General features: G+C 44.4%; 123 protein-coding genes and 5 tRNA genes (2 of these 128 only partly in view). 38 read left to right on the forward strand and 90 right to left on the reverse strand.

Annotation, left to right across the window (positions count from 1 at the left end; translation table 11 throughout):
- The 14 genes from L7H18_03085 to L7H18_03150 all read left to right on the forward strand — a co-directional run.
- Window positions 1-584: the 3' portion of an isopentenyl phosphate kinase gene (locus tag L7H18_03085; GenBank protein ID UMX47410.1), read on the forward strand. It extends 199 nt beyond the left edge of the window; the window shows 584 of its 783 coding nt (coding positions 200-783); the start codon falls outside the window, past its left edge; its stop codon occupies window positions 582-584.
- Window position 585: 1 nt separating this feature from the next.
- Window positions 586-927 (forward strand): cupin domain-containing protein, encoded by a 342-nt coding sequence (locus L7H18_03090; GenBank protein UMX47411.1) that lies wholly within the window; start codon window positions 586-588, stop codon window positions 925-927.
- Window positions 928-1,109: 182 nt separating this feature from the next.
- The gene (gene radC, locus L7H18_03095) at window positions 1,110-1,769 is read left to right on the forward strand and encodes a DNA repair protein RadC (GenBank protein ID UMX47412.1); all 660 of its coding nucleotides are present in this window, start codon (window positions 1,110-1,112) and stop codon (window positions 1,767-1,769) included.
- A gap of 45 nt (window positions 1,770-1,814) precedes the next feature.
- Entirely contained in the window at window positions 1,815-2,150 is a 336-nt protein-coding gene (locus L7H18_03100; protein UMX47413.1) for a type II toxin-antitoxin system Phd/YefM family antitoxin, read from the forward strand.
- A complete protein-coding gene (locus tag L7H18_03105) occupies window positions 2,140-2,397 on the forward strand; it encodes a type II toxin-antitoxin system RelE/ParE family toxin (protein ID UMX47414.1) in 258 nt (85 codons plus the stop codon). The genes L7H18_03100 and L7H18_03105 overlap by 11 nt, the downstream gene beginning before the upstream one ends.
- 11 nt (window positions 2,398-2,408) lie before the next feature.
- Complete coding sequence (locus tag L7H18_03110; protein ID UMX47415.1) at window positions 2,409-2,678, forward strand: hypothetical protein; 270 nt, start codon at window positions 2,409-2,411, stop codon at window positions 2,676-2,678.
- 78 nt (window positions 2,679-2,756) lie between these two features.
- On the forward strand, window positions 2,757-3,089 hold the full coding sequence (locus tag L7H18_03115) for a phage holin family protein (protein ID UMX47416.1): 333 nt from the start codon (window positions 2,757-2,759) through the stop codon (window positions 3,087-3,089).
- Window positions 3,090-3,296: 207 nt separating this feature from the next.
- Window positions 3,297-4,142, forward strand: coding sequence for a serine hydrolase (locus L7H18_03120; protein UMX47417.1), 846 nt, complete (start codon window positions 3,297-3,299; stop codon window positions 4,140-4,142).
- Between the two features lie 180 nt (window positions 4,143-4,322).
- Entirely contained in the window at window positions 4,323-4,841 is a 519-nt protein-coding gene (locus tag L7H18_03125) for a hypothetical protein (protein UMX47418.1), read from the forward strand.
- 70 nt (window positions 4,842-4,911) lie between these two features.
- The gene (locus tag L7H18_03130; protein ID UMX47419.1) at window positions 4,912-6,489 is read left to right on the forward strand and encodes a type I restriction-modification system subunit M; all 1,578 of its coding nucleotides are present in this window, start codon (window positions 4,912-4,914) and stop codon (window positions 6,487-6,489) included.
- A gap of 1 nt (window position 6,490) precedes the next feature.
- A complete protein-coding gene (locus tag L7H18_03135; GenBank protein UMX47420.1) occupies window positions 6,491-7,120 on the forward strand; it encodes a DUF3800 domain-containing protein in 630 nt (209 codons plus the stop codon).
- Window positions 7,108-7,257 (forward strand): hypothetical protein, encoded by a 150-nt coding sequence (locus L7H18_03140; GenBank protein UMX47421.1) that lies wholly within the window; start codon window positions 7,108-7,110, stop codon window positions 7,255-7,257. The genes L7H18_03135 and L7H18_03140 overlap by 13 nt, the downstream gene beginning before the upstream one ends.
- Window positions 7,258-7,264: 7 nt before the next feature.
- Window positions 7,265-8,431: a restriction endonuclease subunit S gene (locus L7H18_03145; protein UMX47422.1), complete on the forward strand. Its 1,167-nt coding sequence runs from the start codon at window positions 7,265-7,267 to the stop codon at window positions 8,429-8,431.
- 4 nt (window positions 8,432-8,435) lie between these two features.
- Window positions 8,436-9,431: a DUF2806 domain-containing protein gene (locus L7H18_03150; protein ID UMX47423.1), complete on the forward strand. Its 996-nt coding sequence runs from the start codon at window positions 8,436-8,438 to the stop codon at window positions 9,429-9,431.
- Here the strand turns inward: L7H18_03150 and L7H18_03155 are convergent.
- The gene (locus tag L7H18_03155; GenBank protein UMX47424.1) at window positions 9,372-10,181 is read right to left on the reverse strand and encodes a transposase; all 810 of its coding nucleotides are present in this window, start codon (window positions 10,179-10,181) and stop codon (window positions 9,372-9,374) included. The two genes, L7H18_03150 and L7H18_03155, sit on opposite strands and share 60 nt — an antisense overlap.
- Window positions 10,182-10,303: 122 nt before the next feature.
- On the opposite strand from L7H18_03155, the gene L7H18_03160 reads away from it, so the two are divergent.
- The 5 genes from L7H18_03160 to L7H18_03180 all read left to right on the forward strand — a co-directional run bounded on the left by L7H18_03160 (window position 10,304) and on the right by L7H18_03180 (window position 16,481).
- On the forward strand, window positions 10,304-13,246 hold the full coding sequence (locus L7H18_03160; GenBank protein UMX47425.1) for an HsdR family type I site-specific deoxyribonuclease: 2,943 nt from the start codon (window positions 10,304-10,306) through the stop codon (window positions 13,244-13,246).
- A complete protein-coding gene (locus L7H18_03165; protein UMX47426.1) occupies window positions 13,243-13,566 on the forward strand; it encodes a M48 family metallopeptidase in 324 nt (107 codons plus the stop codon). Before L7H18_03160 ends, L7H18_03165 begins: the two co-directional genes overlap by 4 nt.
- 341 nt (window positions 13,567-13,907) lie before the next feature.
- The gene (ychF, locus tag L7H18_03170) at window positions 13,908-14,975 is read left to right on the forward strand and encodes a redox-regulated ATPase YchF (protein ID UMX47427.1); all 1,068 of its coding nucleotides are present in this window, start codon (window positions 13,908-13,910) and stop codon (window positions 14,973-14,975) included.
- A gap of 100 nt (window positions 14,976-15,075) precedes the next feature.
- Window positions 15,076-15,621 carry a Gmad2 immunoglobulin-like domain-containing protein gene (locus L7H18_03175; GenBank protein UMX47428.1) on the forward strand — a complete coding sequence of 182 codons (546 nt, stop codon included), beginning with the start codon at window positions 15,076-15,078 and terminating at the stop codon, window positions 15,619-15,621.
- An 8-nt stretch (window positions 15,622-15,629) separates the two neighbouring features.
- A complete protein-coding gene (locus tag L7H18_03180; protein UMX47429.1) occupies window positions 15,630-16,481 on the forward strand; it encodes a histone deacetylase in 852 nt (283 codons plus the stop codon).
- A gap of 72 nt (window positions 16,482-16,553) precedes the next feature.
- Here the strand turns inward: L7H18_03180 and L7H18_03185 are convergent, their stop codons facing one another.
- From L7H18_03185 to thpR, 17 genes are all read right to left on the reverse strand, one after another.
- On the reverse strand, window positions 16,554-17,525 hold the full coding sequence (locus tag L7H18_03185; protein ID UMX47430.1) for a tyrosine-type recombinase/integrase: 972 nt from the start codon (window positions 17,523-17,525) through the stop codon (window positions 16,554-16,556).
- Between the two features lie 298 nt (window positions 17,526-17,823).
- Window positions 17,824-18,135, reverse strand: coding sequence for a hypothetical protein (locus L7H18_03190; GenBank protein UMX47431.1), 312 nt, complete (start codon window positions 18,133-18,135; stop codon window positions 17,824-17,826).
- Window positions 18,108-19,667, reverse strand: a complete 1,560-nt coding sequence (gltX, locus tag L7H18_03195; protein UMX47432.1) for a glutamate--tRNA ligase — start codon at window positions 19,665-19,667, stop codon at window positions 18,108-18,110. Before gltX ends, L7H18_03190 begins: the two co-directional genes overlap by 28 nt.
- A gap of 33 nt (window positions 19,668-19,700) precedes the next feature.
- Window positions 19,701-20,822, reverse strand: coding sequence for an undecaprenyldiphospho-muramoylpentapeptide beta-N-acetylglucosaminyltransferase (murG, locus tag L7H18_03200; GenBank protein ID UMX47433.1), 1,122 nt, complete (start codon window positions 20,820-20,822; stop codon window positions 19,701-19,703).
- Between the two features lie 78 nt (window positions 20,823-20,900).
- Entirely contained in the window at window positions 20,901-22,022 is a 1,122-nt protein-coding gene (gene ftsW / locus L7H18_03205) for a putative lipid II flippase FtsW (protein ID UMX47434.1), read from the reverse strand.
- Window positions 22,019-23,365 (reverse strand): UDP-N-acetylmuramoyl-L-alanine--D-glutamate ligase, encoded by a 1,347-nt coding sequence (gene murD, locus L7H18_03210; protein ID UMX47435.1) that lies wholly within the window; start codon window positions 23,363-23,365, stop codon window positions 22,019-22,021. Before murD ends, ftsW begins: the two co-directional genes overlap by 4 nt.
- Before the next feature lie 419 nt (window positions 23,366-23,784).
- A complete protein-coding gene (locus L7H18_03215; protein UMX47436.1) occupies window positions 23,785-25,155 on the reverse strand; it encodes a hypothetical protein in 1,371 nt (456 codons plus the stop codon).
- Between the two features lie 10 nt (window positions 25,156-25,165).
- On the reverse strand, window positions 25,166-26,275 hold the full coding sequence (locus tag L7H18_03220) for a hypothetical protein (GenBank protein ID UMX47437.1): 1,110 nt from the start codon (window positions 26,273-26,275) through the stop codon (window positions 25,166-25,168).
- Window positions 26,276-26,285: 10 nt separating this feature from the next.
- The gene (locus L7H18_03225; protein ID UMX47438.1) at window positions 26,286-27,290 is read right to left on the reverse strand and encodes a serine hydrolase; all 1,005 of its coding nucleotides are present in this window, start codon (window positions 27,288-27,290) and stop codon (window positions 26,286-26,288) included.
- A gap of 14 nt (window positions 27,291-27,304) precedes the next feature.
- Window positions 27,305-28,717, reverse strand: a complete 1,413-nt coding sequence (gene aspS / locus L7H18_03230) for an aspartate--tRNA ligase (GenBank protein ID UMX47439.1) — start codon at window positions 28,715-28,717, stop codon at window positions 27,305-27,307.
- An 11-nt stretch (window positions 28,718-28,728) separates the two neighbouring features.
- The gene (locus L7H18_03235) at window positions 28,729-30,900 is read right to left on the reverse strand and encodes a valine--tRNA ligase (GenBank protein ID UMX47440.1); all 2,172 of its coding nucleotides are present in this window, start codon (window positions 30,898-30,900) and stop codon (window positions 28,729-28,731) included.
- A 241-nt stretch (window positions 30,901-31,141) separates the two neighbouring features.
- Window positions 31,142-32,926 carry an ATP-binding protein gene (locus L7H18_03240; GenBank protein ID UMX47441.1) on the reverse strand — a complete coding sequence of 595 codons (1,785 nt, stop codon included), beginning with the start codon at window positions 32,924-32,926 and terminating at the stop codon, window positions 31,142-31,144.
- A complete protein-coding gene (locus tag L7H18_03245) occupies window positions 32,853-33,914 on the reverse strand; it encodes a hypothetical protein (GenBank protein UMX47442.1) in 1,062 nt (353 codons plus the stop codon). Before L7H18_03245 ends, L7H18_03240 begins: the two co-directional genes overlap by 74 nt.
- Before the next feature lie 281 nt (window positions 33,915-34,195).
- On the reverse strand, window positions 34,196-36,991 hold the full coding sequence (locus L7H18_03250; GenBank protein ID UMX47443.1) for a hypothetical protein: 2,796 nt from the start codon (window positions 36,989-36,991) through the stop codon (window positions 34,196-34,198).
- A gap of 18 nt (window positions 36,992-37,009) precedes the next feature.
- Window positions 37,010-37,354, reverse strand: a complete 345-nt coding sequence (locus tag L7H18_03255; protein UMX47444.1) for a hypothetical protein — start codon at window positions 37,352-37,354, stop codon at window positions 37,010-37,012.
- A gap of 34 nt (window positions 37,355-37,388) precedes the next feature.
- Window positions 37,389-38,705, reverse strand: coding sequence for a UDP-N-acetylmuramate--L-alanine ligase (murC, locus tag L7H18_03260; protein UMX47445.1), 1,317 nt, complete (start codon window positions 38,703-38,705; stop codon window positions 37,389-37,391).
- Between the two features lie 228 nt (window positions 38,706-38,933).
- Window positions 38,934-39,521, reverse strand: a complete 588-nt coding sequence (gene thpR, locus L7H18_03265) for an RNA 2',3'-cyclic phosphodiesterase (GenBank protein ID UMX47446.1) — start codon at window positions 39,519-39,521, stop codon at window positions 38,934-38,936.
- Between the two features lie 700 nt (window positions 39,522-40,221).
- Here thpR and L7H18_03270 point away from each other — a divergent pair.
- From L7H18_03270 to L7H18_03280, 3 genes are read left to right on the forward strand one after another with little or no spacing between them, the layout of a single operon-like run.
- A complete protein-coding gene (locus L7H18_03270; GenBank protein UMX47447.1) occupies window positions 40,222-40,527 on the forward strand; it encodes a hypothetical protein in 306 nt (101 codons plus the stop codon).
- 10 nt (window positions 40,528-40,537) lie between these two features.
- Complete coding sequence (locus L7H18_03275; protein UMX47448.1) at window positions 40,538-41,128, forward strand: threonylcarbamoyl-AMP synthase; 591 nt, start codon at window positions 40,538-40,540, stop codon at window positions 41,126-41,128.
- Window positions 41,129-41,133: 5 nt separating this feature from the next.
- Window positions 41,134-41,838: an ANTAR domain-containing protein gene (locus L7H18_03280; GenBank protein UMX47449.1), complete on the forward strand. Its 705-nt coding sequence runs from the start codon at window positions 41,134-41,136 to the stop codon at window positions 41,836-41,838.
- A 50-nt stretch (window positions 41,839-41,888) separates the two neighbouring features.
- Here L7H18_03280 and L7H18_03285 read toward each other — a convergent pair whose 3' ends face one another.
- A complete protein-coding gene (locus L7H18_03285) occupies window positions 41,889-44,081 on the reverse strand; it encodes a beta-propeller domain-containing protein (protein ID UMX47450.1) in 2,193 nt (730 codons plus the stop codon).
- Between the two features lie 323 nt (window positions 44,082-44,404).
- On the opposite strand from L7H18_03285, the gene glnA reads away from it, so the two are divergent.
- A complete protein-coding gene (glnA, locus tag L7H18_03290; protein UMX47451.1) occupies window positions 44,405-45,838 on the forward strand; it encodes a type I glutamate--ammonia ligase in 1,434 nt (477 codons plus the stop codon).
- Window positions 45,839-45,900: 62 nt separating this feature from the next.
- Here glnA and L7H18_03295 read toward each other — a convergent pair whose 3' ends face one another.
- Together L7H18_03295 and L7H18_03300 are read right to left on the reverse strand one after the other, a co-directional pair.
- On the reverse strand, window positions 45,901-46,461 hold the full coding sequence (locus L7H18_03295) for a CDP-alcohol phosphatidyltransferase family protein (protein UMX47452.1): 561 nt from the start codon (window positions 46,459-46,461) through the stop codon (window positions 45,901-45,903).
- Window positions 46,462-46,580: 119 nt separating this feature from the next.
- Window positions 46,581-47,699 (reverse strand): inositol-3-phosphate synthase, encoded by a 1,119-nt coding sequence (locus tag L7H18_03300; GenBank protein UMX47453.1) that lies wholly within the window; start codon window positions 47,697-47,699, stop codon window positions 46,581-46,583.
- Between the two features lie 102 nt (window positions 47,700-47,801).
- Here L7H18_03300 and L7H18_03305 point away from each other — a divergent pair, with 102 nt between their 5' ends.
- From L7H18_03305 to L7H18_03315, 3 genes are all read left to right on the forward strand, one after another.
- On the forward strand, window positions 47,802-48,110 hold the full coding sequence (locus L7H18_03305; GenBank protein ID UMX47454.1) for a PadR family transcriptional regulator: 309 nt from the start codon (window positions 47,802-47,804) through the stop codon (window positions 48,108-48,110).
- Complete coding sequence (locus L7H18_03310) at window positions 48,100-48,765, forward strand: hypothetical protein (GenBank protein UMX47455.1); 666 nt, start codon at window positions 48,100-48,102, stop codon at window positions 48,763-48,765. The genes L7H18_03305 and L7H18_03310 overlap by 11 nt, the downstream gene beginning before the upstream one ends.
- 215 nt (window positions 48,766-48,980) lie before the next feature.
- Complete coding sequence (locus L7H18_03315) at window positions 48,981-49,541, forward strand: elongation factor P (GenBank protein UMX47456.1); 561 nt, start codon at window positions 48,981-48,983, stop codon at window positions 49,539-49,541.
- Between the two features lie 138 nt (window positions 49,542-49,679).
- On the opposite strand, the gene L7H18_03320 is transcribed toward L7H18_03315, so the two are convergent.
- From L7H18_03320 to L7H18_03335, 4 genes are all read right to left on the reverse strand, one after another.
- Window positions 49,680-50,015 carry a hypothetical protein gene (locus tag L7H18_03320; GenBank protein ID UMX47457.1) on the reverse strand — a complete coding sequence of 112 codons (336 nt, stop codon included), beginning with the start codon at window positions 50,013-50,015 and terminating at the stop codon, window positions 49,680-49,682.
- A 235-nt stretch (window positions 50,016-50,250) separates the two neighbouring features.
- Entirely contained in the window at window positions 50,251-50,778 is a 528-nt protein-coding gene (locus L7H18_03325) for a hypothetical protein (GenBank protein UMX47458.1), read from the reverse strand.
- Between the two features lie 100 nt (window positions 50,779-50,878).
- On the reverse strand, window positions 50,879-51,940 hold the full coding sequence (locus tag L7H18_03330) for a hypothetical protein (protein UMX47459.1): 1,062 nt from the start codon (window positions 51,938-51,940) through the stop codon (window positions 50,879-50,881).
- A gap of 131 nt (window positions 51,941-52,071) precedes the next feature.
- Window positions 52,072-52,254 carry a hypothetical protein gene (locus L7H18_03335; GenBank protein ID UMX47460.1) on the reverse strand — a complete coding sequence of 61 codons (183 nt, stop codon included), beginning with the start codon at window positions 52,252-52,254 and terminating at the stop codon, window positions 52,072-52,074.
- 135 nt (window positions 52,255-52,389) lie between these two features.
- Here L7H18_03335 and L7H18_03340 point away from each other — a divergent pair.
- From L7H18_03340 to L7H18_03355, 4 genes are all read left to right on the forward strand, one after another.
- Window positions 52,390-52,464 (forward strand) — tRNA-Glu (locus L7H18_03340).
- A gap of 281 nt (window positions 52,465-52,745) precedes the next feature.
- Window positions 52,746-52,943 carry a helix-turn-helix transcriptional regulator gene (locus L7H18_03345; protein ID UMX47461.1) on the forward strand — a complete coding sequence of 66 codons (198 nt, stop codon included), beginning with the start codon at window positions 52,746-52,748 and terminating at the stop codon, window positions 52,941-52,943.
- Window positions 52,944-52,948: 5 nt separating this feature from the next.
- Window positions 52,949-53,593, forward strand: coding sequence for an NYN domain-containing protein (locus L7H18_03350; GenBank protein ID UMX47462.1), 645 nt, complete (start codon window positions 52,949-52,951; stop codon window positions 53,591-53,593).
- Window positions 53,594-53,923: 330 nt separating this feature from the next.
- On the forward strand, window positions 53,924-54,646 hold the full coding sequence (locus L7H18_03355; GenBank protein UMX47463.1) for a hypothetical protein: 723 nt from the start codon (window positions 53,924-53,926) through the stop codon (window positions 54,644-54,646).
- A gap of 86 nt (window positions 54,647-54,732) precedes the next feature.
- On the opposite strand, the gene L7H18_03360 is transcribed toward L7H18_03355, so the two are convergent.
- The 7 genes from L7H18_03360 to L7H18_03390 all read right to left on the reverse strand — a co-directional run bounded on the left by L7H18_03360 (window position 54,733) and on the right by L7H18_03390 (window position 60,366).
- A complete protein-coding gene (locus L7H18_03360; GenBank protein ID UMX47464.1) occupies window positions 54,733-56,451 on the reverse strand; it encodes a penicillin-binding protein 2 in 1,719 nt (572 codons plus the stop codon).
- Between the two features lie 79 nt (window positions 56,452-56,530).
- Complete coding sequence (locus L7H18_03365; GenBank protein ID UMX47465.1) at window positions 56,531-56,854, reverse strand: hypothetical protein; 324 nt, start codon at window positions 56,852-56,854, stop codon at window positions 56,531-56,533.
- A gap of 22 nt (window positions 56,855-56,876) precedes the next feature.
- A complete protein-coding gene (rsmH, locus tag L7H18_03370) occupies window positions 56,877-57,776 on the reverse strand; it encodes a 16S rRNA (cytosine(1402)-N(4))-methyltransferase RsmH (GenBank protein ID UMX47466.1) in 900 nt (299 codons plus the stop codon).
- 94 nt (window positions 57,777-57,870) lie between these two features.
- Complete coding sequence (gene mraZ / locus L7H18_03375) at window positions 57,871-58,302, reverse strand: division/cell wall cluster transcriptional repressor MraZ (GenBank protein ID UMX47467.1); 432 nt, start codon at window positions 58,300-58,302, stop codon at window positions 57,871-57,873.
- Window positions 58,303-58,519: 217 nt separating this feature from the next.
- Window positions 58,520-58,939 carry a response regulator gene (locus L7H18_03380; protein UMX47468.1) on the reverse strand — a complete coding sequence of 140 codons (420 nt, stop codon included), beginning with the start codon at window positions 58,937-58,939 and terminating at the stop codon, window positions 58,520-58,522.
- On the reverse strand, window positions 58,936-59,610 hold the full coding sequence (locus L7H18_03385) for a HemK family protein methyltransferase (GenBank protein ID UMX47469.1): 675 nt from the start codon (window positions 59,608-59,610) through the stop codon (window positions 58,936-58,938). Before L7H18_03385 ends, L7H18_03380 begins: the two co-directional genes overlap by 4 nt.
- 9 nt (window positions 59,611-59,619) lie before the next feature.
- On the reverse strand, window positions 59,620-60,366 hold the full coding sequence (locus tag L7H18_03390) for a hypothetical protein (protein UMX47470.1): 747 nt from the start codon (window positions 60,364-60,366) through the stop codon (window positions 59,620-59,622).
- 136 nt (window positions 60,367-60,502) lie between these two features.
- Between L7H18_03390 and L7H18_03395 the strand changes: the two genes are divergently transcribed.
- Window positions 60,503-60,997: an adenylyltransferase/cytidyltransferase family protein gene (locus L7H18_03395; GenBank protein ID UMX47471.1), complete on the forward strand. Its 495-nt coding sequence runs from the start codon at window positions 60,503-60,505 to the stop codon at window positions 60,995-60,997.
- A 214-nt stretch (window positions 60,998-61,211) separates the two neighbouring features.
- Here the strand turns inward: L7H18_03395 and L7H18_03400 are convergent.
- From L7H18_03400 to L7H18_03430, 7 genes are all read right to left on the reverse strand, one after another.
- Window positions 61,212-61,283, reverse strand: a tRNA-Lys gene (locus L7H18_03400).
- 60 nt (window positions 61,284-61,343) lie between these two features.
- Entirely contained in the window at window positions 61,344-62,450 is a 1,107-nt protein-coding gene (gene dnaJ / locus L7H18_03405) for a molecular chaperone DnaJ (protein ID UMX47472.1), read from the reverse strand.
- Window positions 62,451-62,510: 60 nt separating this feature from the next.
- Window positions 62,511-64,427: a molecular chaperone DnaK gene (gene dnaK, locus L7H18_03410; GenBank protein ID UMX47473.1), complete on the reverse strand. Its 1,917-nt coding sequence runs from the start codon at window positions 64,425-64,427 to the stop codon at window positions 62,511-62,513.
- A gap of 127 nt (window positions 64,428-64,554) precedes the next feature.
- Window positions 64,555-65,031 carry a nucleotide exchange factor GrpE gene (locus tag L7H18_03415; protein UMX47474.1) on the reverse strand — a complete coding sequence of 159 codons (477 nt, stop codon included), beginning with the start codon at window positions 65,029-65,031 and terminating at the stop codon, window positions 64,555-64,557.
- A 109-nt stretch (window positions 65,032-65,140) separates the two neighbouring features.
- On the reverse strand, window positions 65,141-65,857 hold the full coding sequence (locus tag L7H18_03420) for a hypothetical protein (protein ID UMX47475.1): 717 nt from the start codon (window positions 65,855-65,857) through the stop codon (window positions 65,141-65,143).
- Between the two features lie 220 nt (window positions 65,858-66,077).
- On the reverse strand, window positions 66,078-66,497 hold the full coding sequence (locus L7H18_03425; GenBank protein ID UMX47476.1) for a hypothetical protein: 420 nt from the start codon (window positions 66,495-66,497) through the stop codon (window positions 66,078-66,080).
- A 5-nt stretch (window positions 66,498-66,502) separates the two neighbouring features.
- Window positions 66,503-66,844, reverse strand: coding sequence for a hypothetical protein (locus L7H18_03430; GenBank protein UMX47477.1), 342 nt, complete (start codon window positions 66,842-66,844; stop codon window positions 66,503-66,505).
- A gap of 765 nt (window positions 66,845-67,609) precedes the next feature.
- Between L7H18_03430 and L7H18_03435 the strand changes: the two genes are divergently transcribed.
- Window positions 67,610-68,518, forward strand: coding sequence for a magnesium transporter CorA family protein (locus L7H18_03435; GenBank protein ID UMX47478.1), 909 nt, complete (start codon window positions 67,610-67,612; stop codon window positions 68,516-68,518).
- A gap of 164 nt (window positions 68,519-68,682) precedes the next feature.
- On the opposite strand, the gene L7H18_03440 is transcribed toward L7H18_03435, so the two are convergent.
- The 25 genes from L7H18_03440 to L7H18_03560 form a co-directional block, all read right to left on the reverse strand.
- A complete protein-coding gene (locus L7H18_03440; GenBank protein UMX47479.1) occupies window positions 68,683-69,192 on the reverse strand; it encodes a type II secretion system GspH family protein in 510 nt (169 codons plus the stop codon).
- A gap of 74 nt (window positions 69,193-69,266) precedes the next feature.
- Window positions 69,267-69,641, reverse strand: a complete 375-nt coding sequence (locus L7H18_03445) for a hypothetical protein (GenBank protein ID UMX47480.1) — start codon at window positions 69,639-69,641, stop codon at window positions 69,267-69,269.
- Window positions 69,638-70,033 (reverse strand): prepilin-type N-terminal cleavage/methylation domain-containing protein, encoded by a 396-nt coding sequence (locus tag L7H18_03450; protein ID UMX47481.1) that lies wholly within the window; start codon window positions 70,031-70,033, stop codon window positions 69,638-69,640. The genes L7H18_03445 and L7H18_03450 overlap by 4 nt, the downstream gene beginning before the upstream one ends.
- Complete coding sequence (locus L7H18_03455) at window positions 70,030-71,538, reverse strand: hypothetical protein (protein UMX47482.1); 1,509 nt, start codon at window positions 71,536-71,538, stop codon at window positions 70,030-70,032. Before L7H18_03455 ends, L7H18_03450 begins: the two co-directional genes overlap by 4 nt.
- 6 nt (window positions 71,539-71,544) lie before the next feature.
- Window positions 71,545-72,039, reverse strand: coding sequence for a hypothetical protein (locus L7H18_03460; GenBank protein ID UMX47483.1), 495 nt, complete (start codon window positions 72,037-72,039; stop codon window positions 71,545-71,547).
- Window positions 72,014-73,342 (reverse strand): type II secretion system F family protein, encoded by a 1,329-nt coding sequence (locus L7H18_03465; GenBank protein UMX47484.1) that lies wholly within the window; start codon window positions 73,340-73,342, stop codon window positions 72,014-72,016. Before L7H18_03465 ends, L7H18_03460 begins: the two co-directional genes overlap by 26 nt.
- Complete coding sequence (locus L7H18_03470) at window positions 73,335-74,546, reverse strand: GspE/PulE family protein (protein ID UMX47485.1); 1,212 nt, start codon at window positions 74,544-74,546, stop codon at window positions 73,335-73,337. The genes L7H18_03465 and L7H18_03470 overlap by 8 nt, the downstream gene beginning before the upstream one ends.
- Window positions 74,547-74,871: 325 nt before the next feature.
- Window positions 74,872-74,946 (reverse strand) — tRNA-Asp (locus L7H18_03475).
- A gap of 98 nt (window positions 74,947-75,044) precedes the next feature.
- A tRNA-Met gene (locus L7H18_03480) sits at window positions 75,045-75,116 on the reverse strand.
- Window positions 75,117-75,138: 22 nt separating this feature from the next.
- Window positions 75,139-75,209: transfer RNA gene (locus tag L7H18_03485), tRNA-Met, on the reverse strand.
- A 293-nt stretch (window positions 75,210-75,502) separates the two neighbouring features.
- Window positions 75,503-76,024, reverse strand: a complete 522-nt coding sequence (locus tag L7H18_03490) for a hypothetical protein (GenBank protein ID UMX47486.1) — start codon at window positions 76,022-76,024, stop codon at window positions 75,503-75,505.
- Window positions 76,025-76,160: 136 nt separating this feature from the next.
- Window positions 76,161-77,585, reverse strand: coding sequence for an Asp-tRNA(Asn)/Glu-tRNA(Gln) amidotransferase subunit GatA (gatA, locus tag L7H18_03495; protein ID UMX47487.1), 1,425 nt, complete (start codon window positions 77,583-77,585; stop codon window positions 76,161-76,163).
- A gap of 19 nt (window positions 77,586-77,604) precedes the next feature.
- Window positions 77,605-77,907: an Asp-tRNA(Asn)/Glu-tRNA(Gln) amidotransferase subunit GatC gene (gene gatC / locus L7H18_03500; GenBank protein ID UMX47488.1), complete on the reverse strand. Its 303-nt coding sequence runs from the start codon at window positions 77,905-77,907 to the stop codon at window positions 77,605-77,607.
- A 141-nt stretch (window positions 77,908-78,048) separates the two neighbouring features.
- Entirely contained in the window at window positions 78,049-78,207 is a 159-nt protein-coding gene (locus tag L7H18_03505; GenBank protein UMX47489.1) for a hypothetical protein, read from the reverse strand.
- A gap of 228 nt (window positions 78,208-78,435) precedes the next feature.
- Complete coding sequence (locus L7H18_03510) at window positions 78,436-78,687, reverse strand: type II toxin-antitoxin system HicB family antitoxin (protein ID UMX47490.1); 252 nt, start codon at window positions 78,685-78,687, stop codon at window positions 78,436-78,438.
- Window positions 78,688-79,057: 370 nt separating this feature from the next.
- Window positions 79,058-80,164 carry a rod shape-determining protein gene (locus L7H18_03515; GenBank protein UMX48448.1) on the reverse strand — a complete coding sequence of 369 codons (1,107 nt, stop codon included), beginning with the start codon at window positions 80,162-80,164 and terminating at the stop codon, window positions 79,058-79,060.
- A 10-nt stretch (window positions 80,165-80,174) separates the two neighbouring features.
- Complete coding sequence (locus L7H18_03520) at window positions 80,175-81,425, reverse strand: His/Gly/Thr/Pro-type tRNA ligase C-terminal domain-containing protein (GenBank protein ID UMX47491.1); 1,251 nt, start codon at window positions 81,423-81,425, stop codon at window positions 80,175-80,177.
- An 18-nt stretch (window positions 81,426-81,443) separates the two neighbouring features.
- Window positions 81,444-82,535 carry a site-2 protease family protein gene (locus L7H18_03525; protein UMX47492.1) on the reverse strand — a complete coding sequence of 364 codons (1,092 nt, stop codon included), beginning with the start codon at window positions 82,533-82,535 and terminating at the stop codon, window positions 81,444-81,446.
- A gap of 138 nt (window positions 82,536-82,673) precedes the next feature.
- Window positions 82,674-83,231 carry a ribosome recycling factor gene (frr, locus tag L7H18_03530; protein UMX47493.1) on the reverse strand — a complete coding sequence of 186 codons (558 nt, stop codon included), beginning with the start codon at window positions 83,229-83,231 and terminating at the stop codon, window positions 82,674-82,676.
- 175 nt (window positions 83,232-83,406) lie between these two features.
- A complete protein-coding gene (locus L7H18_03535; protein ID UMX47494.1) occupies window positions 83,407-84,498 on the reverse strand; it encodes a hypothetical protein in 1,092 nt (363 codons plus the stop codon).
- Window positions 84,499-84,675: 177 nt separating this feature from the next.
- Window positions 84,676-85,674, reverse strand: coding sequence for a rod shape-determining protein (locus tag L7H18_03540; protein ID UMX47495.1), 999 nt, complete (start codon window positions 85,672-85,674; stop codon window positions 84,676-84,678).
- 40 nt (window positions 85,675-85,714) lie between these two features.
- On the reverse strand, window positions 85,715-86,899 hold the full coding sequence (locus L7H18_03545; protein UMX47496.1) for an MFS transporter: 1,185 nt from the start codon (window positions 86,897-86,899) through the stop codon (window positions 85,715-85,717).
- Window positions 86,896-87,330 carry a DUF86 domain-containing protein gene (locus L7H18_03550; protein UMX47497.1) on the reverse strand — a complete coding sequence of 145 codons (435 nt, stop codon included), beginning with the start codon at window positions 87,328-87,330 and terminating at the stop codon, window positions 86,896-86,898. Before L7H18_03550 ends, L7H18_03545 begins: the two co-directional genes overlap by 4 nt.
- Complete coding sequence (locus L7H18_03555) at window positions 87,327-87,719, reverse strand: nucleotidyltransferase domain-containing protein (GenBank protein UMX47498.1); 393 nt, start codon at window positions 87,717-87,719, stop codon at window positions 87,327-87,329. The genes L7H18_03550 and L7H18_03555 overlap by 4 nt, the downstream gene beginning before the upstream one ends.
- A gap of 104 nt (window positions 87,720-87,823) precedes the next feature.
- Window positions 87,824-88,420 carry a hypothetical protein gene (locus L7H18_03560; GenBank protein UMX47499.1) on the reverse strand — a complete coding sequence of 199 codons (597 nt, stop codon included), beginning with the start codon at window positions 88,418-88,420 and terminating at the stop codon, window positions 87,824-87,826.
- 99 nt (window positions 88,421-88,519) lie between these two features.
- Between L7H18_03560 and L7H18_03565 the strand changes: the two genes are divergently transcribed.
- Complete coding sequence (locus L7H18_03565; GenBank protein UMX47500.1) at window positions 88,520-89,851, forward strand: hypothetical protein; 1,332 nt, start codon at window positions 88,520-88,522, stop codon at window positions 89,849-89,851.
- Between the two features lie 512 nt (window positions 89,852-90,363).
- Here the strand turns inward: L7H18_03565 and L7H18_03570 are convergent.
- From L7H18_03570 to L7H18_03640, 15 genes are all read right to left on the reverse strand, one after another.
- Window positions 90,364-91,563, reverse strand: a complete 1,200-nt coding sequence (locus tag L7H18_03570) for an ATP-binding protein (GenBank protein UMX47501.1) — start codon at window positions 91,561-91,563, stop codon at window positions 90,364-90,366.
- A gap of 165 nt (window positions 91,564-91,728) precedes the next feature.
- Window positions 91,729-92,145 carry a 30S ribosomal protein S9 gene (rpsI, locus tag L7H18_03575; GenBank protein UMX48449.1) on the reverse strand — a complete coding sequence of 139 codons (417 nt, stop codon included), beginning with the start codon at window positions 92,143-92,145 and terminating at the stop codon, window positions 91,729-91,731.
- A gap of 185 nt (window positions 92,146-92,330) precedes the next feature.
- A complete protein-coding gene (rplM, locus tag L7H18_03580; protein ID UMX47502.1) occupies window positions 92,331-92,696 on the reverse strand; it encodes a 50S ribosomal protein L13 in 366 nt (121 codons plus the stop codon).
- A gap of 2 nt (window positions 92,697-92,698) precedes the next feature.
- Complete coding sequence (rplQ, locus tag L7H18_03585; protein UMX47503.1) at window positions 92,699-93,151, reverse strand: 50S ribosomal protein L17; 453 nt, start codon at window positions 93,149-93,151, stop codon at window positions 92,699-92,701.
- A gap of 50 nt (window positions 93,152-93,201) precedes the next feature.
- On the reverse strand, window positions 93,202-93,891 hold the full coding sequence (gene rpoA, locus L7H18_03590) for a DNA-directed RNA polymerase subunit alpha (GenBank protein ID UMX47504.1): 690 nt from the start codon (window positions 93,889-93,891) through the stop codon (window positions 93,202-93,204).
- A 122-nt stretch (window positions 93,892-94,013) separates the two neighbouring features.
- Complete coding sequence (gene rpsD, locus L7H18_03595) at window positions 94,014-94,646, reverse strand: 30S ribosomal protein S4 (GenBank protein UMX47505.1); 633 nt, start codon at window positions 94,644-94,646, stop codon at window positions 94,014-94,016.
- Between the two features lie 92 nt (window positions 94,647-94,738).
- Window positions 94,739-95,191 (reverse strand): 30S ribosomal protein S11, encoded by a 453-nt coding sequence (gene rpsK, locus L7H18_03600; GenBank protein UMX47506.1) that lies wholly within the window; start codon window positions 95,189-95,191, stop codon window positions 94,739-94,741.
- Between the two features lie 119 nt (window positions 95,192-95,310).
- Window positions 95,311-95,700, reverse strand: a complete 390-nt coding sequence (gene rpsM, locus L7H18_03605; GenBank protein UMX47507.1) for a 30S ribosomal protein S13 — start codon at window positions 95,698-95,700, stop codon at window positions 95,311-95,313.
- Window positions 95,701-95,795: 95 nt separating this feature from the next.
- Complete coding sequence (gene rpmJ / locus L7H18_03610) at window positions 95,796-95,912, reverse strand: 50S ribosomal protein L36 (protein ID UMX47508.1); 117 nt, start codon at window positions 95,910-95,912, stop codon at window positions 95,796-95,798.
- A 128-nt stretch (window positions 95,913-96,040) separates the two neighbouring features.
- The gene (gene infA, locus L7H18_03615) at window positions 96,041-96,259 is read right to left on the reverse strand and encodes a translation initiation factor IF-1 (protein UMX47509.1); all 219 of its coding nucleotides are present in this window, start codon (window positions 96,257-96,259) and stop codon (window positions 96,041-96,043) included.
- 260 nt (window positions 96,260-96,519) lie between these two features.
- Complete coding sequence (locus tag L7H18_03620; GenBank protein UMX47510.1) at window positions 96,520-97,890, reverse strand: hypothetical protein; 1,371 nt, start codon at window positions 97,888-97,890, stop codon at window positions 96,520-96,522.
- Between the two features lie 213 nt (window positions 97,891-98,103).
- Complete coding sequence (locus L7H18_03625; GenBank protein UMX47511.1) at window positions 98,104-98,613, reverse strand: ribonuclease H-like YkuK family protein; 510 nt, start codon at window positions 98,611-98,613, stop codon at window positions 98,104-98,106.
- A 178-nt stretch (window positions 98,614-98,791) separates the two neighbouring features.
- Window positions 98,792-99,517 carry a triose-phosphate isomerase gene (gene tpiA, locus L7H18_03630; GenBank protein UMX47512.1) on the reverse strand — a complete coding sequence of 242 codons (726 nt, stop codon included), beginning with the start codon at window positions 99,515-99,517 and terminating at the stop codon, window positions 98,792-98,794.
- A 421-nt stretch (window positions 99,518-99,938) separates the two neighbouring features.
- Window positions 99,939-100,415 (reverse strand): hypothetical protein, encoded by a 477-nt coding sequence (locus L7H18_03635; protein UMX47513.1) that lies wholly within the window; start codon window positions 100,413-100,415, stop codon window positions 99,939-99,941.
- 173 nt (window positions 100,416-100,588) lie between these two features.
- Window positions 100,589-101,161: a hypothetical protein gene (locus tag L7H18_03640; protein ID UMX47514.1), complete on the reverse strand. Its 573-nt coding sequence runs from the start codon at window positions 101,159-101,161 to the stop codon at window positions 100,589-100,591.
- 551 nt (window positions 101,162-101,712) lie between these two features.
- Between L7H18_03640 and L7H18_03645 the strand changes: the two genes are divergently transcribed.
- Window positions 101,713-102,699: an IS30 family transposase gene (locus L7H18_03645; GenBank protein UMX47515.1), complete on the forward strand. Its 987-nt coding sequence runs from the start codon at window positions 101,713-101,715 to the stop codon at window positions 102,697-102,699.
- A 127-nt stretch (window positions 102,700-102,826) separates the two neighbouring features.
- Here L7H18_03645 and L7H18_03650 read toward each other — a convergent pair whose 3' ends face one another.
- From L7H18_03650 to L7H18_03695, 10 genes are all read right to left on the reverse strand, one after another.
- Window positions 102,827-103,381: a haloacid dehalogenase-like hydrolase gene (locus L7H18_03650; protein ID UMX47516.1), complete on the reverse strand. Its 555-nt coding sequence runs from the start codon at window positions 103,379-103,381 to the stop codon at window positions 102,827-102,829.
- A gap of 9 nt (window positions 103,382-103,390) precedes the next feature.
- Window positions 103,391-103,675 carry a hypothetical protein gene (locus tag L7H18_03655; protein ID UMX47517.1) on the reverse strand — a complete coding sequence of 95 codons (285 nt, stop codon included), beginning with the start codon at window positions 103,673-103,675 and terminating at the stop codon, window positions 103,391-103,393.
- Between the two features lie 248 nt (window positions 103,676-103,923).
- On the reverse strand, window positions 103,924-104,373 hold the full coding sequence (tnpA, locus tag L7H18_03660) for an IS200/IS605 family transposase (protein UMX47518.1): 450 nt from the start codon (window positions 104,371-104,373) through the stop codon (window positions 103,924-103,926).
- Between the two features lie 72 nt (window positions 104,374-104,445).
- Window positions 104,446-106,041: an alpha/beta fold hydrolase gene (locus L7H18_03665; GenBank protein ID UMX47519.1), complete on the reverse strand. Its 1,596-nt coding sequence runs from the start codon at window positions 106,039-106,041 to the stop codon at window positions 104,446-104,448.
- A gap of 10 nt (window positions 106,042-106,051) precedes the next feature.
- A complete protein-coding gene (locus tag L7H18_03670; protein UMX47520.1) occupies window positions 106,052-106,399 on the reverse strand; it encodes a hypothetical protein in 348 nt (115 codons plus the stop codon).
- Window positions 106,400-106,445: 46 nt separating this feature from the next.
- Window positions 106,446-106,823: a hypothetical protein gene (locus L7H18_03675; GenBank protein ID UMX47521.1), complete on the reverse strand. Its 378-nt coding sequence runs from the start codon at window positions 106,821-106,823 to the stop codon at window positions 106,446-106,448.
- A gap of 45 nt (window positions 106,824-106,868) precedes the next feature.
- The gene (locus L7H18_03680) at window positions 106,869-107,231 is read right to left on the reverse strand and encodes a hypothetical protein (protein UMX47522.1); all 363 of its coding nucleotides are present in this window, start codon (window positions 107,229-107,231) and stop codon (window positions 106,869-106,871) included.
- 5 nt (window positions 107,232-107,236) lie between these two features.
- On the reverse strand, window positions 107,237-107,587 hold the full coding sequence (locus L7H18_03685) for a hypothetical protein (protein UMX47523.1): 351 nt from the start codon (window positions 107,585-107,587) through the stop codon (window positions 107,237-107,239).
- A gap of 74 nt (window positions 107,588-107,661) precedes the next feature.
- A complete protein-coding gene (locus L7H18_03690) occupies window positions 107,662-107,883 on the reverse strand; it encodes a GIY-YIG nuclease family protein (protein UMX47524.1) in 222 nt (73 codons plus the stop codon).
- Window positions 107,884-108,186: 303 nt separating this feature from the next.
- Entirely contained in the window at window positions 108,187-109,314 is a 1,128-nt protein-coding gene (locus L7H18_03695) for a hypothetical protein (GenBank protein UMX47525.1), read from the reverse strand.
- Window positions 109,315-109,484: 170 nt separating this feature from the next.
- Here L7H18_03695 and L7H18_03700 point away from each other — a divergent pair, with 170 nt between their 5' ends.
- A complete protein-coding gene (locus L7H18_03700) occupies window positions 109,485-111,662 on the forward strand; it encodes a DEAD/DEAH box helicase (protein ID UMX47526.1) in 2,178 nt (725 codons plus the stop codon).
- Between the two features lie 66 nt (window positions 111,663-111,728).
- Here L7H18_03700 and L7H18_03705 read toward each other — a convergent pair whose 3' ends face one another.
- Window positions 111,729-112,655 (reverse strand): succinylglutamate desuccinylase/aspartoacylase family protein, encoded by a 927-nt coding sequence (locus L7H18_03705; GenBank protein ID UMX47527.1) that lies wholly within the window; start codon window positions 112,653-112,655, stop codon window positions 111,729-111,731.
- 421 nt (window positions 112,656-113,076) lie between these two features.
- Between L7H18_03705 and L7H18_03710 the strand changes: the two genes are divergently transcribed.
- The 3 genes in view from L7H18_03710 to terL are tightly spaced (at most 31 nt apart) and all read left to right on the forward strand, a layout consistent with a single transcriptional unit that may run on beyond the window.
- Window positions 113,077-114,435, forward strand: coding sequence for a ParB N-terminal domain-containing protein (locus L7H18_03710; GenBank protein UMX47528.1), 1,359 nt, complete (start codon window positions 113,077-113,079; stop codon window positions 114,433-114,435).
- Window positions 114,422-114,826, forward strand: coding sequence for a hypothetical protein (locus tag L7H18_03715; GenBank protein ID UMX47529.1), 405 nt, complete (start codon window positions 114,422-114,424; stop codon window positions 114,824-114,826). Before L7H18_03710 ends, L7H18_03715 begins: the two co-directional genes overlap by 14 nt.
- A 31-nt stretch (window positions 114,827-114,857) precedes the next feature.
- A protein-coding gene (gene terL / locus L7H18_03720) for a phage terminase large subunit (protein UMX47530.1) crosses the window boundary here: on the forward strand, window positions 114,858-115,343 show its 5' end (the start). 1,086 nt of this gene lie beyond the right edge of the window; 486 of the gene's 1,572 nt are visible here — the first part of the coding sequence; it begins with the start codon at window positions 114,858-114,860; the stop codon falls past the right edge of the window.

Consider the following 115,343-nt stretch of genomic DNA (forward strand, 5'->3'; position numbering starts at 1 on the left):
GCGAAACGCAATTGCTGGCCTTTGCCAACACCCAAAAACTGCAAAACCAGCTCAACTGCCTATTCTGCGATGCGCTTATCAAAAAAAATATTCCGGCGTTTCCCGCGCAAGCATCGAGCCACGCGGTTTTGGAACGCGGGCGACTGGTTAAAATGGAAACTGAAGCTATCGCCGGACTGCTTCGATTGAAAATGGTACCTGTTTGCTATGGCGTGCCCGCGCACGACAAATTATGGGGTTCGACGATTCTTTCCGGTGACCAAATCGCGCCTTATCTGGCCAAAAGACTTGGCGCGCATAAAATTATCGAAGTCAGCGATGTGGATGGCATCTTCACCGCCAATCCCAAAACTGACAAAAACGCAAAACTGATCCGTGAAATAAATCTAAGCAATTACAAAGACATCGAAAGATTCCTCTCGGGAAGTTTGGCGGCCGATGTTACCGGCGGCATGAAACAAAAATATCTCGAGCTGGTCGATGCGGCCAAAGTCGGCATTATCTGCCAAATCACTCACTTCAAACATTTAAATGACGCCCTCGCAAACAGGCCCGTGGGTACTATCATCAATCTCAAAAATTAATATGAAAATCGTCAAAAGAAATGAGGCTGTCAAATTCAATCACGGCAAAACCTGCACCGCCAATGAATATCCGGTCGACGATAAAGATATAAATATTGCCATCATCGAACTGAACGGAAGATACCCGGAAAAAGGGTTCGCGATAAACGAAGTGTCGAAAGAATTGGCATACATTATAAAAGGTTCGGGGAAAGTTGTTATCAGCAGCAAAGAAATCGAAGTCGGTGAAGGCGATCTTGTTTTCGTTGAGCCGCAAGAAAAATTCTATTGGGAAGGGAAAATGACGCTTATTATGCCTTGTACCCCAGCTTGGAACCCAGAACAGTATAAAGTCATCGAATAATCCGCAAAAATCAAAAATATATTTTCCAAATGTATTTCGTCGAGCGGGGTATGAACCCCGCACGACGACCAAAGGGGGCACCCCTTTGGAATCCTCTTGGTGCACCCCGGGGCAAAGCCCCGAGGTATTGCACTCAATAAAAAAATGGCGCGCCAAACGCTGTTTTTTGTTATAATAAAATCATGAAAATCAAGGATTTGACAAAAGTTGACCGGCCGCGGGAAAAACTGGAAAAATACGGAACCGCAAAATTGGCGGATTATGAACTGCTGGCGATTTTGCTCGGGTCGGGGATCAAGGGATTGAATGTGATCGCGCTTTCGAAAAGGATATTGAAACTTATTGACAAGGTTGGCATCGATAAAATCACCCTTGAAAACTTGCTTAAAGAACGCGGCCTTGGCAAGGCCAAGGCAATGCAAGTGATCTCGGCCTTGGAATTCGGCAAACGGATCAATTCAGGAGAAAAACCGGAAATTTTGACCGCCGAAGATGTTTGGAAATTGTGCGGTGATTTTCGCGGCTCCAAAAAAGAACATTTTGCGGCGTTTTATCTGGACACGCAAAGCAAACTGATTGAACGCCAGATAATCTCCATCGGCACTTTAAACGCCAGCCTGGTCCACCCCCGCGAAGTCTTTGAACCCGCGGTTGGGTTGCATGCCGCCAACATAATCGTGGCGCACAACCACCCCAGCGGCGTTTTGGAACCCTCCGGCGACGACCTTGCCATCACCAAGCGCCTGTCGGAATCCGGAAAAATCATGGGCATTGCGCTGATTGACCATATCATCATCGCCAACGCCAAATTTTCAAGCTTCAAAAACAAAAATCTGATTTGACAGCGTTTGGGATGTACATTATTATGTACATATAATACAAAATGCATGAATGCCAAAAATACAATATCAATCTCCGAAGCAAGAAAAAGAATCTTTGAAATCGCCAAAGAAGTCCAAAAGCCGGACAAATATTACACCTTGACCGAAAAAGGCAAACCCAAGGCGGTTTTGATGTCGGCCGATGAATTTGACTCGATTATGGAAACAATTGACATATTAAGCGATCCCGATATTCTGGACAGTATAAAGAAAGCGGAGGAAGAATATCGGAAAGGCGAATATAAAACATGGGATGAGTTGAAAATAGATATCGGGGCGAGCAAAGAAATGGAGCCGGCAGCGGTTTGCGAAAATCCGAAAAGAAAATACCATGCGAAATAACTATCGGATTATCGTCCCGAAATCAGTGATTAAAGATATAAATTCAATTCCGCTTCCATGGAAGGAACGCGTAATCAAAGCGATCGATTTGCTGCCGCAAAACCCATTTATGGGTGAAAAATTATGGGGAAAGCTGAAAGGCAAGCGCAAAATCAGGATATATCCTTACCGGATAATTTATGAAATTATCAATAAAAACCGCATAATCTTGATCCTTGAAGCCGGCCACCGCCAAGGCATATATTAATTTTTAAAAATATGTACTCATCTCAAACTGATTGCGGTTCGACAGTAAGTTGCGGAACCGACCTTGATACCGGTTGGTTCGTGAAAGACCTCAACGACCGCGCCGACCGGATCAAACATCTTGAATTTCACATTGAGCACGGCGATTATTTCGCGGTTCTGGCAACCATCATCAATATCGCCCTGAAAGAAAAAGATTTCGACCGCGAGAAAATCTTCAAAAATCTCTTCGACGATCTGGAATATCTGCAAGAAAATTACGACATCGTGAAAAGATTATAAAACGGTCTGGCGCGGTTGCGAGCCAAACGGATTGTTTTTTGCTATAATAAATCCAGAGAATAATAAACATAAAAAAATATGAATATCTTAATCAATTGGCTGGTGATGACGGTCGCGGTTATCGTTTCGGCTTATATTCTGCCCGGGGTTACGCTGTCGGGATTTTGGGCCGCGCTTTTAGTGGCGCTCGTTCTTGGATTGCTGAATGTTTCCATAAAACCTCTGCTTCTAATCCTCACCCTGCCGATCAATATCTTAACTTTGGGATTGTTCACGCTGGTCATCAACGCGCTGATCATTATGATGGCTTCGGCCATTGTCCCGGGTTTCAAGGTTAATGGTTTCTGGTATTCCATGCTTTTCAGCGTCGTGCTTTCGATTGTCTTGTACTTGATAAACAAAGCAAAATAAGGGCGTTGCCGAAGCGACAATGGCAAAATTGTCCGGAATGTCTTTGACCAAAGTTTTTGAAGGTCCGTATCGGGCCGCAGCCCGAAATGCGCCAAAACCTACGGCAAAAATTATGCGGCGCTTTTCGTGTTCGTGTAAATCCGCCGGCTCCCGGCGAACAAATCAATGATTTTAAAAAAGCCCCACATTCCAATTTTTTTGGCAATAATGGCTTTTTTCGGGTATTGCCCGGGAACAATCCAGGCTTTTGATTGGCCGGCCGGCGCGGCGCTGATTCAAAGAATCCAAGTCCTTAAACAAGAAATCTACAACGCAAAAATGCTGATCGTGAGCGCGAAATCAAAGAAACCCAACACCGCCCAAGCCTATCTGGCGATGGATTTAACGAACGGCGCGGCGCTTATGGTAAAAAATCCCGACAAAGCCTATCCGATCGCTTCCACCGCCAAATTGATGACCGCCGTTATCGCCTCGGAAAATATCGATTCCGAAAAAACGATAGCTCTGACCAAGGATATGCTTTCTCCCGAAGGAAGCAGCCCGGCCATTTTTGCCGGCTTAAACATCAGCGCGAAAAATCTTTTGCAAGCCAGCCTGATCCAATCGACCAACGATGCCGCCGAGTCGCTGTCTTATTTCATCGGCCGGGAAAAATTCCTGGCGCTAATGAACCAAAAAGCCAAAGAGATTGGAATGGCGCGCACCTTTTTCGCCGATGTTCACGGATTGGACAAGCAAAATCTCTCCACCGCTCGCGATATGGCCAAGCTTTTAACTTATATCCGCAAAAACAATCCTAAAATTCTGGAAGCCACGAAGAACAATAATTTTTGGCTGCCGGACGCGCAAGGCAAACTGCTCCGGTTTATGAATCTGAATAATTTTTACGGCTTGCCCGAATTTGCGGGCGGGAAAAGCGGCTATTCTCCCGAAGCCCGGCAAACCTTCGCCGGAATTTTCAACATCAACAATAAACCGATCGCCATTGTTTTGCTCCGCTCAACCGATTTTCAATCCGATACATTCAAAATCATCGAACGGCTAAAAAATTGAATATAAAAACAAAAAAATACATTGATGTCGGGGTATTAACCCCGCCATCAACCAAAGGATGTTTCCCTTGACATCCTCATTCTTTTTGTTCCCCGCGGCGAGCTGACGGGGTATAAAAAGAATCAATCGCCGAAAAGGTGATTTTTTGATATAATGCAATTATTATTGATCCAAAAAAACATGAACAAAAAAATAATTTTGCTGACCGCCGCCGCGGTTATTCTCGCCGGAATGCTTTACCTGATACTGAAACCGGACAAAGAAACGCCCGCGAACACTGTTCCGACGCCAAACGAATCGAACGCCAATGGGAAAAACGCGCCGGATTCCAACGCGGCGACCAATTCCGATGCCGCGCAAATCCCGCAAACGCAATCGCCCGGCCAAAACGATCCGACAACAACCACGGTTTGCACTATGGAAGCGAAAATCTGCCCCGACGGTTCCGCGGTCGGCCGCACCGGCCTGAATTGCGAGTTCGCGCCCTGCCCCGAAACAAATTCGCGACAAACTGCTTGCACGGAAGAATCCCGCGAAGGCGATGTATGCAATGAAATTTACTCTCCGGTCTGCGCCACCGTGCGGATCCAATGCGTCAAAGCGCCCTGCAATCCGATTCAACAAACATTCTCCAACGCTTGCATTGCCTGCCACAACCCGCTGGTCTCGGACTATGCAATGGGCGAATGTCCGAAATAGAACCGCCAGCTTGATTATAGTTTGATTTAGTCTTAAAGAATAGGTAAATTAAATTGAATAGCGATAAATAATGAAAACTAAAAAATTACCGCCTAAAACTGAAAATAAGCCGCTAGAAAGCTGGATTTGGGACGCGGCTTGCGCTATTCGCGGGGCTAAAGATGCCGGAAAGTTCAAGGATTACATTTTACCGCTTATTTTTGTTAAGCGGCTTTGCGATGTATTTGACGATGAGGTAAATAAAATCGCCAAAGCCACCGGGTCGCGCAAGGAGGCGCTCAAACGCATTGATGCCGATCATTCGCGGGTGCGTTTCTATTTACCGATTCGCGCCAAAGACCCAAAAACCCAGGATACTTGGAGTGTAATCCGTTCGCTTTCAAATAATATCGGAGAAGAACTAACACGGATCATTCGGGAAATCGCGAGCAATAATTCGGCCCTTGATGGCGTGATTGATTCAGTTGACTACAACGCCACCACTCGAGGCCAGCGGGAGATTGACGACGACCGGCTTTCCAACCTGATTGAAGCAATCAGCCAAAAACGGCTTGGATTGGCGGATGTGGAACCGGATATCATTGGCCGGAGTTATGAATATCTGATTCGCAAATTTGCCGAAGGTTCCGGGCAGTCGGCGGGCGAATTTTACACCCCGCGGGAAGTGGGAATGGTGATGGCAAACATTATGGACCCGGAACCGGGAATGGAAATTTATGATTGCGCCTGCGGATCGGCCGGACTGCTCATCAAATGCGAATTGGCGCTCAAGGAGAAAATGGATAAACTCGGAAAAAAGATATTCGCGCCCCTGCGTTTATATGGCCAAGAGAATATCAGCTCCACTTGGGCAATGGCCAAGATGAACATGGTGATCCACGATATGGAAGGTGAAATAGAACTGGGTGATACTTTTAATAATCCAAAATTCAAAGATGCGAGCGGAAAAGGCATAAAAAAATTTAATCGCTGCGTGGCAAACCCGATGTGGAACCAGCCGGGATTTAACGAAGAAATCTATACCAATGACATTTATGGCCGGTTTCCGGCGGGCAATCCGGGCGGGAAAGGCGACTGGGGCTGGGTTCAACATATTTATTCAAGCTTAAACGATAACGGTCGGGCCGCAATCGTGCTTGATACCGGCGGGGCATCACGTGGCAGCGGCAACGCCAACACCAATAAAGAAAAGGATGTGCGCAAGTGGTTCATTGACCACGATATTATTGAAGGAGTTTTGTATTTGCCCGAAAACCTGTTTTATAACACCACCGCCCCGGGAATTATTATTTTCCTGAATAAAAGCAAACCGGCCAATCTCAAGGATAAAGTATTTTTGATCAATGCCAGCAAAGAATTCAAAAAAGGCGATCCCAAAAATTATCTTGGCGACGATCAAATCAAAAAAATTTCCCAAACATTTAATTCAAAAAAGGAAACTGAAAATTTCAGCAAATTTATCGGCAGAGATGAAATTGCCAAAAACGACTACAATATTTCACCCTCGCGCTACATCAACCTCGGCGGAACAGAGGAATATAAGCCGGTAGAAGAAATTTTAAGCGAACTGGCGATAGTTGAAGCCAAAGCAAAGGAAGCGGATAAAAACTTGAAGAAAGTTTTAAAAGACTTTGGATTTAATAAATAAAATGCTGGTATTTATTGATGAATCAGGAGATCCGGGTTTAAAAATTGACAAGGGATCAAGCAGATTTTTTGTTATCGGCCTTGTAATTTTTGAAGATAACGATGAGGCGGCGGCGTGCGACCAAAGAATTGAATTATTGAAACGCGAACTTGGAAAGCAACCATCAGATGAGTTTCATTTTAAAACCAACCTAAACAGGGTTAAAGAAACTTTCTTGAAAGCAGTTTCACCATATAATTTTTTTTATTATGGGATTGTTATCAATAAAGATCCGAAAAAGTTATATGGGGAGGGATTTAAAAATAAAGAATCGTTTTATAAATATGCCTGCGGATTGGTTTTTGAAAACGCCAAAGAAAAACTGCGCAATTCCATTATAATAATCGATAAAAGCGGTAATCTTGATTTTAGAAACCAACTCGGAAAATATCTGCGAAGAAAAATGAACGGCAAGGATCGAATCATTAAAAAGATAAAAATGCAGCGATCAGAAAGCAACAATTTGCTTCAACTTGCCGATTATATTGCTGGAGTCATTTACCGTTCGGTGAGGAATGAAAGAAAAAAGGCGGATGATTATCGCAAGATAATTGCACACCGCGAGATATATGTTCAAATATGGCCGAAATAATGTCTATAAACGAAAAAACTCCCAAGCCTATTCCTTTCGGAAACGCGGCGATAAACGCCACAATTTGGCCTGGAAGCGATTCCAATTTCAGCATAACCGCTATGCTGGTAATGTCAAGTATAATCATCCACAGTTAAATTCCCTATGAAAACCAAAAATCAAACAAAAAAAGAATGGGAAATAATTTCTTTTCAAAATTGTTTAGAGAGGGTGATAATCGGCAGAGATAGGCAAATTAAGGAAAGGGATTATTTGAAATCGGGAAGTTATCCTATTGTTGATCAAGGCAAGTCAAAAATTGCTGGATTTACAAATGACAAAAATAAAGTAATTTCCGAAATTCAGCCTTTCGTTATTTTTGGCGATCATACGCGAATTATAAAATATATAGACTTTTTAATTGCTTTAGGGGCAGACGGAACGAAAATTATAAAACCAAATAGTCAATTTGATCCTAAATTTTTTTACTACCAACTTCTAAATATCAATATCCCAAGTAAAGGCTACAATCGCCATTATTCAATTTTGAAAGAAAAGAGATTGTCTGTACCAAGTATTTTCGAACAGAAAGTTGTTGCTAATATACTGACAACGGTGCAGGAGGCGATTGCAGGGCAAGAGAAGTTGATTGCCAAGCTCAAAGAATTGAAACAGAGCATGATGCAATTCCTTTTTACGCACGGCACGAAAGGCGAAAAAACCAAAATGACCGAAATTGGCGAGATTCCTGATAGTTGGGCAACAAATAAGATAAGAAAATTTGGTAAAATTGTTACTGGAAATACACCGTCGACAAAAAAATTTGAATATTATGGCGAGCCCTATAAATTAGTATCGCCGGCGGATTTAACAGATGCTTTATTTATCGACACCGCGCATCGTAAAATTACAAAAGAGGGTCTAATGGTTGCGCGATCGGTACCTAAAAATTCGTTATTGGTTGGTTGCATTGGCAATGTAGGAAAAATTGGAATAACCCAGGATGAAATAACGGCATTTAATCAGCAAATAAATGCAATTGCAGTTAACGATGATTTTAATTATTTATTCGTTTACTATCTTTTGATTTTTTATCGTGAAATTCTTGAAAGTAAATCAGCAAAGGTTACACTTCCAATTTTGAATAAATCCAATTTTGAAGAAATAGAATTTTATACGCCCGATATCGTAGAACAAGAAAAAATCGCTGATATTTTATATTCAATTGATAAAAAAATTGAAACTATTCAAAATAGATTATCCGCTTATCAGAATCTTTTTAAAACCCTTCTCCACGAACTAATGAGCGGCGACCGGAAGGTAAATTTTTAAATTTATGGCAAATATAATCCCGAAATCAATCGATAATTTAATTGATCAATCAATAAATCCTTTAGCAAGGGGGTTTGTTCAGTTTGTATTGCTAAAGCTCGGCTTAAGCGAGGAAATAATGAAAGTAAAAAATGTTGTTGCGGCTGAAAAAGTAAGCCGAAGGTGGCAGATAGAAGCCCCGAAATGGATTTTAATGGAAGCAAAAAAATTAGAGCGTCAATATGATAATCTCGGTAAGGTTATGATTAAAAGCGCAGGGATGATCACTGCAACGGAAAGCAAAATAACTGAAGATAATGATGTATTTTGGGGCCTACTCGAACATTCCAAAGAAGTATCTAATGAACAAATGCAGGATTTGATATCAAGAATTATTGCTGGAGAGTACAATAATCCAGGTACTTATTCAATGAGTACATTGCAAGTTTTAAGAAGCTTAGGTAAAAATGAACTTGCATTATTTGAAAGAATCGGAAGCCTGTTAATTGGGAAAAGGCATTTACCGATGATTCTTTTTACGGGAAATCAACCAGCCAGTAAAATAGTTGATCTTATAAAAATTGATTTTGAAGACTTGCAAAAACTACAAGGTCTAAATATTTTTTTGCCAAACAGTATGACTCAAACACTACAAAATCCTGAAAAAAAGAAGATATTGATACAATATTTTGATAAAAATTTTTTTTACGAGTTGGTAAACGGGAACATTGATGCTTCCGCTCTATTCCCTAGTTTTTATGGACTAACGATTGCCGGAAAACAAATACTCAATCATCTTTCTCCAAAATATATTGACGATTATTATGTATGGATTAAAGAAAATTACTTTGAATTACGAAACCCGCTTTTAAAGAAAAACGATTGCGAAACAAAAACCTGCCCGCGTCGCGGGGTTTGGCGGAAAACATTCGATTGCGGTAAGTTTTTTCACGGTTCACAACTAAATAATTTGATAAGCCAGCAGACTGTAGATATAATTGGACAAATATCCGTCCACTGATTTGGGGAGGCTGGTAATCAGCCCGTAGAACATTTTCAAATTGCGAAAATTCAATTCAATGATCATTCTGGTATCATATAATTTTTTCTGGAATTGAGTGATGATTTTTTTCATGTTGTTTCTGGCTTTCACCAGCAAAATTCTTTTGCGGGCGCGGTGGAATTTTCTTTGCAATTTCTCGGAAACATATCCGGCGTCGGCAATGAACACGCCGTTCAATTTCTTGGATAATTTGATAACGACATCGCGGTCGTCAACATTCGCGGAAGTGAATTTGATGGCCAGTATTTGCCTTTTGAAATCCGCGATCAGGTGCATTTTTAAGCCGAAATAGGTACCTTTTGCGCTTCTGCCGAAACTGGCGAACATTTTCATCACTTTGTGTTTGTTGGCATTTTTGAACAAACAAACGGGGATATCGGTGGAATCAATGTGTTTGATAATGTGTTGGTTTTTCCTGCTCATCCTCATGATAATAAACATTAATCGCAATGCCAGAATTGCCCAACGATTGATGCTCATGACCAATGTTTTGTAGGAGCAGATTTTGTGAAGATTGAAAATGGTGAATAATGATTTTTTGGTAGCGATACCGCCGGCTTGTTTGAATATCGCCAGCGATAAGACTGTGATTATCGGCAACGCCAATTTTCGACCGGTTTTGTTTGTGAGCTTGTCAATTTTTAATTGTTGTGAAAAAATACTTACCACCTTCCTGATTTCGTTGTAAAATGGAATTACAACTTTCATGTTGGTGTTGAGTCGGCGGTTTACCAGTCGCCGGCTCTGGTGTCATTTTAGCATTTTTTAGGAGTTTCGTAATTCAAAGAAAATTATAAAATTACGAATTACAAACTAGCCGAAATTAATATATGAAACCTACGGAGTCAAAATCAGTGCAGGAACGGATAATTAAATACGCCACGGAAATTGGATGGAAATATGTTGGTCGCGATGAAAGCGATACTCGACGATCCGCCGTCGATGATACTATTTCAAACAAAGGCGATGATGCATATAAAAAACAACCATATTATTTGGAAGTTTTGATGCCGAAGTTGCGGGAGTTTAATCCTTGGTTGGCGGAAAATTTTAGTTTGCCGGTGATATTGCCCAGAATTGAAGGTAATCGGCAGATGCTTTTGGCATTGCGGGGGCAAAGCACGGCTTATGATGAAAATGAAAAGCGGGAACGGAATGTGACGGTGATTGATTTTGAAAATTGGGAACGGAATGTGTTTGAGGTGACAGATGAATTTTCATTTTCCAATGGCCGTTATGGAAACCGGCAGGATATTGTGTTTTTGATCAATGGGATCCCAGTGATTGTTTTGGAATGCAAGAATCTGACCACGACCGAGGGGATTGATAAAGCGCTGGACCAGATCCGGCGCTACCATCACGAAACGCCCGAACTATTGGCTCTGGAGCAAGGTTTTGTTGCCAGCGAAGGAATGCGACTTGAATATGGCGTAACTTGGGATACGGAACGGCGCAATATCTTTGTTTGGAAGGGCCAGCCTTCGCCAAAGGCTACGGCCTGGCACAGCAACAAGGGCGGCGCGGATAATTTGGAATATAAAATCAAAACATTTTTCAACATAGAGCATATTTTAAACATTATCGAGAAATACATAATGTTTATTGAGAAGGATGAAACACTCTCCAAAATCATTTTGCGGGAGCATCAGGCGAATGCCGTGGAGGCAGTGTTAAAACGAGCATTAGGCGAGGAAAAAGCGCACGGGTTGATCTGGCACACCCAGGGATCAGGCAAGACATTTACAATGATCAAAACTGCCGAGCTTTTATTTAAATCAAGCGCCGCGGATAAGCCAACGGTAATAATGATGCTGGATCGAAACGAGTTGGAGGGGCAAATGGAGGGTAATTTAACTGCCGCGGGGATTAAAAATGTTCGCAAAGCGGGGAGCATCAGCGATTTGGTTGATATTTTACACTCTGATTACCGCGGAATTGTTATTACCATGATCCACAAATTCCGGGGATTACCGGCAAATTTGAATACTCGGAAAAACATTTTTGTTTTAATCGATGAGGCGCATCGCACTACCGGCAGCGATTTGGGAACCTTTATGATGGCGGCTATGCCCAAGGCCACATTTATCGGTTATACCGGCACACCAATTGATAAAACTCAATACGGGAGAGGAACATTCAAAACTTTCGGTATTGATGATGCCAAAGGATATCTACATAAATACAGCATCAGTGAAAGTATTGAAGACGGAACAACTCTGCCGCTTTATTATTCATTGGCGCCCAATGAAATGCTGGTTCCCAAGGAAACCCTTGAACGGGAATTTTTGAATTTGGCCGAAAAGCACGGGATTACCGATATTGAGGAGTTAAACGCGATATTGGAGCGAGCGGTGAATACGAGAAACTTCCTAAAAGGTCAAGGACGCATTGAAAAAGTGGGTAAGTTTATTGCCGACCATTTCAAGCAATATATCGAACCGATGAACTACAAGGCGTTTGTGGTAGCGGTAGATAGGGAAGCCTGCGCCTTATACAAGCAAGAGCTGGATAAATATCTTCCCAAAGAATGGAGCGAAGTGGTTTATACCGGCAATAACAACGATTCCAGACTGTTAAAGGAATTTACCCTCGACGAAGATAAAGAAAAGGAAGTTAGGCGTGATTTCACCAGATTCGGCGCTAATCCAAAGATTTTAATCGTTACCGAAAAACTTTTAACCGGATACGACGCCCCAATTCTGTATTGCATGTATTTGGATAAGCCAATGCGCGATCATGCGTTATTGCAAACCATTGCCCGCGTTAATCGGCCCTATGAAAATGAAACGATGAAGATGGTAAAGCCGCACGGATTTATTTTGGATTTCGTGGGTATTTTTGACAAACTGGAGAAAGCGCTCTCGTTTGACAGCGATGAAATTAACGCGATTATTAAAGATTTATCTCTGCTTAAAACCCAATTCGTGAAAAAGCTGGACGAGGACACTAAGCAGTATTTTGATTTGCTAACAGGGCCGTTCAATGACCGAATGGCAGGTGTCTTAATTGAGCATTTCCGAGATGAAGAAAAACGGAAGGCGTTTTTCAAGCTCTACAACGAAATCGAAATGATTTACGAAATAATTTCGCCTGATCCTTTCCTGCGGCAATATCTTGATCAATACACTACCTTGGCAAGCATGTATCAGATTGTCCGCAACGCATTTGCAAAACAAGTCCGATATGATACCGAATTTCTAAAAAAGACTGCCGGCCTTGTACGCGAACAAATACAAAGCAGCCCGGTTAAGCTTGGGACGGAATTAATAAAACTTGACGAGAAGGGGATTGAGATCATAAAGGGAAAGAATCAGCCCGATGAAGTAAAAATTATCAACCTCATAAAGACTATTCAGCGGTTGGCCGAAGAAAAATCCGGCGATCCGGTGCTAATTTCGGTCAAAGAGCGGGCCGAAGACATCATGGATGCCTATACAAGCCGCCAAGTGACCACGCAAGAGGCTTTAAAGCAGCTGTTGGAATTAGCCGAAGGCGAAGCGGAGCGCAGCGAAAAACAACAAAAAGAAGGTATTTCCAGCGTCGCCTGGTTTATCCGCGATGTTTTGGCTAGCGAGAAAATCGTGGATATGGAAGCGGTTAAGGATTTGGAATCAATAACCGGCGGCTATCCGGAATTTGCCAAAAGCGAAAAACTGACCCGGGATTTGAGAAATGATTTATACAGCCGGCTGGAATCATTGGGCTTATCTCTTGTTGACCAGAAAAAAATTACTGCTGCGATCATTGAAACAATCGCAAGAACTTGTCAATGACAAAGGAACCAGTAAAAACTTGGGAATCGAAGCGGGAATTTAAGGAAGAGGTCTATTTGAACGCCGATAAATTCAAGGTGAAAGTGAAACAGATCACCGTTAGACCAATGACCCGCAAATGGGCAAGCTGTTCCACTAATGGTTATTTTACCTTCAACGCGGAGTTGCTCGGAATGGACCGCACCCTTGGCCAGTATGTAATCGTACACGAGATATTGCACTATCACATCCCAAACCACGGCAAGCTCTGGAAAAGCTTAATGAAAACCCACTTAGGCGATTACAAGGAATTTGAAGATAAGTTAAGGCAATTATCCTAAGGCGACTTCCATAAATAACTTCCATATATTGCCCGCAGATTTGGTTCAGATTTCAATTTTTCCGCCCGAGCAATATTCGAGGCGTAGCTTGGGCTACGGCGGAAATATTGCGACCAAGGAAAATTGAAATATGAAGCAAAGATGCGGGTATGGTGTAGAAGTTATTTATGGAAGTCGCCTAAATCCGCACCTTGAATTTTGGGTTAAAACAGGCCATAATCAAAAAATATTGATACTCATTTTTAATTGAAAATTGTTTCATTGCAAATTCAATGTCCGCCGGAGGCGGATCCGTCCTTTGGCGGGAAAATTGATAATTGAAAATTGAAAATTTTATTTCTATGTCTCTTCATGTCGGAATTGTGGGATTGCCCAATGTTGGCAAATCCACATTATTCAAAACTATCACCAAAAAGCAGGTGGACTGCGCGAATTATCCGTTTTGCACCATTGATCCGAACATCGGCGTGGTGGCGGTCAATGACGAACGCGTCGACAAACTGGCCGAACTGACAAAATCAGTCAAAAAAATATTTACCACCGTGGAATTCGTGGACATTGCCGGGTTGGTCAAGGGCGCGTCCACGGGCGAAGGATTGGGCAACAAATTTCTGCAAAACATCCGCGAAACCGATGCGATTCTGTATATTTTGCGGGCGTTCAAAAACGAAAAAATCGTCAACACTGAAAGTTCGGTTAATCCCTTGCGCGACAAGGATATTTTGGATACCGAATTGGCGTTAAAAGATTTGGAAACCGTTTCCAAACGGCTGGACGGCGCGGAAAGCGAAACGCGCGGAAATAAACCGGGCGCGAAAGAAGAAGCATCGGCCTTGACCAAAATCAAACCGCTTCTGGAACAAGGAAATATTTTATCCGAGATGGCGTTGAGCGGCGATGAGAAAAAAATTATCGGTCATCTACAATTACTAACGATGAAACCGCGGCTCTATGTTTTGAACGGCGTTGAAGCGGAAATCGATCCCGCGGTTTTAGAAACTTTTAAAAAGAATGGCTGGTCTTATATTATCATTGATATTTTGGGCGAGAATGAAGGCGAAGGTTTGACGCCGCAAGAAAAAAAAGAATTCGATCTGCCCAACGGCGAAAATTTGGATTTATTGATCAAAAAATCATACGAGCTTTTGAATCTGATCACATTTTTCACCACCGGCCCGGACGAAACCCGCGCCTGGACATTAAAGAAGGGGAGTGCCGCGCCTCAAGCCGGCGGCGCAATTCATACCGATTTTGAAAAAAAATTCATCCGCGCCGAAGTGGTCAACTGGCAAGACCTTTTGAGCGCCGGGGGATTCTCCCAGGCCCGCGAAAAAGCCCTGATTCGCACCGAAGGCAAAGAATATATCGTCCAAGATGGCGATGTGATCGAAATCAAAGCCAATGCCTAGAAACAAGCGAAAAATGGCGAATAACTTTGGATTACGAAACGCTTTGCATTTTGAATCTAACGGTTCCGCAATTCAAGATAATTAAAACAATTAAAAAAATATGGATAAATTATTGGTCACGATAATCGCGTTATTTTTGATTGTTGGCGGATCCTATCTGATTTGGCAAAACACAAAAACGCAAAGCGAACCAATCAAAACCGCGCCAATAGCCAGTTTCGAGGAATGTGTCGCGGCCGGAAATATGATTATGGAATCCTATCCGCGGCAATGCGGCACGCCCGACGGCAAACATTTCACCGAGAATATCGGCAATGCCAATGAAATGAGCGATTTAATCGCGGTCGATGCGCCCCGGCCCAACGAAATCGTCAAATCTCCGTTGACAATTACCGGCAAAGCGCGCGGCACATGGTATTTCGAAGCCTCGTTCCCGGCGCAAATCATAGACGCGAACGGACAACAACTGGGAATCGTTCCCGCGCAAGCGCAAGGCGAATGGATGACCGAAGATTTCGTGCCTTTCCGCGCGACCATTGAATTTACCGCCCCGGCAACCGCCACCGGAAGTTTATTGTTAAAAAATGATAATCCTTCGGGCCTTCAAGAAAATAACAAGCAATTAATAATTCCGGTTAAATTCTAGGATTTCTTATGAAAACAAAGATTATCTATTCGGAAAAGTGCTTGGAATACGGCGGGATTACCGGACCGGAAAACGCGGAACGGATTTTGACGGCCGCGCAAATTTTAAAAAACAAAAAATATGAGTTTATCGAACCCGTCGCGGCCGGCGACGAGGAAATTTCGCGCGCGCACGCCAAAGAATACATCGAAGCCGTGGAAAATGGCGCGGTCGATGATCCGGACACGCCCGCGTACGACAATATCCGCCAGTACGCGCGATTAGCGGCCGGCGCGGCAATCGCCGCCGCCAAAACCAACGGATTTTCACTAATGCGGCCGCCAGGCCACCATTGCGGAGTCAACGGAAAAGCGCTGGGCGCGGTTACGCGCGGATTTTGCTATTTTAACAATATCGCCATCGCCGTAAAAAAAATGGCTAAAAAAACCATAATCATTGATATTGACGCGCATCACGGCAACGGCACGCAGGAAATATTTTCCGGCGATAGAAAAACAGTTTATATTTCGATTCACCGAAAAAATGTTTTTCCGCAAACCGGCGGCCGATCGTACGATAATTGCCGGAATTATCCGTTGGAAGCCGAATGCGGAGGTAAATTATATCTAAAAACCCTTAAAACCGCGCTGCTTGAAAATAAAAACGAAATAAATTCCGCCGAATTGATCGCGATATCCGCGGGATTTGACGGACACCAAGGGGATATAGTTTCGCTTGGACTGGAAACAAAAGATTATAACAACATCGGCAAAGAAATCGGAAAATTAAGCAAACCGATGTTTTTCGTTCTTGAGGGCGGCTATAACGGCCGGGATTTGGGAAATGATATTGATGCTTTCCTTAAAGGCATCGAAATTTAAAATAATATTGTGCGACATTGCATTCATAATAAAAATCGCCGGCTGAAGGCGATTTTTTATGGCATCAAATTCCTATTTTTCTTTCAAATGCCGGCCGCTGTGGAATTGGCGATGGACATCGCGCAAATGCTTGTTGGTCACATGCGTGTAAATTTGCGTTGTTATGATATTTTGATGGCCCAAAAATTCCTGAATGGTTCTCAAGTCGACTCCTTGCATCAAAAGATCGGTGGCCATTGAGTGGCGCAGCGTGTGAGGGGTCGTAAACATCGGCACGCCGCCCAAAATCGCGTATTTCTTTACCAAGCGCTCAATCGACCGGCTCGTAAGCCGCCTTTCGGCGCTATCGGAAGTGTGAAAATTAATAAACAGAGCTTTTTCGGTTTTGTCGCAATGACCATCCCGGATTTTAATATATTTCCTTATCCAATCCAAGGCGCGGCTTGAAAAATAAACCGTGCGCGGATGCTTGCCCTTGCCGATAATACCCAGTTCGAGTTCCTTGCCTTCTTTAAGATTGGCGAATTGTTCGCGATTCAAACTTACCAGTTCGGCGATGCGCAATCCGGTTGAAAAAAGCGACTCCAAAATCGCCCGGTCGCGGATACCGGCTTCAGTGTTGATATCCGGCGCCAATAAAAGTTTTTCCACTTGATCCAAATTCAAGAACTTCACGGTTTTCTCTTTTTTCACATCGCGCGGCAACGAAATCTTATCCGCCGGCAAAGAAATTATATCTTTGGCCGTAAAATAGCCCAATAAGGCCCGCAAAGCGATCAAGTAGTAGTTTTGTGTGGCTTTAGCCAATAAATGGCCCCGAGGGTCGTTAAAACGCGACAGATAAACCCTGTAAGCCCAAACATCGCCACTCGTAAGCTGATGCGGCAGAATTTGGTCTTTTCGGGTGTTTTCCAGCCAATAAATGAATTTTTGCAGATATCTCCGGTAGTTTTTCTGGGTATTCTCCGAAAGGCCTTTTTCAATCTCGCAATAATCAAGAAAATCGGGGATATGGCTTATTATGGTTTTGTTAGATTCGTTCATTAGAATAAAACAGGGTGAAGTAATTATCGATTGTCATAATAAAAAAATTTATTTAAATTTTCACGATGCAATCAAGTAAAGACTATGAAAATCCATGATCTTTTCAGCGGAGAAGCGCTCCGCCGGACCAAGAGGGGTTTAACCGCGCGATTAGCGGATGAAAACCGTGAAATTCGGCAAAATCCGGGTTTTGGCTTTATTTGGCGCCACAACGCCGCTTAACCTATATTGTGCGACATTGCCCTTGGCTGGTCTTCCGCGCGTGATTTAACATCTTTCGATCCGTAAACGCATTTCCCTATTTAATCTTATAACCAAAAAATCCCGCAAACCAATCACCGACCGCGGGATAATATTCCTCTTTGAATGATTGGCAGATATTCCCCGCGTCGGCTTTTGTCTCTTCAAATTGCCGCGCAGCGTCTCGCGCGATTGCCGGCGCCCGCTTGGCCGTCTCGCCCTGCAAAAAATTCACCGTGCCGTCAATTCCGCCGGCGACGCGATCCATAAATTCATCGGGTATAAAAACAATACCCAACACCACCAACAGTGCCAACAGCGCCAGTTTAAACGCGCCGAAAATTATTGCTTGAACAAAGTCTGTCCGCATATTGAACCGCCAATAAGTTCTTTGGCGGCGGTTATTCTTGCCATAGTTTTTTCCTTGCCGAGAACATCCGCCATTTCAAACGGACCAATGGACATTTTTTGCCCGCACAAACTAACCCGCAAAGGCCACAACAGATAACCCCGGTCTTTTTCCGGCAATCCGCGCGATAAGTTGAATTCCGCAATTTGCGGCAAAACAACTTGTTCCAATTTTTCCCTTCCCCATTCCCCCGTTTCTATTTTTGAAAACAAATATAATAATTTGTCAAGAGCAAGCTCAATCTCGCTGAAAGATGCTTCTTTCCATTTCAGCAAATCTTTTTCGTATTCCAATCCAGACGCGAAAAAATAGCCTGATGATTCCGCGGCTTCGGCAAGTTTTTTCATTCGCGATTGCTGATATAAAACTATCTTCTTTATGAATTCAAAATCAACCCGCTCCCCTGTTTGCGCGTTTTTATAAACCGAAACGCCATCGTTAATCTCTTCGGCGATAAAGCCGGCTCCGATAAAATAAGGTACGCAAAGCCGGGCCAATTCATCGATTGATTCCCGGCGGATATATAATCCGTTAAGATAATCCAAGCGAACCGGATTAAACACCGCTCCCCCTTTCTGCACCTTATCCAGGGAGAAATCCCGCAATAATTCTTCCATCGAGTAAATCTCTTTTTCCGTTCCCGGATTCCATCCCAAAAAAGCGGTAAAATTTATAAGGGCTTCCTTTAAATAACCCTGGCGGCGGTATTCGGTTATCCCAACCGCGCCATGGCGTTTGGAAAGCTTGCTGCGATCCGCGCCCATAATAATTGGCAAATGCGCGTACTCGGGCCGGGCAATCCCCAGCGCCTCCTGAACCAATATCTGCTTGGGAGTGTTGGAAATGTGATCCTCGCCGCGGATCACATGGGTAATCCCCATATCAAAATCATCAACCACGACCGTAAAATTATAAAGCGCGTTATCCATATCCTTGGCAATCACAAAATCGCCGGTCAGTCCGGTATCGAATTCGATATCGCCCCGCACCAAATCGTTAAATTTTATTTTTTTATTTTCCGCGCGAAACCTGATGACATATTTTTTCCCCCGAGCGATCAAATCGTTGATTTCACTCTCGGCAAGATGAGCGCATTTCCCCGAATATGCCGGCGCTTCGCCGCGCGACATTTGGTATTGCTTTTGAGCTTCCAGTTCCTCCTGCGAGCAAAAACAATAATAGGCTTTATTCTCATCCAGCAATTTTCGCAGATAATGTTTATACAACTCCCCTCTTTGCGTTTGATAAAACGGCCCCTCATCCCATCCAAGCCCGAGCCATTCCAAACCATCAAGAATATCGTCGGCAAACTCCTTTTTTGAACGCTCTTTATCGGTGTCTTCCATCCGTAAAATAATTGCGCCATCGCGCTGTTTGGCAAAAAGATAGTTAAAAAGCGCCATCCTCAAAGTTCCGATATGCATATATCCGGTTGGCGAAGGCGGCATCCTCACCCGCACTGTTTTTTTTATTTTTTTATTTTCGTCAGCCATATGTTTGATCCATCCTTTGGCGCTTATTTTTTATCACTTATTCGCGAACTTTACAATATAATCCGCGATCGTTAAAGCGGCGTTTGGACGGGCAAATTGCGCCGCGGCTTCAGACATCGCGGTTAAAGTTTCGGCTGACCCCAAAAGCTCTCGAATTTTTTCCAAAAACAAATGGCTGGTAAAATTATTTTCTTCCATAACCAGCGCCGCGCCCGCTCGCGCGTAAGCATAAGCGTTCTTTACCTGATGGTCCTGGGCCGATTCCGGCAAGGGAATCAGAATGCTGGGTTTTTTTACCGCCGCAATCTCAAACACGCTCCCCGATCCGGCGCGGCTGATAATTAAATCCGCGGCGGCGTAAATGTTGGCAAGCGCCCGCTCATCGGCAAATCCAAGCGGATGATAATATCCCAAAGCTTCGGACCCGACCGTGATTTTTGATTCCTTCATTATCTGGTTAATGTTTCTTGGCCCGGTGATATGAATAACTTCGTAAGATTTAAGCAGTTCGGGCATTGCGTCCAAAATCTTGTCATTGATCCTCCGCGCGCCTTGAGACCCGCCAATAATCAATATTATCGGACGGTCTCCGATAATCCCCAAAGCTTGAACGGCTTCCTGTTTTGACCCGTCAACCATTTCCCGGCGCACCGGATTGCCGACAAGCGCCACCTTACGCGGCGGAAAATTTTCCGTATCGGGAAAAGAAACGAAAATAGCCGCGGCGTATTTTGAAGTTTTTTTGCTTACCAGCCCCGGGACACTGTCTGATTCCTGCAGTAAAACCGGAATGCCAAGCATCCAAGCCGAAAACGCCACCGGAAAAGAGCCGTAACCGCCTTTTGAAAAAACCACATCCGGGTTCATTAAAAAAAGCAAAAAAAATGATTGCAGAACTCCCAAAGGCACTTTAACCAGCGTGTCAATAACATTTTGAATTATGGACAGAGGATCCATATAGCGCCTAATTTTCCCCGAAAGTATGTGCCGTACCTTCACGCGCTCCCGCGCCAAAACCACATTGCAGAAATTATCCTTCGGGCCGATATAGGAAAGTTGAATATCCGTACCGTATTTTTTCTTGATCTCGCGGACTATCGCCACGATTGGATAAATATGCCCGCCCGTGCCACCGCCCGTAAAAATTATCTTCATTGGTTTTATGTTAACCCTTAAGCAAATTATACGCCATTTTAGTCCATTTTAAAATCCCTTCCCTTTCCCTTTGTTTATTTATAAGGAACGGGATTGGCGGGAAATGTTTAAAAGAAGACCGGCGGCGGCAAGTTCCACCGCGATCGCCGTCCCGCCATAGCTTATAAACGGCAGCGGAATACCGCTCAACGGAATCAACCCCGTCGTGGAAGAGATATTGATCACCGCCTGCAATGTTATCCAAACAATTATCCCGCAAGCCAAAAGATATTCGAATTTATCGTTACTGGCCCGAGCGACAGAAAAACCGCGCCAAGCAAATAGCACGAACAACCCCACCAATAAAAGACTGCCGGCAAAGCCCAATTCCTGCGCATAGGGCGCGAAAACCGAATCGCCGATAAGCTCGGGCAATAAAGTATATTTTGACGATGATGAACCCAACCCCTGCCCAAAAACACCGCCCGACCCCACAATAATCAGCGCCTGGTTGGCCTGAAAATTTTTTCCCAACGGATCCGACTCCGGAGAAAGCCACGATGAAAGCCGATCAAGGCGGTAAGGCTCGGAATAGACCAAAACCAAAAGCGCCAACACGCCGACGCCAACCATCAAAAAAGTATGGCGCAACGGGGTGCCCGAAAGAAAATACATGGCAAACGCGGTCACAACCACAATGCCAAAAGTACTTAGATCGGGCTGCTTGAGCAACAAGAAACCAACCAAACCGATAACAAGCAAAAAAGCTCCCAATGTATTGCTAAAATCGGTTTTGGAATTTTTGCGTCCGGCGATCCGCGAAGACAGCCAACTGGCAAGATACACGATAAAAACCAATTTCAACACTTCCGATGGCTGGATCGAAGCGAATCCAAGATGAATCCAGCGTTGCGCTCCGCCGGCAGAAAATCCAAAACCCGGCACAAAAACCAAAATTAGAAGAGAAACCGCGGCCAAAAGAAACAATGGGGCGAATTTGCGCACCAAGCCCAAAGGTATCTTATAAGCCAAAAATCCCAAAAAAAAGCCCGGAAGTATCCCCATCATCGCTTGATGCTTGATTAAATAATAACTGTAATGGAATTTGGATTGCGCCAACATCGCTGACGCGCTGGACAATATCAAAATACCCAAAACCATCATAGTTATGATTACCGCCAACAAAACAAAATCCGGGTTTTTCGGCTGTTCTTTGGTCATTTCGGTTTATTGATCTTAGCCAAGCTCTGCTTGAATTTATCGCCGCGGTCGGCGTAATCTTTGAATCCGTTAAAACTTGCCGAAGCCGCGGAAAGCAAGCAAATCCGGCCCGGACCGGTTCGGGCGATCGCCAGATCAACCGCTTTATCCATATTATCGGTGAAATAATGGCCGATTTGAGCCAATCTTTCGTTCTCGCCCAGAACTAACGCTTTTTTTTCGATTTCCCGCCATATTCTCTGGCCGGTAACGGGAAAAAGAATCAGTGTATTAATTTTTCCCTTAAGAACCGCCTCGGCTAATTTTTCAAAAGGCTGGCCGCGATCAAATCCGCCGGCGATCAGCGTCTCCACCCGATCTCCCAATCCCTGAATCGCGGCCACCGCGCTTTCCTGAATCGTCGATAAAGAATCATTGTAACAATCGATACCGAAAAAATTTCCGATAAATTCCAGCCGGTTATCAAGAGGTTCGAATTCCGCGATCGCGGCGTTAATATCGTTATCGCCAACACCGATAATTCTCCCGATTATCGCGCCGACTTTGGCATTTTCCAAATTGAATTTGCCAATCAATTTGGTTTTACCGGCATAATTCCAGCTATATTCATTAAAAGCGATTTTTCGCGCCAACGATTCGCTTGCGATCGATTTAACTTCAAGATTGCCGGAATCATAAATCAAACAATCTTCTTTTGATTGATGAATAGCTATATTCGCTTTTGAGCGAATATATTCTCTAAAGTTATTGTAATAATCCAAATGCTCTTGATATATATTTAAAATGACCGCGATATGCGGACTTTTCTTTAAATTATACAATTGATGCGCCGATAACTCGCAAACAAATATGCTTTCCTTGTCCGCTCCATCAAGATAAGAAAGCATTGGCGTACCGATATTCCCCAATAATTGGACTTTGGCACCCCCTCTTTTGAGAATCGCGCAAGTTATCGATGAGGTTGTACTCTTGCCCTTGGTACCGGTTATTCCGACAATAGTCCCCGGGCACAAGTTAAAAAAAATTTCCGTTTGAGATGTAATCTTGCCCCGCGCGTATGCTTGTTCTATTTCCGGAAGATGAATTGGAATACCTGGAGTTTTTACGACCACATCGTAACTCTCCAAACTCAAAAGATAATTCTCGCCTAAAAAAGTTTTTATATCGGGATTTTTCGCGATCAAGTTTTTTGCCGGTTCGCTCAAATTATCCATATTGGAGCTATCCGCGATTCCAATCTCGTTTTTCGGACAGTTGTCTAAAAAGAACCTAAGACTATCCACCCCTTCCCGGCCCAATCCTAAAATCAATATTTTTTTACCATTATATATGCTTAAATCCATATTTTCATTTTGTATTTTAACATCAAAAAAACATTTCGGAAAAGCCGTTTTAAACCAAATCTAAGGAGAGATACCGGCCCGCTCCCCTTAATTGTCTTGAAATTGATTTCAAAACAATTAACGGAAGCGTTCCGCAGAGCTCTCCTTAACATGCTCGGGTGCTTTCGCATCCTTGCCGATGAGATAATTTCTAAAATAATTTTGGCTCCGGCAATCATTCCCTGAAATTGCCTTTCCTTTTGTTGCGGAAAAGCAACTTCATCCAAACAATTATCTTTCTTTCAAAAATTATTTAGAAACCGCGAATTATTAATGTACTGTACTGCCGTTACCTTTTTATTTTACCTTACCGCGACAAACTGTCAAACAGAGTTATCCACAATATATGGCTCCGCCGAAGGCGCGGCCGATTCAATGGATTACTCCAAAACGGCTCTTTCCACGGCTGGGACTAACGATTCCGGTATGTTGTGCGATCCGTTCCACGACGAAATAATTTTTTTTGATTGCGATTCAAGTCTTGGATATTTGGGTAAAATATTTTTTTCAAAATAAGCCAAAAGACAAGGCTTGGCGCCTTCGGTGTTTGAAAGCGACAAATAAAACGCGGCCAATGTTTCATTCGCCGTACCGACACATTCAAAAGGCTTGCAACCCGATTGGCCGCAAAGCTGAAGCATTACCGGCAACAATTCCGAGTCTTCAAAAAGATTTTTACCGAAGATTTTTTCCGCCGCGAATTTGCCGATAAAAGGATACAACATCGCAAATATAGACAAACACTTGGAGCAGCGGCCGCACCATCCGAAATCTTGGCCGTTTTCGCGCGCGGAAATCGTGAATGGCTTGTTGCAACTTAAAAAACTCTGCCGATATTCCGGATAACGGGAAAATATCTTGGAAATTTGAATTTCGTAAAGCGGGCGCAAAAAACTGAAGTATTCAATATTTTTTGCCAGATATTTTTTGGAATAAGCGCGGAATTTATTCTCAAAAGCGAATGATTTCGAATACTGATGGTTCACTTCCCGGCCCAGATATTCAACATTCCCCTCGCTGGAACTGCGTTCCTGCGATATCGCGACATATTTATAACCATAAAGCGCGGCCAAGCCGACTCCCAGCGCCGCCAAGATCGATGAAAACGGCGTGTGGCCGTTTAGATATCCTTGCCCGTTCAATTCAACCAGTTTCGGGTCGATGCGCCTTTCCACAAAAATGTTTTTTGCGCCGGATACCGCGATCACTTTTTTTAAAGCCGCGTTCGCGTTTAAAGTAAATGTTTCGATTTCTTTATTTTTGGCGCGAAGCAATTCCAAGGTAACCAGCGAATCTTTGCCGCCGCCCATCGGCACCAAGTATCGACCGGAAAATCGTTTTTGAATCGGCGCGATTTTCTGTTTTTGCGCGACAACTTCAAATTCAGGCTTTAAAAACGGCAATTCATTTTCATAAAAAAACTGGCCCATATTAAAAATCAAATCCTGCCAAAACTTTATTTGTCCCTTATCCATATAGCCGGCCTTAACGACAATCTTTGGCGGACAAGCCGCTTTCCAATAACTGGGAATCTCCGCCAAACCTATATTGAAAATCAAATTCGAAATTTCCGATTTCCCGATTTTTTCAATTTGCGCCAAGTTGACCTTGCGGATAATTATACCGGGGTTGAATTTTATATTTCCCATCGTAAAAGAAAAATTGGCGGTCAAATCACCGCCTCCAATCTCCCAATTGTAGCTTTCATAGATAAATTTCGGATATTTTTCTTGCAATAATTCCAATTCCATTTTTTTATGATTACCCCACCAAACGAATGGCCACGCCAAGAGCCGCGAAAATTATGCCCAATATCCAGAAACGCATCGTTACTTGGTGCGCCGGCCAGCCAATCGCCTCAAAATGATGGTGAATCGGCGTTGACAGCCAAATTTTTTTCCTGAATATTTTCTTGGAAATCAGCTGGATTATCACCGAACCGGCCTCCATTACCAATAAGCCGGCAATTATCGGCAAAACTATCACCGAATCGGTAAGAAACGCGACTACGGTCATTGTCGAGGTAAGTCCCAAAACTCCGGTTTCCGCCATATAAAATTTTGCCGGCGGAATATTGAACCACAAAAAAGCGAACAAAGCGCCGCAAATAATGGCGCAAAAAGTGGCCAAGTCGGCTTTTCCTTGGGAAAACGCGATTAACGCAAACGCGGCGAAAATAGACGCGAAAGCTCCGCCCGCCAAACCATCCAGTCCGTCAATCACCCCGCCGGCCCACGATGCCAGCATTACCGCCACGAATAACGGTATATAAAATATGCCGACAGGAACATCAAGGCCGGCCGGAAAATTAAGAAAAAGCGGGATATGCATCGTAGTGTAGCCCAATTTGTAATAGAACCACCAACCGCCGGTCAAGCCGATCAAAGCAACGATCATCAAGCGCCGTTTGAAACTGATTCCGCCGCCGACATATTTTCCGCCGCCGTAAACCGTGAGCGCGTCGTCAAACAAACCCACCAATGATCCGGCGACAAGAGTAAACAGCGGCAGCCAAACCTCGCGCCGAGTAAAAAAATCAAGCAACGAGAACCACCAAGGATGCGTTATGCCCAAATTCACCCAAATCTGATCAGGAATACTTGTGATTCCCCACACCGAAAGGGTCACCGCCAGGACCGACAGCCAAATCAACAAACCGCCGCCGCGCGGCACCGTCGTTTCGCGCAGTTTATGAAGCGATAAAAAGACCGAAGCTTCCTCGCCGGTTATGGTTTTGTTGCGGGCATTTTTTTTCCAAAATTTAACGCGATTCAAAAAACGGATCAGGTAGGGCGCGGCTAAAAAAGCGACAACCGAAGTCAGCGCGGTAAAGGCAAGCATTCGTATGATATTAAAAGTGAATAAAGTCATAACGGCCCGGCTAATTATCGTTATTGTTGGCGAAATTGATTAACTTTTGCATCTCCGCAACGCGCGTCTCCGGCGAAGTCGAACCAAGCAATATATTTATGTATCGTTGATTTTTTTGATTTTCGACAATCAAAACCATGCATCCCCCGGCTTTCTCGGTATAACCGGTCTTGCCGCCAATCAACGATTGGCCGTCCCATAATTTAATATTAAAAATACCATTCTCGGTAAGATACATATCGGACCGGATCGTAAAATAGAAAATTTCCCGATGATTTTCAAGTATGTATTTCACTAAAATTATCAGGTCGGCGGCGCTGGAATGGTTGGTATTCCCGTCATCCATATCCAATCCGTTCGAATTGTAGAACACCGTATCCTCAAGTCCAAGCGATTGCGCCTTTTTATTCATCGCGGCGATAAACTCGTCATTCCCCATAACTTCCGATAAAGCATAGGCTGCGTCATTGCTTGAATAAAAAAGCATCAAATTTAAAAGCCGTCGGACGGTATAAGTTTCCCGCGCCTGTAAATTCCCGAATACCGGCACATCATTCTGGGCGGCCGCGGCCTCGCTGACCATAATCTGCCTATCCAAAACATACGGATTCGGATTTTCAAACACAACCGCCGCGGTCATCAATTTGGTCAATGACGCGATCGGCAGAACCTCGTCGGCGTTCTTCTTGAATATTGTTTTTTCGCGGCCGGTGGCGCCGATCCTTAACGAAACCGACGCTTTGGCATCAAGATATAAATTCGGCGCCGCTTTTTTCTCCGGCATAAAAAAATCCATCTGGCCGATCGGCGCCGACGCTTGCGCGTATAAATAATTTTCCAAACTTGACTGTCCGTCATTGATCGCGGCGCATGCCAATCCGCCGGCCAATCCGGCAACAATAAAAATCAACAGTCTTTCCGCAACCTCCGACACGCTTCCACGATTGTCTTTTCGGTTCCGCAGTTTTAATTCCGGCAGAGGTGCCGGAGAAGGTTTTATCATTTTTGATTTCATCGCTCGATTTCCAATTATTTAACAGGTTCTTTTTTAATGATCGAAATGCCAAGCTCTTTCAACTGTTCCGCGGAAACTTCCGAAGGCGCCGCGAGCATCAAATCGCGGTTATCGCCCGTTTTGGGAAACGCCATTACTTCGCGGATATTCGGTTCGCCCAACATCACCGCCAGGAAACGGTCAATACCCGGTGCCATGCCCCCATGCGGCGGCACGCCATAAGAAAAAGCCTCAAAGTAATGCGAAAATTGTTTCTTGGTTTCTTCGGGCGTATGGCCAACCACCTCAAATACCGCGGTAAAAGTTTCCATATTCGTGTTCCGAAGGCTGCCGGAAAATATTTCAAAGCCGTTTAACGCCATATCATATTGGTAAGCCATGATTTTTTCCGGACATGCCTTGATTTCCTCCGGATCTTCGGTGCGCGGTTTGGTAAAAGGATGGTGCATGGCGTTCCATTTCTTTTCTCCGGCAAGCCATTCAAACATCGGGAAATCGGTTACAAAACAAAACGCGAGCTCATTCGGATCATTTTTATCTTTGCGCAAATCCGGCTTGTCGTTGCCGTATTTTTCCATTGACTCTTTCCATGTCAACCTCGGAAACGGAATCTGGCTGATCTTTTTCTCCGGGAACAAATCCTTCACAAGCGCGACAAACATCTTTTCGGCCAAATCCAAAACTTCATCTTCGTCGGCAAACGACATTTCCACATCAAGCTGGGTATGCTCGGCTTGCCGGTCCGCGCGCGGATCTTCATCGCGCATACATCGCGCCACCTGAAAGTAACGCTCCAACCCGCCGACCATCAATAATTGCTTGTATTGCTGGGGGCTTTGCGGCAAAGCGTAAAAATTACCCGGCTGCAACCTTGCCGGCACCAAAAAATCGCGCGCGCCTTCGGGCGTCGATTTGGTCAATACCGGCGTTTCCACCTCTATAAACCCCTGGCCGGTCAGAAATTGCCGCATAAAGTTAATCACCTTGTGGCGCACCACCAGATTGCGATGCAAGCGTTCGCGCCGCAAATCCAGATAACGGTATTTTAGACGCTTATCCTCGGAAATATCATAACCATCAGTATCAATGGTAATCGGCAAAGTTTCGGCTTTCGACAGAACCTCCATGCTTTCCACGAACAATTCAATCCCCCCGGTGGCGATTTTATCGTTAACCATATTCGCCGGCCTCGCGTTAACGGTTCCCGCCAAACTGACCACCCATTCGGACCGCACATCCTTGGCCAAATCAAAATCAGCCATTTTAGGGATAACAACAGCTTGAATAACACCGCTCCGATCGCGCAAATCGAAAAAAATAACTTTGCCGTGCGCACGCACGGTTTGCACCCAACCGCAAATTCGCACGGTTTGGCCAACCGCGGCCGGCAAGTCGCCAACAAGAGTTCGAAATAATTTGTTTTTCATAATCTTTCAGTTTACTTCATTTCCGGCCAAGATTCAACAATCATATCTTTCTTATTTTTGACCGGCAGAAACCGATAAACTTCTTCGGTGATGAACGGCATAAACGGATGCATCAATTTCAGCAAATTCGCCAAAGTAAAAATCAGAATTGATTTTGTTTGTTCGGCCGCGAGCTTGTTTTTCGGACGGTTAATCTGAATTTTCGCGGCTTCAATATAGATATCGCAAAACTCGTGCCAAAAAAATTCATACAGTTCGCGAATCGCATGGCCGAATTCATATTTATTGATGCGCTTTTCCGTCGACAACGCAATCTTCTTCAGCCCGGCCAGTATCCGACGATCCGCTTTGGAAACCGCCGGCGGCTTAACGCTGGCGGAATATAATCTTTTACCGTCTCCCAGTTGATACAAAATAAATTTGGCCGCGTTCCATATTTTATTGCAGAATTTCCCTCCGGAAACCATATTGTCTTCATTGAAATGCATATCCTGGGATTCGGTCACCTGCCAAGCCAAGCCGAAACGCGTGGCATCGGTTCCGTATTTTTCAATCAACATCATTGGATCAATCCCGGTGCCAAGCGATTTTGACATCCGTCGGCCATCCTTGGTGAGCACCATGGCATTGATCATAACATTCGCGAACGGTGATTTTTTGGTAAATTCCAATGCCGAAAATACCATCCGAGACACCCAAATGCTGATGATATCCCTTCCGGTTGTAAGCACCGAAGTTGGAAAAAATTTCTTAAAATCTTTGGTCGCCTTTGGCCAACCGAATACAGCCATTGGCCATAATGCCGAAGAAAACCAAGTATCGAATACATCTTCGCTGCGCTTTGGCTGACAATTTTTACATATCGGGCAAACCTTGGGCGCGGTTTTAGCCGCAAAATATTCTTCGGGGCGATTCTGGCAAAACCAAACCGGCATACGCTGCCCCCACCAAAGCTGGCGCGATAAACACCAGTCGCGCGGCTCCGTTAACCATGAATAATAGGTATTTTGCCAGCGCTTGGGATGGAATTTGACCTTGCCTGATTTTCCGGCTTTCAACGCTTTATTTGCCAATTCGTCCATTTTTAAAAACCATTGCTTGGAAGGAATCAGTTGGATACCCGCGCCGCAGCGGGAACATTTCGGCACTTGGTGAGTATAATCCTCAATTTTTTCCACCAAACCCAAAGACGATAATTCGGCAACTATTTTTTCGCGCGCTTCCGCCGCCTTTAATCCGCGATATGACTCGGGGCCATTCTGGTTGATCTTGCCCCTTTCGTCAATCACCGAGATCATCGGCAACTTATGGCGTTGCCCGATTTGCCAGTCGCTTGAATCATGCGCCGGCGTCACCTTCACCGCGCCCGTCCCAAAACCAATTTCGATGGCATTGTCGGCAATAATTGGAATTTTCCGGTTAACAATGGGCAAAACCGCAAATTTGCCCGCCAAACTCTTAAAGCGCTTGTCTTTGGGGTTAACCGCGACCGCGGTATCGCCCAGCATGGTTTCCGGCCTGGTCGTGGCAACGGTAATAAATCCGCCTCCGCTATCCGCAATGGGGTATTTCAGATACCAAAGCTTTGACGATTCTTCACCGAAATCCACCTCAAGGTCCGAAATCGAGGTACCGCATCGCGGACACCAATTAACCACTCTTTCGCCGCGATAAACCCATCCCTGTTGGTAATAATGGATAAAAGCGGCCTCAACCGCATCAACATAATCCGGATCCATCGTGAACTTAAGGCGCGACCAATCGCAAGACGCCCCCATTGCGCGAATCTGGTTCAAAATAATGTTACCGTACTGCTCGCGCCATTCCCATGCTTTTTCAATAAATTTCTCCCGACCAAGATCAAAACGGCTGACCCCCTCCTTGCGCAGCCTTTTTTCCAAAGTACTTTGCAAGCCAATGCTGGCGTGATCGGTCCCCGGTATCCATACCGTCGCATCCCCTTTCATTCTATGATAGCGCACCATGGCATCCTGAATGGTAATATTCAACGCGTGGCCCATATGAAGGGTTCCCGTGACATTGGGCGGCGGCAAAACGACCGAAAACACTTTTTTCGATCTTGCTTTGAACTTATCCGGGTTAAAATAACCTTTCCTTTCCCAATTTTCGTAATGTTTTTTTTCCGATTCTTTGGGATTATAGTGTGTCGATAATGGTTCCATATTTTTCCTTAATATGAGAGCGTGGAAAAACTATTTTCAGAACGAAATTTTCAGATTTCGAGCGAGAAAAATGAGGAAGGAGAAGGCATACTTGGCTTAAAGTCTGCCGCCGACTGACGAATTTTTCGCAGCCGAAAGATGAAAATTGCAATTGAAATATAGTTTTTCTACGCTCTCAATATATACAAAATAGCACCAAACCAACCAAAAATAAACCCCTCCCGGCTTAAATTGCGAAAAATCAAGCTTGCGAATTTCCAAATTTATTTCGCCGCGGCGCCGGCGGTAAAATCGCCGCCGGGTTCTCCTTGTCCGAGTTCATCGGCAATTCAATGATAAATTCCGTTCCCTTCCCCCAACCAGACGATTCAACGCGAATCGTACCGCCGTTGCCCTTGATCATCTGCGCCGCCAAATATAACCCAATACCCTTGCCATTGACATTGACATTTCTAGCTTTTTCGCCACGTTCAAAAGTGCGGCCGAACAGGCCTTGCTGGTCTTTTTTATCCATCCCAATACCCGTATCGGCAACCGATATGCGCAACTTATCCGTAGCAACAGCGACAGCAACGGTAACTCCGCCCTCTTGGGTATATTTAATAGCATTGTCAATAATATTATAAATCGCCTCTTTTATACCACGCGCATCAATAACAATAGGAGGTACCGGCGTTGCCGGTTTTTTAAAACGCAGATATATATTTTTTAATTGCGCAAGTTTTTCCGAATCAGCCACCACTCCACCAATCAAATTTATAGCATCAGTCAATTCCTTGGCAACCACGCCCTTATTCATCTTGAAATGGGCCACATCCAAAAGATCGTCAACCAAATGAATCAATTTTTGTGTCGCTTTGAGCGAAGCATCAATTTTTTCTTTGGCCCTTGCCGGTATTCTACCATAATCTCCATCATCGATCATACTCAAATATCCTTGGACCACCGAAAGAGGGCTACGCAAATGATGCTGAGTGGAAAGCAAAAATTGTGTCTTAGCACCATCCAACCGACGCAATTCATCCGCCAATGCTTCCGCTTTGCGCCGCAACTCCCGTTCCAATACTGCCGCTTTTTCAGCTTCTTCTCTAAGGAATCTTTCTTCCGCAGCCATCATTTCGGCATACTCCCTTCTTTCATTCTCTTTATGCGCGACTTCTATCAAATAATAGCCGAATATACAGAATAAAACAAAAACTACACCAGTAAGTATCCTCAAAGTAATTGTTGGCATTGAAAATGGAACTGCTAAAAGCACAAATCCCATAAAAATTACCAAAAGTTCCGTAAGAATAACTTTGGTATTAAATAAATGATATTTCGTAATCGCAAGCGTCAATATAAGAACACAGAAAACGGCAAATAAATATGTAAAAGGAGGGATATCAATTCCGTAAGCAGGTAAAAACGCCAAAGAACTTAAGTTCAAAATTAAAAAAGCCACTAATATATAATTTGCTTGAGCTTTTTCAACCCCTGTTATTTTTTTACGATATGAAAAAATAGTATTAAAAAACATTACTATATAAATAATAAAATAAACTATAAATAAATTATGAAACACCTTCGCTTGCGAATGAACCCCCCACGGATATTGATAAACCCCATTAATAAAATAATCTGTCTGAATTAATAATAAAAAGATTAAAGACAAAGCATAACCATTCGCAAGTGTTTTTTTACGATTTATTTTAGCTACAGCTAGTCCGAAATGATAGATTGTAATTGGTATAAAAACAACACCAACATACGCAAATCTATCAAAAAAAACTTGTGACCCAACATCTTTGCTCAAAAGCATAAAAGTAGTTGCAAACAACCAGATAGAAATGCAAACAATCGCACGGAAAAGTGCCTTGTTAATATTCGATTTTCTATTGTTCAACAAAACAATTATACCAAGCCACAAGGCAGATATTCCGCTAATTAAAGGGATGAGAATGTACACCGCATTAAACATATTTTTTAAAACCGCTGATTGATATTTGTTTTCCAAACGATGTAAATGGGGCATGGTAAAAACCATATTTCCTACCCCATTTATTTGTTGTTTCGATAAATGATTCATCAATATGACCAACATGATGCCTTTTATCCCCTTCAAGCGCGATCATCGCGGTTTCGGTAAAACAAGCGAATGTGCTTCCCATGGGCGGACCCATCGGAAATTTTAAATCAATACCGGTTATATCAACATAATCACCATCAATCTTAAAAATATCAGATCGTTGTTTGGCAACCGCGCGGCTAAGATTCATCGGTTGAGCAATATCATAAACCACGGCATTCGTTTTTAAATCTTCTTTTTCCAATAAATATGAAGGATGGGATGTCGCCGTTATCACAAAATCAGCATTGGAAATCGTTTTTATGTTGGTCGAGATTGTTGAAATATATTGTTCTAATCCTTCATTTGCCATTCTTTTTTTAATCAGTTCAATTTTCTCGGGAATACTTTCAACTAATGTCAGTCGATAACCCTTTCGCGCCAAAAATACACAAAGTTCTCGCCCAATCAAACCATAAGCTCCTACTACCGCAACCTTGTCCCGCGAAGGGTCAAATTTGAATTTATGCAAAATCATTTCTATCCCTTGTTGAGCGATCACCACCGTAAAAGTATCCCCATGTGTTACTGTAAGGTTTATCCCTGGTTGCTTTATTACCCATTCGCCACCATCGGTAACAGAAGTAGTGAGTGAGCCAAGACCAATAACATCAACCTTCAACCCATTTTGCGCGTAAAGAATCGCATCTAAAACCCTTTTTCTCACTTTTTCAATTGGCAAAGACATCATTTGTCGGCCATTCAACAATACAGCTATAATATATCCTTCAACTTCTTCTCCGGCTCTTTTAAAATTAAATTTAGAACACACCGTGAACCCTGCCCTTCCGTGTAATAACTTCATAATTACATCGACCAAAAATCCAGGGGCCCAACGTGTAAACCAAAAACGTCTCGTCACATCAGAATTATCTCTTGGATGGATTAAAAAAGCGAATTTTTTCATTGTTGGATTGTGTGTTTTTATTGGTTGCTGATGGACAAAATCGGCAATTGGCAAACAAAAAAACCGGCTTGGCGCATTTTTTTATTTAAAAATAAATTTAATTACCGCGCTCATCGCGGGAAGGTTCTGCACAATCGCGTAAAATATAATTACGAAAAACGCGACCATCAAAATGAAATCAACAAACTTGCTCATGTTTTTACATTTTTATTATAGCTCAATTATCCGCAATCAATCAATAAATCAAGCCGGTTAATTTTATCTTGCGCCATCCAGCCGCCTCAATAACTCCATTCCAATTTCCCCTTGTTCGTGGCGAAATCGAGCAACTTCAAACCGCTGAATGTTTTCAAATTGAGTTTTTTGTTTTTGTATTCCAAAAGCAAGGTTTTATTGTTGCCAAAAAGAGCGACGATAAACGATCCGTCTTTGAGTTTGGCCTGCTGAAGCAAGAACGAAAGCGGGCCGGGTTTGGGCAAGGTTTTGGGGATTGGCGGCAACAATTGCAAACCGGTCAACAACAGCGGCAGTTTGGGAGTGTAGCCATAAAACCAAGCGAGCGCCAACTGGCTGCCGCTCAAATCAACCATTTGGCCGTTGTATGACAATCCTAATAATTGCGCCCGCAAAGATTGCTTGCGATTCTTTTCTTTGAATGACAATTCAACCGTATTCCCGGCTTGATCGGTTGCGATCAAACTGCCATTCTTATCGACAATGGCAATCGTGTTTGAGGCGGAATAATTATCGGCGGCGGAAAATGCCAAATCTTTTTTCGTTTGACTAAAACCAAATTTCAACTCTGGTGAAGTTTTGTCAATAACGAAGCTGATGTTCTTTTCTTCTTCATCATTCCCCAATTTGTCTTTGGCGCGATAGCTTAAAGTATGTTTTCCTTCGTTGACAACCGCAATTGTCGTGGTCGTGCCCAATGTCGTCGTGGCGGCGCCATCCAGCCGGTAATTGATTGAAAGCACTCCCGCCGAATCAGTTCCGGTTTGGGCAAAATCGGTTGCCGACAAAGTTATCGCGGCGTGGTCATTGTAAAATTCTTTTGGCGTTTGGCCGTTAATCAAAACCGTGGTTTGCGGCATAATCGCGTCGCCAACCGCGCCAACCGGAATTTCCACCGAGTCAATCCGTACGCCGTTGGTTTTAATTATTTGAGCGTTACCTTCAATTTCCAAACTGCCGGAAAAATCAGTTGTTACCGGAATATCGGCGAAAACATCGGCCGATACCGCGTTGTCACCTTCAATCTCTTCCTTGATCAGCGTAAAAGTGCCGCTGCCGGTTCCTTGCAAATCAATTTGATATTGCTCGTTATCGGCAGTGGGCAAATAGACAAACTTGCGGTCGCCAACAGTTTCAAAACTCGCTCCGGGAATTTCGTTTTTTAAGCCAACGCCTTCAACCGATTCAATCAAATTGCCAAATTGATCGCTCACTTTGATGGCCAGCGGACTTTCAATTTTAATCGTCGCGCCGTAAAGCCGGCATTGATTGGGGTTATCCGATAATTCCGATTTAGAAATAATTTTGCCGGCCGCGATCGGAATGTCATTGCCCGAAATTATGGAAACTATTTTTTCCTTAATGCCGTCAAAGCTGGGCATTCGGCCGTGTTTAACCTTGGGCGCGTAGAATGTCTTGCTATCGACGGCAAGAAAGCGGTTGGCGGATTCAAGCGGCACCGTGTCATCGCCATTGCTCGGCGCGCCGAAATCATAATTGCTATGGGTGCCGTCGGTATTTTGCCAATCTTCAACCGTACCGAAAGTCGCGGATCTGCAGCCCACGATATTGTAGGAATCAACGCCTTTGGCCCAAAAATTGGCATAGACATAATCACCGTCAAAATCGCTTGAATGTAACGCGGTGGCGTTGTCGATTGCCGTGCCGTTCAAATTGGCGCCCGCCAGATATATTTGCGTTTGGGTGTAATCCAATCTGCTCACATCATTCACGCCGGAAACGCCACTCGGCTTGTAGATATTAACCCAATTGCCCTTATCGGAAAAATACTCTTGGCTGGGAAGCAAATCATAGGCCGCGGGCATATTTTGGACAATCTTTTTCAATTCCTGCGGATTCAATCCGAAAACTCCGAAATCCGTACCGGACAACAGCGCTTTTCCCGCCAGCGGCGCGCCCAAATTAGGCACGCCCACAAATACCATTTTATTGATTTTTAGATTGCTGTTTTCAAGAATATACTTCTTGGCAATCAATCCGCCCAAACTGTGCGCGATCACATCCACCTCGCCCGTGGGTGAAATTTTCGCCAACCGGTCAATCTCAATTTTCAACAAATCACTGTTGGTCAACGGCCGTTGCGAGGTTCCCGCCGACACTGGGTATATCCCGCTGGCGCCATACCGCCAATCATACGGAAAAGTATAAAAAGTTTGCCCCGAACTCCCCTCCGCCGCATCATACCCCTGCGCTTGGAATTCCTTGATGAGTCCATCGGAATAATCATAATTAAATTTTATTATCCCCATCAAATCATAAATTTTTTTGCCTATAACGCCAGCAAGCGATAAATTATTATTAATTGGCAAAAAAACATCGCTTAAACTCAACGAATCCATAAACTCATCAGAATTTACCGGATTGAACATTGCATCATTAATCCAAACAAAATCACCCCCATCTTTGATGTAAGTTCCCAATAACCCCGGCACAAATAAAATTGGCGTTCTTGATAAAATCTGTGGTACATCCCCAATTTTCGCGCTTGCCAAATCATTGGTCCAGACCTCATCAGCGTGGCAAATCACAGCCTCGTTTGGCAAAATAAAACTCGCATCATTGACATCGATTGCCTCATTGGAAACTGATTCAATCCCTACAGTCCAAATTTCATCCGCGTGGCAAACCGTGGCCTCATTGGGCAACAAAAAATTTGCGTTGCCGGAATCAACCGCACCCGCGGGAATTATCCCAACCTCGGCGTCCCAAACTTCATCCGCACCGCTTACGCTAATCATCGGCGACTCATCGGCAAAAATCGACTGCGCCAGCAAGAATGCCGCGGTTGGTATAAACATAAAAAATGAAAAATGAATTTCCATAATTTTTTATTAACCAAATTAACCAATTTGAGGACTTACAATCATATAATAAAGCATTACCCAAAAAAACATAACATTCAAAAAAACAAACAAACAAATCAAAGGAAACAAAATAATAAAAAAAGATATTTTCAATTTTTTATTTATTGATATCTTTTTAATTATTAAAAAAATACCCAACAATCCAACTAAAGGAAACAAAACCATTGAACATGAAAATAAAACATTTAAAAAATGTCCAAAATCAACAAACGGAAGCCATGGAATATCAACTGAATTTCGTACGCCAAACACACGCAAAATTAAAGGTGCCAGAAACATGGCCAAAAATACCGCAAACCAGATTTTTTGATTTTTTGTCATTGCAATTTTTTAAAGGATTAATCTCTTCCGTTTCTCATTTTTTAAAATTTTTTGTCAGTTTTTTCGACAGCTCATAAATGTCGCCCGCGCCCATCACCAAAACTATTTCGCCGCCTTTGATTTCTTTTTTCAATCTTTCAAAAATCTCTTTTGAGGATATATATTCCGCCCGGCCGCCGACGGCTCTTGCCAGTTTTTGGCTGCTGACTTTTTTTTGGATCGCGGCCGATTCGCGGCCCGCGACTTGATAAATATCCGTAATCAAAACTTCATCGAGCGGATTTTTTTTAAAAACATCGACGAATTCGCCAAAAAGCAAATGCGTGCGCCATGCCTGATGCGGCTGGAAAACGCAGACGATTTTCTTCTTGGGCCATTTGGCGCGCGCCGCGGCCATTGTCATCTTAATTTGCGTGGGGTGATGGCCGTAATCGGAAACCACGGTGATTCGTTTGCCCGCGACCATTCCCGGCTCCCGATCAAACCGCCTCCAAGAACCTTTGTATTTCGCCAAAGAATGGAATATTTTTTTATCGGAAATTTTCAACAATCGCCCCACCGCCAGCGCGGCCAATCCGTTTTCGACATTGTGTTCGCCGGGAATTTTCAAAAACGAGCGCAATTTTTTTGATTCCGATTGCGCCAATGAATATTTCTTGATTCCCATTCTATCCGGCTCGATCCGGCCAAGAATCTCGGAAACATTGGCATCGTCGCCGCAAGCCACCAGCGTTCCCGTTTTTGGCAAATGGCGCGCGAATTTTTCAAACGCCGCCATCAATTCAGTTTCGCTTTTGTAGCATTCCATATGATCCATTTCAATATTGGTTATCACGATAATTTCAGGCCAATAATTCAAAAACGACCCATCATATTCGCAGGCCTCAATCACCAAATATTTTGATTTTCCCAAACGAAAATTCGAGTCGCCGAACTCTTTGACTTTGGTGCCCACGATAACCGTGGGATCAAGCCGCGCCGCAATCATCATCAAACCGATAATCGCCGTGGTCGTGCTCTTGCCGTGCGCGCCCGCCACCGCGATCGTTTTATAAAGCTTGGTCAGTTCGCCCAAGGCCTGCGGATAACTTATTGTTTTTATTCCCAACCGCCTCGCTTCCTTCAACTCCGGATTCGTGTCTTTCACCGCCGGACTGTAAATCACCGCGTCCGGCATCAACAATTTTAAACTTTTTTCGCCGGCGTAAATTCGCGCGCCCAGCTTTTTTAATGCCGCGGTGATATCCGAAGATGTTAAATCCGAACCGGAAACCCGCCAGCCCTGCGCCAAATAATAACGCGCCAACGCGGAAACTCCGATGCCGCCGATACCGACAAAATGCACTTTCATAAAAATTTTAAATAAAAATATCAAAAATAAATTGGGTTCTTGCGTCGGGGTATTAACCCCGCCATCAGCCAAAGGATGTTTCCTTTGGACTCCTCATTCTTTTTGTTCCCCGCGGCGAGCTGGCGGGGTATAAAAAGAATAAAAATAACAATTGAAAAATATAAAATTAAAATTTCTTATGGAATTTTTTCTTAATTTTACATTTTGATTTTTAAATTTTAATTTTCTTTAATCTCCCAATTTTAAACTTTCCAAAATCGTGTACGCCGGGCCGCCTTTCTTTAATTGGCTTTCCATGACCTCGATGGATTCAACCATAAATGTCCGGCTGATTTTTTCGTTTATTTCCGGTATCTCTTCCGGTTCCATTTGCGCCAATCCGGCGAGCTGCAACCGCGCCAGAGTGATATGCGGCGCGAAACTGTAAATTTCGCTCTCGCGATACTCGCCGCCGCAAAATTCATAAAGCGAAGTTTCCAAATCTTTTTGCAACGCGCCCAATTCCGGCGAACTGTTCCCAACCGCCCATATCATTTTAGGCGGTTTTTTGGACAAATTCCCCACCGGGCCATACGCCACTTTATCAATGGTCAGATCAAACGGTTCATGGCGCATGGCGATTTCCGCCGCGTTTTTGCATATCTCGCAAACTTCTTCATCGTTGGCGTTGCCTAAAAAATTCAAAGTTATATGCAAACTTTCCATTTTGGTCCAGCGCGCCGGCAATTCGGGCCAGCGATCCTGAAACAAACCCAATTCATTGCGCAATTTATCCGGCAAATTGATTGCGATAAATATCCGATGCAAATTATTCATGGCTGATCAGTAATCTTTGTATTAAATTTAAACCAATTTTACAAAAAATGAAAGCTCTTCGGTTTTATGTTAGAATTTAAAAAGAATGGCTTATCGGACGGCTGCACAAAAACAACAATACGAATTGAATCAAAAATATATTTTTCAAATGTATTTCGTCGTGCGGGGTATGAACCCCGCACGACGACCAAAGGGGGCGCCCCTTTGCAAGAGTACTTGCGGATTACCTTTGGAATCCTCTTGGTGCACCCCGGGGCAAAGCCCCGAGTTATTGCACTCAATAAAAAGGTCTGTTGTCGAATTAGCTTCAACCGCAATTTCCATTTTTCGGTTGCAAAGAATTCATCATTCGTCGCCAGATTTAGCTTAAATATGCCTCCTCATTCTTCATTCTTTTCGCTCGAAAACCGAAAATTTCGTTCTGAAGCCAATTCGGAGACAGACCCTAAAAAATACCGTCAAATTATCAAATATCATTTAATTTGTACCTCTCATATATATGCGAATAGTATTCGTATCATACGAACGCCGCTAAAATTGACAAAAACCCGGTCGAAGGGTAAACATATTATCGTATCAATAAAAAAATACATTGATGTCGGGGTATTAATCCCGCCGTCAACCAAAGGATGTTTCCTTTGGACTCCTCATTCTTTTTGTTCCCCGCGGCGAGCTGGCGGGGTATAAAAAGAATAAAAATATGAAAATAATCGTTAACGGACCATTCAAAAATAATATAAACAACATAATGCGCGATTTGGGATACCATTTCCAAGGCGAAGACCCTACCGCCAAAGAACTGGGGTTCACCCGGCCGAGAATCGGTTACCCGCGGCTCCACTTGTTCATAAAACCGGACAAGGAAAGCGTTGCGTTGAGCCTTCATCTTGACCAGAAAAAACCGGTTTATCAAGGATCGGTGGCGCATTCCGGTGAATATGACGGGCCGGTGGTGGAACGCGAAATGGCGCGCATCGAAAAATACTTGGAAAGCTGCAAACGCTAATTGATCCCATATGGAAATAATCTCGCTGACGCCGAATAATTTTCAAATCGCGGTGGAAACCGCGAATCGACTGATCCAAAAAGGAGGAGTCGTTGTCGTGCCCACCGATACGGTCTACGGTCTGCTGGCGAACGCCGCGAACGAAAACGCGGTAAAAAAAATTTACGCGATCAAAGACCGCCCTCAAGGAAAACCATTACCGGTTTTTGTGAAAAATATGGCAATGGCAAAAAAATTAGCAAAAATATCGGCAAAACAGCAAGAGTTTTTGGAAACCAAATGGCCGGGGAAATTCACCGCGATATTGTTTCGAAAACCGGACGCGAAGATTTTTGGCGCCGACGACAAGACTATCGCGCTGCGCATACCATTTTACGCATTCGCAAATTCTTTGCTGGAAACCGCCAACCAACCGTTGGCGGCCACATCGGCGAATCTTTCCGGACTGCCCGCGGCCACGAAAATCGATGAAGTTCTAAACCAGCTTGCCCGCGCGGCCATTATGCCTGATTTGGTCATCAATGCCGGCGATCTTGATGATTCAAAACCGTCGATCATCGCCGACTTGACTCAACGCGCAATCAAAACAGTGCGCGAATGAAACATATGGAGAAAAGACCTGCAATCAAAAAAAATCAAGAATTGAAAATACTCCGGGAAATCATTGAAACAATCAGTTACAATCTTGATCTGAAGGAAGTTTTGAACCGCATCGTAAAAATCGTGAGCGGCGTGACTAAAGCCGATTCTTGTTTTTTGTACCTGATCGATGGCGGCGATCTGGTTTTGCGCGCGTCCCTCAACCCCAAACCGCTGGAAATCGGCAGCATCAAACTGAAACTCAACGAAGGCATAACCGGCTGGGTGGCGCGCAACAAACTCACCGTCGCGATCGCAAAAGAAGCTTACAATGACCAACGATTTAAATTCGTCAACAGCCTGCCCGAAGACAGATTCGAGGGATTCCTGTCGGTACCGATAATTTACCGCGACAAAGTTTTGGGCGTGATCAATGTCCAGCATTCCAAACCGCGCGCCTATTCAAAAACCGAGACGGTCTTATTCGAATTGGTGGCCAAAGCCGTTGGGGGCGCGATTGAAAATGCCCTGCTCTTTTCGGAAAAAGAAGCGTTAAAGGAAGCGCTGGAAACCCGCAAAGTGATCGAAAAGGCCAAAGGAATCCTGATGAAAGAGTTTTCCATCACCGAAAACGACGCCTATAAATTACTGCATAAAAAATCAATGGATAAACGCCTGTCAATGAAAGAAATCTCAAACGCGATTATTATTTCCGCTGAATTTAAAAAATAATTTTCCAAACAAAAAACCGCGGCGGCGGTTTTTTTGTTTGTCGCGAATCTCTAAAAATTGAATTCTTTCACCTTTTCCCAAGTGTTTTCGTCGAGTACCGCGATCTTGTTGCCGCCGATCATATAAAGATAATCATTGATGTAGATCGCCCGATTGGGATTGATACCGCTTACCGCCTTAAGCAAGGAAAGTTTATCGTTCAGATATGAGAATACATAACCGCCGTTGCTTCCCGGCATAAAAAATATGCCGTGTTTGCCGTCCATCAAAAACGCATGATGGTTGCTAACGGCCTCCGACCAATATTCTTTAAGCGAATATTTATCCATTTCCGCGGGATGGGCCGGATCGCTGACATTAAAATAAGAAATTTTAACATTGGAATCTTCCATGCCAATGCCGATAATTCTGTCTTTATTCACCGGGTGCAAATATCCCGAATATCCGGGAATCTTGAGCTCTCCGGCAAGTTTGGGATTTTTCGGGTCCTTTAAATCAATAACATAAAACGGATCGGTTTGGCGGAAAGTGACAATGTAACCCTTGTCTTCAATGAACCGGGCCGAATATATCTTTTCCGTCTTGCCCAGATCAAGCGCCGAACCGCTGATTTTCATTTCCGGGTCAAGGACATAGACATCATTGGCGGTTTCGCTGCGCATAAACCATGAGCTGCCGACCGTGGTGGCTATCCTCAAGTTACCATTATATTCGTCAAGAGAAAACTGGTTTAACGGCTGACCCGGAACCGATCCGGCGGCATAAAATTTCAAATCCCCCAAACCGATCTTGGCGACAACCGTTTTGTCAAAATTCCTTAAGCGCGTTTTGCGATATTCCGCCAGACGGTTTTGCATTTCATTTTCGAACCTCAAGCGATTGTCGGAGCTCAATCCGTTTTCGTAATTATTCAAGATCGTGTCCAACTCAACCATTTTGGCCGATGAACCGATATCGTAACTTTCAAGTTTTACGATTTGATCGACCAACGAAGCGCTCACCAAATCCTTCATGTTTTCCTTGATCAAACCCGCATGGATATCAAACTCGCTTTCATAGGCCGGATATGTAATGAAAAGATTCTCCGGCGACATATAAATAACCGACGAATCGCCCAAACCGGCAAACGAAGTTTTTTGCTCCACCGCGCCATTCGCCGCGTTAATGACAAAAACGCTAAAAATGGCATTGGTCGGAAGAACCCGCTCCGGATGGTAAATTGAATCGCAAGCAATCGAAACCCCAACACCGCCGATCGTCAACGGCCTTATCGGACAAATATCGGTTGTGCCGATAGTGGTTTTCGCCACCATATAAATCTTGCCGTTGCGCAACCGCGAACCGATGATTGAAGCATTGCCTTCGGGTTTTATGTTCCATGTTTCAATTGGATTCTCCGGATCCGCGACATTATAACCGGTTACCCCGCCGTCACCGAAAACCGCCAAAACATTGTTGAATAATAACAAATCGCCGGATTTCTTAATGTTTGCGTCAACCGCCATATCATTCAGCGGCAGGGCTTTTATGGCTTTGGTGTTTGCCGACTGGCAATCATAACAGCGCGAAACATTGTCGGTTGCGGAAATCCCGCCGCCCGCGCCCCACCAATAAATCGGGCTCGACCCGGAATAATAAATCTCTTTACCGTCTGTTTTTACGATATCCGGTTCATCGATTCCCGCCACTTGCACATTGGTGGCTGACGCGCGATCTGTCAAAACGGCTCCGGCGGCGGTTGGAGCGGAAATACTTTTCGCACTACCCCCGGCATTCGACCCCAAACCGTCCATCGCAGTCGCCATCCCCGATCCGCCGCCCAAGGAATTCCGGCTGTGGTTGTCGCTTGTTTCTTGGATTGCTTTTTGAAAATAAATCTTGAAATCCGCGGCGGCGACAAATGTTTTAAAGCCTTCCGAACCGGTGCCGACGGGCGCCGAATTATTTCGGAGATTGGCGATTCCCTGCGGCCCGACTTTCAAGCCGTTCCAACCGCCATACCACGAAGAATAAAATGCCTTTACGGCACCGATTGTCTGCGCGCCGTAATACCCGGTGGCTCCGGCCGGAATACCAAATCCCGCATCGATCAAACACGATTGCAAATTAACCACCGCGTCGCTTTTTTGATAAGCCGCGACCGCCTCCAGCTTGGAAGGATCGCATCCTGCCGCGCCGGCCAAAGCAAATCCCATGAACGCGATCGTTAAAGACAGCGCGAAAACAATTGGCAATTTATTCATTTTTTTGTTTTATTTTAATTATTTATTTGTCTGTTTATCAAATTATAACATCTTGGGCCTTAGGAAGAAATAACTTATTACACGAAAGAATTATGCTTTGACTTATTTGATTAAATGCGGTAAATTATTAACATTAAGCACAACGAAGTGCTTTCAAACAAGACAATGGCGTCTCCGAACCGAATTCGGGGATTTTTGTTAAATTAAAATATAAAAATCAAAGATCAAAATGACAATGCAAAATTTAAAAATTTATAAATTATAAAATTTTGAATTTTTAATTGTATTTTTTCATTTTGATTTTTAAATTTTTAATTTGGAATATGGAAGCAAAAGAAATAGTTGAGTTATGCGAAAAAGCCGGCGCCAAAATGATTGATTTGAAGTTTTGCGATCTTCCCGGCGCGTGGCAGCATTTTACGGTGCCGCTGGACCAATTCAACGAGAAGGTTTTTTCCGAAGGCATCGGTTTTGACGGATCGTCGATCCGCGGTTTCAAGAACATCGAAGAAAGCGATATGGTACTCGCGCCTGACGCCAAATCATTCGTTATCGATATGTTTGCCAAAGAACCGGTCGGCAGTTTGATTTGCGATGTTTACGAGCCCCCCGTTTCCGCCAAGGAATCCGGCGGAACGAAAGATCGCAAAACCCGATTCGGCAACGACCCGCGCGCGATCGCGCAACAAGCCCAAGAGTACTTAAAAAAAACCGGCGTTGCCGACACCGCCTATTATGGCCCGGAAGCGGAATTTTTTATTTTCGACCGCGTTGAATTTGCCAACGGCCAAAATCACGCTTTTCACCGGATCGAATCCGGTGAAGCCAACTGGAGCGATAATGGCGAAGACAACGGTTCGGGGTATAAAATTCGTAACAAAGAAGGTTATTTTCCGATGCCGCCAACCGATCAAACCGCGGATATCCGCCGCGACATGGTGGCGGAGCTGAAACGCCTGGGCATTGAAGTCGAAAAAGAACACCATGAAGTCGCCACCGCGGGGCAAGCTGAAATCGATATAAAATACGACTCCTTGCTGTCGCAAGCCGATAAAATAATGATGTTCAAATACGCGGTAAAAAATGTCGCCCGGCGCGCCGGCAAAACCGCCACATTTATGCCCAAGCCCTTGTTTGGCGACAATGGTTCGGGAATGCATACTCATATTTCTCTATGGAAAGATTCTGAAGCCTTATTCTTTGACGCCAACGGCTATGCCGGCTTGAGCCAAACCGCGCTATGGTTTATCGGCGGATTGTTAGCGCACGGAAGATCGCTGATGGCGTTTTGCGCGCCCTCGACCAATTCCTATAAACGGCTCGTACCCGGATTTGAAGCGCCCACAAACTTGGCATATTCGGCCCGCAATCGTTCCGCGGCCATCCGCATCCCGATGTACAGCGGCGCGCCCGCCTCAAAACGCATCGAATTTCGGCCGGCCGACGCTTCCTGCAATCCTTATCTGGCATTTTCGGCCATGCTAATGGCCGGCTTGGACGGTATTGCCAATAAAGTTGATCCGGGCAAACCCGCCAACGGCAATATATATAAAAACCGCGATTCAATTTCGCAAGTTCCCGCATCGCTGGAAGAAAGCTTGGCGGCATTGGAAAAAGACCGCGAATATCTATTCGCCGGTAATGTTTTTTCAAAAACCATTGTTGAAAGTTGGATCAGCCACAAAAAAACCGCCGAATATGATATTGTGCGCACCCGGCCGACTCCGATTGAATTTGAACTTTATTACGACATCTAAAAAAACCGGATAAAAACAAAAAAACGGCAAACTGCCGTTTTTTGTTTGATGCGGCCGCGCGGTTATTTCAATAACAATGCTTTCTTGATTCTTTGCGCGGCGGTAACATTCGTTAAAATCGCCAGCGCTGCCAGCAAAAATGACGCCAGCGCCGGATAATAATTCAAGGACGCGATAACCACCGCGAAAATTATCAGCCGTTCGGCGCGCGACAACAAGCCACCCTTTAGCTCCAAGTCGCTTAAACCTTTTTCTTTGGCCGCGGCTTTGGCATAAGTGGTCATCATCGACCCGAAAAGAACTAAAAATATCCACGCCGGCGCCGGCATAAAAAAAACCGGCAATTCAACAAACAAAAATCCGAAAAGCAGTGTCGCTTCCACATAGCGATCGGCAATTGTATCCCAATAGGCCCCCTTTTTGTTGGCCAAATTTTTCGCGCGCGCCACCGCGCCATCAATAAAATCAAGAGTGGCGGCAACGGCAAAAAGCGCCAGCGCGACCCAATAGCCGCCGATGATCAAAAAACAAAGCGCCGCAAAAGCGGCGGCAACGGAGCAAGCCGTGTATTGGTTGGGAGTAAGGGGTAAGCGGGCGAAAATACCGGCAACTCTGTTTTCCAAACCCTTAAATTGATTGCGGTAAAGATCAAGCATCGGTGATTTAAGATTTAAGATTTAAGATTTAAGATTTAAGATTTAAATTCATAAATCTTATTTCATAAATCATAAATCGTGAGTTGTTAGCGATCGCGCTTTCCCGCGATGAATTCCTCCACCATTTCATACGCTTGGCTGTCGGTAAACTGCGCCGGCGGATGTTTCATAAAATATGACGAAGGGCTTGTGAGCGGTCCGCCGATTCCCCGTTCTTTGGCCAACTTTACCATGCGCACGGCGTCGATGACCACGCCCGCGGAATTGGGCGAATCTTCCACGCTCAAACGCAATTCTATTTCCACCGGAACATCGCCGAATTTGCGGCCCTCCATGCGAATAAAGCAAATTTTATTGTCTTTCAAAAACGGCACCCAATCCGACGGCCCGATATGGAGATTATCATAACTTAATCGTTTGCCCAACTGCGACTCCACGCTTTCGGTTTTGGAAATTTTCTTTGATTTCAGACGGTCGCGCGACAACATATTCAAAAAATCCGTATTGCCGCCAAAATTAAGCTGGTAAGAACGATCGATCGTCACTCCCCGCTTGGTAAACAAATTACTCAATGCGCGATGCACGATCGTGGCGCCGATTTGCGACTTGATATCGTCGCCAATGCAGGGAATTCCGGCTTTGGCGAATTTTTCTCCCCAAACATTATCCGAAACTATGAATATGGGCATACAATTCACGAATCCGCAACCCGCATCCAACGCGGCTTGAGCGTAATATTCGGCCGCCTTTTGCGATCCCACCGGCATATAGCTGACCAAAACATCGGCTTTGGCTTTTTTCAATTCATCGGCCACATCAACCGCGGGCAAATCCGCCACCGAAAAAGTTTGGTCTTCGGGATAATCCTTCATATGATCGGCCACCCCGTCAAAAACCGGCCCCATTTGCACTTTAACCTCCAAATCGGGAACTTCTTTGCAAAAAACCTTGGTGCAGTTGGGCAAAGCGAAAATCGCTTTGGCAATATCGCGCCCCACCTTGCGCTTATCCACATCAAACGCCGCCACGATTTCGATATCGCGCGGAGCGTAATCCCCGACCACATTGTGCATCAACCCCGGAACCGGATCGTCATCGGCGCCAATATTTTTATAATAGGTTATCCCCTGCACCAAACTGGAACAGCAGTTGCCGATGCCGGCAATCGCCAAACGGATTTTTTTTCTTTGGTTTGTTTCTGCCATATTTTTTGTTAAAATGAATTATGGTATGTTTTACATTATGTAACTATTTTACCATCGTAAAATAACAAGTCAAGTATAAGAAAGTTTTCATCAATATAACATATGTTGCCCATCCAGCGCCTGAATAAATCCAATACCACCGACAACCTTTGGCTGTATATTCTGGCCATCCTTGACAAACAACCGCTTTACGGCTGGGAAATTCCCGCGCTGATAGAAAAAGAATTCGGTTTCCGGCCGGGCAAGATCACCCCCTACCGCGTTTTTTACCGCCTGGAAATTGATGGATTCGTGAAAAGCGAAATGAACAAGCGCCGCCGGATATATGAAATCACTTCCAAAGGCAAGGAAGAATTAAAGAAAGCGAAAATTTTTTATCAAAATATCCTGAACCAAATAAATGGACAATAAAATCATTTCCGACAAATTAACCCAAATCGCCGATCTGCTGGAAATCAAGAGCGACAAACCGTTCCGCATCCGCGCCTATCGCAAAGCCGCGGCGGCGTTGGCGTCTTGCGAAACCGATATCGCCCAAACATACAAGAAAAATAAAACCATACCCAAAATCAACGGCATTGGAAAAAGCATCGGCGAAAAAGTAACGGAATTGTTGAAAACCAAAAAAATAAAATATCTGGAAAAATTAAAAGAAGACACCGCCATCCGCCAAATCGTCACTTATTTTTTTGAAACCAAAGGCGTGGGATTGGACGAACTCAAGCGCGACGCGCGCAAACGGGATATTGTTTATTCGCGCTATACAAAACCGGCAAAACAATTGATCGAACTGGCCGGTTCGCTTGAAAAAGCCAAAAGCGCGATAAAAATCGTGGCCGATTGGGCCAATTCGCGGAAATTGGACTACACCATTGAAACAGTTTTTAAAAAATGGCTGGAATTGGATAAATTAAAACCCAAAGAGATCGTCAAAAAACCGTTCTACCGCGACGACCCCATGATTTGGTCGGAAAACCGCAAAAAATGGTTCGTCGTCACTTCCGGCGGCGAATGGCTTGAATATTGCGACAAAATCGAAAAAATCGAGTGGCGGATCGTCGAATAGCGCGCGCTTTCTTGACTTAAAACTAAAAATAAGGCAAAAATAGTTATATAATTGTTTAAATTCGAAGTACGAAGCTCGAATATTCGAAACAATGTTCAAAATTCGAATTTTCAAACGAACGAAACGGGAACTTGATTCCGTTTTGAACATTCGAATTTTGGTCATTTAAATTTGTTTCGGATTTCGAATATTCGGATTTCGGATTTTATGAAGATATGCTGAATTATTTTGATTTGCGCAAAGGCGTACTGTTTATTTTGGACGGCCAGCCTTACGAAGTGCTGGAATTCCAGCAGATTATCAAAGCGCAAGACGCCACGGTTATCCGCACCAAGGTCAAAAATTTGATTACCGGAAAAATCGTGGACCGCACTTTCCATAAAGGCGACTCTTTCGAAGAAACCGAAAGCGAGAGAGCGCAAGTGAAATTTATTTACAATAATCGCGGAAAATTTATTTTTTGCCGGGAAAACGATTCTTCAAAAAGGTTTGAATTGCCCGAAGAAAAGATCGGGGCCGGCGCCAAATTCCTGGTACCCAACACAATTCTTGACGGCGTGGTCTATGAAGATGAAGTAATCAGCGTCACCCTGCCCATCAAAGTCCAGTTGAGGGTTAAAGAAGCGGCTCCGGGAGTTAAGGGAAATCGGTCGCAATCCGGCACCAAAGCCGTGGTTCTGGAAACCGGCGCCACCATTCAAGCTCCGCTGTTCGTGGAACAGGGAGATGTGCTGGAAATCAACACGGAAACCGGAGAATATACGAAAAGAATATAAACGCCGAAATCATATCATCCAAACAAAAAAGCGCGGCCGCGCTTTTTTGTTTGAAACCAACGATAAATTGGGTTCTTGCGTCGGGGTATTAACCCCGCCGCAACCAGAGCATGTTTCCTCGAAGATTACTTCCGATTACTAAAAATTTTCCTCGTCAAAATTTTTTGATTTTTTTTCTTTTTTGGGCGGTTTTTTCCGTTCCTGATCCGCTTCTCGGTCTTGCATTTTATTTTTAAGCCCGATCAGCTTTTCAAGCAAGGCGACAATCCCCGCGATGCCGACGGAAAAACTTGAAATTTTGTTTTTGACTTCCGCTACCGCGTTTTTCGCCTCGATGACGGTGTTTTTTATTTCCATCTCAATAGATATGGCTTTACGCATAATCATAACCGTGAAAAATAAAATTACCGCCAAAATCGCGATAGACAAAAAGAAAAATATCGAACCCAGAAAATAAAAAATTGTTTCGATCATAATAATTGGTTATTGCAATTATATTTTGACGCAATTAAATCTTGCCGTCAAGCAAAATTTACCGCGATCGGGATATTGCCGAGGCTTGAATCAATCGAAAATCTTGAAAGAATATTTTTCTTTGCAATTTATAGGTATGTCCGCGCAATCAATGATATTTTTTGTCTTTGCCGGAACTGATTTTCAGGTCTTGTTTCGCGTATTATAAAAAAACAAATTGAATGAATTCCGCCGCTTATATTTTTTTCAAGAACGACTCCATCGGCATTGATTTTTCCAGCAATTTTGATTTTAATTCGCAATATCTTTTAACCATGCCTCCGTTAGTTATCAAGATATCGCCTGAAAATTTTCCCGCCTTGTCATAGTTGAAAATCAGCAAATTCTGATCGTCGAAAAGCCAAAAATCCTTGGGATCGAATCCGTACGCGGCGATAATCTCCCGGTAATCATTTTCGTTCAAAAATAAAACCTGTTCGCCGTTCTTGTCGGGATTTTTCCGCCAGCGGCTGATTTCAAATTTTATGTAATCCGGCAAAGTTTTCGGCGCCACGCGCACGCGCTGGACGACAACTCCTTTTTGCGAGGCTTTCTTCAGCGATGCCTGCCATCCGCGCCATTCTTTGTTTTTCCCTGAATCGGTATCGTTCTGCTTCCATTTGGCGATATCTTCCTGTTCTCCGGACAAACGGTATTCAACCCGGCCTTCAAGCCGAAAAATGTTTTTTTTGGCGTTCCTCCAATTTTTATCAAAATTATTCATTGGTAGTATATATGTTAAAAGAAGCGCCAAAAAGGGCTCTCCTGTACCAAGGATAGCCCTTTTTGGCGAAAAATGCAACCGTTTAACGATAATCGCCCGATTATCGGTTCTGCCAGATGCGCCTGGCCAGCTTCCAGCCATACTTGGCGACAATCAGCAAAATGAACGCGTAAATGGCATACTGCAACAAGATAAACATAAATCCAATCAGATTAATGCTGATATTTTGGATGGTTTGGTTGATCTCGGCGATTAAAACCTTAAGAGCCAGATTCCACGAGTCTCCCAGATTTTGAAAGTCGATAAACGCGCCGTTAACGATGTTCACGGAAAAATAAGTGTAATTCAAGCGGTCAACCTGCTCGGCCTTCCCGCGGCGGATTTGTTCCAGCTGGGAGTTAATGCTGATCCGCTGCTGCGTCAACCTCTCAATTGTGTTTATTTTACTATCGATGACTTTCGCCAAAGTTTCGATGTCCTTAGCGCCGGCCGCGGCTTGCGTTACATCATCGTAGGCACCCGTCGCGTTGTTGAGAGTTTCATCGATTGACGCCAACTTCTTCTGCAAAATATCGATCCGGCTGGTATAATCATCAACCTGCCGCTGAATGGTGTAAGTGCTTCCGGATAATTCTTTGGGATCCATTTCTTTGATCAATGCCAGTATCTCATCGGTTTTGGCGCGATTGACCTTGAACGAATAACTGCAACCGTTGCGATATTCGCGGGCACTTTCAAAAATAACATCCTCCCGCGACTTTAATCCGCCGATGGCGGCGCAAGATTTTTCCAGCTGGCCGGTCTCAATGCTGGCATTATAATCGGTAACTTCATATTTTTCCGCTTGATTTCCGATTGCATACCCATTGTCGATATATGAGTCGTCACCGTCCGAAGAAGCCGCGTTCCTCGACGATAATCCGGCTGATTTGAAAATTTCTGATTCCGCCGGCATCGGCGCAGCCGCATTTTCCAAATAACCGGAATCATAATTCGCCATTTTCGAATAGCCGCCGATCGATTGCGTTTTTCCCGAATACGAGCCGAATAGCGATCCCAGAAAAACAAACACCGCGTAAAGAATAATTGCTCCCAAAACCGCCAAACCGCCGATCTTTAAAACCGGTTTGACCCAAAGATTGATTTTTTCCATTATTGCCATATTTATATTTTACTTTAATATATTTATATTCTATCATCGCAATTCCAATGTTTGCAAATTGCGAATTGAGTATTGAGTTTTCCGCGGCGCGCATCGAAAAACCCCGCGGCGGCGGGGTTTAACTTCAAAAATCAAAATTCTGCCTTCTCTTCGCTTTTCTTCACGCGATTTTTGCAACCGCAAACGCACTCATCGCCGCATTTACAACAGTGGTAGCAAAGCGTGGGATTGCAGGAACAAGCGTCCTGCTCATTCTCCAAAGGCATACGGCACCCCTTGCACTTGTCAAACTCTTGGTTCGGATCAGTAAACATATTTTTGTGATTACTTTACACGGACCTTTCACCTATATTTTGGCAAATAACTTGCGAATTGGCAAAGCTATTCTACCTTTTCCATGGCAAAACTGGAAAAAAATGCGGAATTTTGCTATGGTATATTTGTTTTGAGGCCCCATCGTCTAGCGGTTAGGACACTTGGTTCTCAACCAAGGAACACCGGTCCGACTCCGGTTGGGGCCGCCAAATTGCATATACGCCATTTTCCATACCGACCGCGGCTTCACCGCGGTTTTTCGGTTATCTTTTCGATAAGCCTCCCCCTCCCTCCCTGTGGGAGCGTTCCCGTAATTTGAAAATCCGGACTTTAATTCTCATTATTTGATAATCATTGCCATCCGTGGATTTACGAGCACATAAATAGAATTTTTGTATAGACATAGGCTTACGATGTGATAAACTAAATTTTAATAGCAGAAATAAAGTTGCCTATTGTTAATTAAAATTCTACTACTATAATTTAGTATATGTTAAACCTTGCCGACAATTTAAAACGCCTTAGAAAGGCTAAAAATCTAACCCAAGAAAAACTGGCGCGTCTTGCCGATTTAACCAATAACACAATAATCAAAATCGAAGCCGGTAAAAATCAGAATCCAACACTTGCTACCCTCAAAAGCATTTCCAAGGCCCTTGATATAAGTGTGAATGAGTTAATAAAATAAATTTTATGGGAAATAATTATTTTGAAAAATTAAAATCATCAGTAAGGGGAAAAGTTGCGATATTTATCGATGCTGCAAATTTAGAACAGTCTGTAAGGAAAATGTGGGTAAATCCAAAAGATATTCCGGATAATTTAAAAAACCTTACCACAAGCGAGTTGCGCTGGTCTGTCGATTATAAAAAAGTAAAAGATTTTTTTGAAAGTATCGGCAAAGTGCAATCAATACGATTTTATTCTGCCAATTTTGGATCAGAAAACCATTTCGGTTTTCTGTTTTTCTTACGAAAAGGGTTAAAATTTATTTTGAACACAAAACCTTTAAAATGTTATTCTGACGATACAGACGATAATCATCATCGTAAGGCAAATTTTGATGTTGAAATTGCAACAGATGCCATGTTTTATATGAATAAATATGATACTTTTATCCTATTTTCCGGTGATTGCGATTTTGAATATCTGCTTAAATTTCTGCGAGGGCATGGCAAAATCACAATTGTTTTTTCTCGAAGCGGTAATGTGGCAAAAGAGCTACCACCAGCTTGTCACCAATACTTTGATATAATAGATTTTAGAGCAGAAATTTTAAAAGTTGCTCAAAAAGCGAAGAACCCCGCACCAGACACTGGTACGGGGCCCCGCAATTGATATCATTTGGCACTACTGCCATATGTACTAGTATGTTAATCTATCAAAAAAGTTATGTCAAATTTTACCCACTAATTTTACCCACTAATTTTACCCACTAAGTTAACAAACCGCCGCCTCGCCGTGGAATTTAATCCGCCGTGGAATTTAATCGCAAATCGGGGACAGATAAGGTTTTTAGTGATTCTAACCTGTCTAAAATTATATTTGATGACTTTTTGTTGTTAGCGATGAAATGATTAATTAGTTGTCGGCCAGGGCTGACCGGTTCTGTTTTTGATGAAATTTTGCTATTATAAATAAACAATTTATAACGATTTAAAAAAATTTATGGATTTAATTCCATTTAAAAAGATAATGTTGAGCAGCGTGACAGTCACGGCAATTCTTCCGGGAATATGTTCTGCTTCTTGTTCTACAAATGCAGCGGATTGTTTTCCGATGCCAACGTTTGCGGAATTTTTAACTGCGTCCGGAGATTGGATCACGGGTCCATTTATTATGATTTTTGGGATGATATGGCCTTTTTTATTATTTTTAGGAATTATTATAACCCTTATATCTCTTCGTAGAAATCACATGCTAAGGCTACGGGATTGGATGGGCTTAGAATTATTTAAACGACTCATTGGGCTTTTCTTTTTATATTTGCTATTCCTTTTTATGCTTTATTTAAGTGATAAAGAGAAATTTTGGAAATGGTCTTTGGGGAGTTTGTTATTTCTGATTATAATTTCAGCCTTGGTTTCGATTATTCATAAATTCAAAAACAAAAATTGGCAAAAAAAGATGAATCAAATTATTTCGTTTGCTACGAAAAACAAATTAAATGATATTATTTATAAATTTATCAACGAGTTCCGCCATAGCGGAAAAGGATTGAAATTTTCTTGGAATTATCGAGGATATAGCTTTGATTGTTATCGATTGGATGATTTGCGAAGTATTTTACGCGAAAAAGGGCTGGAAATAACGAAAAGCAAGCTTCTTGATTTACTCATTTATTACATTGATATTCAGGAACGATCAATTACTTTAAAAGGATCAAATTGACGACATCATTGAACACACCCTCGGTGTTCAATTTACGCATTTCTATTATAAATTAAAAAACTACACAATAAATTTTGTGTAGTTTTTCAATTGCGACTGTTGCCTGCCGCTTGCGCGGTAGTCGTCGCCGCGGTTGTGGTCGCGTAAATTGCCGGAGGGGCTGCGGGAGGCGCGGCGGGTTTTTTGATTTCTTCATTGGGCGGAAGCTGGCTCACATAGATCACATACTTCGCCAGTTCGGTGAAAACCGGGATGGCGGAATACTCGGCGGTGTTTACATTGGGAGCTTTGAGTTTGACCAGAATTAAAAATTTCGGATCATCGCTGGGAAAATAACCGATAAAACTCTGCGTGGTTTTGTCCGAATAACCCGATTGTTTGATGTTTAAAGTCGACCAAGACATTTGCGCCGTACCGGTTTTGCCCGAAATGGTATAGCCCAAAACCTTGGCGGCCTTGCCAAAACCGTTGTCAACCACGCTGGCCAGCATTTTGGAGATCGTTTTTGAAGTTTCCGGAGAAATCACCTGCCGTTTTTTCGCCGGATCAAATTCGGCGCGGCCGTCGCGCGCCACCGACGGCTGAACCAGCCGCCCGCCATTGGCCAACGCCGAATACGCGCGAATCAATTGGATTGATGTCATCCAAATACCCTGCCCGTAAGAAGCTGTCACATAATTGATCGCGTAACCTTTTTTGAATCCCGAATTATTGGAAAAAGTTTCCGGCAAATCAATGCCCGTAGGCTCGAAAACGCCGAATTTTTCGATATAATCGGTAAACTGCCGGTCGCCCAATTGCTTCTCCGCGAACGCCGCGCCCGTGTTAATCGAATGTTCCAAAACATTGATCATCGTTTGCCGGCCGTAAGAACGATGGCCGTAATTATAAATGGTATCGGGTCCCACGGTGAGCGATCCGGAATCGAAATAACTGGTTTCGGGAGTAACCTTGCCGTCATTGAGCGCCGAAGCCATGGTAACGCCCTTGAACACCGAACCGGGCTCGAACAAAGTTTGGCAAGAATCGTTTCTGAATATATTGATATTTTTGTTCGCCGATTCTTTGTAATTGTTGGGGTCGAAATTGGGATCTTTGGCCATGGCTAAAATCGCGCCGGTTTTCGGGTCGGCGACAATGGCTTCGGCATCCAATGCCTGGAGTTTTTCCCGCGCGGCCGCCAGCATTTTCTCGGCCTGGTATTGGATATTGTAATCAATATTCAGAACAATGCTTTTTCCTTTGGCCAATTCATCGTTATAATATTCTTCCAGCCCGTAACGGCCGATATTGTCATCATCGACAAACCCGGCCAGTTGAGCCGCCACGCCGCCTTGCGGATAATAACGCATCTTCTTTTGATCGGTATACACGCCCTTGATATCCGCCTCTTTAATTTCGCGGGCTTCATCATCGCTGATTTTTTCCTTAAGCGGAACATAAAGCGATTCCCGGTTGAATTTTTCGATAAGATCTTTTTCGTCCAAACCAAGAGTCTGCGCCACTTTCTGCGCCGCGAACTCTTTGTCTTTGATGTTCATTGGCGAAGCATAGGCGTAGTTGAAATCTTTGTTAATCGCCAAAGGCTGGCCTCCGGAAAAAAATATCTCGCCGCGAGTCGGCGCGGCGGTCTGGCGCGAGAACGACATCAGCCCCTGCGACCAAGCGCGGTAATGCTCGCTCATCGTTATTTGCAAATAATACAAACGCCCGGCAACCAACGCCCACGCCAAAAGCAGGCATCCCAGCGCGAAATTGGCGCGTAAATCAATATTGGCGGTTTTCGCGGTTTTTCTGGCGATCATACCCCTAATAAAATGCCCCGCGGCCATGGCGAGGCATGATTATCCAAATTTGAAATATAATAAGTTGTCGGCATCTGATTTATCTTCTTGCAAACTGTTCCTTGGGCGCTTGGACATACCGAATGCCGGCCACATCAACTTTTTCGTAATTTCCGGCCTGCGCGATCTCATATTGGTTGAAATTTTCCAGAGAATTTGATTGGGAAAGCTTGGCTTCGAGAATATCATTCTCCGAAGATAGCGCCGCGATCCGCTTTTTCGAATCTCCCAACAATGAGTTCTGATGGATATTCGCGTTAATCTGCAAAACCGCGCCCGCCAACAAAGAAAACACCGCCAACGACGCGACCATCCAAAAACTTTTTGTTTCCCTTTTCGCGCGGGATCGCGATTGTCTGTTCATAATGTATATGTCTTTAAAATGATTAAACTGTTTTCATTATCGCCCGCAATTTTGCCGAGCGCGCCCGAGGGTTTTTTGAAATTTCTTGTCTGCTTGCCACGACCGGCTTTTTAAATATCAACTTCGCGCGGCCCGATTTTGCCAATTCGACGAATTTTCGTTTCACAATCCCGTCTTCAAGCGAGTGGAACGAAACTACCGCCATCCTGCCGCCATCTTCCAAGAGATTGAAACCATCGCCGATCCCCTTTTCGACATTCTCAAACTCGCGGTTAACTTCAATTCGCAATGCTTGGAAAATCCTTGCCAATCCCGGCCTTTTCCGCGGCGGCCCGGGGATTTTTTCGATCAAAGCCGCCAGCTGGCGCGTCGTTTCGATCGGTTTTCGCGATCTGGCTTTCTCGATCGTTTCGACAATTTTTCCGGCGTTCCCTTCCTGGCCGTAATCTTTAAAAATTCTCTCTAAATCCGGCACCGGATATTTGTTAATAATTTCAGCCGCGGTTGTTCCTCCCGAGGAATACCTCATATCAAGCAGCTCGTCTTTTGAAAAACTGAAACCCTTTCGGCTTTCATCCAGATGCCACGACGACATCCCCAAATCAAATAATATTCCGCCGATTTTATTAAAATTATGCTTTTTAACAATCGCCTCGACATTCGCGTAAGAATCGTTTTCGATTATCAGCCTTTTGTTTTGTCGGATTTCGGCAGGCAGGCTATCCAGACTCCGGTCGTCCCATTCAATCCCCAGCACAATCCCGTCCGGCGCGGTCATTTCCAATATCGCCAAACTGTGCCCGCCAAAGCCAAATGTGCAATCAATAAAATTTTCACCGGGCTTGGGATCCAGCGCCTTGATCGTTTCTTTCAATAAAACAGGTATGTGCACTTTAAAACTCCAATTTTCAATAAATGGCACAATGTTCCAATGTTTCAAACAAAATTCAAGTGCGCATTCCGTTTGTTACATTGATAAATTGAAAATTCATTGAAAATTGAAAATTGAAAATTATTCAAACGCCTAATTCATTCAGCCTCTCCGCGATATTTCCGGCTTCTTTTTCCGTAACTTTTTTGTACGACTTCCAAATATCCTCGTCCCAGATTTCAATGCGGCTGTACAGCCCGGCCACCACCACTTTCTTTTTCAGCTGCGCGTAATCTTTTAAATAATCAGGAACTAAAATCCGGCCCAGATTGTCAAATTCGACTTCCATCGCCCCCGAAAGCATTATCCGCGAAAATCCCCGGGCGTCGGCGCGCGACAACGGCATTTCGCTCAATTTTCGGGCCAGCTTTTCCCATTCGCCGCTGGAATAGAGAAAAAGGCAATTATCCAAACCGCGGGTGATCACTCCCCCTTTTTTTAATTGCCGGCGAAATTTCGGCGGCACGGCCAATCTTTTCTTGTCGTCGATTGAATATGAATACTCGCCAATAAACATTTCATTTAAGGAAGCTTTCACAAACGGCTTCCATATATTTCCCGTAAATCCATCTTACCACTCGTTTCCACTTCTTACCACTTTTTAACACCTATACCTACTTTAGTCCCATTCAATCCCATTGTCAAATCCAAGGAAAATAAAGCTAAATCGGGGTGTTTTTCCACAGGGGCAAATATCAAAAAACCGCGGGATTGCCGCGGTTTCCAAGATTGATTTATGAAAGCGTTGTCCCAACTCGATGGCTGTTTTCGAAATAATCATTCATTATCTCCAGCAGTTCCGCCGGATTATAATGCGCCTTGATGAGATATTTCTCGGGTTTTATACCCAAATGATTTATCTGGCGGTCAAGATCGGGATTCTGGTAATTGGTAACCGCGAACACCGGGATGCCGCGCGTGATGAAATTCTTTTTCATCGCCTTTAATATCTCGATTCCGTGGCCATCGACAAGCATAAAATCCAAAACCACCAAATCGGGTTTGCTCGAATTGCCGTTGCGGATCTGGCGCAACTCTTCAAGCATCTCGTCCTTGCTTGAAGCCAGCTCGACTTCAAAATCCGCATGCTCAAACATTCGGCGATAAAGATTGATCTGGACAGGTTCGCTTTCGACAAGAATTATTTTTTTCATTTTATGATTTTTACAAAACGCAATTCGCCGAACTGATCGTTAAAAAACTCCGCTGACGAATATCCGCCGGCTTCAACCATCTTTTTGACCGCGTTCGCTTGCGATTTGTCGAATTCCATATAGATGAAACCGCGAACTTTCAAAAAATTTTTGGCCTCTTTTAAAAATTTATCGATTGTGTCCGTTCCCCCGGCGCCGGAAAAAAGCGCGGTACGCGGTTCATAATCAAGGACCGATTTTTGCACCTCGCCGATTCTGGCCGGATCAATGTAGGGCGGATTGGCCAAAATGGCATCGTATGTGTTTCCTGCAGGGATGTCGTTGAAAATATCGGATTTAAAGATATTAACGCGATTTTTATCGATACCGTTGATTTCAAGATTGATTTTTATCTGCCAAACGGCGCGAGAATCAATATCGGACAAATCGACATTCGCGGCCGGCAACTTTTTCGCCGCCGCAACGCCGATACAGCCCGAACCGGAAAAAATATCCAGAATCCGAAGATTCTCTTTCTTTAAATTTTCCAAATCCTTGATTGCCGCGGCAGTCCAAAATTCGGTTTCGGGCCGCGGAATCAACACGCGCATGGAAAGATCAATCTTGCATCCGAGAAATATCGCGCGGCCGGTTTGGTATTCTTCGGGAAGATCGGATTCTGTTTTGACCATCGCGAATTTCTATTTATGGATCACGCTTCCGTCAAACGGTTCGCCGTCGATCGCTTTTTGGAAATTGTCGAAATCCGTGCCTCGAATAAGTTTGGCGGTAAGATTGATTTTCTTCGCCACCTTGGCTCCGGCCGGATCAACCGGCGAAGATAATCCGGGAATCCATTTCGCCGGAATCAATTTTTGATACTCGCTCCATGTCAAATCCATTATCGGCTTGGCGTCGGAAAATTTGCGCGGATCCTTGTCGCACACATAGGGCGCGTCGCCGGCGATAATCACTTCCGGCTGGTTGAATAATCTGGCGCACTGGATCGCGTCGTAATCGGTCGACCATCCCGGCTGCCAGCCGGAGACCATCAAAACCTTTTTATTGCTTTTTAAAAACGCGTTGATTTCTTTTCTTCCGGGTTCATGGTCAAGGATTCGCGGGAAAGAAACTTCTTTCAAAATTTTGGCCATAAACAACGCGTTGGTTTTGGTTGCCTGAATGCCGATCCAGTCAAGATCAAGGTTGTTCTTTTTTTCGCCCAAAACTTCGCGGGCGGCCTTCTGGTACATCCGGCAGGGTTTACCTCCGCCCACCACAATAATAAACCTTTTGCCTTTTTTCGCGTGTTTAAGAATAAATTGGCGGAACTCGCGCAAAAACGAAACATCCAAGCCGTTTAAACTTGCTTCGGCGTACGGATACACGATGGAACCCCCCAAAGAAACGACGACAATCCCCGGCTTTTCGGCTATTTTTTTATTCATAATCTTTTGTTTTCAGGCAAAAAAAATATAATACTATTATATTTCTTATATATTTCTTATCTTCTTTATCCTACTCCTTTTCGGAAAAATCTTCAAGATGTCTTCAAAAAAACGAATTTTCTGCTAATATCCACCTATGGAACCAATGTATATCTATCCGGGCACTTTTTGTCCGCCGCATTACGGACATATCGCCGTTGCCAAAGAAGCGGTGGCGGTTTTTGGAAAGATAACCGTTATTTGCTCGGTCAATCCGGTCAAAGAAGGCAAAATGCCGTTCGACCCGAAGGAATGCAAAAAAATGTGGAAAAGTTACGACCTTGGGAAAAACATTGATGTCGTCACTCTCGACGAGTTTCTAGCAAATAGAGACAACTCGGTAACGACCATAATGATCCGCGGTATCCGCAACGACAATGACATCAAATACGAAAACAGCGTCATACTTTATAATTGCGAAAACTACGGCGTCCGGCATTACCATTACATCTTGAGCCGAAAAGAGTTTGAAAATATGTCATCCACCAAAGCGCGTTTGGCCGCAAAATCCGGCGATCTGGCCGAACTCGAAAAATTGGTCAACGCGGGCACCTCCGCAAAAATGCTGGAAAGATTCCGCATCGAGAATTAAAATTCACTCCCATTGTCATTTGTTTGAAAATTGACAATTGAAAATAAATTGGGTTCTTGCGTCGGGGTATTAACCCCGCCGCAACCAGAGGATGTTTCCTCGAAGATTACTTCCGATTACTAAGGAATCCTCATTCTTTTTATTCCCCGCAGCAAGCTGACGGGGTATAAAAAGAATTAAAAAACCGGAAGTTATTCCGGTTTTTTGGCGCGTGTGCCCCCAGCAGGGCTCGAACCTGCAACAAACTGCTTAAAAGGCAGCTACTCTACCATTGAGTTATGGGGGCAAACTCTTCCCCGCTTGAGGGCGGGGGAAAATTTTCAATTTCTAATTTTCAAACGAGATACTATAAACCTTCGTTTCTCAACTGTTCCAACAGTTCTTTTTGTTTGCGATTTAATTTTTTGGGAATTTCCACATTGATCCGGGCATACATATTGCCGCGGCCATAACCGGAAAATCGAGTAACGCCTTTGCCGGAAACCCGGAAGACTTTTCCCGATTCGGTGCCGGCAGGCACTTTCAACAATATGTTTTTGCCCTCAATGGTCGGCAATTCAATCTCTCCGCCCAAGGCCGCTTGCGCCATAGTGATATTTTCCGCCACATACAGATCATCGCCTTTCCGGTCAAACACCGGATGGGCTTTGACGAATATCCGCACATAAACATCGCCGGATTTCCCGCCTCTTCTCCCAGCCTCACCTCTTTGTTCTATCTTAATTACCTGGTTGTTGTCAACCCCGGTCGGAATTGATACTTTGATTTTTTCATCGTTCTTCACCCGGCCTTCGCCTTTGCAAACATTGCACGGCTTCTCGGGCCGATAGCCTTCGCCCGCGCACTCCGGACAAATAACATATTTGGTGAATGACCCCATGAAAGTTTTCTTGATCTGCTGGACCTGACCGGTGCCGCGGCAGGAAAAACACTCTTTGATTTTGGTTCCCGGTTCGGCGCCCGATCCGGTACACCGCGGGCAAACATTGTTCTTTGACACCACAAATTCTTTTTCCGCGCCAAAAAACGCTTCTTCCAAAGAAATCTCTATGTCCAAACGGATGTCTTTGCCCTTTTTGGGATCGCGGCGTTTTTTGCCCGGATGGCCGAATCCGAACATTTCTTCCATCATATCGCCCAAATCCTCGAATTGCACATCGAAATCCGCGCCCGGCCTGCCCCAAAACCAGCCGTCCTGCGAAGCGCCGCCGCCAAAACCGCCAAAACCTCCGCCGCCCGGCTGTCCCGTGAACGCATTGCCATATTGATCGTACTGGGTGCGCTTGTCTTTGTCCGACAATATCTGGTAGGCTTCGTTTATTTCCTTGAACTTTTCCGCGTCGCCGCCTTTGTCCGGATGGTACTTGTGCGCCAAATTACGATACGCTTTTTTGATATCGTCGGCGCTCGCGGTTTTTTCAACCCCCAAAATTTTGTAATAATCTTTGCTCATTTTTTGGATTGAATGTTAAAGTCCGCCTCACCGCAGTGAAGCGGACTCACTCAAACTCAATTATTGTTTTTCTTTAAACTCGCCTTCCTGCGGACCGGCATCCTTGCCGGCGCCGTCATTCGACTGGCCGCCTTGCGATCCCTGTTGTTCCGACTGGCCGCCTTGCGATCCCGGCTGTTGGTATAATTGCGCGCCGGCTTTGGAAAGCGTTTGCGACAAGTCGTCGGTCTTTGCCTTAATATCTTCTATGCTATCCCCATCTTTAATTTTTTTCAAGTTCTCGATCTTTTCGACAATGCCTTTCCTTGCGTCGTCCGAAAGCTTTTCGCCCGCGTCGCGCATCGCCTTTTCCGCGGTATAAATCAGATTATCGGCCAGATTGCGGCTGGCGATCACCTCTTGTTTTTTCTTGTCGCTTTCGGCGTTAGCCTCGGCCTCGCGTTTCATCCGTTCCACCTCTTCTTTGGAAATACCGGTTGATCCTTCAATGCGGATAGTTTGCGTTTTATTGGTCGCTTTATCCTTGGCGGTTACGCTCAAAATACCATTGGCGTCAATATCAAAGGTAACTTCAACCTGCGGAATTCCGCGGGGCGCCGGCATAATGCCGTCCAGAATAAACTGGCCCAAAGATTTGTTATCCGCGCTCATCGGCCGCTCGCCCTGCAAAACATGAATTTCCACCGAGGTCTGATTGTCCGACGCGGTTGAAAACACTTGCGACTTCGCCGTCGGCACCGTGGTATTTTTGGATATTAAAACCGTGTTCACCCCGCCCATAGTTTCAATTCCCAAAGAAAGCGGCGTCACATCCAACAACAGGACATCCTTCACTTCGCCCTGCAGGATTCCGGCTTCAACGGCCGCGCCAATCGCCACCACTTCGTCGGGATTGATTGACTTATTCGCTTCCTTGCCGAAAAAATTTTTCACTTCTGCTTGAATTATCGGCATGCGCGTCTGGCCGCCCACCAAAACAATCTCTTCGATATCCTTGGGAGAAAGTTTGGCGTCATCCAAGGCTTGGCGCACCAAAGTCATCGACTTCTCGATCAAATCGCGCACCAAATCTTCCAATTTCGCGCGAGTCAATTTGTAATATAAATGTTTCGGTCCGGCCGCGTCGCTGGTAATAAACGGCAGATTAATCTCGGTCTCCATCGCCGTCGAAAGTTCAATCTTGGCTTTCTCTCCCGCTTCTTTCAAGCGTTGCAGCGCCAAATCGTCTTTTGACAAATCGACGCCATTGTCCTTTTTGTATTCATTAACCAACCAGTCCATTATTCTTTGGTCGACATCATCGCCGCCCAAATGCGTATCCCCGCCGGTGCCTTTCACTTCCACGGTATCCTCGGAAATATCCAGGATCGAAATATCAAAAGTTCCGCCGCCGAAATCATAGACCAGCACCTGCTCGTTTTTCTTTTTGGTCAAACCGTAAGCCAAGGCGGCCGCGGTCGGCTCGTTGATGATGCGTTTCACATTGAACCCCGCGATCTCGCCCGCCAGCTTGGTGGCCTTGCGCTGCGAATCGTCAAAATAGGCCGGTACGGTGATGATTGCGTCGGTTACCGGCTCGCCCAATTTCGCCTCGGCATCCTGCTTCAATTTCTGCAAAACCATTGCCGAGATTTCCGGCGCCGCGTACCATTTATCGTCCATTTTCACTTCCACTCCGCCGTCTTCGGCCCGCTCGCGGATCTCATAGGGCAATAATTTCAAATCGCGCTGAACTTCCGGATCGGAAAATCTTCGGCCGATAAACCGCTTTACCGAAAACAAAGTGTTTTTGGGATTGGTAATCTGCTGGCGCTTTGCCAACACTCCGACCAGCCGCTCGCCGGTTTTTGTCATTGCCACCACCGACGGCGTCAAACGCGATCCTTCCTTGTTTTCCAAAATTTTGGGCTCGCCGTTAACGATGGCCGCCACTTCGGATAATGTCGTCCCCAAATCAATACCAACTGTTTTTGCCATAGTATTTTTGTTAATTGAAAATGTAAAGATCAAAATGGAAAATGACAATTAAAAATTAAAAATGTTGAATTCTTGAATTTTTAAACTTTGCACTGTCATTTTGATTTTTGATTTTTCAATTTTAAATTTATTTTACCACTTTAACCTTTGCCGGCCGCAATAATCGGCCGTTGACCATATATCCTTTTTCAACTTCTTCGATGATGATTCCCGATTCTTTACCCTCGGCTTCCACGGCTTGGATAACTTCGTGCAAAGCCGGATCAAAATTCTTGCCCAGAGAATCAATGGCTTGGGCGCCGTTGGCTTTCAAAAAATCTTCCAACTGGGTTTTAACCATCATTAAACCCTTCACATTGGCATCTTCCAATAATTCCGGCGGCATTTTGCCGACGATCAAATTCATATTATCCAGAATCGGCAAAATCGTTTCCAAAAAGCTTTCTTTGGCGTAGCGCATCAATTCTTGCGCCCGCTCGGATTCATCTTTTTTGTAATTGATAAAATCCGCGGCGGCGCGCTTCCAACCGCTTAAATTAACCTCGCATTGTTTTTTACATTCATCGAGCTCGGTTAATTTATTTTCTTGTTCTTGGTCTGCCATCTTTTTTAATTGAAAATGCAAAGATCAAAATGGAAAATGACAATTAAAAATGCTGAATTCTTGAATTTTTAAACTTTGCACTGTCATTTTGATTTTTGATTTTTCAATTTTAAATTTCGTTAAACAGTTTCAACACTTCATTGGTCAGCGCGATATTTTTCTCATAGGCCATTCTTTTGGGCCCCACAATCGACAGGATAACTTCTTCCTGTTCGACCGGCTGGAGCGAAAAGGTTATGGCGCTGAAATCTCCGGCTTTGGAAAAATGGTTTTCGCCGCCGATGTGAATATCCAACTTGGCTTCCGAGCCTCGGGATTTGACATCGTCCTCCAAATAACCCAAATAATTGATGAAATTCTCAATGGCGGCCTTGTCCTCGAATTCCGGATTCTGCAGCAAATCTTCCCAGCCCTCTTTCCAAATAACATCTTCCTGCCGCAAATAACCCAGCACCAGCGACGACGATGCCTGCGCCAAACTGCGCGTGAGCGAATTGGCCAGCTTGAAAACATCTTCAAATTCATCCTCAATGCTTTTTCCGGGTTCAAAATCCAATTCCCGAACTTCCATTTGGTTTTCGCTTTTCAATAAATCGTTCACGAAAAGCCGGTAGCCCTTATCGGTGGGCACCCGCCCGGCCGAAGTGTGCGGCTGTTCCAAAAACCCGTCATCGGTCAACTTTTGCATTTCAATGCGAATCGACGCCGGACAAATCCCGAAATCATACTTTTCCCCCAGATACATCGAAGACACCGGCCGCGCCGATTCCACATATTCCCTGATAATCGTGTCCAATATATTTTTCTGCCGCTCGGATATCTGCATAATCGCATAAGCTGAAAGCGAATTTGTGGAGGTTTGACCTCGGCTTTTGAGAGGTCAATCCTCAACGAATTCGCGCCCGCCCAAACCACGCGTTTCATTTTTCATCGCACACTCTAATCTTTATACTCCCATTCTATCACCCCCAAATTATCAGTCAAGCCCCCCGAGTGATAATCACCAATTTAAAAGAAAAAGTGAATATTTCAATCCACTTACATTCTCAACACCGGGATTTTATTTTTTCCCAAAGAACCAAAAATTCGCCCCTATCCAATCCATCCTTTTTATCAACAAATGAACGCCCGCACGACTCAGCTTCGCCATTGAATTGACGAATTATTTTCTTTTTTTGCGACACCACCAATCCATACTCGTGATGCCATCGCTTCGGCTTGGCGCAGAATCCAACAAAATTTTCTCCATGGTAAGGAATTTCTACATCATCAGCGACTCTCTCTTTGGAATAAAACAATTTAATCCAATATCTCTCGCCACCTTCTTGATACGGACCCTCTATCTTTTCCTTGTTCTCTTCAATTTTGTATTTCCGCTGCTGTCCAAGCCCCGAAGCCCCAGACAAAAACTCCGCCCACTTGGCAAAAGTATCCATTTCCTCTATGCTTTCCCCTTTTCCCGCCATTCAAATCACCTTCTATAGAGCTCTTTATTTCGAGCTCTTACCAATTTTTTTCTTTTGGCTTCCATGCGGAGACCTCTTACAAACAACAAAATGGTCACAATGCCAGTCAACGAACTACCAACATAAAACCATAATGGCAATTGGCCAATTCCATCATTTCTGATGAAATCAATGAAGACAAGAGATATGATTGCTGCGAAACAGCCAAAAATAAAATAAAGCCATTTCGTGTTTCTCTCAATTGTTTTCTTTCCGCCACCCGCCAACCATTCTTGATATTTTTCATTTGCGGGCTCAGTTGAATCTTTAAAAGATTCAATGACCACATCTAAATTCGATTTTCCCATTCAAATCAACACCTGAAAAGAACTATCCTGAACTAATCTTGACATTAAAATAATTTTTCATTTTGTCAATCCCCTCACTGTCCTCCCTATTTTATCGTATCTTTTAAAATTATTCCGGTATTCTGCGGAACACCGGAACATCAGTTAACGGACATTCTCACATTCTTGAGAATATGAGAATGTTGTTTTTTTGATTTATTTGGACAAATTCGGGTGAGGACAGGCCTTCTTTAAATTTTTAGATCGGAGTATTCGCGCAGAGTTTTTAATGTTGCCTGCACCGTGGAATTTTGCGTGTTAAGCAGTTTAATGTTTGAAAATTCTTGCGCTAATTTTGTAATCACTTCATCCGCTCATGAAGGCGTTAAAACTTTTACGCCGTCAAAATCAATCTCCAGCAATTCTTGGCGGTCAACACCTTTGGTTAAATAATACGAAACCATTAAATTCAGATACCCTGGAGGGGTCTAACCCTTGCGATTACGCAAGGGATAGACCCCAAATGCAAAGCGTTTCGTAATTCAAGATAATTAAATTTTAATAATCGCCAAACATCCTTGAATTTTTTGATCCGCCGGACCGATGTTGAAATCATCGTTCAATTCCGCTTTGGCATCGCCGGAGAAGATATGATTTATCATTACAAAAATCGGGGAAATGGGAAACTTAACGGGAAACTATGCAAGAAAACTATGCGGGTTGCGGTGGCGAGCAAAGCAATGTAGGATGGAAATGTATAATCCGGGATAAGCCCGACATAAAACAATGCGGCAGACAATCAACAATAATAATTTCACCTGGGTGGATATCATCGAACCGAAAGATGAGGACATTCAGTATTTGAAGGATAAGTTCAAAATCCATCCGCTGACCGCCAGCGCCATCATTCCGGCCATCCATTATCCGGACTTGGACTCGTTTAAAAATTATCTTTTTATCATCCTGCACTACCCGCATTATAACGAAAAGGGAGAAATCAATATCCGCGAGTTCGATTTCATCGCCGGCCAGAACTTTTTGATAACCAGCCGCCAGGATGAGATTGCTCCCCTGCGCCGGGTTTTTGACAACTACCGCAACGCCGGCGGCCGGCGCGCCGACTATATGAACAGCGCCGGTTATATCCTGTTTTCGATCCTCAACATTTTCCTGAAAGATATCCTGGCCAAGATCAACGAAACGACCAAAGAGATCGATGATCTTGAAGCCCGGATATTCACCGGGCAAGAGCGCGAAATGGTGGCCGCGATCTCCAGCCTTAAAATGAAAGTGCTTGATTTTTGGCGCATCGTGGAACCCCAGCGGATGATCTTTGAATCTCTGCGCGTTTCCGGCGTCAATTTTTACGGCCCGGATTGCCGGCATTATTTCGTAATCCTGCACCGCGCGCACCGCCGTATCGAAAACACCTTGAAAAGCGCCAAAGAAACCATCGAGGCGCTGGAAGAAACCAACCATATTCTGGTTACGGTGAAAATGAACGAGGTGATCAAAGTACTCACGCTTTTTTCGGTAATCTTTATGCCGCTCACCCTCCTGGCCAGCATCTGGGGCATGAATACCGTTTTCCTTCCCTTCCATTATACCAATCTTGATTTTTTCTTTATCATGCTCATTATGATCGCCACTCTCGCCGCCATGCTCTTCTTTTTCCGTTATAAAAAATGGCTGTAATTTTTTAGACGATAACCCGCCCGGCGATAATGCCCGCCTCGTGACTATCGCGAAAAACTCCCTTTTGACAGGGAGTTTTCACGGCCGCGGCGAACTTTCGCGATCAGGCTGAATTTGTTTTTAATCCTTCCGGATTTATTCGCCGATATAATATGCCCCAAAACCTACCGAACAATTTCCAAAATTGCCGTCCGGGAAATATTGGGCTCGGTTTCCGTGGCGATAACATGGATTCTGCCGGAGCCGGAATCTTTATAAATTGAATATCCGGTATTTATACCCGTGTATTTCCCGCTCGGATCAACAGGCAAAGCCTGAATATAAGTCGGCGTCAAACATTTAAGAGCGGCCGATACCGTTGTCGTGCCGGACGCCATATCGGCGACAATCAATGTCGTCGTTGCCGGCAATAAACCGCAAACATAATCAACGCCGTCGCCCCCCTTGAAAGTTCCCTCAAAAACACCTTTGTTGTCGGCTATGCGCTGGCCAACGGCATTCAAAATTGAATTCAAGTTGCTCGTTCTTTGAGTGTCGCGGCCTTGGGCGAATTGGCGAGCCGGATTTATGGCGACAATGACAACGGCCGCCAACAAAGCGATCAACCCGATCGCCACCAGAATTTCGATCAAAGTAAAACCGGCATTCGCGGTTTCCTTTTTTTGTTTTTGCATAATTTTTTTATTTTATTTTTTGTTATTTACATTATTGACTGCGCTTGTTTTTTCGACCTTTGTGAAAACGCAAATTAAAATTCGCGCCAATCGTTAATCGTAATTTTGTTGTTTTCCAGCTTCGCGGTCACTCTCAAATTCGTGCGGGAATTTTTCCAATTCGCGGTTGCGGTTATCGTATAGGGATCATCTATGCTTATTTCAAGATTTTCACATTTTTCCGAAACATCGACATTTTCGTTACGAACGATTCTCAACAGCGCGGCTTGAACGCATCCTTCCGCGCGCGCGGCGCTGATCTTTTTATTTTCTCGCGCCAACAGATCAAATCTTGCCCAAAAAGCCGCGCGCGATACGGATGCGGCGGCAACCAATAAAACCGCGGAAATCACCACCGTGGAAATCAGCGCGACGAAACCTTTTTCATTTTTAAGATTAAAGCGTTTCATTTGGGCGAAGAATAAACCGTTGAAAAATCCTGCGAATAATCCTTCCCCGAATCGGTTTTCGCGCTCAAACTGAAACTTGCCGTTACCAATCCCCCGTCGGTTGAACTGGCAAATTCCAAGTTGGCCAGCCGCGTGCTTGAATTATTAAGAGGAACTCCGTTAATTTTCAAATACCCGCTTTCAACACCAAAAACCGTGGAAGTGGAATTCGCTTTCCGTTCGATTTTCGCCAATAAAAAATTCCCTTCCTCCAAAATCATAATCTGCGTGTCGTTGCGTCCGGTATTTTCAATGATCGCGAAAGCGGAAACAAACAAACCCGAAAACAACAATCCGATAAGCGCCAAATATATCAAAACTTCGATTAAAGTGAAACCAAGTTGATTTTTCATTTTGCCGTGATCACCGATATGTAACTTTTACCGCCGTTGTTTGAACCTATAAAAAAATAATTGCCTTCGCAATCAAAAGACGGTTCAAAAAATTCGCCGCTGGCGGCGTTGATTGCCGCCGACCCCCAATTGAAAATATTTGGCAAATCATCGATTTTCAAAATTTGAAAATTTGTTTTTGTAAGCAAAAATGCCAAATAATCACGAACGATTATTCCGTCAACGCTGCTGTTAATTTCTTTGGCATATGGCCGCGGAGAAGCAGAATTATTAATTTTTAAATTTTCAGGACTGGCATTATCCAAAATGTAAAATTCGGGTATCGTGTCGGGTGGCCCTGAAATATGGCTGTTTGTTTTGCCAAGATAGAGCATATCGCCGATCAAATACAAACTTTTGCCATTACCCGCCATACCGTCATCGTAGAAACCGCCGACCCGCCGCAAATGCGAATCAGCCGGATTTGAAATATCCAAAACCGTCAGTTGTTCTTGCGGGCAACCGCCGCTTCCATCCGCATCGGTAGGATGCGCCAGATAAACATATTTTCCTTTAACATAGATACTGTTTATATCGTGCCCTAAACTGCCGCCCGACGGCCAATGGCTGACCGCCATCGTGCTTGAAACGTTTTTAACATCAATAATATAAAATTCGGGAGTATTATTGCTTGTTGAAGTCAACCCAAGATAAATATAACCGTTATCATAAAAAATGCTGTTGCCTTTGCCCCCGTTAACATTTTCAATATTGTATTTCTCCGGCGATTCAATGGGAAATTTTTTAAGATTAAAAATCTGCAACTGATTATCCGAACTACTATTGGCAACATAGGCATAATCGCCATTTACCGCAACCGCGTTCAGCCCGCCTTTATTGTTGGAATTATTATCAATTTTTTCTTTGAATTTTATATCTTCGGGATTAGAAATATCAAAAATAAAAAATGTCGGATCGGTTGAGGTGGCGCTGCCGCCCGCAGTTACATAAAGTTTGCTTTTGTACGCGTCAATGTCGCTGATCGTGCTTGACGCGACGCCGGTTAATTCAAAAAAATCAAACTCTTTAACTTGCGGATGCGCCCAGTCGCCGGATAAGTTTGAATCGCAAGTGTCGTTGCCGGCCGTGCCATTATAGTCGGCAATCAAAGTTTCCAATCCAACTTTTTGCGGCCGGCCGGCCATACCCCACTCAACTTCAATGATCACATTTTTAACGAACGGAGAATGACTGGAAACTTTAACTTTCCCGTTAAAAATTCCTTCCGCCTCGCTTGAGGAATTTACAAGCCGGAAATCTTTTAATCCCAATGCGCGCCGTTTTTCAAGCAATTTTTGCGCGTAATTGAGCGCTTCCGAACTTAGCCGAGAATCCGCGGCCAAGCTTTGCCCGCCGAACAACATTAAAATCGCGCCGGACAACGCGATAATCATAATCGCCATCGCCAGCAAAATCTCCAAAGTCAAGAAACCAAGTTGATATTGTTTTATTTGATCGAAATCCATATGAAATTATCGCCAATCAATGCGGCCTTCGGAATTAGTTTCAACGGCCGAAATATGCCCCGCGCCATCTTTCAGGATTATGGTTGTTGCCGTTGAATTCCCGCTGATCCGGTCAAAAATTATATCGACGGATGAAGATGCGTCGATATAAACCGTTTTATTATCAAACAAAATCGTTTCATTGGCCGGATCGCTTGCGCTGTAACCGCCGCCCTGAAAAATAACAATTTCTCTTTTTGCCGGATCAAAATGAACGCCGTGCGATTTACCATCCGCGCAACCGGCGCCGGAACATACATTGTTAACCGCCAAGCTTCTCGCCCGCCGAAGAACGCCGACAACCATATCGCGATCGCTGTGAAACGAACCGCCGCGCAAAATTTCCGAACTCATAAACAAACCCAGCGAACCGATGATCGCCAGCAAACCCATTGCAAGGCAGACTTCAATCATGGTAAGCCCCTGGTTTGGTTTGCTAATGCAAACTTTGGGTGATTCCATAAATCGGAGAAATTATCGAAATCGCGATGAAACCGACCAACACGCCCATAAAAATCATCAGCGCCGGCTCAATGCTCGAAGCGAGATTTTTGGTGGAATTGTTCATTTCATCTTCATACATTTCCGACAAATACATCAAGCTCGATCCCAAATTGCCGGTCATCTCGCCCACTCCCACCATCTGCGACACAAGCGGCGGGAAAAGCAATTTATCCTTTTCCATATTTTCGGCCGCCGAACCGCCGCCAACGACACCCTCGGCAATCTTCTTAAACGCTTCCTTGTAAGCCAAGTTTCCCGCGGTATCGCCTACAATCTTCAACGCTTGGACGATACCGATTTCGCTTTTCAAAAGCAGGCTGAAAGTGCGGGTGAAATTGGCGATAAAATAACCGCGGAACATCTTTCCCAACAAAGGGACGCGCAAGATCATCCGATCGGCGGCGCGGCGCGGCGCTTCCTTGCGCAACAATAAAACGCATATCCCCGCGAAGAAAAAAATCCCGGCCAGATAATACGGCCAATAAGCTTGGACGGCGCCGGATACGGCAACAATCATCTTGGTCGTCCAAGGAAGCTCGGCTTTGAAGCTGGAAAATATGGGCAGGATTTTAGGAAAAACATAAACAATCAGCATAATCACGATAGCGATTGTCGCCGCCGCGATAAAGGCCGGATAGATTAACGCGGCGATGATGGCGCGGCGCAGTTCCTGTTTCTTATTGAGCTCGGCGGCAAGATAATCAAGATTTTGCGCCAATGTGCCGCTTGTTTCTCCCACCAGCACGATGTTGATGCCAAAGTTCCCGAAAACATTTCTGTATTTTTCCATCGCTCTTGCCAGCGGCTGTCCCTTTTCCACGCACTCGCGCAAATGGCCGATGATTTTTTTTGATTCCTCGGAAACCGCCTGTTTTTTAAGAATATCCAGCGCGACAACGATTGAAACACCCGCCTTGGCCATAATCGCCAGCCGCCGGATGAAAACGATCTGCTCGTTTCCGGCCATTCTCGGCTTGAAACGAAAAAATTCAATCCGGGAAACGGCGCCGGATTCGAGCGTCCCGGATTTATCGGTTCCAATGCCGAAAAAGATCGCGGCGCGCCATTTCTTAATAGCTGTTTTCAAAACACGGAATCCCGTAAAAATCTTGCGCGAAAAAATCAGAACCGGAACGGCGATTTCTTCTTCGAAAAAATTTTTGAATTTACTATTCATAAACGAAGCTTGTGAACAAATCGTCATAAACGATTTATTCATAAACGAAGTTTGTGAACAAATCGTCATAAACGATTTATTCATAAAGCATTCTTAAAACTTCACCGATTGTGGTAATACCGTCCCGGGCTTTGGCAAATCCGTCCTCAACGATCGTTTTCATTCCCTCGGCAATCGCGATCCGCCGAACTTCTCCGGCGGACGCTTTCCGCAAAACCGCTTCGCGAATGGGACCGTCGGGAACCAAAACTTCCTGAATTCCCACGCGGCCGCGGTAACCGGTATTGCCGCACTCGGCGCATCCCCGGCCAAAATAAAACTCTCTTTGGCTTTCCAGAATTTCGCCAGGCATCACTCCGCTCAAGCTCTTTAACTCCGCGGAAGTTATGGCGCGCGTTGATTTGCAATTGGAACAAATTTTGCGCGCCAAGCGCTGGCCGATGGCAATGTTGACCGTGGACGCGATCAAATAACTTTCTATTCGCATATCCAAAAGGCGCGGCAAAGTGGTGGCCGCGTCGTTGGCGTGCAAAGTCGAAAGCATCAGGTGGCCGGTGAGCGCGGCGTTCACGGCGATACCCGCGGTTTCCGGATCGCGGATCTCGCCCACCATAATTATGTTGGGATCTTGGCGCAAAATACTGCGCAAACCGCCGGCAAACGCCAAACCGGCGCGCGAATTCACTTGCATCTGCTGGATACCGTCAATCGCGTATTCCACCGGGTCTTCAATCGTAATAACCGAAACTTGTTCGGTATTCAAAGCTTTTAACAAAGTATAAAGCGTAGTGGTTTTGCCGCTGCCGGTCGGACCGGTGGCCAGGATCATCCCATAAGGTTTGCGGACGGCGATTCTGATTTTTTCGGCGTTCTCCGGAGAAAATCCCAAACTCTCCAGCGTGAAAGCTTCGGCATTGTCGGAAAGCAGGCGCAAAACGCTGTTCTCGCCATGATAAGTCGGCGCCACCGAAACGCGAATATCCAGCGGCCGGCCGCCGATCATCATCCGAAAACGGCCATCCTGCGGCGCCTGATGTTCATCCGTGCGCAAACCGGATAAAATTTTGATGCGGCTGATGATTTCGGGCAACAAACGAATCGGCAGATTATGAAATTCTTTAAGCGCTCCATCAACGCGGTACCGCACGCGAATGGTTTCGTTCTGCGGATCAATATGAATATCCGAAGCCTGCAAGGATTGAGCCTCTTCAATCATAAAATCCACCAGTTTGATCACCGAAGCCAACCGGCCTTTGACGAGTTCTTGTTGTATTATATTTCCCCCCATAGTTTCGCCGGTTCTCGATCAAAAGACAAACCCTGGCGGCAAACAACGCTCATTTAACAACAATATCCCATTTTAACAAAAAATATACCGACAATAAAGGGTCTGTTGCCGAATTGGCTTCAACTGCAATTTCCATTTTTCGGCGGCAAAGAATTCATCATTCGCCGCCGGATTTAGCTTAAATATGCCTCCTCATTCTTCATTCTTTTCGCTCGAAATCTGAAAATTTCGTTCTGAAGCCAATTCGGCAACAGACCCTAAATACCGGTTTGGAAAACTTCCTTAAGCAAAACCTGCCATCGCGTAAAGCTATGGCAGGCAAATGCGGGCCAGACGGGATTTGAACCCGTAATCTCCTCCGTGACAGGGAGGCGTGATAACCAGGTTACACTACTAGCCCATTCGATAACAATCTATTCTTTATCATGAATCGCGAATATATTCAACAAAAATATAATTCCCGCCGAACGGGAAAAACACGGATAACTTTCGCCTTTGTGCCGACGGCTGGATTCGAACCAGCGACCTCGGCCTTATGAAGACCTCGCTCTGCCACTGAGCTACGCCGGCTTCAATTTTTCAGCGATGTTTGTCGCGGGGCCTGGAATTGCACCAGGGCCTCCAGCTTATGAGACTGGTGAGATACTACTTCTCTACCCCGCAATATCGGCGCGCAAAAAAACAAACCGCCAATACCAGTTGATTTTACCTTAAATTCCGTTTTCAGTCAACTACTCAAATAGCAACCCCTCACCGGGGAGCAAATTTGTTGAGGTTAGTCTCGAGAATTTGCATTTTGAGGTCAATCCTCAACGAATTTGCGGTAAGGGCCGGCGCGAATTTGAAGGTCAAACCTCTCGCAAGCCGAGGATTGACCTCCAAATTCGCTATTTTTGCTCCCCGGTGAGGGGTTACCTCAAATAACACCGCTCAAACGGCGCGGCGGCCGGCGGCGGCTATTTATCCCTGAACGCCGCCATATCTTTCAAGGCCTGCTCAAACGAAAGGAACGCGATTTTGGCCGTCGGATAATCCAGCTTGATGTTTTTGTCGGCAACGATCTTTCGATAGAGTCCGTCGGCTTCCTTTATCGCGTCAATATCGGAAAACCTTTCGGGATCGGCGTTTTCCAATTTTTCGGCCAAATTCGCGCCCGCGAAAGCCGCCCGGTTCATAACATCGTTCACCAGAAGATCGGCTTCAATGATCGCCAATTTAAATTCGTATTCGTTTTTTGTTATAAGCCGCTTTTTTATCTTGATCCAATCGTGATCGATAAGCCGCGAAGTATAGGCGCGATAAGTGAAGAATTCCACCAGATCAATGATGAAAAGCCGCCTTAAATAAATCGTGGTCGTCCAAACATAAATCATGAACGCGAGCACGCCCATGTTGAAAAGGATGAAAAAAATCTTGGCAACCAAAAGCCATCCGGTCACGGGAGGAAATAAAACTGTTTCCAAGTCGCTAAAAACCATTTTCAGTTAAAAATGTAAAAACAAAGATCAAAATGACAGTTAAAAATGTAAAATGTCGGAATTTAGACATTTTTAAACTTTACATTGTCATTTTTCATTTTGATTTTTAAATTTTAAATTATTGCCGCCGCGTAAATCATATATGCCGGAACATTGATTTGCCTATTTCAAAGATTGTCGGCTCGTCAAAGTGTTTGCCGATGATCTGCAAGCCCGCCGGTAAATCGCCGATCCGGCCGCACGGAATCGCCAGCGAAGGCACCCCGGCCAAATTTATCGAAACAGTGAAGATATCCTGCAAATACATTGTCAGCGGATCGTTAATGTTTTCACCGATTTTAAACGGCAATGTGGGCGATACCGGCGCCACGATCGCGTCAACCTCCAAAAACGCTTTGTCGAAATCTTGTTTGATGAGCGTCCTTACTTTTTGCGCGCGCACATAGTAAGCATCGTAATAACCCGCCGATAGAACATAGGTTCCCAGCATTACGCGGCGGCGCACTTCCGGCCCGAACCCCTGTCCGCGGCTCTCCAGATAAATATCGTTGATGTTTTTCGCTTTTTGCGCCGAATAGCCATAGCGAATGCCATCGAATTTCGCCAAATTGGCGCTGGCTTCCGAAGTCGCGATGATATAATAACAAGCCAGGGCGTATTCGGCGTGCGGCAAGCTGATTTCGACAATCTCGTTGCCAAGCTTTTGATATTCGTCCAATTTTGCCCGGATTGCCGCTTCAACCTGCGGATCGATGCCTTTAATAAAATATTCCTTGGGAACGCCCACCCGGTATTTCTGTTTTTTCTCCGGATCTAACTGAAAATCAACCGCCGTGCCATCCATCGGATCCGCGCCGCGGATCGCCTCAAAAACCGTTTGGGCGTCTTCGACATTTTTAGCCAAAGGCCCGATCTGGTCAAGCGACGACGCGTAGGCCGCGCAACCGTAACGCGACACCGCGCCGTAAGTGGGTTTCAAACCCGCCACGCCGCAAAAACACGCGGGCTGGCGGATGGAACCGCCGGTATCCGAACCCAGCGCCGCCACGCATTGGCGAGCCGCCACCGCGGCCGCCGAACCGCCCGACGAACCTCCGGGAACGCGTTCCAAATCGCGCGGATTGCGCGTCGCGCCAAAAGCCGAAGTTTCGGTGGAACTGCCCATGGCAAACTCATCCATATTGGTCTTGCCTAAAATCACCGCGCCCCGTTCTTTTAATTTCTTAATGACCGTGGCGTCATACGGCGCGATATAATTTTCCAAAATTTTCGATCCCGATGTGCATTGCAAACCGTCAACCATTATATTGTCTTTGATCGCCATCGGAATTCCGGCCAGCGTCGGCAAATCATCGCCATCTTTTATTTTTTGATCGATTATTCTCGCTTGCGCCAGCGCGTATTCCCGCGCGATATTCAAAAATGCGAAAATCCCCTCATTGGCCTTCTCGGCCCGGGATAAATGAGCTTCGGTCAGTTGAACCGCGGAAAAATTTTTCGCCGCCAATCCTTCATGGGCTTCATTGATGGTTAAATCGGTTAACTCTTTTATTGATTCCATAATAGTTCCATTATACGCGCTAATCCGCTTTCGTTTCAAAAATTGACCTTACCTTGAGATAACCGTCTTTTGTTTGCGGCATCTGCGACCTCAATTTTCCCAACTCTTCTTTCGTTCTTTCAATCTTCGCGTCCGGACGCAAAACATTGGCCACCTCGATCGAATGAGTAAACGGCGCCACACCCTCGATATCCACTTCCTTCAGTTTATCGATGTAGCCCAAAATATCCGAAAGATCCTTTTGGTATTTAACTATCTCCTCCTCGCTCAATCCCAGCCGCGCGAGCTTGGCGATATGTTGCGTTTCTTGTTTGGATAACATATGAGTGCAATTTTGATTACAAAATTAATTTTCAATTTCCAATTACCAATTTTCAATAAATATCCAATTTCTCAATATTCAAACAAAAATCAATACTTAATAATACCCCAAATCCCGCCCCTTGTTAATCTTGACAAATGCCTACAAAACAGACCCAGCGCGCTTGCTTTGCCTTTGAATTTCCATTTTTTTCCAAAAAGCAACGCTCTTTTTCAGCCAAATCATTCTTTGGAGCGGCGTGGTGTTTTTGACGATATGCATCAAATGCTCATCAACCATTTCTCTTTTTTTGTTTGCCATTTTATTTTTCAAGCAAATTGATCATATCCATAAAACTCAAATTTGCTTCGCGCAAAATCATTTTCAAAAGCGATCGATCAAGCAAACGATAATTAGGAACGGTTATCGGCGGCTTCCCCTCACACGCTAATCGAATATGGCTTCCCCTCTGCCTCATCGGAGAATAACCGATTTTGCCCAACGCCTTAATTAATTCCTGGCTCGAAATTAATGGCAAGCGCATATTTTTTACAAAGTTATCGTTTCCAATCTCATTTCATTCCGCGCGTACGCATCCAATCTATCACGATTTTCTTTCTCTTCCAAAACCAACTCAATCGCCTCGCGGATATTCGCCATTGCCTCTTCAATGGTTTTGCCTTGGGTGTAACAACCCGAAAAAATCGGACAAACAACCACAAAAAAGCCATCTTGACCCTTTTCCACCAATAAAGGAATTTTATTCCCCTGATATTTTTGATAAATATTCACCTTTTTCATAATCAAACTATAACCCAAATTTCCTTCCTTGTTAATCTTGACAAAATCAATTATTTATGCTATCATCAAAACATGGAAAAATGCCCTTATTGTAGCGGGAAGGGGTATGTTAAATACCCCGTAAGTCAGAGCCACGATGTAACCCACCCCTGCTCCGGTTGCAGGGGAAGCGGAAAACTTGGATCGCAAGGTAATTGCGACCCAAGCAATGAAAAAGTGGATTATGTTTATTAAAATTTTTCCTTTTCTTTTTACAACGCCGCCCCGCTTTCGCGGGGCGTTTTGATACAAATTCAAATGCAGTTTGCCGAGGTCGCACCTCGGCGAGTACGCCGAGGAACGACCTCAAATACAAATACGAATGCAAAAATTACTTCGGGGGTTCCAATTCTTTGGTTTCGATCAGGACTTCGCGGAGCTGGTCAAGGTTTTCCAGCACCATGCCCGCGCCGCGGACGACGCTGGTTTTGGGATCTTCCACGGTTTTCACCGGCATCCGCGTTTCCTTGGCGATCAACTCGTCCAAACCGCGCAACTGGCTACCGCCGCCGCACAAATAGATGCCGTTGGCCATAATGTCGGAAACCAGTTCCGGCGGCGTTTCTTCAATGGCCATCTTAATTTCATTGACAATCTGGCGCACCGATTTATCAATCGCGCGCCGGATCTCATCTTCGGAAATCACGATTTCTTCGGGCAAACCGGTCACCAAATTGCGGCCGCGCATTTTAAAATCGCGTTTGACGGGTTTTTCTTTTTTCGCCGCCGCGGATCCGGCCTTGCCCGCGGCGCTATCCGAAGAATAGGCCAAACCAATGCCTATTTTAATGTTCTCGGCCATCCGTTCGCCGATAAGTAATTTATATTCGTCCTGAACGAATTGCATTATATCTTCACAGAGCTTGTCTCCGGCAATCCGCAAACTTTTTCCCAATACGATGCCGCCCAATGAAATTACCGCGATCTCGGTGGTGCCGCCGCCCAAATCAACCACAAAACTTCCCTGCGCTTCCTGTATCGGCAAACGAATGCCGATTGCCGAAGCCATTGGTTCTTCAATCAAATAAACTTCGCGCGCGCCCGCGGAACGGCCGGCGTCAATCACGGCTTTTTTTTCCACTTCCGTCACCCCGACCGGCACGCCCACAATCACCCGCGGCCTCATATTGAAAATCAGCCGCCGTTTGCGCGCTTTCTCGATAAAATAACGGAACATTTGTTCGGTAACTTCAAAATCCGAAATCACTCCGTGGCGCATAGGCCTGACCGCCGTAATATGCGACGGCGTGCGGCCCACCATTTTTTTGGCTTCTTCGCCCACTGCCAAAATCTGGCCGGTTTTCTGATTGACCGCCACCACCGACGGTTCAAACATCACAATCCCCCTTCCTTGAACATAGACCACACAATTGGCCGTGCCCAGATCAATGGCCATATCTTCGGAGAATAACTTGGTTAATTTATCCCAGAATTTCATCTTCATTTTTCTAAAATTTATAGTCCGCGATCTCGCCCAAACCGATCAATTTAATTTCCAATTCGCCGCGCTTTTTTAATTCAACGCTGTTTTTTTCCAGCGTTTTCGCGCCAACAACGATCCGGTTGGGTATGCCAAAAAGGTCGCTGTCTTTGAATTTCTCCCCGGCGGATTTGCCCGCCCGGTCATCGTATAGTACTTCGATTTCATTTTTTTGTAAATCTTGGCAAATTTTTTGGCTGGTTTCTTTTATCCGGCGATTGGTCTCTTCGTCTTTTGATTCCAACTCTATCAAGTGCGCGGCAAATGGCGCAACCGCCGCGGGCCAAACGATTCCCGCGTCGTCATGGCAAATTTCGGCGATCGTGCCCATCACGCGCGTCAAACCAATGCCATAGCAACACATCAAAACCGGCAATTTGCATCCATCGCCGCCGGTCGCTTCAAAACCGAACGCGCCGCTGAATTTTGTTCCCAACTTGAAGATATTTCCAACCTCAATCGTTTTTTTCTCGCTGAATTTCTCGCCGCCGCATTCCGGACACTTCGGATATTCGGATTTTATTTCGCGATTGATCGCGATCCCGCAATTATCGCAAAGATAGATCAAATCCTCGCCCGCTTCCGTGGCGGTTTGGAATTCGTGGGAAAACTTGGAAAAAGTTCCGCCGCTCGATAAGGTCAAATAAGTATCCTGAACTATGCCCGCTTGCTTGAAGATCGAAAAATACGCTTCCTTCACCCGTTCGTAATATTCATCGCAGTCTTTCTGGCCGATATGAAAAGAATATAAATCTTTCATCAAAAATTCCCGGCCGCGCAACAATCCGGATTTGGCGCGCAATTCATTGCGGAATTTGGTTTGAATCTGGTAAATGGCAAAAGGGAAATCTTTATAGGAAAAAGCGAATTTCTTCGCCAAAGGGGTAACCACTTCTTCAAGCGTGGCCGCCAACCCGTATTCCTCCCCTCCGGCGCCTTTGAGTTTAAAAAGGTCGTAATTCCAGCGGCCGGTGGTTTCCCAATTTTTCTTGGGTACAAGCGCGGGCATAATCACGCGCTGGGCGTCCAGCCCGTCCATCGCGGCGGCAATGATCTTTTCGATCTTTTGAAGCGTCCGCAAACCAAGCGGCAGAATCGTGTAAACCCCGGCCGCGGTTTTATCAATAAAACCGGCGCGCGATAACAATCGCGTACCCGCGCTGGTTTCGTCCCCGGAAACTTCTTTTTGAGTTTTGGTGAAAAGTTGAGACTGCCTCATACCGGATAATTTAGTTTATTAGAATAATCGCCTCACATCCTGCACCGTGACAATGATGGCAAAAAGCATCAAAGCCGCGAAGAAAAACATTGTTAACAACTGCTCAATCTTTTCCGAAACCGGTCTTCTCCTGACCGCTTCAACGGCCAAAAACATCAGCCGGCCGCCGTCAAGCGCGGGAATCGGCAGCGCGTTGAAAACCGCCAAATAAACCGAGATCATCGCCACGAATTGCAAATAGTAGCTAGCGCCCATTTCAGCCTGCTTAGCCATCATATCCATTATTCCCACCGGCCCCACCATTTGCGCGCCTTCGGGCATTCCTTCATTGTTCGCCAAACGGCTGATTATCTGGCCCCAACCGTCAAACACGCCGATGGTCATATTCCATGTCGCCAGAAATCCGTTACCGATAGCCTGCCACCATGTGTAAGTTTTCTGCGCCGTGCGTATCAGCGCGATACCCATGGCGCCCTGTCCGGCCGGCGGATCGACGCGCGGCGTGATGGCCACTTCCAAATTCTGGCCGGCGCGACGGATTTCCATGGCGATCTCTTCGCCTTTGCGTTCCGCGGCGAATTCCTGCACTTGCCCGATCTTATCAACCGGCGAGAGCCGTTCTCCGCTATCTTTTCTCCCGACCCCGACAATAATATCGCCCATTTGCAATCCCGCGGCCTGCGCCGGCGAATCCGCGGAAATTGAAATTATCTGCACCTTGGCATCGGCGGCCGGATCGCTGTCGTCAACCTGCTCGATCGCGCCGGATAAAAACACAAAAGTGTAAATAACCACCGCCACCAGCCAGAACGAAATCACGCCCGCGGCAATAATCAGCGCTCTCTGCCAGATCGGTTTGGAGCCGAAGCTGCGCGGATCGTCTTTCTCGGCGCTGTCCTCGCCTTGCAATTTCACGAACGCGCCCGCGGGAATCCAATTGATGGAATAAAGCGTTTCACCGAATTTTTTACCCCAGATCCGCGGCGGCAAAAACATTCCGAATTCTTCAACTTTAACCCCGAATTTGCGCGCGAACGCGAAATGCCCCAACTCGTGGAGCGTAATCAAACCGATCAAACTGAAAAAAACAAGTAAAATGGTTGAGATCATTTAAAATAATTTTCAAGTATCAATTTTCAATGAATGTTCCAAATTACAATTTCCCAAACAAAAGCAAAAATCGCATTTTATTTGGCACATTGCTCCATTGAAAATTCAATGAAAATTGGTAATTGAAAATTGAAAATTTTATTCGGAGACTTCCTTCTTCTTCCTGTCTCCGGCCTCTTCGATCTTTTTGCCGTAGTTGTCAATCAATTTCTGGAGTTCGTCCTTGGCTCTGAATTTATCGTCTTCGCGAACTTCGCCTTCGCGCTCCAGTCTCTGTATTTGCGACCAAGCATCATCGCGCGCCCGGCGAATCGCTTGGCGAGTGTCTTCCTGCACTTTGGAAATCACTTTCACCAAACTCTGGCGGTAATCGCTGGTCAAATCCGGCATCGTAATGCGGATCACCGCGCCTTCGGCCGCGGGCGACAAACCCAGTTGCGACGATTCAATGGCTTTTTGTATCGGCTCGAAATAAGATTTGTCCCACGGTTGAACCACGATCTGCCGCGGCTCCGGAATCGAAATCATCGCCAGCTGTTTCAGCGGAAACTTCTGGTCAAAACACTCGATCACCATATCTTCAATGATCGACGCGCTCGCCCTTCCGGTCCGAATCTTGGCCAATTCCCGATCCAAATAAACCGTTGCCTTGTCGAACTCCGGCTGAACTCTTTTGATTACTTCTTTATAATCCATAGATTTTTAATTAAAGAATTTTATCTTTTGCATTTCGCATTCAAGAGAGGTCGCTCCTCGGCGTACTCGCCGAGGTGCGACCTCTTGTAACTTGCATTTTGATTTTGCATTTTCACCCGTATTCCCAACATCTTCAATATACCACACCCCATTTTATTGTTAATCTTGACAAAAATTAAATATCCAGCATAAAATTCTCGATTGCCAGTTTCGGATTCGCGTTGGTTGCCGTTAAAGTCACATTCAGATCGTGAATTTTCTTCAATATGGCGGCGATTTTCTCCAATGTATAGGGATTTTCTTTTGTTTTGCCAAACACGAATGGCGCGCTAGCTTGGCAGGAGCAAGACTCCTGCGAATCTCGCAGGAGTCTTGCTCCTGCGGCTTTGGCCGTTGTCTCTTCGCGTGGATCGGACCCACGCAAGGGATTCTTCTGCGTGGGTCCGACCCACGCAACATCCCCGTTTTCGGTTTTATTCAATGTTTCCAACATCAGCTTGCGGAAATGGAATTGCCAAATTTCCATGATTTCATCCAAATTCGCGTCTTCATTTTCAATATCGGTGATTTTTTTGGCATAAGCGAATTTTTCCGGCAATTCGGCGTTGATGATTTTGGCAAACTCCTTGGCGTTCGCCCGCCATTTTTTTAATTGTTCGGGGTTGGCGATAAACTCGGCCAATCTCCCCGGCCGGCCGAAAGATAGTTCCACGATCTCCCCGGCAAGCGTTTCATCAATTTTATCGCCGCTTTTTAAAATCAAATCTTTCGCCATAATTTCCATTTCCTTTTCCGGCACAAAATTAAATTGCACGGTCTGGCAGCGCGACCGGATGGTTTCCAGAAGGCGTTGCGAATTTTGCGTAACCAAAACAATGATCGCGTCGCCCGGCGGTTCCTCAAGGGTTTTCAACAGGCAATTTTGGGCCTCGCCGTTCATCAGTTCGGCATTATCAACGACCGCCGCTTTATATGGCCCCAACGCCGGCTTAAACGACAGCTTATTGATCAACCCGCGAATTTGGTTAACCGTAATTTCTCCGGCCGTTTTGCCGGTTTTAGAATCAATCAGCGGCTTCACGAACAAAAAATCCGGGTGCGCCGCGCCCTCGGCAAGACTGGTTCCCAAAATCCGCGACAACCATTCCAAGGCCGCGGTTTTCTTGCCCGCCTTGGACGGCCCGCTGAATATGTAGGCATGGCCCAAACGGCCATTATCCTTGGCCGCTTCAAGAGACTGAAGTTGTTTTGAATGCCCAACAAACACAAAATTGAAAATGTAAAAACCAAAGATCAAAATGACAAGTTACGCCATAGGAACATCCGTCCTTTGGCGGAAAAATGCTAAAATGTCGGTTTTGGGACATTTTATAATTTTACATTGCCATTTTCCATTTTGATTTTTCAATTTTAAATTAATCCAAAGCGATACTTGTCGGATATATTACTTTTTAGTCATTATGCTCTTTTTATAGAAGTCGAGATTTTCCAAAACCGCGCCCGTGCCTTTGGCCACGCAAAGCAACGCGTTATCGGCCACCGCGCAGGGCACGCCGATGGAATTGGTAACCAGTTCCGCGAGGTTCGCCAAGAGGCTGGATCCGCCGGCCAGCACCATGCCTTTATCCATAATATCGGCGGAAAGTTCCGGCGGCGTTTCGCGTAAAACCGCTTTGATCGTTTGCATAATCTCGACCAGCGAATCCTGCACCGATTCGCACACTTCGTTTGAATTTATTTTAACGGTGCGCGGCAATCCGCTCACCAAATCGCGGCCGCGAATCTCCAACACCTTGGGGTCCTTTTCGGGAATCGCCGTGCCGATATTGATTTTGATATCTTCGGTAGTCTGGTCGCCGATGGCCAAATTATGCTTTCGCTTCACATAATCGGCAATGGCCGCGTCCATTTTATCGCCCGCCACGCGCAACGACTGAAAATTAACGATCCCGCCCAGCGAAATCACCGCCACTTCCGTGGTGCCGCCGCCAATGTCAACGATCATATTGCCCGAACAAGAGTGAATGGGAATCCCGGCGCCGATCGCCGAAAGGATCGGTTCCTTGCAAAGATAAACCGCCTTGGCGCCCGCGTTCATCCCGGCTTCAAGCACGGCGCGGCGTTCGGTGGAAGTGATTCCGGCCGGCACGCTGATTACCAGCTCCGGCTTGAAAAAATGGAACTTTCCCGAAACCTCGTTGATAAAATAGCGTATCATCGCCTGCGTTACGACAAAATCGGCGATAACTCCGTCTTTCATCGGCCGGTAAACCCGGATAGCGTCCGGAGTCCGGCCGATCATCTCGTTGGCTTCGCGCCCCACGGCCAGAATTTTATTCTCGTCCAGATCAACCGCAACCACGGAAGGCTCCTGCAGAACCACTCCCTTTTTCGGCACAAACACCAATGAATTCCTCGTTCCCAAGTCAATTCCTAATTTCATAGTTTTTCGATATTTTCGTTCTTTTACTCTAGCTTATTAGCTATTTTTTGGCAATGAAAATCCATGAAACGAATGTTACCGATAAAACCGCCGCCCCTCCGGAAAAGAAAAGCCATTGAAAACCCAGCGGGTCTATCAGCAAACCCGCGACCAAAGAGCCGAGAGCGACCCCCAGCGGCGCGAACATTGTGTCCAAAGCGCCGGCTTCTTCAGGATCTTTCTTTAATTTGCGCGCGACAAACGACGAGCGGCCGGCGTTGCAGACAAATGATCCCGCGCCTTTGAAAAAATCCGCGGCAAAAACCGAAACATAATTAAAACACACCGCCGGGAAACCGAAAAATATCGAAAACAACCCCGCAACGGTCGCGCCCGCCATCACGCTTTTCTCCCCCGCGTCGCTTTGCCGCGGCCGGATGAAAAGAATGTAAACAACCGAAAAAAACGCCGACGATGCCGCCGCGTAAAAAATCACCGCGTTCTGGCTCCATGCGAGAAAATTTTTCAAAAACAAAACAAAAAATGCCGCGTAGAGCCCGCCCAGCCACAACACCGAAAAAGATACCGCCAGATACGGAAGCGCGCGCGGCCGCGCCGCTTCTTTAACCAGACTCCCCCATTTCACCAGCCATTTGCCGATTGAAATGCTCCGATGATCCAATTCCGCCGCCGCGCGCCACAATTTCGCCCCGGCAGTCGCCAACGCCGCCAAAGTTATCGCCACGCTGATCGCGAAAACCGGAGGAAATCCGACTTTCCAAATCAAAAAACCGCCGATCAACGGCGCGGCAATATCCGCCCAAAGCGGCGCGTTGTAAAACCAAGAAAAACCGCGTTCAACATTGGCGGACGGATAAGCCATCATCAAAATGCGCGACGATGTGAAAAACAGCGACGCCGCCACGCCCAGCATTATCTGCGCGGCAAAAAAAATCCCGATATTGCCGTCAACCGCCATGGCCAAAGCATAGGCGGCGTAACCGGCAATACCGACCATCATCAACAGCGCCGGGTTGGCCTTGCGCGATAAAAATCCGGCAAAGGGCGCGAAAAGCGCGATCGGCAGATAGATCAGCAGATAAGAATACCCGATCTGCGGCAAACTCAATCCCTGCGCCGCCAAATACAAAGGAAAATAAGCCGAAAACAGCTTGTACCCGAACATCAAAAGGAAGTGAACCATCGTCACATCCCGCGTCACATCATTGCTGTTATTTTCCATCATTCAACCGAATTGATATACCGCATAACAAGTTCGCAGTATTTATTATATTGATCAATCGCCTGGCCCACGGTTTCATAAACTCCGCTTTTATCCAAATTATTGTATTCGTGAACGATCGCGTTGCGAAATCCCGCGCTCTTGGCAATTTCCTGCGCAAAATCCGGCGGTAAAATTCCAAACTTCCCCATTGCCAAAAAACCGTCGCGGTAAGTTTTTGGCGCCTCGATTTTTGGATCCGCCAATTGGGTTATCAGATATTCGTTGATGTCAATCGCGCGGCCGATTGTTTCCATAAGTATATTTTTCAACGCCGAATATTTTATATAGTCGCCCGCAATTTCCACAAGCGCCATTTTGGAAAATCCGGCCAATTGCTCCAACCCGGCGGTCATCAAATTTACCTTTTCAATTACAAAATTTTTATTGATCATATCATTTTAAGCCGTTTTTTAACCATCTTTTCTTTCAAGTCAAACAAGCTTTTGCTTTCCACATAATCGCGAAAAGCATAAATTTTAAATTTAATAAAATCAAGCTCGTCGCCATATAGCAATATTCCGCCTTCCATTACCTGATGGCGGAAAAGCGGATCAGCGTGGTGTAGCGATTTAACATCAATCTTGTTGCTTTGCAACGCGGCCGTGAATTCATCAATTATCTCAATAATTTCTTTAAACTGCAAAAAGTTTTTCCCCAAAACCGCGATATCAACATCGCTATCCTCTTTGGCCATCCCCTTGGCCACCGAACCATAAAGCACCACAAGCCTCAACCCGTGTTTTTCCCCGATCTGGCGGCCCGCATCTTTAATTTTCTCCATCGTTGGTATTTGCATAGCTCTATGGTATCAAAATCAAGCAAAAATAAAAAGACATTTCATTTAAATCCCTAAAAAGGAAAAAATGTTTTAAAATGTCTCTCAACTCACAAAAGGTGTATTACGCTATCCAACTCAACATAGCGAAGAGCTTGCCAGAGCATAACACGAGTTCGCAGAGAAATAATTGGCACAGTTAGATTCTGCAAATCATCTGCTGTAAGCCAACTTACCGCTCCGCTCTTAAGTTTTTCCTCGTATACGCTCGTCCTTTGCGAGTCGTAAAATCTCGTAGGCATAATAAGAGCCAAATCATTCGTGCCATCTTCCTTGCTTAACTGAGCCGGTATCAACACAAATGGCGATTCAGTCAAACCTACCTCTTTTCTCCAGTTGGACAAATCAAGACCAGCTTCTTCTCTTGCTTCGCGCACAATCGTTGCCGCAATGGATGAATAATATCCATTCGTTAAATCGGCGAACGATTGCGCGCCCCCAATCGCTTCATTCTTTCCAGAAAGATCCACATCGTAGAGAGAATCTTTTGCCGTACGTCGCCGGACCAATATCTCTGGTTTTTCGCCAATCCATCTAACTAAACCAACGAAAAAACCAATCGTCGCGGCAACTTGATGTTTATCATTAACAAGCTGACTAACCTTCGTAATATTTTTGGAAGGATCGATTATTATCGACTTTGCCAATTTTTAACCTCCATTTCGGCCTTCTAGTAGAAGAGCTTATTTTATAAGATCACGGATTTTCTTTTTTGTCAAATTGTAAAATTTGGGCGTTGGGATAAAATGAAAATGTATATTCTTTCTATTATTATGTCGCGCAAATTTCGGACTTTTCTTTTTGGATTTTTTGTTTTGCTGTTCGCGGTCGCGGCGCCGGCGCTGGCGCTTTACGCGCAAGGGTACCGGATCAACTGGCCGCTGGAAGCCGGCAAAAAGCTGGTGGTGATGACCGGCGGATTTTTCGTTAAAGCAACCCCGAAACAAGTCAGCGTCTATGTGAACGAAAGATTGAAAAAACAGACCGATTTTTTCTTTGATTCGGCGCTGGCGGACAACTTGCTCCCCCGCAAATACAAGTTTGAAATCAAAAAACCCGGATATCAAACTTGGGAAAAAAATCTGGAAATAAAAGAAAAAGAAGTCACCGAAGCCCGAAACATCCTTCTTTTCCCGGATCGAATCAATTTTACCAATATCGGAAAAGACATCCGAGAAATTTTGCCTTCGCCCGACGGCCAAAAAATCGCCTTGCGCGAAAACGGCGAAAACGGCTGGAGCTTGAAACTCTACGACATTTCCCAGAATATCACATTAAAACTGGCCAACCAGAATAATTTCGCGGGCAAAAATCCGGAATTCTCCGATTGGGATTGGATCGATGCCAAAACATTGGAAGTAAAATCAAATTCCGCCGCGGCCTCATCCACATACGATATCGCCATCGATAAGAATCCTCCCCGCCTGACAAAAAAAACAAACTCAAACGCGACCTCCACGGCAATGTCGGCAAACGCAAAAGCGGACGATAAATATTATTTGGGAGACGACGGTTTTGTCTATAAAAACGACAACGCCGCGGCTCCCGCCAAGGCCGGACCCGCCCAAATAACTCCCGCGCCGGATACCGATCGGCAATTATGGGTTTTTGGCAATTATATTTTTGCCCGCGAAGGTTCGCGGCTGTATGTTTCAAACTCATCCTTGGAAACATTCTCGAAAATTTCCGACAATTTGTCCGGCGAACCGAAACTTTCCCCCGATGGCAAAAAGGTGGCCTACGCATCCGACTCCGAAATCTGGGTGTTCTATCTTGAAAGCAAAACTGATCAGCCCCAAGCCGCCGCAAGCGACAAAATTTTTATCGCGCGGCTTTCCGAGAAAATCGCCGATTGCGACTGGTTCAATTCCGATTACTTGATTTTTGTCGCCGGCGACAGCGTCAAAACCGCCGAGATTGACAATCGCGACAAAATCAATTTTGCCGATTTGGCCAAAGTATCGGCAATTTCCGGACAAGAGCAAAACAAGCCGGCGGAAATGTTCGTGCGCCAAGACAAAAAAATCATCTATTTGTTCGCCAATAACGCCCTCTACAAATCCGATCCGATAGAATAATTTGCAACAAAGCGAAGTCTCCCCCGTTTTTTGTTTTGCCGCCAAGACGCTCAAATTGAGGAGCGGCGCGGATTATTTTACCTTTGTTCCCGTATTTTTGATTTCCGCGGCAATGGCATTGCGCCCTTCAGTAAAGTCTTTCAAAGACAAGCTGTGAGGCTCAATGCGCGTATCAACCATTCGCCTGATTCGCCGCAGAATAAAACTATCTTCAATTTTCACCGGTTTTTTGGGAATAACCGCAACATCAATGTCGCTATTCTCTCCGGCCGTGCCCTTTGCCCAAGAACCGAATAAATAAAAGCTACCGGAAAATTACATTCATCCAGTTTTTTTGCGTATCTATTAACAATTTTTATTGCTTGGCTTTTTGACATAATTCTTCGTAAATTTCTTTAATCTTTTCAAAATATTTTTTCGTATAAGCGGAATTGCATCTTTTATAAAAATCCAGTTTATATTACGCCAGCATCATAATATCCCCCAACCAATTGCCGCCGATGATCTTGTTTTCATAAAACTACCGGCGAGATGAAGCCGGCGCTTTCTATGAATTTTTTGGAAATCACATATTGTGACGGCAGTTGGATGTCTGTGGCCAGTTTCTGCAACTTTGATACATCCTGCAGAGTTCCGGTCAGCTTAATCTCAAAAGCAATCTTTTTATCGAGGATGGCGTCAATTTCGGCAGTGTTGCGCTTGTTGTAAAAGCTTACCTTGCCATAACGGACTAACTGATTGATTACCGCGTTTTCAAACAATTGCGCATCGTTTACATTGCCCATCACCTGCAGCAATCCGGTATCGCTGAAATAAACCTTCCGGCCGCCGGCGACCGCTTTATCAATGCTTTTTGTGTAGCGCGGCAAGAGGTTTACAACAAAAGTCCCCTGTAAAAATTCAAGGTAATGATAAACTTTTGGCCGGTTAATCCCAAGCTCGGCTGCCAGCCGAGTAACATCAATCAATGATCCGATTCTGGGGACCAAAAGCAGTAACAGGTCCCGCAGTTCCTGGATATCCTTGTAATCCGATAAAATCTTTAAATCTTTTTCAAAGAATGAAGAGAATATATTTCTCAGTATTTGCTTTTTAGCATCAATATCGGACTCCAATACCACCGCGGGGAACCCGCCATAATGGACGAAATCATTATAATCAGTTTCAAATTTTTTATAATTGAAGATGGTGTTGTTCTTCAGGGATTGCAAAATACCATCAATCATCGCTTCCTTTTCTTCGATTTTGTCTTTGAAGTACAGGTATTCCTGAAAACTTAAAGTTGGCAGTTCAAAAAGGAATTTTCTGCCCGAAAGCGATTCGGGAAATAAATTTTTCAAATAATAGTTAGACGATCCGGTAACAATGAATTTAACTCGGTAATGATCGATTAAGTATTTGATTATCTTGGTCATTTCCGGGTAGATTTGAATTTCATCAATAAAAATTACCAATCGGGCATTATCAGCCTTCTTAGCCATCTTTTCCAGGTTCCGATAAATATTGCTGTAATCAATGTCTTCAAAGATCTTTACATCCAACGGATTTTCAAAATCAAACCACAATTTGGGCTGGTTGCCCGCCCAATTAAAAATCTGGCGCATCAAAGTGGTTTTACCGACCTGCCTCATACCGGTGACCACCAGCGCCTCTTTGCTATCAAAATATTTCACCAAGCTATTGAATAAAATCCTTTTTTTGTATTTTTCCATAGTGTAATAAAATAATTACAAAAAAGCGTAAATATGTAATCATTATATTACACTGCGATAACGCTGTCAAATTAAACACCGGTTTTTAACACAACGCTAAAAGCCGCCCCTCGCTTGCGCTTGGGGCGGCTATATTTTTCTATAAACTATTCACCATAAACTCCCCTACCGTTTCGCCCATTGCGGGGCGCGGCGGGCTTTCTTCAAGCCGGGTTTTTTGCGCTCTTTCATGCGCGGATCGCGCGTTAGGTAGCCGGACTTTTTCAAGCGCTTTTTGAAATCGGCGTTAAACAACACCAGCGCGCGGGTAATGCCGTGGCGCAACGCTTCGGCTTGCGCGTTGATGCCGCCGCCCTTGACCAGCGCGGTAACCCGGAATCTGTCGGTGCAATTCATTTTGACCAGCGGCGCTTCGATGATATTTTTGAATTCAACGGTCTTGAAATATTGGTCGAACGGCTTGTCATTGACTAAAAATATTTTATCGCCGCGGGTATAAAGGCGGACGCGCGCGATCGCGGTCTTTCTGCGGCCGATAGATTCATAATATTTATCGGTCTTCTTCCTGCCCGAAGCGTCCAGAGGATCGTTGGCAACGCTGTCTTCAACTTTGATCTCCGCGATTTTTACGGCAACGATTTCCGGAGTTTCTTCGATCTTTTTTACCGCCGGATGCGCTTTTTTTACCGCGGGTTTAGTCGCCGCGGCCTTAATCTCTTTGGGTTCAATTTTTTGAGTATCCTTGGTTTTTGCCATATTTATTTGCATTACTGTTGCACGGTCAACCGTTTTATCATTTGGTCGCGCAATTTGTTGGTCGGAAGCATGCGGTACACCGCTTGTCGCAAAAGCTGGCCGGGATTCTTCTCCATCGTTTCCCCCATTGTGGTTGCTTTCAAACCACTCATGTAACCGCTGTAACGATAATCTTTTTCCTGCTCAAGCTTCTTGCCGGTAATCGTCACTTTCCGGAAATTTTTAACCGTCACAAAATCGCCCGCGTCAACATTTTTGGCGAATCCCGGCTTATCTTTGCCCCGCAAGAATACCGCGACAATTACCGCGAGCTTTCCCAAAACCATCCCCGTGGCATCGATTGTTCGCTTTTCTCTTTTAATGGAAGTCGTTTTCATAACTAAGATTTTATTTCTTCTTTCTTTTCAATTTTGGCGGTCTTTTTGGTTTTCTTTGCCGCGACCTGCTTGATTTTCCCCTTGACCGTTTCAACAACCGGCGGCCGATCCAGCAATTCAACCACCGCCATGGGCGCTCCATCCTTAAGTCTTTGGCCCAAAAGCGCGACGCGAGTATATCCGCCGACACGATCTTTAAAGCGGGGCGCGATCACCGCCGTCAATTTGCGGCTGGCGACTTCGGGCAATATTGACGCCAAAGCTTTTTTTGAAGCCAAATCGCCGACCTTCGCCTTGGTAATCAATCTCTCGACAAAAGAGGCGGCCTGGCGCGCGCGGACCTTGGTGGTTTGAATCTTTTCCCGCAATATCAGATTGACCGCCAAAGAACGCATAAACGCTCTTCTTTGATCGGTTTTCCGGCTGAATTTTTTACCTTTAATTCTCTTGTACATAATAATATTATCAGAACTCAAATGCCAAAATCAAAATTTAATCGGTTAGATTATGCGTTGAAAACATTTCGAAACATCGTAAAATGACTGACCAATATCTCCGAAGCCTGCGCGAACGCGGTTTCCGGAGTAATGGTGCCGTCGGTTTCGATTTCAAAAATTACTTTGTCGAAATCCGTCCGGTCGCCTACGCGCATATTTTGAACCTTGAAACCAACTTTTTTAACCGGCGTAAACATCGCATCCATCGCAATCACCCCGATTTCCAGCTTGGCCTTGGTTTGGCGCATTTCTTTTGACATATAGCCGGTCCCTTTTTCAACCTTGATTTCCATTTCCAATTTGGAACTTTTCGCGGTCAAACTGGCGATGTGGGTTTCGGGATTGGCAAGCTCCAGCTGGCTGGGAATCTCCAAATCCGCGCCGGTAATCTCTTTCTCGCCCTTGGCCTTCAACACGCAAGTCTGCGGCTCGTCGCCGGTCAGCTTGAATCTTAATTGGCGAACATTGATCATCAATGTGATCACATCTTCCATCACTCCCGCGATCGTCGAAAATTCATGCGGCACGCTTTTGATATTTATCTGGGTAACGGCGGCGCCTTCAAGCGACGACAGCATCACCCGCCTCAACGCGTTGCCGACGGTAACGCCATAACCGGGGTACAGCGCCTCGATTTCGATTGACGCGCTGTTGCCTTTTTTATCAATTACTTTGGGTTCAAGCGGTAATGGTATCATGATTTTTTGCCGTAAATCCTCGAACGTTTTACCGCGTCACACGCGGGTATTCGCGTCCAGGAAATCAACGACATTTAAATAATTTTCAATTCCCAATTTCCAATGTTCAAACTTGGAATTTTTTATCTGGCGTAAAATTCAAACACCGAACCGATCTCGGCGGGCAAAGCCAATTCCTCCATTGAAATATCGCCCACTCTCTTGCCCTCCATTTTGTCCGCGTCAAGCGACAGCCATAACGGCGTTTTGTAAGATTTCAAGGCCGGCTGTAATTGAACAAAGTAAGCGTTCTTGATTTTGCGCGGCGCCACGGAAACCACATCTCCTTTAATAACCCTGTATGAAGGCAAATTGACCGGCTTTCCGTTGACCAAAAAACTCTTATGGCTCACCAGCTGCCTCGCCGCGAGCCGGGAAGGCGCGAATCCAAGCCGGAACACAACATTGTCCAACCGCCCTTCAAGCGCGCCCATCAGCGCCAGCGGCAGGTCTTCGGCGCTTCCTTTTTTCGCGAGAACGGCTTTCACATAGTTCTTGAATTGCTGTTCGCGCAGGTTATACCACGCCTTCACGCGCTGTTTTTCGCGCAATTCCCGGCCGAATTCCGAAAGGGAGCGCGCCCGGCGCTTTCCTTTTTTGCCCGGAGCGGTCGGACGGCGCACCATGGCGCATTTCTGGCCGTAACAGCGGCTTCCCTTGAGAAGCAGTTTGGCTCCCGCGCGGCGGCAAATCTTGCATTTTATGTTCGTTTCCATGTTTAATAACTTAAATCTTAAAGCGAAAAGTGTAAAGCGAGAATACGAATTTGTATTTTTGCTTTGCGCTTTTAGCTTTTAGCTTTTCACTTTTACACTCTTCGGGTCTTTCTCGGCTTGCAACCATTGTGCGGGATCGGCGTGATGTCTTTTATCGAAACAATGTCAATACCGCGCGCCGCCAGCGACCGGATCGCCGAATCGCGGCCGGAACCGATGCCCTTCACCAAAACCTGCACTTTCTCAACCGCCATCTTCTTTATGATTTCGGCCACGGCTTCCGCGACTTTGGAAGCCGCGAACGGCGTGCCTTTCTTGGTACCCTTGAAACCGATGCTTCCCGAAGACTTCCAGCATAAAATATTCCCGCTTTCATCGGCGAACGAAACAATCGTATTGTTGTATGACGAGGAAATGTAAACCATTCCTTGCCTTGTGCGCCCGGGCATTTTTACGGTGAATTCCTTTTTTGCCTTGGCCTCGACGGCATCCCGCTCTTTCAACAATTCCTCTTTATTTTGAGTGGCAACATGCTTCTTACCCATTGTAATTAATTTAAAATGTAAATATCAAAATGAAAAATTATTGTGTTGGAATTTTTACAAAAATTTCAACTGTATATCATTCCTTAATTTTGATTTTTGATTTTTTAACTTTTAATTTGTTATGTCGGCGTCGCTGCCGGTTTGCGGCCCGAACCCACGGTCTTGCGGATATTACCGCGCACGGTTCTGGTGTTGGTCCGCGTTCTTTGGCCCCTGACCGGCAAATTGCGCGAATGGCGCATACCTCTCCAAGCCACGATGTCCTTCAAGCGTTTGATGTTCATCATCACATCGCGTTTCAAATCGCCTTCCACGCGGTAATTCTTCTTGACTATTTCCTCGATCAATTTCATCTGTTCCGGCGTCAAATCTTTTGCCTTGACGGTTGGGCCGATCTTGGCTTCGGCAAGCACCACTTTGGCCGATGATCTCCCGATCCCGTAAATGTATCCAAGCGCGATTCCGATTTGTTTGTTGTCCGGTATGTTTACACCGATTATGCGTGGCATATGAATTCTTTAAAAATTATGGCGCGAAACGCAAAACAAAAACTCAAGCTCTATTTTTATATTTGTCTTCGAGCTTTCAATTTTGTTTTATGTTTTTACCCCTGTCGCTGTTTATGCTTCGGATTTTTCTTGCAAATAACATAAATCCGGTTGTCTCTTTTGACGATCTGGCAATCCTTGCAAATTTTTCTTAATGATGCTCTGACTTTCATGATTGTAATAAATTGGGTTCTCGCGCCGGAATATCAACCCCGCCGCGACCGGAAGATGTTTTCTCCGGACTCCTCATTCTCTTTGTTTCCCGCGGCAAGCCAACGGGGTGCAAAAAGAATTAAAGAAATTATTTACCGCGATACACTATTCTTCCTTTTTTTTCGTCATAAGGACTCATTTCAACCGTGACGATATCGCCATTCAGAATTTTTATCCTAAACATTCTCAACTTTCCCGCCAAGTGGCCGATCACTTCCCGGCCATCGGAAAGCTTTACGCGGAATTTGGCGTTCGGTAAAGATTCAAACACTTGTCCTTGAAATCTCAATACTTTTTTATTTTCCATTGAAACAATTTATAAGTATACCAGAAAGCTTCATTAAAGTCAAATACCGATACCGTAATCACTCACTGGGGAGCAAATTTGTTGAGGTTTGACCTCGAGAATTTGTATTTTGAGGTCAATCCTCAACGAATTTGCGGTAAGGGCCGGCGCGAATTTGAAGGTCAAACCTCTCGCAAGCCGAGGATTGACCTTCAAATTCGCTATTTTTACTTCCCGGTGAGGGGTTACCCAATACCCGCTTCACACTTCTCGCGCCCGATTCATTCCAATATGGTCCAAACTTCAATCCGGTCCAATTCCCGGGGAACATTCAACCGCCAGGGCGGCGAAAGCTGTATCTGGGCGTCTTTCATCCCGGGTTGGCTCATCAGAAATAATCGCGCTTCCTGAAGCCCCTTCTCGGATAGGCCTTTTTTCAAATCCGCTTCGCCCATCCCCGAATAAATCATCACTTCCGCGGCCGCGGTCAAAGAAGGCTTGCCGTTCGCCGGATCAATCCCGGCATACGACGATTTAATGGCCAAGCTTTTTTCGTTCGCGAAGCTTCCGGCGGGAATTTTACCCGTTATAAAATCTTTGCTTAAATTTTCAAGATCGGATTTTTTGTAAGCCACCGTGCTTGCTTTGGCCACCATCTGGCCGCCGATTTTGGCAATGCTGTCCCCGGCTTTCCCGATGATGGTTGTCGTGCCCAATTCAAATTTCTCAACGCTGGCGTCAACGATTTCCAGCCCCTGTTCTTTAACTTTGGCTTGGAGTTCTTTTTCAATTTCTTCCTTGGCAAGATCGGCCATCGCGATTTTGGCATTGTCGATATCCTCTTTTTTCACCTCGGGAGCGCTGTTTTGCGATCCGCCCGTGAACTTTTCAAACGATTGGCCGTAAACAAATGTATATTGCGCCGTGCCCACCAGCCCGGGAACCGAGAATACCGACGCGTCAATATTATATTTTTCGCCCGCGATCGCGGCAATCACCTTCACCGTGGTCGATGATTTTGGTTCCAGAACAACATCCTCGGTCGTCTTGAACCACGGCGTTTCATCACCGGCCAAAGCGGGTTGGAATTTATCCAAAGGCGCTTGCAGGCGCGTGCCTTTAACCAATCTTTGCGCGGTCGTATAATTATTAAACAATTTCACCGTTCCCTGCGCCATTCCCTGCACATCTTTCTTGCCGGTCACCGGAAATTCTCCTTTTATCGTGTTGCTCACGGAAATCGCAAATCCCGGAATCAAATTTTTTTCTCTATTGATTTCCAGAGTCGCCGGATCAACGCCGACTTTAACATCCTGCCGTAAAATCGAGGTCGCGGGCCATATTTTGACTGTGGCCTTGGCAAATTTCAAATCCAAGCCATACATCGCCAACGCCACAACCGCCGCCGCAAGCGCCAATTTCAAAATCAATCCCTTGAAAAAACTTTTTTCTTTGATTTTTTCTGAATTCTGCCGGCCATCCAGATTCATCCGGTTGACAAAAGTCATTCTTGGCTTTATTCGCGGTTCAATCGTTTCAACCGGCAGATCTTCCGGCTCCAAAAGCGCGTTTTGCTCCAAATCGGTTTCCTCGAATTTCCGCTCCGCGTTTCTATTCGCCGGCGGCATAATATCAATTACTTTTTTAACCATAATTTAAAAAAATATCTCTGTTTAGAGTTCAACGCTTATATTGTAACAAAAAATTATTCCCGACGCCAACCCAATACCTAAATTTTCAATTTTCAATTACCAATTTTCATTAAATTTTCAATAATCAATTTTCAAACAAATGCAATACATTCCGTTTGATCATTGGAACATTGGTCATTTATTGAAAATTGAAAATTGGTAATTGAAAATTGTTTAAGTGTATTTATCCGCAATCGCCGACGCCGCGAATGAAAACGGCTTGATCATCGGCTCAAACCCGTTGCCGCGAATCAGCCCGGTGACTTCGCGAATCATTTCCCGCGTGGCGCCGCGCTCGCCCACATCGGCGTGAATATAGGAAAAATCCCATTTCAAATTATCGGGCGACAAAAGTTTGCGCAATTCCAAAGTTTCGCGCAAAACCAGCGCCAGCTCGCAAGATAACAATACTTCCTGCAAAATCCTTTGCTTGAAATTGTAAAATTTTTTGCCGCCGTAGCTGATTTTTTTCAAAAAAAACCGCCCGCCCGCGCCCAAACGCCGCACCACGATCGTGGCCGGAAAATGCGGATAATCAAGCGATGCCGAATCGCACCCCACCACAATTTCATAATCCTTTCGCGGCTGTTCGTTCATATACGAAAAAATCTCCTCAATGACATCATCAAAGCTCAAATTCCCCTTGGTCGGATTGAAAAAATATCCCTCGCGAAAATTTTCCATATTTTTGCTTGATTTCCCAATTCTTGATATTACCACCTCCAACAAAAATATCAACGCATTTTCGCAACACCCAAAAAAACATTCCCACATTCTTGAGAATGTGAGAATGTCCGTATCTCCATCCGCGCGATTTAAGCATTATTTAAATCATATTTAAATCGTATTTTGCCCGCGAAAATTAAATTTTTGCCGATGCAACAATGGCGCAAAATTCTTTGGGGTCAAGGGACGCGCCGCCGACCAGCAAGCCGGAATAATTAGCGTCTTTGATATAGGACGCGGCATTTTTGGAATTTACCGAACCGCCGTAAAGCAGTGAAATTTTTTCATTGGTGATATTAACGATAAACTGGCGCACCACTTTGGCCTCTTCGGGGCCGCAGGCTTGGCCGGTGCCGATCGCCCACACCGGTTCATAGGCAATCATCACCGGCGCGGTGTTCAAATCAACGCCTTTCAGCCCTTCCTTTATCTGCGCCTCCACGATATCCGTAATTTTGCCGTCAATGCGCTGTTCGCGGGTTTCGCCGCAACAAAATATCGGCGCCAATCCCGCGGCCAGCGCGGCTTTCACTTTCTTGTTGACGGTTTCGTCCGTCTCGCCAAAGATATGCCGCCGTTCGGAATGTCCGACGATAACATAACCGCAACCCGCGGCCTTCAACTGCGTTGGCGAAATCTCTCCGGTGAACGCTCCCGAATTCTGCCAGTGGCAATCTTGGCCGCCCAATCCCGCCGCGCTTTTCAAAATTTCTTTGGCGGTTTCCAAATAGCACGCGGGCGGACAAACCGCCGCGGCGATTTTTGAGCTTTTTTTAATTCCCTTTTTATATCCCAAAAGGATTTTTTTGGCCTCAATTCTGTTTTCCGGATTGCACTTCCAATTCCCCACAATGTATTTCATATTTGAATTTTTAATCAGCGACAGAAGCAAGACTCCTGCCGTTCGTTAATTGTGATTATTAATTTTATAGTTGTTAATTGTAATTACTCCATTATACCAACCATCCCTATTTTCACAAACCAACCGCCTAAAAAATTGGATAATTTTAGCGACCGCTAAAAATATCAAATCAGGGTTTGGATATAAAAAGAGCCTGTTCCATTCATACCGGAACAGGCGCGGCCGATCTTTTTTCACTGAATCCCGGTCATTCAATCCCGACTGATTGCCCCGATTTCCAAAGACCGTCCGCAAAAATTGACACCAAGAAATTACATGTTATCATGATTGTAGTGCTTGCGGGCGAAAGCCCCGTTCAGCTAAGGCTTGCCTAAGCTGAAGCCAAGCACTAAAAAAAAACCGGCGTGAGCCGACTTTTTTGTTAATCATCCTCAATACCTCTTTTGGCAAGATTTCTCATTATTTCCAATCTGTCGCGATTTAATTTCATCGCGGGCATCACGCTCCAAAAAATTATTTTTCCGTTGCCAACGCGGCGCAAAATTGTTCTCACCTTTATTTTATTTTCGCCCACTATGGCCTCCATCCCCCAATACTCAACATTTTTTGTTTTGGCAAATCCATCCTTCCCCGCTTTTCCAAATTGGCACAAACCCGCGCGATATTCCTGGACCGTCCCCGATTTTTTGATAATGCCGATTGCCAACGGCAACAAACTGAATTTTAAACTCTGCTCGTCTTTTGTCCGTTCATGGCGATTTGAAAATTGTAAATGATGAAATCCATCGGAATTCAATGTTATCCGATCTCCAAAATACGGACAATAAAGCGTCGGGTTGGACGCAAAAATCTCCCGTACCTTGTCTTTCAAATATCGATATCGTTGCCCGTTTTCCATTATAAACATTATAGCCAACCCGCCCCATTCCCACAAACCAACCGTCTAAAAAATTGGATAATTTTAGCGACCGCTAAAAATATCAAATCAGGGTTTGGATATAAAAAGAGCCTGTTCCATTCATACCGGAACAGGCGCGGCCAATCTCTTAAACTGATGTGGGGCAATCTTATTCAAATCTTTCCTACCGCAACGGTGGACAACGGGGATGTAATATGGCCCAATTCACCGTTAGGCCCCCAGTATGTCAGATGCCAGCCGCTTCCATCGTAAATTCTGTAATGTTGCGGCCTTAAACTCTGGTTGACCAAAACCTCATTGAGCACCATGCCGTTTTGGGGCTCGACAAACAGCCAACCCCCTTCCCAGTTCACCTTCCGGTATCCTCCGTCGATATATATCTTTCCATTACCCACTACATAAATCGCGATGACCGCATGGTTCGCGCCGCCGCATAAAAAATCTTCTATAATACAGCAATACAGATGTTGAAAACCATGCAAGCGCGCCGCCTTGATCGAATCGATCATGTAGTTGGTGCATACATAACTGCCCAGTTTATATGGCATATCTTTTGTCGTGTCGTTATATACCAACCACATATAATAGTCATTCCATTCTTCGACTGACATACTGGCCGGTTCGCTGAACGGAATATGATCCGCTACCGCCAAGCTGATCAGGGCTACGATTTCCGTTGCCAGTATCAGCCGAAAAAATCTCGAAACAAGAACCTCTCTTTTCATTTATACCTCCTGTTCATTTTTTATCCTGCCATGCCCGCCGCGACGATCTTATTTCAAAAACCAAATCCGCATAAAAAGCAATGGTGCCAAAGATATCAAGATAAGCAGGCTCAAGATGAAATCAAAAATTTTCCGCCTTTCAACTCTCGCCCTATTACTCGAATTTTCAAAGATCTTGCCAAATGTTGCTCCGCTTGGAACAACGCGTTTGACAACATTTTTAGAACATTTTGACGAGGATTGACCTTATCGGACATCTGAAAGGTCAAACCTCCTTAAATAAATGCGATCAAATGCGCGCATCCAAATAACAAAAAAACACACATTAGAGCAGTCCGACTCTAAATCGTGATACCACCTGTTTTGACGAGTCAAATCAAAACCGGCCGTCCCGAGTCCGAGCCGAAGCGAGGACGAGGGAACAATCACTACTGCTAATTTCTCCAACCGTTATCAGGCAATCTTTCCCAACTGTATTTCAGCGACTCAGAAATTAGCGCACCTATCCGAAAATTCTCTTTTGAAATGCAACTTCGGTAAAATGAAGTTGTATGAAAAAACAAATCCGCAAAAAACGAAAAAAGAAGCGGCATTTTCGCCATTTGAAGCAAACCGACCGGGATCGAATCGAAGCGCTGTTGAATGCCGGCCACAAACAAGAGGAAGTTGCCAAAATACTTGATTTTGATGCCAGCGCCATCAGCCGGGAGATGAAAAGAAAACGCAAGAACGGCAAATACTCGGCGCTGACCGCCCAGCTGAAAGCAAGAGCGAAAAGATTAAACAGCAAGCATCCGGGAATGAAGGTTGAGCAATATCCGGAGTTAAGGGAACAAATCATCAAAGGGTTGAAAGACCACCGCTCCCCGGATGAGATCGCCGGGCGGATGAAGCGTGAAAAGCAAAACCCGCGGGTCGGCGCCAATGCCATCTACAAATGGCTGTACAGCGCTTGGGGCCAGGCATATTGCCCGCTTCTTTGCACCAAGCGATATCATCCGCGCAAACAGAAAAAGAAAACCAAAAGAGAAATGATTCCTAATCGTATTTCCATCAAAAAGAGGCCAAAGCGAGGAATCCACGCCGAAGGCGATCTGTTTGTTTCGCCGACCAAAACCGGCAGCCAAAACAGCGGCGCAATCATTTGCGTTCCAGCCTCGAAACTGCTTGCCGGCACGATGATTGAAAGCAAAAAACCGGCCGTAATGAGGCTGGCCGTTAAAAGCATGTTGTTGGATTTGAGCATTGATGATCTGACTTTNGACAATGGCATCGAAAACAAAGAGCACGAACAATTCGGATTGCCAGCGTATTTCTGCGACCCTCACAGTCCCTGGCAGAAACCACATGTAGANAATGGCATCGGGCTTGTCCGCCGGTGGTTTATCCCCAAGAAAACCGATTTGAAAAACATCTCCGAGGAACGATTCCAAGATTGCCTGCATATCCTTAACGGCAAATACCGGAAATCGCTGGGATACCGCTCCGCCTACGAAGTTTCGCTGAAATGTGGTATCATACAAAAAATCCCGCGCTGAGCGGGGTGAAAATATTAGGGGAAATTTAAAAGAAAAGTTGCATTTCGCTAGAAAATTTACACCTCCTTTGGCAACCCCTCGAAAACCTATCATCGCCGCGTGGATATGCGCGTTTATTGGCGGTAAATTAAAATCTTTTTTCATTTTGGCCCATTATTGATTTAATGGTTTCGACAATTGGCAGCAAACTCCCATTTTTAACGATCAAATCAAAATTTTCAAATACTTTATCGTAAAATTCATTGTTTCGATTTTCCTTATCGTGTCCGTTGTCGATAAAAATGCGAAGAATATTTTCATCTCCGTCAACCATCGCCGCGTCATCCATGCTGTCGCCAACCAGAATCGCGTATGGGCGCGTTTCCTGAATCGCTCTCAAATGCTTCTTCCCAGTCTCGTTTTTATTCAAAGTATGCACCAATGAATCCTTGTCCCAACCGCAAATAAATCCGCGGTCATCGAAATTAAGTTTGGTCGATAATATCATATTCGGACGAACCCGAAATTTTTCGCACCATAATTCGATCACATCCTTGATTCCCGCCGACAGAATCACCGTCGGTATTTTTTTGTCTTCACATACATTAAAAAGCTCAATCGCGCCCGACCTTGCCGGAATCGCTTCCCGAACTTCAAGAGACAAATCCGACCAGCTCAATTCGCTTCTCTCGTAGTAATCCAAATTGACAGATCACCATTCAAAAGCGTCTTCAGCGGTCATTTTCCCTGCGACCTCCAACGGGCGATACTTTTTGTAAAGCTCAATTTCCGCGTTCCTGATATCCTCGGGCAATTTGCGGCTTAACAATGCCCATGTAGAAATTTCCTCGCCGTTTTCATTAAGCAACGGCGTGATCGTCCGATCAAAATCAGCGATTAAATAAACTTTGGCCTTCCCGGCATTGTTGAATCTATCGACCTTCGCCCCTACCCGTTCTTTGCTCTTGCAAACAAAATTCTTAAAAAAATTTTCCATAATGATTATACAAAATTAATAACAAGCCCAAATTATAAAAACAAGGCCGGGCCTTGCACCCTCGTGTCTGCCAAAATGCAATGCTCTAAGCATTGCAATGAAATCCGACGATCAAGTCGCGCCAGATAACCGTGGCCGGCGGGATTTTGCCGCCTTTGATCCGTTTTTCAACAGAAAATACGGCAAGATTACTATTCAAATACGATTTAAGTAAATGACCCTGCGGCAAGACCGCAGGGCGTTCGCAGCTACAATTCAAACAATCGTAACTGGCTCACATCTTTTGGTCTGCCTTGGTTTTGAATGTATCGCTCAATAACTTTCCTATTACCGCGTGCGCTGATCGTAGCGATATAATAGCCGTCTGTCCAGAACTCTCCACCCCAGAGTTCTTTTTTAATTTCGGGAACTTGCCGGAACACCTCGCGCGCGGTAATGCTTTTTATTATTTTGATAACCTGGCCGCCGGAATACTTCGGCAGGAATCTTGCCAGAATATGGGCGTGGTCTTGGTCGAATCCCACATGGCTGATCTCAATGGCGTACCGTTCCATAAATCCTTTCAGGCTCTCGACAATTGCGGCAATCACCTTTTCGTTCAGTAATGCTTTGCGATATTTGACCGTAATCTGGATGTGGTAATAACATTCGGAAACATTGTGGTACCAACGCCAGATATCCCGCTTTTCTTGCTCCATATTGGCTTATTGTAACACGGACGCGCTTTCGCGCGTGATGGTAGGGGGATATCCCCCTACCAAACCACCCCCTTAAGTTGTTCCCTGCGGCAAGACCGACAGGGTGAAAACATTATTTACGATCTTTTGCCGGATGCCGGCGGCACTGGGCATTTTCCCATGTTCGGGGGCAATCGCGTAGAAAGTTTTTTCCGGATTGGCGGGAATGCTTTCCGCGCTTTCGCGCGGCACGGTGTCATCGCCGGAAATCGGATTGCGCCAAATGGAATATCCGCCCGATCCTTCATCGGTAACCAAATAATTAACGCCGGCCAGCGTGGGCGACTTGCAACCCACAATATTATAAGTATCGATATTTTTGGAACGAACATCGTAACCGTCAAATTCGGGCGTATGAATTTTAGCGGCGTTATCCAATCCTTGGCTGTTTAACCCGGTTTGCTTAAAAAGCGAATTAACCTGGGCATAATCCAATTTTGATCCGAATGGAAAATGGTTTAAATCAGTGATATAACTTTCTTTGCCGAAAAAATATGTTTGGCTGGGAAGCAAATCATAAGCCGCGGGCATATTTTGGCTGATTTTGTAAATTTCTTTATCGTTTAACCCGGTAATCTTGAAATTATTTCCAATAAGCAAAGTTTTGGCCGCGTCAATCGATCCCAGGTTGGGCACGCCCACAAATACCAGCTTGCCGATCTTGGGATCGGCATTATCCATCGCATATTTTTTAACAATCAGCCCGCCCATGCTGTGCGCGACAATATCAACTTTATCCGCACTGGTTTGCGCCAGAATTTGATTGATTTTATTTTTCAACAAATCGCTGTTGGTCTGCGGAATTTGCGAAGTATTTTCCGGAATCGGATATGCGCCACTCACCCCATAACGCCAATCATACGGAAAAGTGAAGAAATTCTGGCCGGTTGCGCCATCATCGGCAACATATCCCTGATTTTTAAATTCGTTGGCAAGACCTTCGGTGTAATCAAAATCAAACACCGGAAAATCTTTTTTGCCTATTACATTGAGCAATGATAAATTATTTTCATTAGGTATAAGAGTGTTTTTAAAAATAAGAGCATCCAAAAAATTATCCGAATTAAAAGGATTGATTATGTCATTGTGAAACCAAATTAAATCATCACCTTTCTTGATTTCCGTGCCCAACAATCCCGGAACAAATAAAACCGGCGTTTTCGTATTGGCAACGCTATTAGTATTGCTAAAAGTGCAAGTGATAAAACTGTCTTGGTTATATGCCGGATGAATTTCAATCCCATTGGGGTATGCCAAAAATTCCGTGCCCGGATTGTCGGAAACGCAACTAACGCTCACCGAAATCCAATTATCTGCGGGCGGAAATTCAATAATGCGGTATTCTTCTCCGGGATTGGAAACCGCCAAATAAAATTTACTATACTCGATATAATTATCGCTATCAGGATCGGTTGATATGCTTTTTCCGGTAAATTCAAATATGCCGGATGAATTTTTTCTTTGCAAAGCAAACTCAAAATCATTTTCTCCGCCGATATTTTCATTGACGATTGTCACATAACCGAAAGGCAGCACGGTAAAATCCGCGCCGGTTTGAATGGGAATAAAAAATACCGCGAACAAAATGAATAAATTTGCAAGGATCGCATTAATATTTTTGGGTTTCATATAAATTGATTTAACCGATTTGAGGATTAAAATTAAATATAAAATACAAAAAATAAATTGCTAAAATCAGCAAAACAGCCAAAAACGATATTTCGATTAATTTTATCGTTTTATTTTTTACCTGGCTCTTTATTAAAACAATAAAAGAAGATAACAGTCCAAAAAATTGGACAAATGATATTGATTTTTGAATGATTAATGACTTTGGATTGGGAATTAATTGAAATAATTGAAATGAATTTCCTGATTCAGAAAACAGAACCATGCAATAAAAAGAACTATAAGTACTCCACAGAATTTCCGGGATTATAAACATCATCAAAAAAATTGCAAACCATATCTTTTGTTTTTTTGCCATGGACTATTAATGTTTGTAAATTTTCTAGCGAAATGCAACTTTTCTTTTAAATTTCCCTTAATATTTTCACCCCGCTCAGCGCGGGATTTTTTGTATGATACCATGTTTCAGCGAAACTTCGTAGGCGGAGCGATTTCCGGTATTTGCCGTTAAGGATATGCAGGCAATCTTGGAATTGTTCCTCGGAGATGTTTTTCAAATCGATTTTCTTGGGGACAAACCAGCGGCGGACAAGTCCGATGCTGTTTTCAATATGCGACTTTTGCCAAGAATGGTGCGGATCGCAAAAATAGGCTAGCAAACCGAATTGTTCGTGTTGTTTGTTTTCAATGCCGTTATCAAGGGTTAAATCGTCGATGTTCAAATTCAAAACGGTGCTTTTAACCACCGCGGCCATTGTGGCCGGTTTTTTGTTTTCAATCATAGTGCCGACCATTTGATTTCATATTGGTCTATAATGATTTTTACTTTATCCGATTTGGGGGTTCATCGACATTAATCCTATTGAAACATAGGCAATTAATAGCAATAGAATCCCACCGATAAAAATTATTAATTTTTTTGCGATATTATTCTTTGGCAATCCGAATAAAACAATAAAAAAATAGCTCAAAGCAAAGCCAATAAGCTCAATAAACACAAATAAATTAGCCAATTTTTGCGAACTTAATGTCGGTAGCAAATGAATATTATAAACTTGACCTAAAGAAATTCCCGTTATTGCATTTAGGATCCAATAAAAAATCAAGAAGAGAAATGCATTCCACAGAATTTCCGGGATTATAAACATCATCAAAAAAATTGCAAACCATATTTTTTGTTTTTTTGTCATAATTTTTAACCGATCTGGGGATAATTGTTTAAATAATAAAAACCCATATAGACAAGATTTGCGCTTAAACAAATAAATAAAATAAATAAAATAAATAAAATAATTTTTATCAGATTATTAATTTTTAATTTATAAATTAAACACATCAATCCTGATAATCCAATCAATTGCGCTAAAGTTATCATAAGCGCGGCCACATCATCGTTAATCTCGTTAAATAAACTTAAGTTAAAAATATCAGGCAATTTATCCGGAAAATAAATCAAAAAAATACTCCTTAATGGACTCCACAAAATTTCCGGAATTATAAACATCGCCAAGAAAACCGCAAACCAAATCTTTTGTTTTTTTGTCATGGATTATTGACGCCTGAATTATTGGTTCATTTTATCAAATCATTGCTGAATGATCAAAAAATCTACGGCTGTATTTATTTTCTGCCCGAACCGCTTTTCAAGAATTTTTCCCGACCCATGGCGTCGAGTTTATCAAGGTAGCCTTCGCAATAGATCAAATGCCAGTCTTTTTTGATTCTCGTTGTGCGCGCGCCGCTCCCTTCTTGATGTTCCTTGATTCTTCGCTCCAAATCCGAGGTATAACCAATATACCATGATTTATCATTAATATTTTCGAGGATATAGATCCAATGCATATTGGAATCTGTCGCGTAAAGCTCGCTTTGCTCGCCACGCGACTCGCGTAAAATTTTGTTAATAATTTGCGATTGTGTATCCCAAACTCCAGGCTGTTAAGCCGCGTGATGAGGAGTGCAACGATGAATTTTACGCGGCTGGCGGGCTCGGTCTAGAACCGAGTTTTTAAGGGGAAAATCGACAATTTTAGAGGGTTCAAAACGACGCGTCTCGGTCGGATATTCTTGTGTCCCATTTTTCCAATTTTAAGCTCAAAACGGAACAAATGGTACACAATAAGCGGTATTTTGGTTTTAAGGAATCTATTTTATCTCCCCTTCTTTTTTGATCAATATTTTCTTCTCTTTGATTTGATCCTTTAACGCCCGATACTTATCCCAAGTTAAAAGCCAAACCATGGCAATTGAATCAATGGCATCGGCTAATATACAAACGCTCAGTTTATCCAGTTTCTCCTTATATTTTGGGTCTTCAAGTATTTTTATTTTTTTGTATTCTACCGGTGAAACATTTTCCGGAATGAAGTCGGTGGAAATAAGATAAGAAGCGTAGCACACCGCTTTCGCGTAATCGTATATTTTTTTGTTTCCCGCTCCAAAAATATCTTTATCGATCGATCCGTCTTTTTCATGGCTAAGCACCCATTTCCTGCTATTAAGCTCTTCGATTACCTTATAAAGAAATGAATTCTTGAACCCTTCATTCCCTGCTTCATCTTTAAGCTCGGGAGCTCCGGCAATATCATAGTCAAAAACATCTCTTTTTTTATCGAATTCGTAATATTTTTCTATCTCTTCATCCCAATATCCTTCAATATCGGGATGGATCGTCGAAGGGCCATAAAAATCCCGGGCATCGCTATGTGGAGGAACATGGGCATCGGCCAGATAATGGCTCAGCATTAGGAAATAAAGAGTTATCTGGTCATCGTTAAAAAGAATATTCGAGCCTTTTTGTTCCACATCTTGAATCAAAACCATATCCCGAATCGCATGACTTAATGCCTCACACCTATCCGGCAAATTATACCCATCTTCTATGCATAACTTCTCTTTTAAGCGATTCTCATCGATTCCTAATTGTTTTAATGAACACAAATGTTTCGGCGTAAAATTTTTTATTTCCGGGCAAGCTAAAATCTCTGCTTCATTGGCCGGTTTCTTAAGCTTGAAAGTATGGCCTCCGGCCAAATTATCCGAAATCACGCTATCGGGAAACCAAGCTCCCTGTAAAAATGAGTCTTTGCGCTTATCAAAAAAATTGATGAATTGCTCCGCTTGGGATTGGAAATATTCGTCAAATTTATCTCCAAGGAAGAAATTTTCGAAATTTCCGCCAAGAAAGCTTTTTTTGAATGATTGGGAATCCTTGGAATGCTTAAGCCTTTGCAAAGCCATAAGCGCTAACCAAGCGTGAGCTATTTGTTTCATATTTACAATATTATCACTTTATAATTTCAAATAAAATAGCATGTTTTATCAATTTATGGCTTACCGGTAATTTTTATTATCGGATTTTTCAAACGCATATGTGGTGTATATGTGGTGTATTTGAAAAAATGATCAAATAAGGTTAAATTCAATGAAATTATACGATATCAATGATAAATATTGATCCGCAGCAATTTGAGTTATTTGTTTCGCTGTTTCGAGGACGAACGGATGTCTGGGCGCGATATTGGGAAAAGGACGGCAGATCGGGATACAGCCCGGCGTATGAATTTGATTGGGATGAATTTATGGCGCATAAAAACCGCGGCGGATCTTTGAAAGATTTCGCGAACAAACGGTTGATTCCGCTTACGCCGGATATTATCAAAAAGCATCTCATCGGCCAGCAGGTTGTCGGCGTTTATCCGATTTTGCCGGACAATACTTCTTGCTTTCTTGCCGCGGATTTTGACGGTAACTCTTGGAAAGAAGATGTAAAAGCGTTTATCGATGCGGCAAATTCAATCGGTTTATCTGGTTACCTTGAAAGATCGCGATCTGGCAAAGGCGGCCATGTTTGGATTTTCTTTTCCGAACCTTATCCATGCTGGAAAAGCCGCCGGATTAGCTTGGAGTTAATCCGTAAAGCGTTTCATGTTTCGGAATTTGAGAAAGAAGTGAGTTTTGATCGCTTGTTTCCAAGCCAAGATTATCTTGGCAAGGCCGGATTCGGCAATTTAATTGCTTTGCCAATGCAGGGAAAATCAGTTGCGCAAGGCAATTCCGCGTTTTTTGATTTGGAAAACGATGCGCTTTTTGTTAACCAATGGCAATTCCTTGAGCAAATAAAGCGTTATTCGGCAGATGAGCTAAACGCGATTTATGATTCGTTGTTTATTCGGCAAAAAATACAAACCTCGACTGGCTTTGCGCGCAACAGAAAAGTAGAAATTGCCGTGAACAACAAAATCACGTTCAATCGCGGACAACTGACTCCCCAACTGATTGTTTTTATCAAAGAAGAACTGAATTTCTTGAATGACGAATATATTACCAAAAAAAGATTAGGCAAATCAATTTACAAGGTGCAAAAATATTTCAAGCTTATTGATGAAATCGGTGAAAATATTTTACTGCCGCGCGGCTTTTTAAACCAAATCGTAGCGTTTTTGAAGAAAAACAATATCGAATATTCGCTTAATTTTGAATATCCGTTATTGGGCGAAGTTTCATTTTCGAGTTCAATCGAACTTCGATTACAACAAGCGATTGCCGTAAATAGCGCACTTACTCAAGATCAGGGAGTGATTATTGCGCCCGCCGGAAGCGGGAAAACGATTATCGGTCTGGAATTGATCGCAAAAAGAAAATTACCCGCGCTTATCTTGGTTCACCGCCAGCAACTCTTGTCGCAATGGATGGAAAGGATTCAAACATTTCTAGGCATACCGAAAACGCATATTGGCCGCTATGACGGCATCAAAAAGGAATTTGGCAAAGAAATTACCGTGGGATTGCTGCAAAGTTTCAGCCGGAAAGGAAATATTTCGGAGATTAAAAATAATTTTGGAACGATTATTGTCGATGAATGCCATCATATTCCGGCAAAAACATTCCGCGAAGTGGTGTCGCAGTTAAATCCGCGTTTTATTTACGGCCTGACCGCCACGCCCACGCGCAAGCATAATGATGAAAAGTTGATTTACGCTTATATCGGAGATATTGTGGCACGAATGGAAGCCCAAAGCGATCAATCTTTACCACAAACCACGGAAAAAGCCATTCAAGCGGAAGTAAAAACCACCGGGCTTACTATTCCATTTAAATTCACGACTGATTATTTCAACCTTCTGGCAAAAGTGATCAGTTTTGATACCGCCCGGAACCAGATAATCGTTGAAGATATTTTAAACCAAGCGAAAAACGGTAAAAGGATCCTTTTATTGAGCGAACGCAAGGAACATCTGGAGATTCTTAATCTGTATCTCAAAGGAAAATGTGAAACCATTCTGGTTTCCGGCGATGATTCCGCGGCAAAAAGAGTTATAAAGCTGAAACAAATCGAAAGCGGCCATTATCAAGCGATCTTATCTACCGGCCAGTTTTTTGGTGAAGGCATTGATATTCGCGGTATCACTTGCCTGATTTTGGCATTTCCCTTTTCGTTTGAAGGCAAGTTGGCGCAATATATCGGACGGATGCGCGACATCGGCGAACAAAAATTGATTATTGACTACCGCGACCAGCAAATTCCGTTTCTCGAAAAGCAATTCAAGCAAAGACAGCGATTCTACAAAAAAATGGCTTTTGAATTAACGGAACGAACCGACCAGAAAAAAATATTTTGATTAGATTGGGAAAAATTAGAACTATTCATTGCCAAAATAATCAATTGGACAGAATACTTTTTGAGATCATCTTTGTTTCTTCTTATGTTCAGATTCTATTTGCTCGATAAAAATTCTTGCCAAACGAGTAGCCGCTTCATCAATAGCTTCTCTTTGCTCGCGCGACCACGGTTGACCGGGAATAACCTTCCCTAAGGCGAAAGATTCTTCGCCTGCCTTATTCATGTTGCGGGCAAAGAGAATAATGCTGTCTTTTGGAGCTTTTATTTCCCTGCCACCGTCGGTTCCAATGGTTTGGCCATCGGAAAGTTTTTCAAAATCTTTGAACGGTTTAGCCAGTTTAAAATTCGCGGTTTTGGTAATATACAATTCGTACATTTTTACCAGCGATTGCTTGCGGATTTTTGGCTTGCGGGAAATGTGCCCCATTGCTCCCAGAAAATCATAAATGCCTTCATTGGCGATTTGCGACGCATTGTTGTCGCCAAGGTAACCGCATTCCAAACAAATACCAACTTTGCCATGGCTGTTCATATAATAATCGGTGCCGCCCGGCTGGATCTGGTCCAATCCGGTAACGATCAAATTTACCGGCAAATGCCGAGCAATATCGTAAGAATTGTCTTCGCAAACAATAAACGGCCGGCTTTGTTTAACAAAACTGCAGTGCAAGTCTAAAAGCGCATCTGCCTGATCAAAATATGCCTTCAGGAATTGCGCCCGGGCGTATTCGTAGGTTCTTTTTTGTTCCAGAATGAAGAGCTTGTCGGGTTTAAACATCCTGTTCAAGTTGATTTCAATAAACCTGACTTTTTTCTTAATCGCTAGCGGATTGCCAAAACCGACCAAAACACGCCCCCGGTCAATCTTAAATTCCGGTAACATCTTTTTTAACGCATTTATCCCGCCCGCTTCATCGCCGTGGGTTCCGGCGAGAATAACGCTGGTCGGCCCGGTTTTACTTCCTTTGAATTCGATTAAATAATCCTGCATAAATACAATTATTTTTAGATGATAGCATTTTGTAAAACCTTTCTAAAGGTCTTGCGACCTTGCAAAAACCGTTCCGTCCGAGTTTGAAAACCGCAAAAAATATTAAAACTTGACAGAAACTTTAAATATGTAATCATAAAGTAAAATTAAATAGGGATACATTTGGATTGATACTTGCGGTTTTTAAAAAGGGAAGAACCCACTAAAAAACTGAAGCGGCATTTTAAGAATTGCCAATTCTTCTTGTTTTTTGTGTGGGATTTTTTGTATAACAAACAAGGGATTGGCGATTTTGCCAATCCCTTTTGGTTAAAAATACAAAAAAATGTTTCGCGATCCCCCACATCATGTATTTCTTCTTAAATCAGAAAGGTTTTAACCAAATTATTTAAACGCGTCCGAAAAACGCAAAACAAAAAATATGACTGATTCAAATAAACAAAACACTCTCGATAAGTTGCAAATTTCTTATGTGCCGTTAAGCGTTTTGCGGCCATCCGAATACAACCCGCGGAAATGGAGCAATGAGGCAATCAACAATCTTAAAGAAAGTATTAAACGCCATGGGATCGTTGATCCATTGTTAGTTAATTCCGCACCAGCGCGAAAAGGCGTTGTAATTGGCGGACATTTTCGGCTGTCAGTACTTAATGATCTTGGATTTACAAAAATTCCCGTTGTCTTTCTCAACATCCCCGATATTGAAAAAGAAAGAGAACTCAATGTACGGCTTAATAAAAATACGGGTGAATTTGATTGGGATATGTTAGCGAAATTCAATGATGATTTTTTGAGCGATGTCGGTTTTTCCAGCGAAGAACTGGATGAAATTTTTAATATTGAAGACATTCCCGAACAATTTGATTTAAAAAAGGAGCTAGAGAAACTTAATATTAAAGAAATCAAAGTAAAAAAAGGCGACATCTATGATTTGGACGGAAGCCATGTAATGTGTGGCGACTCTACGATTGAAAAGGATATGCTTACTCTTTTCGGCGATAAGCGGGCAGATATGTGTCTTACTGATCCCCCATACATCCTGGATTATTTGCACGGTAAAACGCGTAATGGCAATCCTACTGAAGGATTTGGCGCAAAACGGAATCGCCGGTATTTAGAAACTGATGTTTTGCCGGATAATTTCACCGAATTATGGATGGCCAATATCGCCAAAATCCAAAAAGAAAATTTCCATATTATTGTGTACGAAAATTGGAAGAATATTCCAACGATATGGGGCGAAATGGCAAAGCGTTGGAAAATTAAAAATATGCTTGTTTGGCACCTTCCAAATCGGATGCAGGGGTTTGCGGCAAAATATAAATTTTTCAGCAAACATGATATCGCGATGGTTGGAAGTTCAAATAGTAATTTCCAAATAAATACTGAACCCGAAGAAGGGATGTTGCAGAACGAATACGAAACCGCGTTGTATGCCATTGCAGGAAAACCTCACTGGGAGGGTTACGAAAAAGGAAAGCGGACATGCCCCACGGATTTCATTGAATTTAATGCGGCCGATGAAAAAAGTTCGGGCCAAGGAATTATTTTTGGAACCAAACCGATCGAGATACTTATCCCCTATATCAAAATGCTAACCAAGCGCGACGATTTAATCGCGGAGCCATTTGGTGGCAGCGGAAGCACGCTCATTGCGGCGACTAAAATGAAAAGGTTGTGCTATCTCATGGAAAAATCGCCCGTATATACTGAGGTCATTAAAGCTCGGTGGGAAAAAATGACCGGGTTAAAAGCAAAGAAAATACATGAAAAAGGATAAGGTAAAAGAAGCAGTTATTGAGCAACTTCGAAAAATTCCAATTATTGAGGTCGCTTGTTCAAAAGCCGGAATAGGGCGAACTACATTTTATCGTTGGAAAAAGGAAGATCAGGGCTTTGCCGAACTCATAGATATCGCGCTTCGAGAAGGGTTGGCGTTTGTTTCGGATATGGCCGAGAGCCAACTTATTTCCGCCATTAAAGATGGCCAAATGCCGGCAATCGTTTTTTGGTTAAGAAATCGACACGAAGATTATAAAACAAAAGTCGAAATAAGCGGCCGCATTAACCAGGCCGATGAAACTCTTACCCCCGAGCAAGAGGCTACTGTGAGAGAAGCTTTGCGCCTCGCCGCGCTGACAACACAAGAAACTAAATCCGATGACAAATAATCTAATAATCCCGAACAGCGTCATAGACACAATGATAAATGACAGAAAAGTTCGAACTTCCATTACGAGGGAAAGCCACTTTTTGTTTTTCCATTTTTACTTCCCTCACTATGTTACTTATCCAACCGCCGAATTTCAAAAAGAAATTTTTGCGCTGACAGAAGATGAAACAATAAAAAATTTCTTTGTCGTAGCATTTCGCGGATCAGGAAAATCGACCATCGTCACCACTTCATTCCCGATTTGGGCAATTCTTGGAAGACAAAAAATTAAATTTGTTTTGATTCTATGCCAAACCAGAAACCAATCTAAACAGCACATGACAAACTTGAAACGAGAGCTTGAAAGCAATATTTTACTCAAGAAGGATTTAGGTCCATTCGAATCTGAAAGTGATGAATGGGGTTCATCATCTCTGGTTTTCTCAAAATATGGGGCAAGAATCACTGCCGCATCGACTGAGCAATCCATCCGCGGTTTACGACATAATCAGTATCGGCCGTCCCTCTTAATTCTT

This window comes from Candidatus Nealsonbacteria bacterium DGGOD1a, from assembly GCA_022530585.1.
Lineage (GTDB): Bacteria > Patescibacteriota > Minisyncoccia > Minisyncoccales > UBA5738 > UBA5738.

Coding starts and splice junctions, on each gene's coding strand:
- L7H18_03705 (UMX47527.1), bottom strand. CDS start 112,655: ATGCAGGATTATTTAATCGAATTCAAAGGAAGTAAAACCGGGCCGACC.
- L7H18_03420 (UMX47475.1), bottom strand. CDS start 65,857: ATGCAGATATCCGAGCGGCAGAAAAATATATTGGACACGATTATCAGG.
- L7H18_03515 (UMX48448.1), bottom strand. CDS start 80,164: ATGAAATTCTGGGATAAATTAACCAAGTTATTCTCCGAAGATATGGCC.
- L7H18_03390 (UMX47470.1), bottom strand. CDS start 60,366: ATGAATAAAAAAATAGCCGAAAAGCCGGGGATTGTCGTCGTTTCTTTG.
- L7H18_03655 (UMX47517.1), bottom strand. CDS start 103,675: ATGGAAAATTTTTTTAAGAATTTTGTTTGCAAGAGCAAAGAACGGGTA.
- infA (UMX47509.1), bottom strand. CDS start 96,259: ATGGAAAATAAAAAAGTATTGAGATTTCAAGGACAAGTGTTTGAATCT.
- ftsW (UMX47434.1), bottom strand. CDS start 22,022: ATGACCAAAGAACAGCCGAAAAACCCGGATTTTGTTTTGTTGGCGGTA.
- L7H18_03505 (UMX47489.1), bottom strand. CDS start 78,207: ATGGCAAACAAAAAAAGAGAAATGGTTGATGAGCATTTGATGCATATC.
- L7H18_03190 (UMX47431.1), bottom strand. CDS start 18,135: ATGCGGACAGACTTTGTTCAAGCAATAATTTTCGGCGCGTTTAAACTG.
- tpiA (UMX47512.1), bottom strand. CDS start 99,517: ATGAAATACATTGTGGGGAATTGGAAGTGCAATCCGGAAAACAGAATT.
- L7H18_03120 (UMX47417.1), top strand. CDS start 3,297: ATGGCTTTTTTCGGGTATTGCCCGGGAACAATCCAGGCTTTTGATTGG.
- L7H18_03180 (UMX47429.1), top strand. CDS start 15,630: ATGAAAACAAAGATTATCTATTCGGAAAAGTGCTTGGAATACGGCGGG.
- L7H18_03395 (UMX47471.1), top strand. CDS start 60,503: ATGGAACCAATGTATATCTATCCGGGCACTTTTTGTCCGCCGCATTAC.
- rplQ (UMX47503.1), bottom strand. CDS start 93,151: ATGTACAAGAGAATTAAAGGTAAAAAATTCAGCCGGAAAACCGATCAA.
- L7H18_03125 (UMX47418.1), top strand. CDS start 4,323: ATGAACAAAAAAATAATTTTGCTGACCGCCGCCGCGGTTATTCTCGCC.
- L7H18_03460 (UMX47483.1), bottom strand. CDS start 72,039: ATGGAATCACCCAAAGTTTGCATTAGCAAACCAAACCAGGGGCTTACC.
- L7H18_03130 (UMX47419.1), top strand. CDS start 4,912: ATGAAAACTAAAAAATTACCGCCTAAAACTGAAAATAAGCCGCTAGAA.
- L7H18_03445 (UMX47480.1), bottom strand. CDS start 69,641: ATGAAACGCTTTAATCTTAAAAATGAAAAAGGTTTCGTCGCGCTGATT.
- murG (UMX47433.1), bottom strand. CDS start 20,822: ATGAAGATAATTTTTACGGGCGGTGGCACGGGCGGGCATATTTATCCA.
- L7H18_03710 (UMX47528.1), top strand. CDS start 113,077: ATGACTGATTCAAATAAACAAAACACTCTCGATAAGTTGCAAATTTCT.
- L7H18_03715 (UMX47529.1), top strand. CDS start 114,422: ATGAAAAAGGATAAGGTAAAAGAAGCAGTTATTGAGCAACTTCGAAAA.
- L7H18_03140 (UMX47421.1), top strand. CDS start 7,108: ATGGCCGAAATAATGTCTATAAACGAAAAAACTCCCAAGCCTATTCCT.
- L7H18_03540 (UMX47495.1), bottom strand. CDS start 85,674: ATGAAATTAGGAATTGACTTGGGAACGAGGAATTCATTGGTGTTTGTG.
- dnaJ (UMX47472.1), bottom strand. CDS start 62,450: ATGAGCAAAGATTATTACAAAATTTTGGGGGTTGAAAAAACCGCGAGC.
- gltX (UMX47432.1), bottom strand. CDS start 19,667: ATGGCTGACGAAAATAAAAAAATAAAAAAAACAGTGCGGGTGAGGATG.
- L7H18_03380 (UMX47468.1), bottom strand. CDS start 58,939: ATGAAAAAAATAATTCTTGTCGAAAGCGAACCTGTCCAGATCAATCTT.
- L7H18_03700 (UMX47526.1), top strand. CDS start 109,485: ATGATAAATATTGATCCGCAGCAATTTGAGTTATTTGTTTCGCTGTTT.
- L7H18_03145 (UMX47422.1), top strand. CDS start 7,265: ATGAAAACCAAAAATCAAACAAAAAAAGAATGGGAAATAATTTCTTTT.
- aspS (UMX47439.1), bottom strand. CDS start 28,717: ATGAAAAACAAATTATTTCGAACTCTTGTTGGCGACTTGCCGGCCGCG.
- ychF (UMX47427.1), top strand. CDS start 13,908: ATGTCTCTTCATGTCGGAATTGTGGGATTGCCCAATGTTGGCAAATCC.
- L7H18_03270 (UMX47447.1), top strand. CDS start 40,222: ATGAAAATAATCGTTAACGGACCATTCAAAAATAATATAAACAACATA.
- L7H18_03225 (UMX47438.1), bottom strand. CDS start 27,290: ATGAAATCAAAAATGATAAAACCTTCTCCGGCACCTCTGCCGGAATTA.
- L7H18_03320 (UMX47457.1), bottom strand. CDS start 50,015: ATGATCGAAACAATTTTTTATTTTCTGGGTTCGATATTTTTCTTTTTG.
- radC (UMX47412.1), top strand. CDS start 1,110: ATGAAAATCAAGGATTTGACAAAAGTTGACCGGCCGCGGGAAAAACTG.
- L7H18_03415 (UMX47474.1), bottom strand. CDS start 65,031: ATGGCAGACCAAGAACAAGAAAATAAATTAACCGAGCTCGATGAATGT.
- L7H18_03315 (UMX47456.1), top strand. CDS start 48,981: ATGCTGAATTATTTTGATTTGCGCAAAGGCGTACTGTTTATTTTGGAC.
- rplM (UMX47502.1), bottom strand. CDS start 92,696: ATGAAAACGACTTCCATTAAAAGAGAAAAGCGAACAATCGATGCCACG.
- L7H18_03240 (UMX47441.1), bottom strand. CDS start 32,926: ATGGTTTTTACCATGCCCCATTTACATCGTTTGGAAAACAAATATCAA.
- dnaK (UMX47473.1), bottom strand. CDS start 64,427: ATGGCAAAAACAGTTGGTATTGATTTGGGGACGACATTATCCGAAGTG.
- L7H18_03110 (UMX47415.1), top strand. CDS start 2,409: ATGTACTCATCTCAAACTGATTGCGGTTCGACAGTAAGTTGCGGAACC.
- L7H18_03455 (UMX47482.1), bottom strand. CDS start 71,538: ATGGATTTCGATCAAATAAAACAATATCAACTTGGTTTCTTGACTTTG.
- rpsK (UMX47506.1), bottom strand. CDS start 95,191: ATGGGTAAGAAGCATGTTGCCACTCAAAATAAAGAGGAATTGTTGAAA.
- L7H18_03300 (UMX47453.1), bottom strand. CDS start 47,699: ATGGCAGAAACAAACCAAAGAAAAAAAATCCGTTTGGCGATTGCCGGC.
- L7H18_03625 (UMX47511.1), bottom strand. CDS start 98,613: ATGGAAAATTTTCGCGAGGGATATTTTTTCAATCCGACCAAGGGGAAT.
- L7H18_03425 (UMX47476.1), bottom strand. CDS start 66,497: ATGGCGGGAAAAGGGGAAAGCATAGAGGAAATGGATACTTTTGCCAAG.
- L7H18_03255 (UMX47444.1), bottom strand. CDS start 37,354: ATGACAAAAAATCAAAAAATCTGGTTTGCGGTATTTTTGGCCATGTTT.
- L7H18_03100 (UMX47413.1), top strand. CDS start 1,815: ATGAATGCCAAAAATACAATATCAATCTCCGAAGCAAGAAAAAGAATC.
- rpoA (UMX47504.1), bottom strand. CDS start 93,891: ATGATACCATTACCGCTTGAACCCAAAGTAATTGATAAAAAAGGCAAC.
- L7H18_03670 (UMX47520.1), bottom strand. CDS start 106,399: ATGGCAAAAAAACAAAAGATATGGTTTGCAATTTTTTTGATGATGTTT.
- L7H18_03695 (UMX47525.1), bottom strand. CDS start 109,314: ATGAAACAAATAGCTCACGCTTGGTTAGCGCTTATGGCTTTGCAAAGG.
- L7H18_03435 (UMX47478.1), top strand. CDS start 67,610: ATGCGGCAGACAATCAACAATAATAATTTCACCTGGGTGGATATCATC.
- rpmJ (UMX47508.1), bottom strand. CDS start 95,912: ATGAAAGTCAGAGCATCATTAAGAAAAATTTGCAAGGATTGCCAGATC.
- L7H18_03345 (UMX47461.1), top strand. CDS start 52,746: ATGTTAAACCTTGCCGACAATTTAAAACGCCTTAGAAAGGCTAAAAAT.
- L7H18_03555 (UMX47498.1), bottom strand. CDS start 87,719: ATGGAGAAAATTAAAGATGCGGGCCGCCAGATCGGGGAAAAACACGGG.
- L7H18_03635 (UMX47513.1), bottom strand. CDS start 100,415: ATGGAAAACGGGCAACGATATCGATATTTGAAAGACAAGGTACGGGAG.
- L7H18_03160 (UMX47425.1), top strand. CDS start 10,304: ATGAAACCTACGGAGTCAAAATCAGTGCAGGAACGGATAATTAAATAC.
- thpR (UMX47446.1), bottom strand. CDS start 39,521: ATGAATAATTTGCATCGGATATTTATCGCAATCAATTTGCCGGATAAA.
- L7H18_03365 (UMX47465.1), bottom strand. CDS start 56,854: ATGAACAGACAATCGCGATCCCGCGCGAAAAGGGAAACAAAAAGTTTT.
- L7H18_03245 (UMX47442.1), bottom strand. CDS start 33,914: ATGAAAAAATTCGCTTTTTTAATCCATCCAAGAGATAATTCTGATGTG.
- rpsM (UMX47507.1), bottom strand. CDS start 95,700: ATGCCACGCATAATCGGTGTAAACATACCGGACAACAAACAAATCGGA.
- gatC (UMX47488.1), bottom strand. CDS start 77,907: ATGTTATCCAAACAAGAAACGCAACATATCGCCAAGCTCGCGCGGCTG.
- frr (UMX47493.1), bottom strand. CDS start 83,231: ATGGATTATAAAGAAGTAATCAAAAGAGTTCAGCCGGAGTTCGACAAG.
- L7H18_03685 (UMX47523.1), bottom strand. CDS start 107,587: ATGACAAAAAAACAAAAGATTTGGTTTGCGGTTTTCTTGGCGATGTTT.
- L7H18_03105 (UMX47414.1), top strand. CDS start 2,140: ATGCGAAATAACTATCGGATTATCGTCCCGAAATCAGTGATTAAAGAT.
- L7H18_03305 (UMX47454.1), top strand. CDS start 47,802: ATGTTGCCCATCCAGCGCCTGAATAAATCCAATACCACCGACAACCTT.
- L7H18_03325 (UMX47458.1), bottom strand. CDS start 50,778: ATGAATAATTTTGATAAAAATTGGAGGAACGCCAAAAAAAACATTTTT.
- L7H18_03680 (UMX47522.1), bottom strand. CDS start 107,231: ATGACAAAAAAACAAAAAATATGGTTTGCAATTTTTTTGATGATGTTT.
- L7H18_03155 (UMX47424.1), bottom strand. CDS start 10,181: ATGAAAGTTGTAATTCCATTTTACAACGAAATCAGGAAGGTGGTAAGT.
- L7H18_03450 (UMX47481.1), bottom strand. CDS start 70,033: ATGAAAAATCAACTTGGTTTCACTTTAATCGAAGTTTTGATATATTTG.
- L7H18_03570 (UMX47501.1), bottom strand. CDS start 91,563: ATGGAAAAATACAAAAAAAGGATTTTATTCAATAGCTTGGTGAAATAT.
- L7H18_03235 (UMX47440.1), bottom strand. CDS start 30,900: ATGGAACCATTATCGACACACTATAATCCCAAAGAATCGGAAAAAAAA.
- L7H18_03675 (UMX47521.1), bottom strand. CDS start 106,823: ATGATTGAAAACAAAAAACCGGCCACAATGGCCGCGGTGGTTAAAAGC.
- L7H18_03285 (UMX47450.1), bottom strand. CDS start 44,081: ATGAATAAATTGCCAATTGTTTTCGCGCTGTCTTTAACGATCGCGTTC.
- L7H18_03470 (UMX47485.1), bottom strand. CDS start 74,546: ATGGGGGGAAATATAATACAACAAGAACTCGTCAAAGGCCGGTTGGCT.
- L7H18_03465 (UMX47484.1), bottom strand. CDS start 73,342: ATGAATAAATCGTTTATGACGATTTGTTCACAAACTTCGTTTATGAAT.
- L7H18_03215 (UMX47436.1), bottom strand. CDS start 25,155: ATGGAATTGGAATTATTGCAAGAAAAATATCCGAAATTTATCTATGAA.
- L7H18_03520 (UMX47491.1), bottom strand. CDS start 81,425: ATGAGGCAGTCTCAACTTTTCACCAAAACTCAAAAAGAAGTTTCCGGG.
- L7H18_03440 (UMX47479.1), bottom strand. CDS start 69,192: ATGCAAAAACAAAAAAAGGAAACCGCGAATGCCGGTTTTACTTTGATC.
- L7H18_03090 (UMX47411.1), top strand. CDS start 586: ATGAAAATCGTCAAAAGAAATGAGGCTGTCAAATTCAATCACGGCAAA.
- L7H18_03640 (UMX47514.1), bottom strand. CDS start 101,161: ATGAAAAGAGAGGTTCTTGTTTCGAGATTTTTTCGGCTGATACTGGCA.
- L7H18_03355 (UMX47463.1), top strand. CDS start 53,924: ATGGATTTAATTCCATTTAAAAAGATAATGTTGAGCAGCGTGACAGTC.
- L7H18_03510 (UMX47490.1), bottom strand. CDS start 78,687: ATGAAAAAGGTGAATATTTATCAAAAATATCAGGGGAATAAAATTCCT.
- L7H18_03490 (UMX47486.1), bottom strand. CDS start 76,024: ATGGTTTTTAGCGACTTGGAAACAGTTTTATTTCCTCCCGTGACCGGA.
- L7H18_03335 (UMX47460.1), bottom strand. CDS start 52,254: ATGTTTACTGATCCGAACCAAGAGTTTGACAAGTGCAAGGGGTGCCGT.
- L7H18_03135 (UMX47420.1), top strand. CDS start 6,491: ATGCTGGTATTTATTGATGAATCAGGAGATCCGGGTTTAAAAATTGAC.
- L7H18_03275 (UMX47448.1), top strand. CDS start 40,538: ATGGAAATAATCTCGCTGACGCCGAATAATTTTCAAATCGCGGTGGAA.
- rpsD (UMX47505.1), bottom strand. CDS start 94,646: ATGGAAACGAACATAAAATGCAAGATTTGCCGCCGCGCGGGAGCCAAA.
- L7H18_03525 (UMX47492.1), bottom strand. CDS start 82,535: ATGATCTCAACCATTTTACTTGTTTTTTTCAGTTTGATCGGTTTGATT.
- L7H18_03545 (UMX47496.1), bottom strand. CDS start 86,899: ATGATGGAAAATAACAGCAATGATGTGACGCGGGATGTGACGATGGTT.
- L7H18_03185 (UMX47430.1), bottom strand. CDS start 17,525: ATGAACGAATCTAACAAAACCATAATAAGCCATATCCCCGATTTTCTT.
- L7H18_03175 (UMX47428.1), top strand. CDS start 15,076: ATGGATAAATTATTGGTCACGATAATCGCGTTATTTTTGATTGTTGGC.
- L7H18_03220 (UMX47437.1), bottom strand. CDS start 26,275: ATGACTTTATTCACTTTTAATATCATACGAATGCTTGCCTTTACCGCG.
- L7H18_03430 (UMX47477.1), bottom strand. CDS start 66,844: ATGGGAAAATCGAATTTAGATGTGGTCATTGAATCTTTTAAAGATTCA.
- L7H18_03385 (UMX47469.1), bottom strand. CDS start 59,610: ATGGTCAAAACAGAATCCGATCTTCCCGAAGAATACCAAACCGGCCGC.
- L7H18_03330 (UMX47459.1), bottom strand. CDS start 51,940: ATGGCAATAATGGAAAAAATCAATCTTTGGGTCAAACCGGTTTTAAAG.
- L7H18_03280 (UMX47449.1), top strand. CDS start 41,134: ATGGAGAAAAGACCTGCAATCAAAAAAAATCAAGAATTGAAAATACTC.
- L7H18_03250 (UMX47443.1), bottom strand. CDS start 36,991: ATGGAAATTCATTTTTCATTTTTTATGTTTATACCAACCGCGGCATTC.
- murD (UMX47435.1), bottom strand. CDS start 23,365: ATGGATTTAAGCATATATAATGGTAAAAAAATATTGATTTTAGGATTG.
- L7H18_03665 (UMX47519.1), bottom strand. CDS start 106,041: ATGAAACCCAAAAATATTAATGCGATCCTTGCAAATTTATTCATTTTG.
- L7H18_03310 (UMX47455.1), top strand. CDS start 48,100: ATGGACAATAAAATCATTTCCGACAAATTAACCCAAATCGCCGATCTG.
- gatA (UMX47487.1), bottom strand. CDS start 77,585: ATGGAATCAATAAAAGAGTTAACCGATTTAACCATCAATGAAGCCCAT.
- L7H18_03565 (UMX47500.1), top strand. CDS start 88,520: ATGAAAATGTATATTCTTTCTATTATTATGTCGCGCAAATTTCGGACT.
- L7H18_03150 (UMX47423.1), top strand. CDS start 8,436: ATGGCAAATATAATCCCGAAATCAATCGATAATTTAATTGATCAATCA.
- mraZ (UMX47467.1), bottom strand. CDS start 58,302: ATGTTTATTGGCGAGTATTCATATTCAATCGACGACAAGAAAAGATTG.
- tnpA (UMX47518.1), bottom strand. CDS start 104,373: ATGGAGCAAGAAAAGCGGGATATCTGGCGTTGGTACCACAATGTTTCC.
- glnA (UMX47451.1), top strand. CDS start 44,405: ATGGAAGCAAAAGAAATAGTTGAGTTATGCGAAAAAGCCGGCGCCAAA.
- L7H18_03350 (UMX47462.1), top strand. CDS start 52,949: ATGGGAAATAATTATTTTGAAAAATTAAAATCATCAGTAAGGGGAAAA.
- L7H18_03165 (UMX47426.1), top strand. CDS start 13,243: ATGACAAAGGAACCAGTAAAAACTTGGGAATCGAAGCGGGAATTTAAG.
- L7H18_03360 (UMX47464.1), bottom strand. CDS start 56,451: ATGATCGCCAGAAAAACCGCGAAAACCGCCAATATTGATTTACGCGCC.
- L7H18_03690 (UMX47524.1), bottom strand. CDS start 107,883: ATGCATTGGATCTATATCCTCGAAAATATTAATGATAAATCATGGTAT.
- L7H18_03115 (UMX47416.1), top strand. CDS start 2,757: ATGAATATCTTAATCAATTGGCTGGTGATGACGGTCGCGGTTATCGTT.
- L7H18_03620 (UMX47510.1), bottom strand. CDS start 97,890: ATGGTTAAAAAAGTAATTGATATTATGCCGCCGGCGAATAGAAACGCG.
- murC (UMX47445.1), bottom strand. CDS start 38,705: ATGAAAGTGCATTTTGTCGGTATCGGCGGCATCGGAGTTTCCGCGTTG.
- L7H18_03550 (UMX47497.1), bottom strand. CDS start 87,330: ATGATCAATAAAAATTTTGTAATTGAAAAGGTAAATTTGATGACCGCC.